At 72.9% G+C, this 111,366-nt stretch carries 106 protein-coding genes, 2 rRNA genes and 1 riboswitch; of the genes, 39 read left to right on the top strand and 69 right to left on the bottom strand.

The features are described from left to right. Positions 1 to 23: 23 nt before the first annotated feature. Positions 24 to 1,484, bottom strand: coding sequence for an NCS2 family permease (locus tag ACIQF6_RS10040; protein ID WP_400892478.1), 1,461 nt, complete (start codon positions 1,482 to 1,484; stop codon positions 24 to 26). A gap of 215 nt (positions 1,485 to 1,699) precedes the next feature. Here ACIQF6_RS10040 and ACIQF6_RS10035 point away from each other — a divergent pair, with 215 nt between their 5' ends. Then, a complete protein-coding gene (locus ACIQF6_RS10035) occupies positions 1,700 to 1,972 on the top strand; it encodes a DUF2530 domain-containing protein (RefSeq protein WP_400892474.1) in 273 nt (90 codons plus the stop codon). A gap of 72 nt (positions 1,973 to 2,044) precedes the next feature. Continuing rightward, on the top strand, positions 2,045 to 4,471 hold the full coding sequence (locus ACIQF6_RS10030) for an HAD-IC family P-type ATPase (RefSeq protein ID WP_400892471.1): 2,427 nt from the start codon (positions 2,045 to 2,047) through the stop codon (positions 4,469 to 4,471). 16 nt (positions 4,472 to 4,487) lie between these two features. Here ACIQF6_RS10030 and ACIQF6_RS10025 read toward each other — a convergent pair whose 3' ends face one another. Both ACIQF6_RS10025 and ACIQF6_RS10020 read right to left on the bottom strand, forming a co-directional pair. Next, positions 4,488 to 7,775 carry a sacsin N-terminal ATP-binding-like domain-containing protein gene (locus ACIQF6_RS10025; RefSeq protein ID WP_400892468.1) on the bottom strand — a complete coding sequence of 1,096 codons (3,288 nt, stop codon included), beginning with the start codon at positions 7,773 to 7,775 and terminating at the stop codon, positions 4,488 to 4,490. A gap of 243 nt (positions 7,776 to 8,018) precedes the next feature. Then, complete coding sequence (locus ACIQF6_RS10020; RefSeq protein ID WP_400892466.1) at positions 8,019 to 8,900, bottom strand: DUF3027 domain-containing protein; 882 nt, start codon at positions 8,898 to 8,900, stop codon at positions 8,019 to 8,021. Between the two features lie 493 nt (positions 8,901 to 9,393). On the opposite strand from ACIQF6_RS10020, the gene ACIQF6_RS10015 reads away from it, so the two are divergent. The 4 genes from ACIQF6_RS10015 (at position 9,394) to ACIQF6_RS10000 (ending at position 12,858) form a co-directional block, all read left to right on the top strand. Beyond that, positions 9,394 to 10,734, top strand: coding sequence for an MFS transporter (locus ACIQF6_RS10015; RefSeq protein WP_400893871.1), 1,341 nt, complete (start codon positions 9,394 to 9,396; stop codon positions 10,732 to 10,734). Between the two features lie 61 nt (positions 10,735 to 10,795). Further along, complete coding sequence (locus ACIQF6_RS10010; protein ID WP_400892464.1) at positions 10,796 to 11,314, top strand: hypothetical protein; 519 nt, start codon at positions 10,796 to 10,798, stop codon at positions 11,312 to 11,314. A gap of 11 nt (positions 11,315 to 11,325) precedes the next feature. Next, positions 11,326 to 12,003, top strand: a complete 678-nt coding sequence (locus tag ACIQF6_RS10005) for a futalosine hydrolase (RefSeq protein WP_400892461.1) — start codon at positions 11,326 to 11,328, stop codon at positions 12,001 to 12,003. Between the two features lie 3 nt (positions 12,004 to 12,006). After that, positions 12,007 to 12,858 (top strand): 1,4-dihydroxy-6-naphthoate synthase, encoded by an 852-nt coding sequence (locus tag ACIQF6_RS10000; protein WP_400892458.1) that lies wholly within the window; start codon positions 12,007 to 12,009, stop codon positions 12,856 to 12,858. A 7-nt stretch (positions 12,859 to 12,865) separates the two neighbouring features. On the opposite strand, the gene ACIQF6_RS09995 is transcribed toward ACIQF6_RS10000, so the two are convergent. Both ACIQF6_RS09995 and ACIQF6_RS09990 read right to left on the bottom strand, forming a co-directional pair. Continuing rightward, positions 12,866 to 13,249, bottom strand: coding sequence for a cold-shock protein (locus ACIQF6_RS09995; protein ID WP_400892455.1), 384 nt, complete (start codon positions 13,247 to 13,249; stop codon positions 12,866 to 12,868). Between the two features lie 326 nt (positions 13,250 to 13,575). Beyond that, positions 13,576 to 14,709: an alpha/beta hydrolase gene (locus ACIQF6_RS09990; RefSeq protein WP_400892453.1), complete on the bottom strand. Its 1,134-nt coding sequence runs from the start codon at positions 14,707 to 14,709 to the stop codon at positions 13,576 to 13,578. 170 nt (positions 14,710 to 14,879) lie between these two features. On the opposite strand from ACIQF6_RS09990, the gene ACIQF6_RS09985 reads away from it, so the two are divergent. Next, positions 14,880 to 15,134: a hypothetical protein gene (locus ACIQF6_RS09985; protein WP_400892451.1), complete on the top strand. Its 255-nt coding sequence runs from the start codon at positions 14,880 to 14,882 to the stop codon at positions 15,132 to 15,134. A gap of 7 nt (positions 15,135 to 15,141) precedes the next feature. Here ACIQF6_RS09985 and ACIQF6_RS09980 read toward each other — a convergent pair whose 3' ends face one another. Beyond that, complete coding sequence (locus ACIQF6_RS09980; protein WP_400892448.1) at positions 15,142 to 15,747, bottom strand: HAD family hydrolase; 606 nt, start codon at positions 15,745 to 15,747, stop codon at positions 15,142 to 15,144. Between the two features lie 112 nt (positions 15,748 to 15,859). Between ACIQF6_RS09980 and ACIQF6_RS09975 the strand changes: the two genes are divergently transcribed. Next, positions 15,860 to 16,864, top strand: a complete 1,005-nt coding sequence (locus tag ACIQF6_RS09975) for an ABC transporter substrate-binding protein (protein WP_400892446.1) — start codon at positions 15,860 to 15,862, stop codon at positions 16,862 to 16,864. A 24-nt stretch (positions 16,865 to 16,888) separates the two neighbouring features. Here the strand turns inward: ACIQF6_RS09975 and ACIQF6_RS09970 are convergent, their stop codons facing one another. Beyond that, positions 16,889 to 17,779 carry a hypothetical protein gene (locus ACIQF6_RS09970; protein WP_400892444.1) on the bottom strand — a complete coding sequence of 297 codons (891 nt, stop codon included), beginning with the start codon at positions 17,777 to 17,779 and terminating at the stop codon, positions 16,889 to 16,891. Positions 17,780 to 17,964: 185 nt separating this feature from the next. Between ACIQF6_RS09970 and ACIQF6_RS09965 the strand changes: the two genes are divergently transcribed. Continuing rightward, positions 17,965 to 20,454 (top strand): helicase-associated domain-containing protein, encoded by a 2,490-nt coding sequence (locus tag ACIQF6_RS09965; protein WP_400892441.1) that lies wholly within the window; start codon positions 17,965 to 17,967, stop codon positions 20,452 to 20,454. Positions 20,455 to 20,687: 233 nt separating this feature from the next. Next, entirely contained in the window at positions 20,688 to 21,704 is a 1,017-nt protein-coding gene (locus tag ACIQF6_RS09960; RefSeq protein ID WP_400892438.1) for a glycosyltransferase family 2 protein, read from the top strand. Positions 21,705 to 21,782: 78 nt separating this feature from the next. Here ACIQF6_RS09960 and ACIQF6_RS09955 read toward each other — a convergent pair whose 3' ends face one another. Beyond that, positions 21,783 to 22,073 carry a hypothetical protein gene (locus ACIQF6_RS09955; RefSeq protein ID WP_400892436.1) on the bottom strand — a complete coding sequence of 97 codons (291 nt, stop codon included), beginning with the start codon at positions 22,071 to 22,073 and terminating at the stop codon, positions 21,783 to 21,785. 166 nt (positions 22,074 to 22,239) lie between these two features. Here ACIQF6_RS09955 and ACIQF6_RS09950 point away from each other — a divergent pair, with 166 nt between their 5' ends. After that, positions 22,240 to 23,841 (top strand): DUF2079 domain-containing protein, encoded by a 1,602-nt coding sequence (locus ACIQF6_RS09950; protein ID WP_400892433.1) that lies wholly within the window; start codon positions 22,240 to 22,242, stop codon positions 23,839 to 23,841. 62 nt (positions 23,842 to 23,903) lie between these two features. Beyond that, on the top strand, positions 23,904 to 25,535 hold the full coding sequence (locus ACIQF6_RS09945) for a DNA repair helicase XPB (protein WP_400892431.1): 1,632 nt from the start codon (positions 23,904 to 23,906) through the stop codon (positions 25,533 to 25,535). Positions 25,536 to 25,541: 6 nt separating this feature from the next. Here ACIQF6_RS09945 and ACIQF6_RS09940 read toward each other — a convergent pair whose 3' ends face one another. Continuing rightward, on the bottom strand, positions 25,542 to 25,697 hold the full coding sequence (locus tag ACIQF6_RS09940; protein WP_400892428.1) for a hypothetical protein: 156 nt from the start codon (positions 25,695 to 25,697) through the stop codon (positions 25,542 to 25,544). Positions 25,698 to 26,014: 317 nt separating this feature from the next. Here ACIQF6_RS09940 and ACIQF6_RS09935 point away from each other — a divergent pair, with 317 nt between their 5' ends. Next, positions 26,015 to 28,084 (top strand): HelD family protein, encoded by a 2,070-nt coding sequence (locus ACIQF6_RS09935; RefSeq protein ID WP_400892426.1) that lies wholly within the window; start codon positions 26,015 to 26,017, stop codon positions 28,082 to 28,084. Positions 28,085 to 28,136: 52 nt separating this feature from the next. Here the strand turns inward: ACIQF6_RS09935 and ACIQF6_RS09930 are convergent, their stop codons facing one another. From ACIQF6_RS09930 to ACIQF6_RS09910, 5 genes are all read right to left on the bottom strand, one after another. Further along, complete coding sequence (locus tag ACIQF6_RS09930; RefSeq protein WP_400892422.1) at positions 28,137 to 28,823, bottom strand: copper homeostasis protein CutC; 687 nt, start codon at positions 28,821 to 28,823, stop codon at positions 28,137 to 28,139. A 114-nt stretch (positions 28,824 to 28,937) separates the two neighbouring features. Further along, positions 28,938 to 29,897 (bottom strand): hypothetical protein, encoded by a 960-nt coding sequence (locus ACIQF6_RS09925; RefSeq protein ID WP_400892420.1) that lies wholly within the window; start codon positions 29,895 to 29,897, stop codon positions 28,938 to 28,940. Further along, complete coding sequence (locus tag ACIQF6_RS09920) at positions 29,894 to 30,238, bottom strand: PadR family transcriptional regulator (protein ID WP_400892418.1); 345 nt, start codon at positions 30,236 to 30,238, stop codon at positions 29,894 to 29,896. Before ACIQF6_RS09920 ends, ACIQF6_RS09925 begins: the two co-directional genes overlap by 4 nt. 25 nt (positions 30,239 to 30,263) lie before the next feature. Further along, the gene (locus ACIQF6_RS09915; protein WP_400892416.1) at positions 30,264 to 32,963 is read right to left on the bottom strand and encodes an ABC transporter permease; all 2,700 of its coding nucleotides are present in this window, start codon (positions 32,961 to 32,963) and stop codon (positions 30,264 to 30,266) included. Continuing rightward, positions 32,960 to 33,676, bottom strand: a complete 717-nt coding sequence (locus ACIQF6_RS09910; RefSeq protein ID WP_400892414.1) for an ABC transporter ATP-binding protein — start codon at positions 33,674 to 33,676, stop codon at positions 32,960 to 32,962. The genes ACIQF6_RS09915 and ACIQF6_RS09910 overlap by 4 nt, the downstream gene beginning before the upstream one ends. Positions 33,677 to 33,841: 165 nt before the next feature. On the opposite strand from ACIQF6_RS09910, the gene ACIQF6_RS09905 reads away from it, so the two are divergent. After that, positions 33,842 to 34,471, top strand: coding sequence for a hypothetical protein (locus ACIQF6_RS09905; RefSeq protein WP_400892411.1), 630 nt, complete (start codon positions 33,842 to 33,844; stop codon positions 34,469 to 34,471). Positions 34,472 to 34,518: 47 nt separating this feature from the next. Here ACIQF6_RS09905 and ACIQF6_RS09900 read toward each other — a convergent pair whose 3' ends face one another. The 5 genes from ACIQF6_RS09900 to thrC all read right to left on the bottom strand — a co-directional run bounded on the left by ACIQF6_RS09900 (position 34,519) and on the right by thrC (position 39,318). Next, positions 34,519 to 34,878, bottom strand: a complete 360-nt coding sequence (locus ACIQF6_RS09900) for a hypothetical protein (protein ID WP_400892408.1) — start codon at positions 34,876 to 34,878, stop codon at positions 34,519 to 34,521. 110 nt (positions 34,879 to 34,988) lie between these two features. Continuing rightward, the gene (gene groL, locus ACIQF6_RS09895) at positions 34,989 to 36,611 is read right to left on the bottom strand and encodes a chaperonin GroEL (protein ID WP_400892406.1); all 1,623 of its coding nucleotides are present in this window, start codon (positions 36,609 to 36,611) and stop codon (positions 34,989 to 34,991) included. A 331-nt stretch (positions 36,612 to 36,942) separates the two neighbouring features. Beyond that, a complete protein-coding gene (locus tag ACIQF6_RS09890; protein ID WP_014137493.1) occupies positions 36,943 to 37,149 on the bottom strand; it encodes a cold-shock protein in 207 nt (68 codons plus the stop codon). Between the two features lie 574 nt (positions 37,150 to 37,723). After that, positions 37,724 to 38,002: a ubiquitin-like small modifier protein 1 gene (locus ACIQF6_RS09885; protein WP_400892403.1), complete on the bottom strand. Its 279-nt coding sequence runs from the start codon at positions 38,000 to 38,002 to the stop codon at positions 37,724 to 37,726. Between the two features lie 29 nt (positions 38,003 to 38,031). Further along, positions 38,032 to 39,318: a threonine synthase gene (gene thrC, locus ACIQF6_RS09880; RefSeq protein WP_400892401.1), complete on the bottom strand. Its 1,287-nt coding sequence runs from the start codon at positions 39,316 to 39,318 to the stop codon at positions 38,032 to 38,034. Positions 39,319 to 39,335: 17 nt separating this feature from the next. After that, positions 39,336 to 39,464, bottom strand: a riboswitch (SAM riboswitch). A gap of 139 nt (positions 39,465 to 39,603) precedes the next feature. Between thrC and ACIQF6_RS09875 the strand changes: the two genes are divergently transcribed. Together ACIQF6_RS09875 and ACIQF6_RS09870 are read left to right on the top strand one after the other, a co-directional pair. After that, positions 39,604 to 40,602 carry a glucosyl-3-phosphoglycerate synthase gene (locus ACIQF6_RS09875; RefSeq protein WP_400892399.1) on the top strand — a complete coding sequence of 333 codons (999 nt, stop codon included), beginning with the start codon at positions 39,604 to 39,606 and terminating at the stop codon, positions 40,600 to 40,602. A gap of 77 nt (positions 40,603 to 40,679) precedes the next feature. After that, on the top strand, positions 40,680 to 42,146 hold the full coding sequence (locus ACIQF6_RS09870) for a trehalose-6-phosphate synthase (protein ID WP_400892396.1): 1,467 nt from the start codon (positions 40,680 to 40,682) through the stop codon (positions 42,144 to 42,146). Between the two features lie 43 nt (positions 42,147 to 42,189). Here the strand turns inward: ACIQF6_RS09870 and otsB are convergent, their stop codons facing one another. From otsB to ACIQF6_RS09850, 4 genes are all read right to left on the bottom strand, one after another. Then, entirely contained in the window at positions 42,190 to 43,035 is an 846-nt protein-coding gene (gene otsB / locus ACIQF6_RS09865) for a trehalose-phosphatase (protein WP_400892394.1), read from the bottom strand. Between the two features lie 45 nt (positions 43,036 to 43,080). After that, positions 43,081 to 43,311 (bottom strand): DUF3263 domain-containing protein, encoded by a 231-nt coding sequence (locus ACIQF6_RS09860; protein WP_400892392.1) that lies wholly within the window; start codon positions 43,309 to 43,311, stop codon positions 43,081 to 43,083. A 25-nt stretch (positions 43,312 to 43,336) separates the two neighbouring features. Further along, positions 43,337 to 44,599, bottom strand: coding sequence for an extracellular solute-binding protein (locus ACIQF6_RS09855; protein ID WP_400892389.1), 1,263 nt, complete (start codon positions 44,597 to 44,599; stop codon positions 43,337 to 43,339). Between the two features lie 150 nt (positions 44,600 to 44,749). Then, positions 44,750 to 45,538 (bottom strand): DeoR/GlpR family DNA-binding transcription regulator, encoded by a 789-nt coding sequence (locus ACIQF6_RS09850; RefSeq protein ID WP_400892387.1) that lies wholly within the window; start codon positions 45,536 to 45,538, stop codon positions 44,750 to 44,752. Between the two features lie 162 nt (positions 45,539 to 45,700). On the opposite strand from ACIQF6_RS09850, the gene ACIQF6_RS09845 reads away from it, so the two are divergent. From ACIQF6_RS09845 to ACIQF6_RS09830, 4 genes are all read left to right on the top strand, one after another. Continuing rightward, positions 45,701 to 46,621, top strand: a complete 921-nt coding sequence (locus ACIQF6_RS09845; protein WP_400892384.1) for an SIS domain-containing protein — start codon at positions 45,701 to 45,703, stop codon at positions 46,619 to 46,621. A 125-nt stretch (positions 46,622 to 46,746) separates the two neighbouring features. Then, the gene (locus ACIQF6_RS09840; protein WP_400892382.1) at positions 46,747 to 47,679 is read left to right on the top strand and encodes an ROK family protein; all 933 of its coding nucleotides are present in this window, start codon (positions 46,747 to 46,749) and stop codon (positions 47,677 to 47,679) included. After that, entirely contained in the window at positions 47,676 to 48,854 is a 1,179-nt protein-coding gene (gene nagA / locus ACIQF6_RS09835) for an N-acetylglucosamine-6-phosphate deacetylase (protein WP_400892379.1), read from the top strand. The genes ACIQF6_RS09840 and nagA overlap by 4 nt, the downstream gene beginning before the upstream one ends. A gap of 86 nt (positions 48,855 to 48,940) precedes the next feature. Further along, positions 48,941 to 49,795: a ketose-bisphosphate aldolase gene (locus tag ACIQF6_RS09830; RefSeq protein ID WP_400892376.1), complete on the top strand. Its 855-nt coding sequence runs from the start codon at positions 48,941 to 48,943 to the stop codon at positions 49,793 to 49,795. A gap of 49 nt (positions 49,796 to 49,844) precedes the next feature. Here ACIQF6_RS09830 and ACIQF6_RS09825 read toward each other — a convergent pair whose 3' ends face one another. Continuing rightward, a complete protein-coding gene (locus ACIQF6_RS09825) occupies positions 49,845 to 50,771 on the bottom strand; it encodes a hypothetical protein (protein WP_400892373.1) in 927 nt (308 codons plus the stop codon). Positions 50,772 to 50,846: 75 nt separating this feature from the next. Then, a complete protein-coding gene (locus ACIQF6_RS09820; protein WP_400892370.1) occupies positions 50,847 to 52,616 on the bottom strand; it encodes a diguanylate cyclase domain-containing protein in 1,770 nt (589 codons plus the stop codon). Positions 52,617 to 52,959: 343 nt separating this feature from the next. Between ACIQF6_RS09820 and ACIQF6_RS09815 the strand changes: the two genes are divergently transcribed. Beyond that, positions 52,960 to 53,466 (top strand): flavin reductase family protein, encoded by a 507-nt coding sequence (locus ACIQF6_RS09815; protein WP_400893869.1) that lies wholly within the window; start codon positions 52,960 to 52,962, stop codon positions 53,464 to 53,466. A 7-nt stretch (positions 53,467 to 53,473) separates the two neighbouring features. On the opposite strand, the gene arfB is transcribed toward ACIQF6_RS09815, so the two are convergent. Continuing rightward, complete coding sequence (arfB, locus tag ACIQF6_RS09810) at positions 53,474 to 53,902, bottom strand: alternative ribosome rescue aminoacyl-tRNA hydrolase ArfB (RefSeq protein ID WP_400892368.1); 429 nt, start codon at positions 53,900 to 53,902, stop codon at positions 53,474 to 53,476. Between the two features lie 63 nt (positions 53,903 to 53,965). Between arfB and ACIQF6_RS09805 the strand changes: the two genes are divergently transcribed. After that, entirely contained in the window at positions 53,966 to 54,457 is a 492-nt protein-coding gene (locus tag ACIQF6_RS09805; RefSeq protein WP_400892366.1) for a hypothetical protein, read from the top strand. A 121-nt stretch (positions 54,458 to 54,578) separates the two neighbouring features. Further along, positions 54,579 to 55,154 carry a TerD family protein gene (locus ACIQF6_RS09800; RefSeq protein WP_400892364.1) on the top strand — a complete coding sequence of 192 codons (576 nt, stop codon included), beginning with the start codon at positions 54,579 to 54,581 and terminating at the stop codon, positions 55,152 to 55,154. Positions 55,155 to 55,214: 60 nt separating this feature from the next. Here the strand turns inward: ACIQF6_RS09800 and ACIQF6_RS09795 are convergent, their stop codons facing one another. The 7 genes from ACIQF6_RS09795 to ACIQF6_RS09765 form a co-directional block, all read right to left on the bottom strand. Beyond that, positions 55,215 to 56,252 carry a hypothetical protein gene (locus tag ACIQF6_RS09795; protein WP_400892361.1) on the bottom strand — a complete coding sequence of 346 codons (1,038 nt, stop codon included), beginning with the start codon at positions 56,250 to 56,252 and terminating at the stop codon, positions 55,215 to 55,217. Positions 56,253 to 56,378: 126 nt separating this feature from the next. Continuing rightward, on the bottom strand, positions 56,379 to 56,876 hold the full coding sequence (locus ACIQF6_RS09790; RefSeq protein ID WP_400892359.1) for a DUF3180 domain-containing protein: 498 nt from the start codon (positions 56,874 to 56,876) through the stop codon (positions 56,379 to 56,381). Positions 56,877 to 57,014: 138 nt separating this feature from the next. Next, positions 57,015 to 57,614 carry a 2-amino-4-hydroxy-6-hydroxymethyldihydropteridine diphosphokinase gene (folK, locus tag ACIQF6_RS09785; protein WP_400892357.1) on the bottom strand — a complete coding sequence of 200 codons (600 nt, stop codon included), beginning with the start codon at positions 57,612 to 57,614 and terminating at the stop codon, positions 57,015 to 57,017. A 35-nt stretch (positions 57,615 to 57,649) separates the two neighbouring features. Next, a complete protein-coding gene (gene folB, locus ACIQF6_RS09780) occupies positions 57,650 to 58,009 on the bottom strand; it encodes a dihydroneopterin aldolase (protein ID WP_400893867.1) in 360 nt (119 codons plus the stop codon). A gap of 164 nt (positions 58,010 to 58,173) precedes the next feature. Continuing rightward, complete coding sequence (locus ACIQF6_RS09775) at positions 58,174 to 58,671, bottom strand: nuclear transport factor 2 family protein (protein WP_400892355.1); 498 nt, start codon at positions 58,669 to 58,671, stop codon at positions 58,174 to 58,176. A 2-nt stretch (positions 58,672 to 58,673) separates the two neighbouring features. Beyond that, positions 58,674 to 59,540 (bottom strand): dihydropteroate synthase, encoded by an 867-nt coding sequence (folP, locus tag ACIQF6_RS09770; protein ID WP_400892353.1) that lies wholly within the window; start codon positions 59,538 to 59,540, stop codon positions 58,674 to 58,676. 101 nt (positions 59,541 to 59,641) lie between these two features. Further along, entirely contained in the window at positions 59,642 to 61,486 is a 1,845-nt protein-coding gene (locus ACIQF6_RS09765) for a phosphatidylglycerol lysyltransferase domain-containing protein (protein ID WP_400892350.1), read from the bottom strand. A gap of 390 nt (positions 61,487 to 61,876) precedes the next feature. On the opposite strand from ACIQF6_RS09765, the gene ACIQF6_RS09760 reads away from it, so the two are divergent. Next, entirely contained in the window at positions 61,877 to 63,058 is a 1,182-nt protein-coding gene (locus ACIQF6_RS09760; RefSeq protein WP_400892348.1) for an alpha/beta hydrolase, read from the top strand. A gap of 36 nt (positions 63,059 to 63,094) precedes the next feature. On the opposite strand, the gene folE is transcribed toward ACIQF6_RS09760, so the two are convergent. The 6 genes from folE to dacB all read right to left on the bottom strand — a co-directional run bounded on the left by folE (position 63,095) and on the right by dacB (position 70,840). Continuing rightward, positions 63,095 to 63,700 (bottom strand): GTP cyclohydrolase I FolE, encoded by a 606-nt coding sequence (gene folE, locus ACIQF6_RS09755; protein WP_400892345.1) that lies wholly within the window; start codon positions 63,698 to 63,700, stop codon positions 63,095 to 63,097. Positions 63,701 to 63,815: 115 nt separating this feature from the next. Further along, the gene (gene ftsH, locus ACIQF6_RS09750) at positions 63,816 to 65,858 is read right to left on the bottom strand and encodes an ATP-dependent zinc metalloprotease FtsH (RefSeq protein ID WP_400892343.1); all 2,043 of its coding nucleotides are present in this window, start codon (positions 65,856 to 65,858) and stop codon (positions 63,816 to 63,818) included. Between the two features lie 221 nt (positions 65,859 to 66,079). Beyond that, a complete protein-coding gene (gene hpt / locus ACIQF6_RS09745) occupies positions 66,080 to 66,634 on the bottom strand; it encodes a hypoxanthine phosphoribosyltransferase (protein ID WP_073811605.1) in 555 nt (184 codons plus the stop codon). Positions 66,635 to 66,697: 63 nt separating this feature from the next. Next, a complete protein-coding gene (gene tilS, locus ACIQF6_RS09740; RefSeq protein WP_400892339.1) occupies positions 66,698 to 67,840 on the bottom strand; it encodes a tRNA lysidine(34) synthetase TilS in 1,143 nt (380 codons plus the stop codon). Between the two features lie 240 nt (positions 67,841 to 68,080). Next, complete coding sequence (locus tag ACIQF6_RS09735; RefSeq protein ID WP_400892337.1) at positions 68,081 to 69,226, bottom strand: zinc-dependent metalloprotease; 1,146 nt, start codon at positions 69,224 to 69,226, stop codon at positions 68,081 to 68,083. 129 nt (positions 69,227 to 69,355) lie between these two features. Next, positions 69,356 to 70,840, bottom strand: a complete 1,485-nt coding sequence (gene dacB / locus ACIQF6_RS09730) for a D-alanyl-D-alanine carboxypeptidase/D-alanyl-D-alanine-endopeptidase (protein ID WP_400892335.1) — start codon at positions 70,838 to 70,840, stop codon at positions 69,356 to 69,358. 137 nt (positions 70,841 to 70,977) lie between these two features. On the opposite strand from dacB, the gene ACIQF6_RS09725 reads away from it, so the two are divergent. Next, complete coding sequence (locus ACIQF6_RS09725; RefSeq protein ID WP_100587648.1) at positions 70,978 to 71,469, top strand: inorganic diphosphatase; 492 nt, start codon at positions 70,978 to 70,980, stop codon at positions 71,467 to 71,469. 89 nt (positions 71,470 to 71,558) lie between these two features. Here the strand turns inward: ACIQF6_RS09725 and ACIQF6_RS09720 are convergent, their stop codons facing one another. From ACIQF6_RS09720 to ACIQF6_RS09710, 3 genes are all read right to left on the bottom strand, one after another. After that, the gene (locus ACIQF6_RS09720; protein ID WP_400892332.1) at positions 71,559 to 71,774 is read right to left on the bottom strand and encodes a dodecin; all 216 of its coding nucleotides are present in this window, start codon (positions 71,772 to 71,774) and stop codon (positions 71,559 to 71,561) included. A 98-nt stretch (positions 71,775 to 71,872) separates the two neighbouring features. Further along, the gene (locus tag ACIQF6_RS09715; RefSeq protein ID WP_400892330.1) at positions 71,873 to 72,823 is read right to left on the bottom strand and encodes an asparaginase; all 951 of its coding nucleotides are present in this window, start codon (positions 72,821 to 72,823) and stop codon (positions 71,873 to 71,875) included. 57 nt (positions 72,824 to 72,880) lie between these two features. After that, the gene (locus ACIQF6_RS09710; RefSeq protein WP_400892328.1) at positions 72,881 to 73,399 is read right to left on the bottom strand and encodes an ABC transporter substrate-binding protein; all 519 of its coding nucleotides are present in this window, start codon (positions 73,397 to 73,399) and stop codon (positions 72,881 to 72,883) included. A 348-nt stretch (positions 73,400 to 73,747) separates the two neighbouring features. Between ACIQF6_RS09710 and dtd the strand changes: the two genes are divergently transcribed. Further along, positions 73,748 to 74,179 carry a D-aminoacyl-tRNA deacylase gene (dtd, locus tag ACIQF6_RS09705; protein ID WP_035872970.1) on the top strand — a complete coding sequence of 144 codons (432 nt, stop codon included), beginning with the start codon at positions 73,748 to 73,750 and terminating at the stop codon, positions 74,177 to 74,179. A gap of 7 nt (positions 74,180 to 74,186) precedes the next feature. Here the strand turns inward: dtd and ACIQF6_RS09700 are convergent, their stop codons facing one another. The 3 genes from ACIQF6_RS09700 to ACIQF6_RS09690 form a co-directional block, all read right to left on the bottom strand. Continuing rightward, positions 74,187 to 75,143, bottom strand: a complete 957-nt coding sequence (locus ACIQF6_RS09700) for a YgfZ/GcvT domain-containing protein (RefSeq protein WP_400892325.1) — start codon at positions 75,141 to 75,143, stop codon at positions 74,187 to 74,189. Between the two features lie 10 nt (positions 75,144 to 75,153). Continuing rightward, on the bottom strand, positions 75,154 to 75,600 hold the full coding sequence (locus ACIQF6_RS09695; RefSeq protein WP_400892322.1) for a Fur family transcriptional regulator: 447 nt from the start codon (positions 75,598 to 75,600) through the stop codon (positions 75,154 to 75,156). Positions 75,601 to 75,685: 85 nt separating this feature from the next. Then, a complete protein-coding gene (locus ACIQF6_RS09690; protein WP_043915577.1) occupies positions 75,686 to 76,270 on the bottom strand; it encodes an FABP family protein in 585 nt (194 codons plus the stop codon). Between the two features lie 254 nt (positions 76,271 to 76,524). On the opposite strand from ACIQF6_RS09690, the gene ACIQF6_RS09685 reads away from it, so the two are divergent. After that, on the top strand, positions 76,525 to 76,887 hold the full coding sequence (locus ACIQF6_RS09685) for a DsrE family protein (protein WP_400892319.1): 363 nt from the start codon (positions 76,525 to 76,527) through the stop codon (positions 76,885 to 76,887). Here ACIQF6_RS09685 and ACIQF6_RS09680 read toward each other — a convergent pair. The 5 genes from ACIQF6_RS09680 to ACIQF6_RS09660 form a co-directional block, all read right to left on the bottom strand. Next, complete coding sequence (locus tag ACIQF6_RS09680) at positions 76,881 to 77,270, bottom strand: DUF3099 domain-containing protein (protein ID WP_400892316.1); 390 nt, start codon at positions 77,268 to 77,270, stop codon at positions 76,881 to 76,883. The two genes, ACIQF6_RS09685 and ACIQF6_RS09680, sit on opposite strands and share 7 nt — an antisense overlap. A 65-nt stretch (positions 77,271 to 77,335) precedes the next feature. Continuing rightward, a complete protein-coding gene (locus ACIQF6_RS09675; protein WP_035864892.1) occupies positions 77,336 to 77,626 on the bottom strand; it encodes a DUF1416 domain-containing protein in 291 nt (96 codons plus the stop codon). Between the two features lie 39 nt (positions 77,627 to 77,665). Next, positions 77,666 to 78,499: a sulfurtransferase gene (locus tag ACIQF6_RS09670; protein WP_400892314.1), complete on the bottom strand. Its 834-nt coding sequence runs from the start codon at positions 78,497 to 78,499 to the stop codon at positions 77,666 to 77,668. Positions 78,500 to 79,005: 506 nt separating this feature from the next. After that, the gene (locus ACIQF6_RS09665) at positions 79,006 to 79,677 is read right to left on the bottom strand and encodes a DUF2993 domain-containing protein (RefSeq protein WP_400892312.1); all 672 of its coding nucleotides are present in this window, start codon (positions 79,675 to 79,677) and stop codon (positions 79,006 to 79,008) included. Positions 79,678 to 79,790: 113 nt separating this feature from the next. Then, a complete protein-coding gene (locus tag ACIQF6_RS09660) occupies positions 79,791 to 80,054 on the bottom strand; it encodes a MoaD/ThiS family protein (RefSeq protein WP_400892309.1) in 264 nt (87 codons plus the stop codon). 582 nt (positions 80,055 to 80,636) lie between these two features. On the opposite strand from ACIQF6_RS09660, the gene ACIQF6_RS09655 reads away from it, so the two are divergent. The 5 genes from ACIQF6_RS09655 (at position 80,637) to ACIQF6_RS09635 (ending at position 86,049) form a co-directional block, all read left to right on the top strand. Further along, the gene (locus tag ACIQF6_RS09655; protein ID WP_400892307.1) at positions 80,637 to 81,368 is read left to right on the top strand and encodes a winged-helix domain-containing protein; all 732 of its coding nucleotides are present in this window, start codon (positions 80,637 to 80,639) and stop codon (positions 81,366 to 81,368) included. A 137-nt stretch (positions 81,369 to 81,505) separates the two neighbouring features. Next, complete coding sequence (locus ACIQF6_RS09650) at positions 81,506 to 82,546, top strand: LacI family DNA-binding transcriptional regulator (RefSeq protein ID WP_400892304.1); 1,041 nt, start codon at positions 81,506 to 81,508, stop codon at positions 82,544 to 82,546. 101 nt (positions 82,547 to 82,647) lie between these two features. Beyond that, a complete protein-coding gene (locus ACIQF6_RS09645; RefSeq protein ID WP_400892302.1) occupies positions 82,648 to 83,736 on the top strand; it encodes a S1C family serine protease in 1,089 nt (362 codons plus the stop codon). A gap of 73 nt (positions 83,737 to 83,809) precedes the next feature. Continuing rightward, positions 83,810 to 84,586, top strand: coding sequence for a response regulator transcription factor (locus ACIQF6_RS09640; RefSeq protein ID WP_400892300.1), 777 nt, complete (start codon positions 83,810 to 83,812; stop codon positions 84,584 to 84,586). Positions 84,587 to 84,645: 59 nt separating this feature from the next. Continuing rightward, positions 84,646 to 86,049 carry a sensor histidine kinase gene (locus ACIQF6_RS09635; RefSeq protein WP_400892298.1) on the top strand — a complete coding sequence of 468 codons (1,404 nt, stop codon included), beginning with the start codon at positions 84,646 to 84,648 and terminating at the stop codon, positions 86,047 to 86,049. 60 nt (positions 86,050 to 86,109) lie between these two features. Here ACIQF6_RS09635 and ACIQF6_RS09630 read toward each other — a convergent pair whose 3' ends face one another. The 6 genes from ACIQF6_RS09630 to ACIQF6_RS09605 form a co-directional block, all read right to left on the bottom strand. Next, positions 86,110 to 87,918 carry a bifunctional metallophosphatase/5'-nucleotidase gene (locus tag ACIQF6_RS09630; RefSeq protein ID WP_400892296.1) on the bottom strand — a complete coding sequence of 603 codons (1,809 nt, stop codon included), beginning with the start codon at positions 87,916 to 87,918 and terminating at the stop codon, positions 86,110 to 86,112. Between the two features lie 164 nt (positions 87,919 to 88,082). Continuing rightward, positions 88,083 to 89,429, bottom strand: coding sequence for an ATP-binding protein (locus tag ACIQF6_RS09625; protein WP_400892294.1), 1,347 nt, complete (start codon positions 89,427 to 89,429; stop codon positions 88,083 to 88,085). Positions 89,430 to 89,447: 18 nt separating this feature from the next. Beyond that, positions 89,448 to 91,034 (bottom strand): SCO6880 family protein, encoded by a 1,587-nt coding sequence (locus ACIQF6_RS09620; RefSeq protein WP_400892292.1) that lies wholly within the window; start codon positions 91,032 to 91,034, stop codon positions 89,448 to 89,450. 7 nt (positions 91,035 to 91,041) lie between these two features. Continuing rightward, complete coding sequence (locus ACIQF6_RS09615) at positions 91,042 to 92,313, bottom strand: hypothetical protein (protein ID WP_400892290.1); 1,272 nt, start codon at positions 92,311 to 92,313, stop codon at positions 91,042 to 91,044. Beyond that, positions 92,303 to 93,124 (bottom strand): hypothetical protein, encoded by an 822-nt coding sequence (locus tag ACIQF6_RS09610; protein WP_400892288.1) that lies wholly within the window; start codon positions 93,122 to 93,124, stop codon positions 92,303 to 92,305. The genes ACIQF6_RS09615 and ACIQF6_RS09610 overlap by 11 nt, the downstream gene beginning before the upstream one ends. 115 nt (positions 93,125 to 93,239) lie before the next feature. After that, the gene (locus tag ACIQF6_RS09605) at positions 93,240 to 93,587 is read right to left on the bottom strand and encodes a hypothetical protein (protein WP_043915564.1); all 348 of its coding nucleotides are present in this window, start codon (positions 93,585 to 93,587) and stop codon (positions 93,240 to 93,242) included. A 248-nt stretch (positions 93,588 to 93,835) separates the two neighbouring features. Here ACIQF6_RS09605 and ACIQF6_RS09600 point away from each other — a divergent pair, with 248 nt between their 5' ends. Together ACIQF6_RS09600 and ACIQF6_RS09595 are read left to right on the top strand one after the other, a co-directional pair. Next, on the top strand, positions 93,836 to 94,879 hold the full coding sequence (locus tag ACIQF6_RS09600) for an NlpC/P60 family protein (protein WP_400892285.1): 1,044 nt from the start codon (positions 93,836 to 93,838) through the stop codon (positions 94,877 to 94,879). 185 nt (positions 94,880 to 95,064) lie between these two features. Beyond that, positions 95,065 to 95,802, top strand: coding sequence for a phosphatase PAP2 family protein (locus tag ACIQF6_RS09595; RefSeq protein WP_400892283.1), 738 nt, complete (start codon positions 95,065 to 95,067; stop codon positions 95,800 to 95,802). Positions 95,803 to 95,818: 16 nt separating this feature from the next. On the opposite strand, the gene ACIQF6_RS09590 is transcribed toward ACIQF6_RS09595, so the two are convergent. Further along, the gene (locus ACIQF6_RS09590) at positions 95,819 to 96,016 is read right to left on the bottom strand and encodes a hypothetical protein (protein WP_400892281.1); all 198 of its coding nucleotides are present in this window, start codon (positions 96,014 to 96,016) and stop codon (positions 95,819 to 95,821) included. Between the two features lie 161 nt (positions 96,017 to 96,177). Between ACIQF6_RS09590 and ACIQF6_RS09585 the strand changes: the two genes are divergently transcribed. Next, positions 96,178 to 97,008, top strand: a complete 831-nt coding sequence (locus ACIQF6_RS09585) for a hypothetical protein (protein WP_400892278.1) — start codon at positions 96,178 to 96,180, stop codon at positions 97,006 to 97,008. Positions 97,009 to 97,129: 121 nt separating this feature from the next. Beyond that, positions 97,130 to 97,309: a hypothetical protein gene (locus tag ACIQF6_RS09580; protein ID WP_400892276.1), complete on the top strand. Its 180-nt coding sequence runs from the start codon at positions 97,130 to 97,132 to the stop codon at positions 97,307 to 97,309. A gap of 23 nt (positions 97,310 to 97,332) precedes the next feature. Here the strand turns inward: ACIQF6_RS09580 and ACIQF6_RS09575 are convergent, their stop codons facing one another. After that, a complete protein-coding gene (locus ACIQF6_RS09575; protein ID WP_400892274.1) occupies positions 97,333 to 97,689 on the bottom strand; it encodes a metal-sensitive transcriptional regulator in 357 nt (118 codons plus the stop codon). Between the two features lie 254 nt (positions 97,690 to 97,943). Between ACIQF6_RS09575 and ACIQF6_RS09570 the strand changes: the two genes are divergently transcribed. Both ACIQF6_RS09570 and ACIQF6_RS09565 read left to right on the top strand, forming a co-directional pair. Next, entirely contained in the window at positions 97,944 to 98,564 is a 621-nt protein-coding gene (locus tag ACIQF6_RS09570) for a DUF47 domain-containing protein (RefSeq protein ID WP_014137429.1), read from the top strand. A 5-nt stretch (positions 98,565 to 98,569) separates the two neighbouring features. Continuing rightward, complete coding sequence (locus ACIQF6_RS09565) at positions 98,570 to 99,565, top strand: anion permease (protein WP_400892272.1); 996 nt, start codon at positions 98,570 to 98,572, stop codon at positions 99,563 to 99,565. Positions 99,566 to 99,721: 156 nt separating this feature from the next. Here the strand turns inward: ACIQF6_RS09565 and pstB are convergent, their stop codons facing one another. From pstB to ACIQF6_RS09520, 9 genes are all read right to left on the bottom strand, one after another. Then, positions 99,722 to 100,498, bottom strand: coding sequence for a phosphate ABC transporter ATP-binding protein PstB (pstB, locus tag ACIQF6_RS09560; protein WP_400892270.1), 777 nt, complete (start codon positions 100,496 to 100,498; stop codon positions 99,722 to 99,724). A gap of 41 nt (positions 100,499 to 100,539) precedes the next feature. Next, the gene (gene pstA / locus ACIQF6_RS09555) at positions 100,540 to 101,619 is read right to left on the bottom strand and encodes a phosphate ABC transporter permease PstA (RefSeq protein WP_400892267.1); all 1,080 of its coding nucleotides are present in this window, start codon (positions 101,617 to 101,619) and stop codon (positions 100,540 to 100,542) included. Continuing rightward, positions 101,616 to 102,599, bottom strand: coding sequence for a phosphate ABC transporter permease subunit PstC (gene pstC / locus ACIQF6_RS09550; protein WP_400892265.1), 984 nt, complete (start codon positions 102,597 to 102,599; stop codon positions 101,616 to 101,618). Before pstC ends, pstA begins: the two co-directional genes overlap by 4 nt. A 165-nt stretch (positions 102,600 to 102,764) precedes the next feature. After that, on the bottom strand, positions 102,765 to 103,898 hold the full coding sequence (gene pstS, locus ACIQF6_RS09545) for a phosphate ABC transporter substrate-binding protein PstS (protein WP_400892262.1): 1,134 nt from the start codon (positions 103,896 to 103,898) through the stop codon (positions 102,765 to 102,767). A 207-nt stretch (positions 103,899 to 104,105) separates the two neighbouring features. Then, complete coding sequence (locus ACIQF6_RS09540) at positions 104,106 to 104,642, bottom strand: NUDIX hydrolase (protein WP_400892260.1); 537 nt, start codon at positions 104,640 to 104,642, stop codon at positions 104,106 to 104,108. 20 nt (positions 104,643 to 104,662) lie between these two features. Continuing rightward, on the bottom strand, positions 104,663 to 105,724 hold the full coding sequence (locus ACIQF6_RS09535) for a CHAD domain-containing protein (protein ID WP_400892258.1): 1,062 nt from the start codon (positions 105,722 to 105,724) through the stop codon (positions 104,663 to 104,665). A gap of 91 nt (positions 105,725 to 105,815) precedes the next feature. After that, a complete protein-coding gene (locus ACIQF6_RS09530; RefSeq protein ID WP_400892255.1) occupies positions 105,816 to 108,164 on the bottom strand; it encodes an RNA degradosome polyphosphate kinase in 2,349 nt (782 codons plus the stop codon). 297 nt (positions 108,165 to 108,461) lie between these two features. Further along, on the bottom strand, positions 108,462 to 109,382 hold the full coding sequence (mshD, locus tag ACIQF6_RS09525; protein WP_400892252.1) for a mycothiol synthase: 921 nt from the start codon (positions 109,380 to 109,382) through the stop codon (positions 108,462 to 108,464). Positions 109,383 to 109,412: 30 nt separating this feature from the next. Next, the gene (locus ACIQF6_RS09520) at positions 109,413 to 110,054 is read right to left on the bottom strand and encodes a TetR/AcrR family transcriptional regulator (RefSeq protein WP_400892250.1); all 642 of its coding nucleotides are present in this window, start codon (positions 110,052 to 110,054) and stop codon (positions 109,413 to 109,415) included. An 88-nt stretch (positions 110,055 to 110,142) separates the two neighbouring features. Between ACIQF6_RS09520 and ACIQF6_RS09515 the strand changes: the two genes are divergently transcribed. Continuing rightward, on the top strand, positions 110,143 to 110,916 hold the full coding sequence (locus ACIQF6_RS09515) for an SDR family NAD(P)-dependent oxidoreductase (RefSeq protein WP_400892248.1): 774 nt from the start codon (positions 110,143 to 110,145) through the stop codon (positions 110,914 to 110,916). A gap of 143 nt (positions 110,917 to 111,059) precedes the next feature. Here the strand turns inward: ACIQF6_RS09515 and rrf are convergent. Next, positions 111,060 to 111,176 (bottom strand): 5S ribosomal RNA (gene rrf / locus ACIQF6_RS09510). Positions 111,177 to 111,273: 97 nt separating this feature from the next. Then, positions 111,274 to 111,366 (bottom strand): 23S ribosomal RNA (locus ACIQF6_RS09505); the annotation flags it as partial.

Here is a 111,366-nt window from a genome sequence, read left to right as displayed (position 1 = left end):
GAGGGCCGTCGAACGACCTGGGGTCAGAGCAGGCCGAGGGCCGGCATCAGGTAGTAGAAGGCGAAGACCGCGGCGACCGCATACATCGGGATCGGGACGGTGCGGGCGCGGCCGGCGACCACGCGGAGGAGGCAGAAGGCGATGAAGCCGAAGCCGATGCCGTTGGTGATGGAGTAGGTGAACGGCATCATCGCGATGGTCAGGAAGGCCGGCATCGCGATGGTGTAGTCGGACCAGTCGATCTCCTTGATGGAGTTCGCCAGGATCAGGAAACCGACGGTGACCAGCGCGGGGGTGGCGGCCTGGGCCGGGACCATCGTCGCCAGGGGGGTGAGGAAGAGCGCGACCATGAAGAGCGCGCCGGTGACGACGGAGGCGAAGCCGGTGCGGGCGCCCTCGCCGACGCCGGCGGTGGACTCGACGAAGCAGGTGTTCGCGGAGGAGGAGGTCGCGCCGCCGGCCGCGGTCGCGATGCCGTCGATCATCAGGACCTTGTTGATGCCGGGCAGGTCGCCCTTCTCGTCGAGCAGGTGGGCCTCGTCGGCGACGCCGAGGATGGTGCCCATCGCGTCGAAGAAGCAGCTCATCAGCACGGTGAAGACGAACAGGATGCCGGTCAGCACGCCGACCTTGGAGAAGCCGCCGAACAGGCTGACGTGGCCGACCAGACCGAAGTCGGGGGTGGCGACGGGGTTGCCGGGCCAGGCCGGAACGGTGAGGCCCCAGTGCTCGGGGGCAAGCTTCGCGAACTGCTGGATGATCACGGCGGCGGCGGTCATCACGGCGATCGAGATCAGGATCGCGCCGGGCACCTTGCGGACGACCAGCGCCATGGTGAGCAGCAGGCCGACGATGAAGATCAGGACCGGCCAGCCGTGCAGGTGGCCGCCGACGCCGAGCTGCAGCGGGACGGTGGTGTGGGCGACGTCCGGGATGCGGGTGACGAAGCCGGAGTCGACCAGGCCGACCAGGGCGATGAACAGGCCGATACCGATGGCGATGGCCTTGCGCAGCCCGAGCGGGACGGCGTTCATGACGCGCTCGCGCAGACCGGTGGCGACCAGCAGCATGATCGCGAAACCGGCCAGCACGACCATGCCCATGGCGTCCGGCCAGGTCATCTTGGGGGCCAGCTGGAGCGCCACGATGGTGTTGACGCCCAGGCCCGCGGCGAGGCCGATCGGGACGTTGCCGATGACACCCATCAGCAGGGTGGTCAGGCCGGCGGTGAGCGCGGTGGCGGTGACCAGCTGCCCGCTGTTGAGGTGGGCGCCGTTCATGTCCGTGGCCGAGGCCAGGATGATCGGGTTGAGCACCAGGATGTACGCCATCGTGAAGAAGGTGGCGACACCGCCGCGGATCTCGCGGGGCAGCGTGGAGCCGCGCTCGGAGATCCGGAAGTAGCGGTCCAGCGCGCCGGCCGGGGGCTGCGACGTGTGCTGGGGGGGCTCGGGCGACGCGGTGGTCGACTGGGCCTGAGACATGCGGGCGTCCTCGATCGGGTGAGGCAAGGGTGGGGGTGAGTTTCAGTATGGCGATCCCCGTCGTGAACGCGCCATCTTCGCGCGTAGAGCAAGGCCCTTACGATCAACATCGGTCGAATACGAAAGAGCCGTGCCGCTCCCGCCCGGCCGGGCCCCGTCGTCCCAGCCCCGCCGCGGCCTCCCGCGCGCCCGGAGCCGCCCCGTAGGCTAGGCGCATGCCCAAGACCGCGCTGCGCTCCGCTCCCCCGCCGCTAGAGGCGAACGACGTCGCCATCGTCGGCATCGGCACGGTGCTGTGGTTCGTCGGCTTCGTGGTGCTGCTGCCGTTCCAGGGCTGGCTGTCCGACCACGGCCACGGCAACTGGCCGTGGGTCTGCCTGTCCGGCGGTCTGCTCGGCCTGATCGGCCTGAAGTACTGCCGGGCCCGCCGGGACGCGATCCGCCGCGCCCGCGCCGCCGAGGCCGCGGAGAACTCCGAGACGGTGTGACCCTCCACTCGTCCGGCACGAAACGGCCGGGGCAGGACGCACTGCCCAAATCGCCCACCTAGAGTCGGTGCCATGACGCACCCAGCGGAAGGCACTGCCCCTGCGAGCCCCGGCTCGCACCCCTCCGGCGCGGGCGGGGTGTACCGGCCCGGGCTGACCGCCGCCGAGGTCGCGGAGCGGGTCGCCCGCGGGCAGGTCAACGACGTTCCGGTGCGCTCCAGCCGCTCGGTGCGGGAGATCGTCCGCGCCAACGTGTTCACCCGGTTCAACGCGATCATCGGCGTGATGTTCGGCATCATCCTGGTGGTCGGCCCGATCCAGGACGGCCTGTTCGGCCTGGTCATCGTCGCGAACACGGCGATCGGCATCATCCAGGAGCTGCGCGCCAAGAAGACCCTGGACAGCCTGGCGCTGATCGGCGAGGCCCGCCCGCAGGTGCGGCGCGACGGCGCGGCCGTCCAGGTCGCCACCGGCGAGATCGTGCTGGACGACACCGTGCTGCTGGGCATCGGCGACAAGGCCGTGGTGGACGGCACCGTCACCGAGGCGGACGGCCTGGAGATCGACGAGTCGCTGCTGACCGGCGAGCCGGACCCGGTGCACAAGCACCCCGGCGACCACGTGATGTCGGGCTCGTTCGTGGTGGCCGGCGCGGGCGCGTTCACCGCGACCAAGGTCGGCCGGGAGGCCTACGCGGCCAAGCTCGCCGAGGAGGCCAGCCGGTTCACGCTGGTCAAGTCGGAGCTGCGCAGCGGCATCGACCAGATCCTGCGGATCATCACCTACCTGCTGATCCCGACCGCGCTGGGCCTGATCGTCAGCCAGCTCGCGGTGCAGCGCCACGACTGGCAGGAGGCGGTCCGGCGGATGGTGGCCGGCATCGTGCCGATGGTGCCGGAGGGCCTGGTGCTGCTGACCTCGGTGGCCTTCGCGATCGGCGTGATCCGACTGGGCCGCCAGCAGTGCCTGGTGCAGGAGCTGCCCGCGATCGAGGGCCTGGCCCGGGTCGACACCGTCTGCCTGGACAAGACCGGCACCCTCACCGAGGGCGGCATGGACCTGATCGACCTGCGCCCGATCGGTGACGCGGCCAAGTCCCGGATCGCCGAGGCGCTCGGCGCGATCGGCGCGGCCGACACCCGCCCGAACCCCAGCATGCAGGCCGTCATCGACGCGTACGGGCCGCCGGAGGAGGGCCGCTGGCGGCTCCTGGAGGCGATCCCGTTCTCCTCGGCGCGCAAGTGGAGCGGCGTGCAGTTGCTGGAGCCCGGCGGCACCGAGGGCAGCTGGCTGCTCGGTGCCCCCGACGTGCTGCTGCCGGACGGTCACCCGGCGCTGGCCGAGGTCGACGAGCTCGGCGCGAAGGGCCTGCGGGTGCTGCTGCTGGGCCGCAGCCCGCTGCCGCTGGACGCCCCCGACCCGGCGGCGGAGCTGGAGCCGCTGGCCCTGCTGGTGCTCCAGCAGCGGGTGCGCGAGGATGCCGCGGACACGCTGCGGTACTTCCGCTCGCAGGACGTCCGGGCGAAGGTGATCTCCGGCGACAGCGCGGTCTCGGTCGGCGCGGTGGCCGCGCACCTGGGCCTGCCCGGCGCGGAGACCGCGACGGACGCCCGCAAGCTGCCCGCCGACCCCGAGCAGCTGGCCGAGGTCGCCGAGCGCACCGCGGTGTTCGGCCGGGTCACCCCGCAGCAGAAGCGGGCGCTGGTCGGCGCGCTGCAGTCGAAGGGCCACACGGTGGCGATGACCGGCGACGGCGTGAACGACGTGCTGGCGCTGAAGGACGCCGACATCGGCGTGGCGATGGGCACCGGCTCGGACGCGACCCGGGCGGTCGCGCAGATCGTGCTGCTGGACGACCGGTTCGCCACCCTGCCGTCGGTGGTCGCCGAGGGCCGCCGGGTGATCGGCAACATCGAACGGGTGGCCGGGCTGTTCCTGGTGAAGACCGTGTACTCGGTGCTGCTGGCCATGCTGGTGGTGTTCACCCAGGTGCCGTACCCGTTCCTGCCGCGGCACTCGACGGTGCTGTCCTCGCTGACCATCGGCATCCCGGCGTTCTTCCTGGCGCTGGCGCCGAACAACGAGCGGGCCCGCACCGGCTTCGTGCGGCGGGTGCTGCGGCTGGCCGTCCCGGGCGGGCTGATCTGCGGCACCGCCACCTTCGTCGCGTACGCGCTGGCCCGTGCCGACCACGACACCGCGCTGAAGGCGGACACCTCGGTCGCCACCCTGACGCTGTTCATCACCGCGATCTGGGTGCTGGCCATCGTCGCCCGCCCGTACACCTGGTGGCGGCTGCTGCTGATCGGCACCATGTCCGGCGCGTTCGCGCTGGTGCTGGTGGTGCCGTGGCTGTCCGACTTCTTCCAGCTCCAGCTGGTCGGCTGGCGCGACCCGCTGATCGGCGTGGCGATCGCCGCGGTCGCCGGGTGCCTGCTGGAGATCACCTCGCGGCTGTTCGTCGAGCGGAAGCCGAAGGAGGAGGCCCACGCCGAGTAGGCCTCCTCCCGGGGCGTCACTCGTAGTCGCGCGCCGCCAGCAGCTCGTAGGCCCGGTCGGGTTCGGTGAGCGCGGCGAGGATCTCGAACCGGCGGTGCCACTGCTGGACGGACCAGGCGAGGCCGGCGGCCAGGCCCTCGGGCGTCGAGGCGTGCAGCAGGCCGGGGACGGGCGGCACCTCGAATTCGTCGTCCTGGTCCACCTCCTCGACGTCGTCGGGGTCGTAGGGCAGCTCGGGCGCGGTGGCGGCGGTGTCCCAGCGCCAGTCCACCCGGGCGTCCTCGCCGTCGGGGCCGACGACCAGCAGCTCCTCGTGCTCCTCGTACACGGCGGGGCAGCCGGGGAGCAGCTCGCGGACCACGGCGGGGGTCCGGTGCAGGGTGCCCTCGGAGAGCACCCGGCCGCCGACCACCTCGCTGGCGAGCGAGACGTGCAGGCGTTCGGCCAGGGCGGGGGCGAGCGCGGGGTGGACCGGCAGCACCGGGTGGTCGTGCAGCAGCTCGACCAGGTCGGGGGCGTCGGCGACGACCGCGGCGGTGGCGTCGACGATCACCGTGCGGTCGTCCCGCCGGCCGGTGCCGTCGTCCAGCGGGGCCAGCGCCCGCACCACGTCCAACGGCTCCACCCGCTCGGCCGGGAGGGCCGCCAACGCGCTGTAGATGCCGTGCAGTTGGCGGTGCGTCACGTCGGACAGCGGGTCGGTGAGGCGGTCGATCAGCTCCTCGGGGCCGTGCGGCTCGGCGAGCAGCGCGGCCAGCGTGGTGCGCACCCCGAGGGCGTGCAGGAACTGCGGGTCCAGGTCCGTCCGGGCCTCGTCGTACAGGCCGCGCAGCAGTGGGTCGGCGCCGGCCGCGCGCAGGCCGGCGGGCTCCCGGCCGTCCAGCACGGGGTGGTCGCGCAGCCACCAGGCGGTGTACGGCGGCAGGTCGGTGTAGCTGCCGTCGGGCAGCAGGGTGCGGACGGGCGTCACCACCGCGTCCCGGTACGGCGGGCGGGCGAGCAGCGCGAGCGCCTGCGGCCAGGCGTCGTCGGCGACCAGGTCGAGGTCGCGGACGGCGAGCAGTTCGGCGGCCACCGGCGGAACGCCCAACTCGTCCGCGTCGTCGGCATGCAGGGACTCCAGGGCGTCCTCGCACCAGTCGGCGAGGCCGTCGGGGGCCTCGTCGATCAGGCCGGTCGGGGCGCCGCCGGCGGCGCGGTCGGCGGGGGCGGTCGGGTCGAGGCGCTCCAGGTCGTCGGGGTCGAGGACGACGTCCTCGGCGCGCACCAGGGTGAACGCGGTGAGCACGCCGGCCGCGGCCAGCACCTCCGGGCCCCAGCGCTCCAGCAGGTCCTCGTCCACGAACGCGGCGTCGTCCTCGCCCGCCAGGTTCGCCAACGGGCTGTCGGGGAGCAGCAGTTCGCCCGCGCGGGCGAGTTCGCCCTCGTCGTCGGGGAGCGCCAGCCGGGCCAGCCACGGGTACTCCCCGGGGGCCGGCGCGGCGGCCTTCACCACCGCCAGGACGGCGTCCGCGAGGTCCACCGCGGCGTCGTAGTCGTCCTCGCCGAGCTCCAGCGAACGGGCGACCGCGGCACGCAGTTCGGGGGTCTCCAGCAGGCCGGCGGGGGTGGCGGTGGCGGCGCCGAGCTTGGCCAGCAGCGGGTGCGCGGCCTCGGGATGGACCAGGCGCAGGTCGAGCAGGTCCAGGGCCTCGGCCAGCGACTCGGGGTAGCCGTCGAGGCCGGCCCAGTCGGCGGCGTCCGACGGCAGCAGGACCCGGCGCGGGCCGGTCACCGTCCGGCCGTCGGCCAGCGGGACGGGCAGCGCGCCGAGCGCCTCCGGGTCGGCGCCGGCCAGCGCCGCGTACAGGCTCCGCCACCAGGCCGGGTCGCGCTCCAGGCCGCCCAGCTGGTCGACCACCTCGGCCAGCGGGACCCGGCGCACCCGCAGCGTGCGCAGCTCGGTACGGCGCTCCAGGCCGGCCGGCAGCAGGCCGGGGAAGATCGGGGCGAGTGCCTCCACCACCGAGTGGTCGGCGCCCTCCAGCACCACCGCGTCCTGCGGCCGCAGCGCGGGGGTGCCCTCCTCGGTGCCGCGCGGGTGCGGCAGGAACGGCGTTCCGGGCAGGCGGTCCAGGATCGCGGTGCGCAGCGCGTTGTCGAGCGCGCCCCCGCCCAGCGGGGACGGCACCAGGTCCAGCGAGTCGGCGTCGGCGCCGCGGGTGCGCAGCAGCTCGGCGTACGCCTCGGCGGCACGCTCGACCAGGAAGTCGGTCAGCGGGCCGGGCGCGACGTGCCGGCGGGTCGGGTCCAGCGGGAACGACGCGATCAGCAGCGCCGGCACCCCGAGCGGCTCGTCGCTCGGCGTCGGGGCGTGCACCACGGCGGCGGTGCCGGGCCGCTGCGGACGTCCCTGCCCGTCCACCGGCACGGCCCACGTCAGCGTCCACTGCGGCCGGGCCCGCTCCTCGGTGGTGCGGTCGGCCAGCAGCTCCGCCGACGCCGTGCCGGACGCGCCGACGGTCTGCCAGACGGTGCTGCGCTCCCCGTCGGTGACGGTGACGGTCGGCAGCTGCTCCGGCCGCGACGGCTGCGCGCGGCGGGTCAGCGTGCGCACGCCCTCGGCGGTCTCCACCACCACCTCGGCCAGGCCCGGCAGGGTCAGCGGCAGCGCGTCGTCGATCCCCGCCAGCAGGCGGCCCGTCAGGTCCTCGGCGGCGCTGTCGCGCAGCGGCAGCACCACCACCGTGTCGTAGCCCTCGGGGGCCCGGCCCTCCGTCGGGAACGGCAGCCGCAGCAGCGGCACATGCCCCTCGCGGCGCGTCAATTCCTCGGCCAGCTCCGGCCGTTCCGCCGCCAGCGCGCGCGCCTCGGCGAGCGACCAGCGCACCCCGCCGGCGTGGCTCAGCACGGCCGGCTCGTCGCTGACGGCCAGCACCGCGGAGAAGCCCACCCCGAACCGGCCCACCACCGGCCGCTCGTCCCCCCGCTTCGCGGACGCCCGCAGCGTGGACAGCGACTCCACCGCCTCGGCATCCAGCGGCGCACCGGTGTTCGCCGCCGCGAGCACCCCGTCCCGCAAGGTCAGCCGGAGGCGGCCGGGAACACCGGCGCGGGCCGCCGCGTCCGCCGCGTTCTGCGCCAACTCGACGATCAGCCGGTCCCGGTACCCGCCGAGCGCGAGCTCCTCCTCGGCGTTCGCGTCCTCCCGGAATCTCGCCGGCGCAGCGGTCCACGCAGCCAGCACGGCGTGCCGCAGCCGGGCCGTGTCGAAGACATCCGGGCCCTCGGGGGACGCCGCGCTGCCGATGATCCGAGACTCCACGTGCCGAGCCGCCCTTCGCGTGGTCTGCGTAACGTCTCGGCATTCTGCCAGTGCCTCCCGACGGGATCCGCCGGGCGCTCGACCGGGGAGCGCAAAACCAGGAACGCGAGCAGCCGCGAAACCGGGGGCGCGGGGACTTGCGCGCAGCGGAAGGCACCCCACCGCAAGATCGCGACGCAGGACAATGACCTGCACGTGATCGCGACCTTGCGGACGTGACCTGCGCTCGTCGCGCAGTTCTCGTTACGAGTGCCCGAGCTCCTCCGCCGGCGCGTCCGGCTCGACCGAGCCCGAGGTGCGGTCCGGGTGGATGTGCAGCGGTTCGACCACGGTCTCGTCGAGGATCAGCTCGGACGGGACCGGCGGGGCCGGCAGGACCGCGGCCTCGGAGTGGGCGCCGCAGCCGTAGGCGAGCGAGACGACCTGGCCGTCGGCGGGGCCGAACTCGTTGCCGCAGACGCCGAAGGCCTGCCCGAGCGAGCCGCCGATCGGGATCAGGAAGCCGCAGGTGTTGCAGGAGGCGGGGGCGGACTGCGCCATCGGCGTCTGCGCCCCGTACGCGGTCTCCCAGCGTTCGGCGGCCTGGTGCAGGCCGGCCCGGGAGAGCACGCGGGGGCGGCCCAGGCCCAGCTCGTCGGCCACGGCACCGATCTCGGCGCGGGCCGGCGGCGACTGGATCCCGCTCTCGGCGATCACCAGGTCCTCCTCGGCGGCCTCGACCAGCACCGAGTTGGGCGCGGGCTCGTCCTCGCCGGTCCAGCCGGGCTCCAGGCGCAGGTCGTCCGCGCCGGTGGGGAGCAGGTCGCCGGGGCCGAGGTCGCCGGGCAGCAGGCGCTCGCTCCACGGCACCCACTGGGGGGCGAGGACGGCGTCGGGGCCGGGCAGCAGGGCCAGCTCGTCGAGCGTGACGTTCTTGGCGCGCGGAGCGCGGGCCACGGTCACCGCCCAGTGCCAGCCCCGGTAGGCGGGGTCGAGGCACTCGAAGGTGTGGGTGACCAGACGCTCGGCGTCCGCGTTCGCCTTCACGTGGGAGCCGACGACGGACTCTCCGACGCTCTCCACGACTGCCTGGCGGGCGAGATCGACGGCCTCGGCACAGAGCCGGTCAGGGGTACGGCTTCGCATCGCTGCACTCACGGCGTCGGTTCTCTCCCAGTCCTGTCATCCTGCGGTCTGTCCAGACGGCCCCTGCTGGGCGGGCTCGCACCGGTAGCCGCTGCCGCGTCACCAGAGCGACCCCCGCGGACGCGGGACCGATCCATTCTGCTCGACCGGGGACCGCTCCGTGGCCGGGCCGCGCCGCCCCGGTCCGCCACCCCCTGCGCAGGCCGGGCAGGCGCGTAGTGCAGGCTACCCGCCGGTCGGCGGTGGAGCACAGTCCGGGGCCGTGGGCGCGGGCGCGCCGTGCCGCGGGCAATCACTCGTACGGCGTGCGTTTGTCGGGCAGGATGGGCTTGTGGCGGAGGAGAACCCGCCGCAGCACGGACTGCGCCCCGGGCAGGACGAGAGTCGGCCGGAGCCGTCGGACGCGCCGCGGCAGCATCCCGTGGCCCCCGGCGTGCCGGAGGCGGACCAGCCGCGCCCGACGGCCGATCAGGAGGGTTCCGAGCCCCCGACGGTGAAGCCGCGCGGGGTGTGGGCGCGGGGCGCGTCGGCGGCGGGGGCGCGCACGGGGCGGGTGGTGCACGGCACGGGGCGGCGGATCCGGAGGGCGACGTCCGCGGAGGGCGCGGGCGAGTCGGGTCTGGCGAAGCTGATCGAGCTGCACGCGCTGAATTCGTTCGGCGACATGCTGATCACGGTGGCGCTGGCGTCGACCATCTTCTTCTCGGTGCCGACCGGCGAGGCCCGCGGCCGGGTGGCGCTCTACCTGGTGATCACGATGGCGCCGTTCGCGCTGCTGGCACCGGTGATCGGCCCGCTGCTGGACCGGCTGCCGAACGGCCGGCGTTCCGCGATGGCGATGGCGATGCTGGCCCGGGCGGTGCTGGCCTGGGTGATGGCGGGTCTGGTGCCCGGCGGCGGACTGGCGTTGTACCCGGCGGCGCTGGGCGTGCTGGTGGCGTCGAAGGCGTACGGGGTGGTGCGCAGCGTGGTGGTGCCGCGGCTGCTGCCGGACCGGTTGTCGCTGGTGAAGGCGAATTCGCGGGTCACCCTGGCGGGTCTGCTGGCGACGCTGGTGGCGGGCGGGGTGGGCGGGCTGCTGCACCTGATCGGGCCGGACTGGCCGCTGCGCGGGGCGTTCGCGGTGTTCGTGATCGGCACGCTGATGGCTTTTCACCTGCCGGCCCAGGTGGACTCGGCGAAGGGCGAGCAGCGGGCGGAGCTGCACGCGGAGCCGTCCGAGTCGCGTCCGAAGGGGGTGCTGCGGGCGGTCGGGCCGTCGGTGATCATGGCGCTGCGCGGGGTGGCGGGGCTGCGCTGGCTGGTCGGGTTCCTGGTGATGTTCCTGGCGTTCCTGATCCGCAAGAACCCGCCGAACGGGCTGCCGGAGACGGTGGCGCTGGGCATCGTCGCGGCGGCGGCGGGCCTGGGCAACGCGCTGGGCTCGGTGCTGGGTTCGTGGCTGCGCACCCGCGGCTCCGAGCTGACGGTGACGGTGATGCTGCTGCTGGCGACGCTGGCGGCGAGCGCGGCGGCGCTCTGGTACGGCGTGGTGACGGTGACGGTGGTGGCGGCGACGGCGGGCATGGCGGCGTCGTTGGCGAAGCTGGCGCTGGACGCGCTGATCCAGCGGGACGTGCCGGAGGCGGTGCGCACCTCGGCGTTCGCCCGGTCGGAGACGGCGCTGCAGCTGAGTTGGGTGGTGGGCGGCGTGGTCGGCATCTCGCTGCCGTTGAACGCGGTGCTGGGGTTGTGGCTGGCCGCGGGGGTGACGGCGGCGGTTCTGCTGTGGACGTTCCGGTCGCTGCTGCGGGTCGGTCCGCGCCGGTCGGCGGCGCGTCCGCGCGTGGCGTAACCTCGCACGACTCGGGCACCCCGTTGTCATGTGATCACCGAAGGCGAGTAGCCTCTTGCGCATGAGCCTCAGCACCAGCGTCACCGCCGGACTCGCCGCCGCCGCCGTCGTCGGCGCCGGCCTCGTCGGTTTCGGCGTCTACCAGGCCGTCGACAACGGCAAGCCCCCCACGAACGAGGCCACGCTGGTCGTCGGCACCTCGTCGGTCCGCGCCGAGCCGACCTGCTACAACGGCGGCAAGGCGATCGCCGAGGCCGACCTCGCCAAGTGCGCCCAGCAGGCGGCGAAGGACTCCGGGGACAACAAGCTCACCAGCCTGGACGTGCGCGCCAGCGACCGCGTCGGCGTGGGCGTGCCGAAGGACCTGGCCGACAAGGGCTGGTACGCGTTCACCGGCCAGGGCCAGAACCGGACGCCGATCATCGCCGGCGCCACCGGCGTGACCTACTCGGGTTCGGTGTCGGCCGCCGGTCTGATGACCAGTGACGAGAAGACCATGGTGACGGTCGCGGCCGTCGACAAGGACACCAACGAGTACTACGCGGTGTGGTTCTTCAACATGAACAACCAGAAGAGCTGACGCACCGGTCGATGACCGCTGAGCGACGCCCCGAGCAGTCCGGCCCCGCCGCCGGGCTGCTCGTCGTCGTTGCCGTGCCCGCGGAGGCCGAGGCGGTCCGGCGGGGGCTGGGCGAGGGTGCGCCGGTCGAGGTGCTGGCGGCGGGCGTCGGCCCGGCCGCCGCGGCGGCCGGCACCGCGGCCGCGCTGGCCCGCGGCCGGTTCCGGCTGGTGCTGTCGGCGGGCATCGCGGGCGGTTTCGCGCCCGCCGCGCCGATCGGGTCGCTGGTGGTGGCGGACGCCCTGGTGGCGGCCGACCTGGGCGCCGAGACCCCGGAGGGTTTCGCGGACGTCGCCGAGCTGGGCTTCGGCACGGCGCGGTACGCGGTGCCGGACGGCGTGCTGAAGCTGGCCGCGGCCGCCACCGGCGGGGCGGTCGGCGAGGTGCTGACGGTCTCCACGGCGACGGGTTCGGCGGAGCGCGCCGAGCGGCTGAGGGGGCGTCACCCGCGGGCGCTGGCCGAGGCCATGGAGGGGTTCGGCGTGGCCGAGGCGGCCGCCCGTTTCGGGCTCGCGGCGGGGGAGCTGCGGGCCGTGTCCAATGCCGTCGGGCCGCGCGACCGCGCGGCGTGGCGGATCGGCGAGGCGCTGGCGGCCCTGGAGCGGGCCTTCGCGGCGCTGCCGGTGTCCCGTCTTCTCCAGGAGGTCTGACCGATGGCCGAGCCGCTGAGCGTCGCCTACTCGCCCTGCCCGAACGACACCTTCGTCTTCCATGCCTGGGCGCACGGCCTGGTCGCGGGCGCGGACGCCCCCGAGGTGCGGTTCGCGGACATCGACATCACCAACGGGCTGGCCGAGCGCGGCGAACTGGACGTCCTGAAGATCTCCTACGGCCAGCTGCCGTGGGTGCTGGACGAGTACGCGCTGCTGCCGTGCGGCGGGGCGCTCGGCCGGGGCTGCGGGCCGCTGGTGCTGACCGCGGGGCCCGTCGGGGCGGCCGGGCTGGCCGGGCGGCGGGTGGCGGTGCCGAGCGAGCGGTCCACCGCGTACCTGCTGTTCCGGCTGTGGGCGGCCGAGGCGGTGCCTGGCGGGTTCGGCGAGATCGTGGTGCTGCCGTTCCACGAGATCATGCCGGCCGTACGGGACGGCCGGGTGGACGCCGGGCTGGTGATCCACGAGGCCCGGTTCACGTACCAGCAGTACGGGCTGCACTGCCTGGCCGACATGGGCGAGGCGTGGGAGGCGGCGACCGGGCTGCCGATCCCGCTGGGCGCGATCGTGGCCCGGCGCTCGCTGGGCGCCGAGCGGCTGCGGGAACTCGCCGACGCCGTGCGCTCCTCGGTGCGGCAGGCCTGGGCGGACCCGGCGGCCTCCCGGGAGTACGTGCTGGCGCACGCCCAGGAGATGGACCCGGCCGTCGCCGAGCAGCACATCGGACTGTACGTCAACGAGTTCACCGCCGACCTCGGCGAGGACGGCTACGCCGCGGTGCGCGGCCTGCTCACCCGGGCCGCCGAGCAGGGACTCGTCCCCGCCGTCGACCCGGGCGCGCTGGCGTTCCCCTGAGCAGGGGTCAGATGTCGAACTGGTCGGCGATCGCGCGCAGCACCATGGCGATCTTCTGGCCCTCCGGCTTGCTGGGGTAGCGGCCGCGCTGCAGGCCGGGCAGGACGCTGTCCAGCTTGGTGATCAGGTCCTGCACGATCGGGGCCATGTCGTCGGCGCTCTTGCGCTGGTTCGCGGCCACCGACGGCAGCGCGTCCAGCAGCGTCACACTCATCGCCTGGTCGCCGCGGTGGCCCGCGGCGATGCCGAACTCGACGCGCTGCCCCGGCCTCAGGGTGGTGACGCCCGCGGGCAGCGCCTTGGTGTGGACGAAGACCTCGCCGCCGTCGTCGCGCGACAGGAAGCCGTAGCCCTTCGTCTCGTTGAACCACTTGACCTGGCCGGTGGGCATCTCGAAAAGTCCTCGGTGTCGGGTGCGAGCGACCCCGTCGGGTCGCGGATGGATGTGCGGCTCGGCGGCCGGGAACGGGCGGCCGGTGTCGCTCAGTGGGGCAATGATCCCTCAGCGTGCGCCTCTGCGGCGACGGGATTCCGGACCGGGGCGTGGCCGGGCCTCGCGCCTGTTGCGCCCTCCATCGGTCCACACCCCCCATCGGCTCCGGGCGGGTGTTTCGTGGACCAGCCGCTGGTCCGCCCGCGCGATGGCTGCATACCCGGGGGCGACGCGGGTCGAAACTCTTCGCGCGCACCGAGTTGCGCGCTGTGACGCCGGGCCGGTCAGGAGGGGTCGGCCAGGTGCCCGCCGAGCCAGCCCAGGGACGCCGGGAGCATCCGCGACCAGGTGTTGAAGTTGTGCCCGCCGGTGTCCAGGGTGATCGCGGAGACGGTGGTCGCGGTGCCCTTGGCGGCGGCCCGGAACCGCTCGGTCTCGGCGAAGTAGTCGCCGTCGCCCTCCCGGCTGCCGCCGACCAGCAGCGCGGTGCCCGGGGCCGGCAGGTGCGCCAGCCGCCAGCTCAGGTCGGCCTCCTCGCGGCGCTGCTGGTCGCCGCCGAACAGGTCGCCGGTGGTCGGGTCCTCGGCCGCCTTGTAGTAGCCGGACAGCGACACCGCCGCGGAGAACACGTCCGGGTGACGCATCGCCAGCTTCAGCGCGCAGTACCCGCCGGTGGAGTTGCCGATCACGCCGAGGCTGCCCGGGCCCTGCGCGATCCGGTACGAGGAGCGCAGCGCGGACGGCACGTCCTCGCTGAAGTAGCGGTCGGACTGCGGGCCGCCCGGCACGTCCTCGCACTCGGTGTCGCGGGGCATCGCCGGGGACGGGCGCATCAGCACCAGCACGGTCGGCTTGGTCTTGCCCTCGACGCCGAGCTTCAGCTGCACCGCCGGGTAGTTCAGCTTGGTGATCAGGTTCTTGGCGTCGCCGGGGAAGCCGGTGATGGCGATCGCCGCCGGGAAGCGCTTGGCCTGGAAGGCCGGCTGGAAGTACTGCGGCGGCAGGTACACGTAGCCCTCGGTGGACAGGCCGGTGACCGCGCCAGGCAGCCGGACCTTCTCCAGCCGGCCGACCTGCGCCGGGTCGCGGCCCAGCGCGCCGGTGTCGCGGACGTTCTCCGCGCTGATCCGCTCCACGCCCCTGGTCCGGCCGAGCAGCTGGTTCTGGATGGTCACCGGACCGTCGTCGTTGGTGCCCAGCAGGTCGGCCCAGCTGCTGTAGAAGGCGAAGTAGTTGTTGGCCACCAGCCCCAGCGTGCACATCACGGCGAGCTGGGTTCCGACGATGGTGGCCAGCCGGCCGAGGACCGCCTGCCAGCTGCGCCGGGCCAGCCTGGGCCACACCCAGACCGTGCCCGCCACCATCAGGACGGAGAACAGCGCCGACAGCGCCAGCACCTTGTGACTGGTCAGACCCATAACCGCTGCGCGCCCTCGTTCCCCGCCGACGTCCCCCGAGGGATTCAGCATGCCTGAGAGTTTCCTGGGAACCCTGAGCGTTCAGGTGGACTGCGGGCCGCCGCGCCCCCGCCGATCGGCGGGGGCGAACGTGGGAAACTGGTTCAAAGCCCGCGCGAAGGAGTGCAGAAGTGACCCGTCAGTCCCGCGATGCCGGTGAGGTCCTGGTCCGCGTCGGCGGGGTGGTGTTCGTCCTCGGCACGCTCGCCACCATCGCGACGGTGACGCCGCTGCTGCTCGACCTGAAGCGGCTGCCGTCGATCGCGTACGGGCTGTCCATGCTGATGCCGCTGGGCCTGCTGGTGGCGCTGACCGGGCTGTTCGTCACCGCCCGCGCCGAGTCCCGCCGGCGGCGCGCCGCCCGGGAGGCCGCGGCGGGCAGCTGACCGGCCGTCAGGCCAGGTGGGCGGCCAGCCAGTCGGGGAACTCGGTGAGGTCGCGCAGCACCACGTCAGCGCCCGCCTCGGCCAGTTCGGCGGCGCTGTACGGCCCGGTGGCCACGCCCACCGCGACGGCGTCGGCGGCCCGGGCGCCCCGGATGTCGCCCAGGTGGTCGCCGACGTAGACGTTCGCGCCGTGCGCGCGCAGCGCCTCGCCCTTGCCCTCCGCCCACAGGTCGCCGAGCAGCGCGTCCACCTCCAGGCCGATGCCGTCCAGGTGCAGGCGCGCGTTCGGCGCCCACTTGCCGGTGATCACCAGCACCCGGCCGCCGACCGCCCGCACCGCCGCGACCGCCGCCAGCGCGCCCGGCAGCTCCAGCGCCCCCGGCACCGCGTGCACCGCGTACAGCTCCCGGTAGCGGGCGACGGCAACATCCACCTGTTCCGCCGGGAACCAGTGCGCGATTTCCTGCGCCAGCGGCGGCCCGAGCCGGCTCACCGCCAGCTCGGAGTCGATGAAGGTGCCGGTCTCGGCAGCCAGTACGTCGTAGGTGTCCTTGATGCCCGGGCGGGTGTCGAGAAGTGTCATGTCGAGGTCGAAGCCGACGGTCAGAGCCATGCCACCCAGCCTAACCAGCCCGGATTTCCGACCGGAAAAGCCGGACGGACAGCCGTATTACGGACATACTGCTGGAGTCCGACCGTGCCACCGGAGCTGCCGGAGGTCCCAGGTGCCGCCCCCGCTCTCCCGCCGCGCCGCCCTCACCGGGCTCGGCGCCGCCCTGCTCACCGGCTGCGGCCCGCGCCCGCTGCCCGCCGGGCCCCCGCTGCCGCAGGCCGCCTCCGGGTCGGCGCCGCCCTCGCCCACCCCCACGCCGACGCCGAGCGTCACCGTCAACGGCGCGGACGGGCCGGTGGCCGTCGCCGGCGGGGCGACCCGGGTGATCACGCTCGACACCGCCGAGCTGGACTCCGCGATCACCCTCGGCATCCCGCCCGTCGGCGCCGCCAAGGCCCCGCTCGACCCCGGCCTGCCCGACTACTGGCCGACCTCCTGGCGGTCCCGGATCGCCGTGGTCGGCGAGATCGCCGCCCCGCCGAACCCGCCCGCGATCGCCGCTCTGCGCCCGCAGCTGATCCTCTCCAACCGCACCCGCGACGCCGCCCACCTGGACGTCCTGCGCGGCCTCGCCCCGACCGTGCTCACCCAGACCACCGGCGCGCCCTGGAAGGAGAACTTCCAGCTGCACGCCGCCGCCCTGGAACGCCACGTCCAGGCCGCCGCCGTGGTCGCCGCCTACGCCCGCCACCTCGACCAGGCCCGCCGGGCGCTCGACTCGGCCGGCCTCACCGGGCAGCGGATCAGCCTGGTCCGGTTCGTCGAGGGCTCCCCCACCGTCCGCCTGTACGCCCGGGAGAACTTCCCCGGCAGCGTCCTCACCGACCTCGGCCTGCCCCGGCCCGACCCGCAGAACACCGACCAGTTCGCCGTCGAGACCGCCCCCGACCAGCTCGCCGCCCACGCCGACGGCGACCTGCTGCTGTACTCCGGCTACGGGCGCCCCGACGCCAACGGCCTGAACGCCGCCCTGGCCTCCCCCGCCTGGGGCGCCCTCGGCGCCGTCCGCGCCCACCGGGCGTTCCCCGTCAACGACCAGCTGTGGTTCCAGGGCATCGGCTACACCGGCGCGCACTTCCTGATCGCCGAGCTCCTCCACCTGCTCGGCGCGGACTGAGGCCGGCGCGGGCGGGCGGGGGCGCTACGCCTTGCGCCGGCGCAGCGTCACCGCCAGCAGGAACAGCGCGGTCAGCGCCGCCGCCACCCGCAGCACGCCCGGGGCGGCCGCCCAGGTGGCGTGGCCGGCGTCGGTGCCCGGGGCCAGGGCGGCGCCCCAACGGCCCTTTTCGCGGCCCCAGTTCCACACCGTCAGACCGGCCACCGTGATCAGCGGGATGCCCAGCACGGCGAACTTCTTCAGCAGGTCGGACAGTCCGCTGGACAGGTACGCCAGGCCCCAGCCCAGCAGCATCGCCAGCAGCGAACCGGTCGCCGCGCCGCCGATCAGCACCAGCGCGCCGAGCACCAGCAGCGGCGCGGGACGCCGGGCCCCGCCGGCCGCGGCAGGGGCGGCGTCCTGGACGGGTTCCGGGGCCGGCTTCGGCTTGCCGAACAGGCCGCGCAGCGCCCGCCCGGCGAGCCCGGGACGCGGTTGTTCGGGGGCCGCCGGCTCCTCGGGCTCGGGTTCCGGGTCGGGTTCGGGCGCGGTCTTCGGTTCCGGCTCCTCGGCGGGCAGGTCGAAGTACACCTCCGTCCAGCCGGGGAACACCGAGGTGACGTCGGCCCGGCCGCGCCCCTCGGCCCAGTGCGCGGCCCGGTCCACCTCGGCGGGGGACGGGCCGGGCGGCAGGTCGAAGTCGATCGGGGGCAGCGCCGGCTTGTCGAACGCCACGGGCGGCGGCGCCGGCGTGCGGTCGACCTCGACGATGCGCCGCGGCGGCGGCAGGAGCGGCTTCGGCGGGACGGCCGGCTGCTCCGGGACGGCCGGCCGCTCCGGCGGCGCCTCCGCCGCCGGTGGGGGCGCGTACACGCTGTCCCCGCCGTCCGAGCCGTCCGCCGACCCGTCCTCGCGCCACCACGAGCCGCCCGCCATCGCCCCGCCACCCGCCCTCACGTCGCATGTCCCGCCGCATCGAGACGGTACCCACCCGCACCCGTCCGAAGCGAGCCCCGTCCGGCGGCTGTTGACGTCCCGTCGGGCCGGGTCGCCCCCGGTTTCGCCGGGAGTTCCTCCCCCGTTCTGGGCCTCCGACGGGGGCGTTGACTAGGCTGGAGCGGATGAGCGCACCGCAGAGCGCACCGCGCGCCCCCCGCGCAGGCGCCCCCCGCACGCTGGCCGAGGAACTCCGCGGCCGGGAGGACGAGGCTGTCGCCGCGCTGCTCCGGGCCCGCCCCGACCTGCTCAACCCGGTGCCGACCGACCTCACCCAGCTGTCCGCCAGGCTGTCCGGCCGGGCGTCCGTGCTGCGTGCGCTGGAGCGGCTGGATCGTTTCACCTTGCAGGCCGCCGAGGCGCTGGCCGCCGCCCCCGAGGGCGCGTCCGACACCGCGGTGCGCAACCTGCTGGCCGGTCCCGCCCGGGTCAGGCCGCACCCCGGCGCCGACCCGGTGGAGCGCTCGGCCGTCACCGCCGCACTGCCGGGCGCGCTGGCCCGGCTGCGCGAGCAAGCCCTGGTCTGGGGGCCGGACTCGGCGCTGCGGCTGGTCCTCGCCGTCCGCGAGGCGCTCGCCCCGAGCGCCGCCAACCCGGGCCGCACCGGTCTCGGCCCGACCCTCGCCGAGGCCACCGTCGGCATGTCGCCCGCCCGGCTCCAGCACCTGCTGGCCGGCGCCGGGCTGCCGCCCACCCCCGACCCGGTCACCGCCGTCGCCGCGCTCACCGCGCTGCTCGGCGACCGCAGGCGGATGACCGCGCTGCTCGGCCAGGCCCCGCCCGCCGCCGTCGCCCTGCTGGAGCGCCTGGTCTGGGGGCCGCCCACCGGCACCGTCCCCGACGCGGCCCGGCAGGTCACCGCCGAGGACGCGCACAGCCCGGTCGAGTGGCTGCTGGCCCGCGGCCTGCTGCTGCCGTCCAGCCCCACCTCGGTGGTGCTGCCCCGCGAGCTCGCGCTGCACCTGCGCGGCGGCCGCACCCACCGCACCGTCGAACCCGCCCCGCCCGCCGTCGCGCCCGTCGTCGAACGCGACCCCGCGCAGGTCGACCGCACCGCCGCCGGGCAGGCCGCCACCGCCGTGCGGACCGTGGAGGAGCTGCTGGAGGCCTGGGGGCTCACCCCGCCGCCCACGCTGCGGGCCGGCGGCCTCGGCGTGCGCGACCTCAAGCGCGCCGCCCAGCTGCTGGAGTGCTCCGAGGCCAACGCCGCGTTCTGGCTCGAACTCGCCCGGACCGCCGGGCTGCTGGCCCCCGACGGCGAGATCGACGAGGTGTGGGCGCCGACTCCCGCGTACGACCAGTGGCGGCAGCAGGACACCGCCGACCGCTGGACGCTGCTCGCCCGCGCCTGGCTCGCCGCCACCCGGGTCGGCCGGCTCACCGGCACCCCCGACGGCAAGGGCCGGCCGCGTGCCGCGCTCGGCCCCGAACTCGACCGCACCCTGGCCCCGTCCGTCCGCCGGGCCGCGCTCACCCGGCTCGCCGAGCTGCCCCCGGGCGCCGCCGCCGGCGCCGCCGCCCTGCTGCCCGCCCTGCGCTGGCACCGCCCGCTGCGCGGCGGCCCCACCGGCCCGGACGGCCACGACCTGCGCGACCGGCTCACCGAGTGGACCCTGCACGAGGCCGAGCTGCTGGGCGTCACCGGCCGCGGCGCGCTCGCCGCCCACGCCCGCGCGCTGCTCGCCGACGCCGACCCCACCCCGGTGCTCGCCCCGCTGCTGCCCGAGCCGCTCGACCACGTCATCCTGCAGCCCGACCTGACCGCGGTCGCGCCGGGCCCGCTGCTCACCCCGCTCGCCCAGGCGCTCGCGCTCTGCGCCGACATCGAGTCCAAGGGGGGCGCGACCGTCTACCGGTTCACCCCCGATTCGATCCGACGCGCCCTCGACGCCGGGCGCACCGCCGCCGATCTGCAGGGCTTCCTCGGCCGGCACTCCCGCACGCCCGTGCCGCAGCCGCTCGCCTACCTGATCGACGACGTCGCCCGCCGGCACGGCGTCCTGCGGGTCGGCGCGGCCTCCTCCTACCTGCGCTGCGACGACCCGCAGCTGCTCGGCGAGGTCCTCGCCGACCGGCGCGCCGCGGAGCTGCGGCTGCGGCTGCTCGCCCCGACCGTGCTCGCCGCCCAGGCCCCGCCGGACACCCTGCTCGGCGTGCTGCGCGGCATGGGCTACGCGCCCGCCGCGGAGTCCGCCGAGGGCGACGTGGTGATCACCCGCCCCGATGCCCGCCGCACCCCGCCGCGCACCCCGCCGATCCCCGTCCCCGACGGCCCCGCCCGCCCCGACGACGCCCTGCTCACCGCGGCCGTCCGGGCCATCCGGGCCGGCGACCGGGCCGCCACCGCCCCCCGCAAGGACGCCGTCGCCGGCCCCGCGGGCGCGGCCGTTCCGCGCACCGCGGCGGCCGACACCCTCGCCTCCCTGCAGACCGCCGTGCTGCTCGGCGAACGCATGTGGATCGGCTACATCAACGCGGAGGGCCTGGCCTCCCAGCGCGTCATCGACCCGGTCAAGGTCGAGGGCGGTTTCGTCACTGCGTACGACCATCTCGCCGATGAGGTACGCACGTTCGCACTCCACCGCATCACCGGAGTCGCCGAGGTCGACGACTGACGGGGAGTCGCTCCGCACTGGCCTGTGCATGCCCAGTGCAGGATTGACAGGCAACTGATGAAGACACTAGGAATGTGCCGTCGGACCAGGCTTCCGACGAGGGCCCTGTGGGTGTACGGCCGGGCCCGCGCCCGGTTGTCCGACACGCCCCGCCCCTGCTCCTGCGTGCGCAGTCCGCGAGTGCGCCGGCCGAGGGGGCTACGTCCTCGGATACGAAACAGGTCTCCTGTCACATGCCCGGTCCAGTCGCCCCGCTGCTGTCCGTCGTCATGCCGATCTACAACGAGCAGGACGCGCTCCCACTCACTGTCCAGCGCCTGCGCCCGATCCTGGACGGCCTCGGCGAGAGCTACGAGGTCGTCGGCGTCAACGACGGCAGCTCCGACCACACGGCCGTGGTACTCGCCGGACTCCAACAGCAGTGGCCCGAACTCCGGGTGATCCAGCTGCGCCGCAACTCCGGCCACCAGGCCGCGCTGACCGCCGGGCTGCACCGCGCCTACGGCGAGTACGTGGTCAGCATCGACGCCGACCTCCAGGACCCCCCGGAGAAGATCGTCGACATGCTCGCGCTGGCCCGGGACGAGGGCTACGACATCGTCCAGGGCGTGCGCGACGACCGCAGCTCGGACACCGTCTTCAAGCGCGGCACCGCCGCCGGCTACTACTGGCTGATGCGCCGCATGGTCGGCCGCAGCATCCCGAAGCACGCCGGCGACTACCGCCTGCTCAGCCGCGCGGCCGTGGACGCGTTGAAGTCGCTGCCCGAGACCCAGCCGGTCTACCGGCTGCTGGTGCCCTGGCTCGGCTTCCGCAGCACCGAGGTGACCTTCCAGCGCGAGGAGCGGGTGGCCGGCACCACCAAGTACCCGCTGTCCAAGATGGTCCGGCTCGCGGTGGACAGCATCACCAACTTCTCCGCCGCGCCGCTGCGCCTGGCCACCTGGCTCGGCCTCGGCAGCTTCGTGCTCGCGTTCCTGCTCGCCGCCTACAGCACGGTCGAGCACCTCGTCGGCCGCACCACCCCGGGCTGGTCCTCGCTGTTCATCGGCATCGTCTTCTTCGGCGGCGTGCAGCTGGTCTGCGTCGGCCTGCTCGGCGAGTACGTCGGCCGGATCTACTCCGCGGTCCAGGGCCGGCCCTCCTACTTCATCGGCTCCGACTCCGCCGAGCAGAGCCGGGCGACGATCGGCGCCACCGGGATCGCCGTCGAGGAGATCACCCGGCCGCACCCCGCGCAGGTCGGCTGACCGCACCGGCCCTCGCCGGAACATGCCTCCGCCCCGCGGATCCTCGGATCCGCGGGGCGGAGGCGTTGGGGCGGCCGGCTACTTGCCGGCGGTCTGCTGCTTCCCGGCGTGCTGCTTGGCGTCCTCGTCGGCCTTCTGCTGCTTCGCCTCTTCCATGATCGCGTGCGGATCCGGCATCTTCGGCTCGACGCCGGTCAGCAGGCCGGTGCCGGTGAACGCGAGGGTGCCGAGCAGGCCGCCGGGCTGGCCGACGTCCGCGACCTGGTCGAGGGCCGGGGTCCCGCCCGCGGCATGGGCGGGCGCCGCCCCGAGAGTGGTGGCGAGGGCCGCGCCGGAGAGCGCGAGGCCGGCCAGGAATCGGTTGCGCATGGTCATGCCCTGCCCAACGAGCCGACCCTCCGGCGGTCACTGCCGCGCGCCGCCCGACAAGCCGTCCGGGGCTCTCACGGACGGCGGTTAGACTGCCAAGCGGCCGGGCTGGAAGGGTCCACCCGCGCGGAACCGGGCCTCGCCGGCCCCCGACAGGACCGGAACCTTGACCACTTCCCCCGCTCTGCCGACCGCGGTCGCCCGCCGGGTGACGGACCGCGTGTCCGGGTTCCGGCTGGCCCGCCGCCGCCGCACCGCCCTGTTCACCCTGCTGAGTTTCGCGGTCTGCCTGGCGCTCGGCCTCCAGCAGTGGACCTCGCTCCAGCTGGGCGGCTTCGACCTCGGCATCTTCGACCAGGGAGTGCGCGGCTACGCCCACTTCGGGCTGCCGGTGTCGACGCTGAAGAGCGTCCACCACGAGTTCCCGCCCGGCTTCTCGCTGCTCGGCGACCACTTCTCGCCGGTGCTGGCGCTGCTCGCCCCGCTCTACTGGGTGTGGGACGACCCGCGGATGCTGCTGGTCGGGCAGGCGGCGCTGTTCGCGGCGGGCGTCCCGCTGGTGCGCCGGATCGCGAGCCGGGCGTTCGAGGGCGCCGACGCGCGGGTCCGCAGCCGGGTGCTGGACGGCGCGGCACTGGTGTACGGACTGGGCTGGCCGCTGCTGATCTCCTCCCGCAGCGGGTTCCACGAGGTGGGGTTCGCCGTCCCGCTGTTCCTGCTGCTGTTCGAACGGGCCGGGGCGCGGCGCTGGGCGGGGGCGGCGGTGGCGGCGCTGCTGCTGTGCGCCACCAAGGAGGACCTGGGGCTCGCCGTCGGCATGTTCGGCGTGGTCCTGCTGTGGCGCGAACGCGGCACCGCCGACCGGTGGGCGAAGGTGCTCGGCTGGGCGCTGCTGGTGGGCGGCCCGCTGGCCACCGCGGTGGAGATCGGCTGGTTGATACCGGCGATGGGCGGGGCGCCCGGCTACTACTGGAACTACCACCAGCTCGGCGACAGCGGCGGCGAGGCGCTGCGGCACGTCCTCGGCAATCCGTGGCTGCTGGTGGAGTCGGCCTTCTCCAGTCCGCTGAAGCCGATGCTGCTGGGCTGGCTGCTGCTCACCACGGCGGCGCTGCCGTTCCGTTCGGCGACGATGCTGGTCGCCCTGCCGCTGCTGGCGGAACGCATCCTGTCCGACAATCCCAACCACTGGTCGATCGCCCGGCACTACGACGCGTTCCTGTGGCCGATCCTGGTGACCGCCGCGATCGAGACCCTGGGCGTCCTGTGGGCCCGCGGCCGGCGCCGGCAGGCCCGCCGGCTGGGCGCGGCCGCCGCCGTCCTCTCGCTCGCCGCGTCCGCCGCGCTCGGCGTCTACCACCTGGTGCTCCCGTACGAGTGGCAGCCGAAGGCCCCGACGGCGGCGCTGGCCCGTGCCGCGAAGCTGATCCCGGACGGCGCCACCGTGGAGGCCGACAACCAGATCGCGCCCCGCCTGACCAACCGCACCCACGTGATGCTGGCCGACGGCACCCCGCGCGGCCAGGAGTACGTGATCCTCCGCTACACCCAGCGCGCCTTCCCGTTCCAGCGCGACCCCGAGCAGGCCGAGTACCGCGCCCTCCTGCTCGCCAACGGCTACCAGGAGCTCTTCGACCAGGACGGCGTCACCCTCCTCCGCCGCACCGGCACCACCCCCGTCCCCGGCACCCACCTCCCCGGCCCGGGCTCCACCCCGTACCAGGAGATCATCCCGCCGGACGTCGGCCACAACTTCTTCCTCGGCTGACGGGACCGTCGCGCGATGCGGCACACTGGAGGTTTGGCCCCGCGCGGAAGGGATGCACTGGCGTGAACGGACCGCTGATCGTGCAGAGCGACAAGACGCTGCTGTTGGAGATCGACCATCCGCAGGCGGCGGAGTGCCGGCGGGTGATCGCGCCGTTCGCGGAGTTGGAGCGGGCTCCGGAGCACATTCACACGTACCGGGTGACGCCGCTGGGGCTGTGGAACGCGCGGGCGGCGGGGCACGACGCCGAGCAGGTGGTGGACGCGCTGGTGACGTACTCGCGGTACCCGGTGCCGCACGCGCTGCTGGTCGACGTGGCCGACACCATGGCGCGGTACGGGCGGCTCCAGTTGCAGAAGCACCCGGTGCACGGGCTGGTGCTGTCGACCACGGACCGGCCGGTGCTGGAGGAGGTGCTGCGGTCGAAGAAGATCGCGCCGCTGGTCGGGGCCCGGGTGGACCCGGACACGGTGGTGGTGCACCCGTCGGAGCGCGGGCAGATCAAGCAGGTGCTGCTGAAGCTGGGCTGGCCGGCCGAGGACCACGCCGGGTACGTGGACGGCGAGGCGCACCCGATCCACCTGGAGGAGGACGGCTGGCAGCTGCGCCCGTACCAGCGGCACGCGGTGGACGGGTTCTGGCACGGCGGCTCCGGCGTGGTGGTGCTGCCGTGCGGCGCCGGCAAGACGCTGGTCGGTGCGGCCGCGATGGCGGAGGCCAAGTCGACCACGCTGATCCTGGTGACCAACACCGTCTCGGCCCGGCAGTGGAAGCACGAGCTGATCAAGCGGACCTCGCTGACCGAGGACGAGATCGGCGAGTACAGCGGCACCCGCAAGGAGATCCGCCCGGTCACCATCGCCACGTACCAGGTGATGACCACCAAGCGGAAGGGCGTCTACGCGCACCTGGAGCTGTTCGACGCCCGCAACTGGGGCCTGGTGGTGTACGACGAGGTCCACCTGCTGCCCGCGCCGGTGTTCAAGTTCACCGCCGACCTGCAGGCCCGCCGCCGGCTCGGCCTGACGGCGACGCTGGTGCGCGAGGACGGCCGGGAGGGCGACGTGTTCTCGCTGATCGGCCCGAAGCGGTTCGACGCCCCGTGGAAGGAGATCGAGGCGCAGGGCTACATCGCGCCCGCCGACTGCTGCGAGGTGCGGGTGACGCTCTCCGACTCGGAGCGGCTGATGTACGCGACCGCCGAGCCGGAGGAGAAGTACCGGTTCTGCTCGACCACGGCGACCAAGCGCCGGGTGGTGGAGCGGCTGATCGAGAAGCACAAGGGCGACCAGACCCTGGTCATCGGTCAGTACATCGACCAGCTGGACGAGTTGGGCGAGGCGCTGAACGCCCCGGTGATCAAGGGCGAGACCTCGAACGCGCAGCGCGAGAAGCTGTTCGAGGCGTTCCGGTCGAAGGAGATCAGCGTGCTGGTGGTCTCCAAGGTCGCGAACTTCTCGATCGACCTGCCGGAGGCCACCGTGGCCATCCAGGTGTCGGGCACCTTCGGCTCCCGCCAGGAGGAGGCGCAGCGCCTCGGCCGGGTGCTGCGTCCGAAGGCGGACGGGCACGCGGCGCACTTCTACTCGGTGGTCGCCCGGGACACCGTCGACCAGGACTTCGCGGCGCACCGCCAGCGCTTCCTGGCCGAGCAGGGCTACGCGTACCGGATCGTCGACGCCGACGACCTGTAGGCGCGGCTACAGCTTGACGCCGTCGCGCCCCAGGAAGAGCACGCGCGCGGCGGTGTCGAGCACGATCCCGACGTTGCGGACGGCGGCGGCCACCGGGCCCCGGCGGCGGCCGGAGACGCCGTGGGCACCGTTGACCTGCGGGTTCATTCGTTCGTTCGTCATGTCTCCACGGTAGGTTCGCCGGCCGCCGACGGGCATCAACCGAAAGGCCGTACCTGTCGGGCGGCCGGTCGTCCTGAAGGCGTACCGACCCCTACGCCGCTCCGGGGGTGATCCCTCAGGGGTACCCCGGGAAATGGATTCGCCCCCGGACGGCGGCAGGTCTAGGATCGTCCGTCTGCCCCTCCCGAACCGTGGTGCCAGTGCCGTCGGCAGCCGTGGGAGTACCGGCCGCTCGGCAACCGGCCGGTGTCCTTCACCGTGAGCTCTCCGACGAGTCGGCCGCCGTCCCTCCACGACCGCGGCCGGGAAGGTCCGCCGTGCACTCCCTCACTCCCACCGACACCTCCGCCGCCGACACCGATCCGCTCGGCCGCGAACGCTCCCACCTGGCCGCCTCCCGAGCCGCCCTGAAGGCGATGCGGGAGGACGTCGAGGCGCTCGACCTGCGCGACGTCACCGGCACCTGGGTGTCCGCGCTGATCCTGCAGAAGCAGGTCGACGAACGGATCAAGGCGCTCGCCGACCTCGTGCACACCCCGCTGTTCTTCGGCCGCCTGGACTACCTGCACGCGGTCAGCGAGGCCGACTCCGAGGGCAGCGGCGGCGAGCAGTTCTACATCGGTCGCCGGCACGTCCACGACGCGGACGGCGACCCGATGGTGATCGACTGGCGCGCGCCGGTCTCCCAGCCGTTCTACCGGGCCAGCCGCAAGGACCCGATGGACGTCGCCAAGCGCCGCCGGTTCGGCTACACCGGCGGCGAGTTGACGGCCTACGAGGACGAGAACCTGTCCGACCCGGACGAGGGCGACAGCCTCTCCGCGCTGCTGGCCGCGGAGATCGAGAAGCCCCGCGTCGGCCCGATGCGCGACATCGTCGCCACCATCCAGCCCGAGCAGGACGAGATCGTCCGCGCCGACATCACCGGCACCGTCTGCGTCCAGGGCGCCCCCGGCACCGGGAAGACCGCCGTCGGCCTGCACCGCGTCGCCTACCTGCTGTACGCGCACCGCGAGCGGCTCGCCCGCACCGGCACCCTGGTGGTCGGCCCGAACCGGTCCTTCCTCCAGTACATCGAGCAGGTGCTGCCCGCCCTCGGCGAACTGGACGTCGCCCAGGCCACCGTGCAGGAACTCGTCGGCCACGTCGAGGTGCGCGGCGCCGACACCGCCGACACCGCCCGGATCAAGGGCGACGCCCGGATGGCCCGGGTGCTGCGCAACGCGGTGCGGGCCGGGATCACCCTGCCGACCGAGCCCTGCGTGGTGGTCCGCGGCTCCCGCCGCTGGCGCGTCCCGGCCTACGAACTCGAGGAGATCGTCCGCGAGTTGATGGACCGCAACATCCGCTACGGGGCTGCCGCCGAGGCCCTCCCGCAGCGGATCGCGCACGCCGTGCTGGTCAAGATGGAGCACGGCGGCGAGGCCCCCGACGACCGGGTCCAGGACGCGGTGGCCCGCAACGCCGCCGTGAAGGCCACCGTCAAGGCCTGCTGGCCGGCCGTCGACCCGGTCAAACTGGTGCACCGCCTGCTGAGCGACGCCGAGTTCCTGGCCGCCGCCGCGGACGGCATCCTCACCGCCGACGAGCAGGCCGCCCTCCGGTGGGCCAGGCCTCCGCGCTCCGCCCGCACCGCGCCGTGGTCCGCCGCCGACGCCGTCCTGATCGACGAGACCACCGACCTGGTGCACCGCACCGCCTCGCTCGGCCACGTGGTCGTCGACGAGGCCCAGGACCTCTCCCCCATGCAGTACCGGGCCGTCGGCCGCCGCTGCACCACCGGCTCCGCGACCGTCCTCGGCGACCTCGCCCAGGGCACCACCCCGTGGGCGACCGGCAGTTGGCAGGAGGCCCTGCACCACCTCGGCAAGGACGGCGCGCACATCGAGGAACTCACCCAGGGCTTCCGCGTCCCCGGCGAGGTCATCGCCTACGCCTCCCGCCTGCTCCCGGCGATCGCCCCCGGCCTGGCCCCGGCCACCTCCGTCCGCGACGCGCCCGGCTCGCTGACCGTCCGCGACGTGCCCTCCGGGCGGGACGAGGCCGTCCTCGCCGCCTGCCGCGACGCCCTCGGCCACGAAGGCTCGGTCGGCCTGATCGCGGCGGACGCGCGGATCGCCGTCCTCGCGGAGCTGCTCGACGCCGCGGGACTGCCCCACCTCGAACCCGGCACCGAGACCACCGCCGACGCCCGCCTGACCCTCGTCCCGGCCTCCCTCGCCAAGGGCCTCGAATACGACTACGTCGTGCTCGACGAACCCGCCGCGATCATCTCCGGCGAGCCGGACCGCAGGACCGGCCTGCGCCGGCTGTACGTGTCCCTGACGCGTGCGGTCTCGGGGCTGACGGTGCTTCACACGGAGCCGCTGCCCGAAGAGTTGGGGTGAGGGAATCAGGGGCGCGCGGGGGCGCCTCCCGCCCCCACGCGCCCCTGGTGGTTCACCCTCCGATCAGGGTGCGCCACTCGGCGACCTTCGCGGCGTCCACCGCCCCGGCCCAGCCGCCCTCGCGTACCGCTCCGCCGATGTGGAACGCGTCGAAGCCGGCGGCGCGGAGGTCGGGGACGTGTTCGGCGCGGAGGCCGCCGCCGACCAGGATCTGCTGGCGGTAGCCGGGTTCGCCGGACTTGGCGAGTTCGCCGAGGAGGACTTCCTGTCCGGCGTCCACGCCCGTGGGGGCGCCGGAGGTGAGGAAGGTGTCGAGTCCGGGCAGGTCGGCGACGGCGGCCCGGACCTCGGAGCGGTCGGCGCTGTGGTCGATGGCCCGGTGGAAGGTCCAGTGGCAGCCGGTGACGGCGTCGGCGACCGCGCGGGTCGCGTCGAGGTCGATCGCGCCGTCGGGGGTGAGGAAGCCGAGGACGAACTCCTCGGCGCCCTCGGCGCGCAGCGCGGCGGTCCGGGCCAGCAGCAGGTCGAGGTCGCCGGGGGTGAAGCCGTCGCGGATGCGGAGCATGACCCGCAGCGGAAGCGAAACCGCGGTGCGGATCGCGGCGAAGTCCCGGACGGTGGGGGTGAGCCCGTCGGCGGCCATGTCGGTGACCAGTTCGAGGCGGTCCGCGCCTCCCGACTCGGCAGCCCTGGCGTCCTGGGGGGTCAGCGCGATCACTTCGAACATTGGTCTAGACATATCCGATAGCCTGCCACATCGACCCGCCCCGAGCGACCCCCCTCGACCGTTCGGCCCCGCGTCGTCCCCCGTTCTCACCCCGGCGGCGTCCCGTTCGCCCGTTTCACTCCCCGTTCAGCCGATCCGGCGCGCCGCCTGACGGTGTGTCGGACGGGCCGGGGCGAGCGCCCGGTACGCCAGGACGAGCACCAGCGCGGTGCCGAGCGCCCAGGGGGCGGCCCGCCACACCCCGCCGAGCTGCTCCCAGAGCGAGAACAGGCTGAACCATGCGGTCAGCGGCAGCAGGGCGAGGCCGAGCGCGGCGGGCAACAACCGGTCGCGGGCGGCGAAGAGCACCAGCAGCAACGGGAGCAGCAGCAGCGCGACCGGCCACCAGCCGTCCATCAGGTTGCGGGTGTCGTAGCCGCCCTGCGCGCGGGTCACCGCGAAGCCGGCGGCCGCGCCGGCCAGGATCAGCAGGCGGTCGGTCCGGCCGGGCGAATCGGCCGGGCGGGTCGGAGCGACGGCCAGCATCAGACCGCCCAGCAGGTAGGGCACCAGGGCGGTGGTCGAGTAGGCGAAGAACCAGCCGCTCCACACCCCGCTGGCCGGCAGGCTCAGCCCGGCGTACCCGATCCGGACGGCGCCGAGCAGCGCCACCACGGCACCCAGGAGTCGGACGGCCCGCCAGGCGCCGAGCGCGGCGGCGGCGACCAGCAGCAGCGGGACGACGGCGAGGCCCAGGACGGCGATGTTCTCCACCAGTCGGGGCCACGGCAGGTCGGTCCCGGCGCGGGCGGCGGCGGGGATCCGGAACTCCCGCCAGTCGCCGGTGCCGGGCAGCGCGACGAGGCCGAGCAGGGTGCCGGCCAGCAGCGGGGCGGTGGCAACCAGCACCCGGCCGGGCAGCGCGGCCTCGGTCAGGCCGGTGCGCAGCCGCAGGCCGTACCCGGCGAGGTCGAGGGCTTCGCGGGCGGTGGCGAGGCGGCCGGAGCCGGCGGTGGTGTCGGCGAACACCTCGGCCAGTTCGGCGCCCCGGTCACGGCGGTAGCGGGCGGGGTAGAGCGCGAGGGCGGTGCGCAGCGCGACGTTCATGCGGTGGCCCCCCGGGGACGGACGGCGCCGCCGAGGCGGCGCTGCGCCTCGGCGGCGACGCTGCGCAGCCGTTCGGCCTCGGTGGCCAGGACGTCCCGGCCGGCGCCGGTGAGGGCGTAGGTGCGGCGGGCCCGGCCGTCGACGATCTCCTCGGCGGCGACCTCGATCAGGCCCTGCTGGAGCAGCCGGTCGAGTGCGCCGTACAGGGTTCCGGTGCGGAGCTTCACCCGCCCCCCGGAGATCGCGTCGACCTCCTGGATCAGCGCGTATCCGTGCCGGGGGGCGTCCGCGAGGGCGGTGAGCAGCAGCAGGGTGGGTTCCTGCATCGCGCGTTCAGTCATACGACTACATATATCGCCGACCTGACTATCCGCGCCATCCTGCGGGGTCGTCCCGGCGCAGCGAACCGAGCACACCGGCCAGCAGCGGCAGCACCAGGGCGAGCACCGCGATGGTCGGCCACGGGACGTCGGCGGGGTTCAGCACGGCGGGCGCGCCCATCTCCCCGGCCACCCGGGAGCGCAGCAGGGCGTAGGCGGGGACGAACCCGCTGACGGTGCCGAGCACTCCGCCGAGCAGGGCGATCAGTCCGGCCTGGAGGCCGGCGACGGTGCGCCGGGTGCGCGGGCGGGCGCCGATCGCGGACAGCAGGGCGCGTTCCCGGCGGGCGTCGGCGGCGGCCAGCGCGGTGGAGACCACGGCCGCGCCGAGCACCACCACGGCGGCGAAGCCGCTGAGCGCGACCTGCACCACGCTGTCCGTCGCCCGGTACCCGCGTTCCACCCCGAACTCGGCGTGCGGGGCGAGCCGGGCGACGGTGGCGGCGGCCCGCTGCTCGGCCCGGTCGGCGACCGGTGCGGTGGGCAGCCAGATCGCCCCGGTCGGCGTGATCGTCAGGCCGAGGCCGCGGACCGTGTCGGGCGGGATCACCACCGGCGTGTAGCGCTGCCCGACGGGCCGGTCGACCAGGACGGCCTCGACGGCGATCTTCCTGACCTCCATGCCGTTGCCCTGCATCCGCAGCACCGCCTTGCCCTCGTGCAGGTAGGCGGGGTCGGTGACGACGGCCTTCCCGCCGAGCAGCGCCTCCTCGGCGGCGCGGTCGCGCAGCGCCAGCAGGTTGTGCAGCACCGAGGTGTCGCCGACCACGACCTGCCTGGTGTCGGTCTGGCCGTAGCGCGGCCCGCCCTCCGCGGACACCACGCTGGAACAGCCCTCGCAGAAGATGTACTGCGCGTCGTACAGGTCGGCCCGCTCGCCGAGGTCCGGCAGGTCCTGGGGCAGGGCGGTGCGCAGCTGCGGCATGGCTTCGGTGTCGCCGTGCAGGGTGACGCGGACGGCGCCGACGGGCTGTTCCAGCCGGTAGGAGGCGCGATCCTGGGCCTCGGCGCCGGCGGTGTGCACGCCGACGGCGACGGCTCCGGCGACGGCGGCGAGCACGGCGGCGACCGCCGGGCCGGTGCGGGAGCGGTGCCGGGCGGCGTCGCGCAGCGCGAGCCGCGGGCCGATCGGCAGCAGGCGGGCGAGCCGGCCGAGCAGCGCGAGCAGCAGCGGGGTGAACAGCAGCAGGCCGAGTTCGGCGAGCGTCGCGCCGGTCAGCACCGACAGGGTGCGGGTCGACAGTCCGGCGAGCACCGGCATCCCGCCGGTCGGGGCGGCCACCGCGCCGTACAGCGCGAGCGCGGCGCCGGCCAGCACGGCGGCCAGGCCGAGCAGCGGCGTCCAGCGGGCGGAGCGGCGCACCGGGTCACGGTCCGTCAGGCCGTCGAGCGCCTCGCGGCGGCCGGCCTGCAGGGCGGGCAGCAGCGCCGCCAGCAGGGCGGTGACCATGCCGACGGCGGCGATCGCCGCCAGGTCGGACGGGCGCAGGGTCAGCCCGGCGAACCGGCTGCCGCCCCACTCCTCGATCCGGGTGCGCAGCACGGCGACCAGGCCGGCGCCGACCAGGGTGCCGAGGACCGCGCCGGCCGCGCCGAGCACCAGGCCGCCGCCGAGCACCACCGCCCGGACGTGTCCGGGGCGGCCGCCGGCCGCGCCGAGCAGGGCGAGTTGGCGGCGGGCCCGCCGGGCGCCGACCGCGAAGGCGGGGCCGGCCAGCAGCGCGACCTCCAGCAGGGCCATCGCGGCGGTGGTGGCGACCGTCATCAGCCGGCGTTCGCGGGCGTCCTGGGCGCCGACCGCCTCCTGCCGGGCGAGCGCGTCGGCGGGCGGGTGGGCGGCGACCTGGCGGCTCGCCAGGGTGTAGCCGTAGCTGTTGAGTTCGCGGACCTTGTCCCAGCCGAGGCTCGCCCCGGCGGGCAGCCGGACCAGCCAGGCGGCCTTCTTGGCGGCGGACTGTTCGGCGTCGGGGCTCTGCGGGGCGAGCCCGGCGGCGACCTGGGCGGTGTCCAGCTGCTGGTACAACTCGCCGGGGCGGGCGACCAGTTCGGACTTGTTCAGGTCGCCGGGGTACTCCACCGTCCCGGTCAGCGTGAACGGGGTGGACTCCAGGCCGCGGACGGTGACCCGGTCGCCGATCCGCAGGCCGGCGCCGGTCAGGAACGCCCGGGTGGCGGCGGCCTCGTGGGCGGCGGCCGGGGCCCGGCCGGAGACCAGGTTCAGCCGGCCCTGCCAGAGGTCGCCGGTCAGGTCGGCCTCGAAGGTGTCGACGGGGGCCAGGCCGTCACGGGTCTGCACGGCCGCGACCGGGCCGGTGCGGGCCGGTGTCAACGTACTGCCCGGCGGCAGCAACTCGCCGAGCAGCGCGGTCGGTTCGGTGGCGGCGGCGCGTTTCTGCTCGGGCGTCTCGCTGCCCTGGCGCTGCGGCAGGGTGCGCACGCCGTCGGCCGGGAACACCGACTGCTCGATGCTCCGGCCCGGGTCGTACGCGCCGATCAGCGCGTCGGAGCGGCCCATCAGCCGGTCCGCGCGTTCGACGCCGGCGAGTTGGCCGCTGCGGTGCACCACGTCCACGCCGGTCGCACCGAGCACCGGCAGCGCGATCATCGCGACCACCAGGGCGCTGCGGCCCTTGGCCCGCAGGGCGTCGCGGCGCGCCATCCGCAGCACCGCCCGCCAGGCGCTCATCGGTCGGCCCCGGCGCGCTGCGCCGCCTCGCGGACGATCCGGCCGTCCCGGAGGAACACCACCCGGTCCGCCCAGGCCGCGTGGGTGGCGTCGTGGGTGACCATCATGGCGGCGGCCCCCGCGTCGCAGCGCGAGCGCAGCACCTGCAGCACGGCCTCGCCGGTGGCGGAGTCGAGGGCGCCGGTCGGCTCGTCCGCGAGCACCAGGCGGCGTTCGCCGGCCAGTGCCCGGCCGATCGCGACCCGCTGCTGCTGACCGCCGGACATGTCCTCCGGGAAGCGGTCGGCGAGCTGGGCGATGCCCAGTTCCTCCAGTGCGACGAGCGCCTCCGCGCGGGCGGTGCGGGCGGACACGCCGTCCAGCTCCCGCGGCAGCGAGATGTTCTCCGCCGCCGTCAGGGACGGGATCAGGTTGTACGACTGGAACACGTAGCCGACCGAGCGGCGCCGCACGTCGGCCAGCCGGGCCCGGCTCAGCCCCTCCAGCGGGGTGCCCTCGACCAGCACCCGGCCGACCGACGGGCGGTCCAGGCCGCCGGCCAGCGCGAGCAGGGTGGACTTTCCGGAGCCGGACGGCCCCATCACGGCCAGGAACTCCCCGGCCCGCACTTCCAGGTCGATCGGGTGGAGGGCGTGCACCTCGGCTTCGCCCCGACCGTGCACCCGGCCGACTCCTTCCAGGCGCAGAACGGCCTGCGCGCTCGATCCGGTCATGGCTTCCCCTCGGAACAGCGGAACGTCTTGCATACCGAGTATGTATAGCCTCCGAGCGACGATCACTCAAGTCTGCGTCATAAGTCGGTGAACTACATATAGGCTGGGTCACATCCGGGTCCGGATCCTGTCACTGCGCCACCGGCGAGGAGCAGAATGGCCGTCATGACCGCATCGCTGCCCGAGCGCTGGCACGCCCTGCTCACCCGCTGCGGCGCCAACGTCGACCCGGAGCCCTACGCCCGCGACCTGCTCGACCGCTGGGCCGAACCGCAGCGCCGCTACCACACCACCGACCACCTGCGGGCCGTCCTGGACCGGATCGACGAACTCGCCGGCCATGCCGACGACCCCGACGCCGTCCGGCTGGCCGCCTGGTTCCACGACGCCGTCTACCGGCCCGACCGCTCCGAGAACGAGGAACGCAGCGCCGCCCTCGCCTGCCGCGCCCTGCGCGAGGCGGGCCTGCCCGAACCCCTGGTCCACGAGGTCGCCCGGCTGATCCGACTCACCGTCACCCACCACCCGGCGCCCGGCGACCACAACGGCGAAGTCCTCTGCGACGCGGACCTGGCCGTCCTCGGCTCATCCCCCGACCACTACGCGGCCTACACCGCCGCCATCCGCGACGAGTACGCCTTCGTCCCCCCGGACGCCTTCCGCGAGGGCCGCACCGCGATCCTCCGCCACCTCCTCGCCCTCCCCGCCCTCTACCGCACCACCGAGGCCCACCACCGCTACGACGCCCGGGCCCGCGCGAACATGCAGCGCGAGCTCACCGAGCTCCAGGTGTGACATCAGGGAGAGCGCACCCGGTGGTGCGCTCCCTGCGCTCGCGCCCGCTACTGGAGCTGCCCGACCGCCGCGACGACGATCCCCTTCTTGCCGCACACCCAGTGCGGGTCCGCCCCCAGCTCCGGCTCCACGCTCAGCGCGTGCGGGTCGTCGTCCTCCGCCGCGCACGCGGAACAGAGCGGCCACCGCCCGTACGACTCCAGCAGCGCGTCCTGCACGTCCTGCGCGATCAGCCCGAGCACGAACTCGCTGCCGTCCGGCCACTGTTCGAGCCACCACCGCCGGTGGGTGACGGCGTCCTCGACCAGCGAGACGATCGCGGCGTCGGCGACGTCCCGCGCGGTGAGGTCGGCGAGGATCAGCGCACGCGCGTTGTGCAGGGCGGTTTCGATCTGGGGGCTGGCCATCCGCCCATTGTCCCAAAGCGCCGCGGAAAGCCGGAACGCCGCGAGGGCGGCCTCCCGAAGGAGACCGCCCTCACGGCGTGAGACTGACCGAACCAACCGGTGAGGTCGGATCAGAAGTCCATGTCACCGCCCGGCATGCCGCCGCCGGCGGCCGCAGCGGCCTTCTCCGGCTTGTCGGCGATGACGGCCTCGGTGGTGAGGAACAGCGCCGCGATGGAGGCGGCGTTCTGCAGGGCGGAGCGGGTGACCTTGGCGGGGTCGATGATGCCGGAGGCGATCAGGTCGACGTACTCGTTGGTCGCGGCGTTCAGGCCGTGGCCGGCGGGCAGGTTGCGGACCTTCTCGACCACGACGCCGCCCTCGAGGCCGGCGTTGGTCGCGATCTGCTTGATCGGGGCCTCCAGGGCCACGCGGACGATGTTGGCGCCGGTGGCCTCGTCGCCGTCCAGCTCCAGCTTGTCGAACGCGACACCGGCCTGCAGCAGGGCGACGCCGCCACCGGCGACGATGCCCTCCTCGACGGCGGCCTTGGCGTTGCGCACCGCGTCCTCGATGCGGTGCTTGCGCTCCTTGAGCTCGACCTCGGTGGCCGCGCCGGCCTTGATGACGGCCACGCCGCCGGCCAGCTTGGCGAGGCGCTCCTGGAGCTTCTCGCGGTCGTAGTCCGAGTCGGAGTTCTCGATCTCGGCGCGGATCTGGTTGACGCGACCGGCAACCTGGTCGCTCTCGCCGCCGCCGTCGACGATGGTGGTCTCGTCCTTGGTGATGACGACCTTGCGGGCGGTGCCCAGCAGGTCCAGGCCGGCGTTCTCCAGCTTGAGACCGACCTCCTCGGAGATCACGGTGCCGCCGGTGAGGATGGCGATGTCGCCGAGCATGGCCTTGCGGCGGTCGCCGAAGCCCGGGGCCTTGACGGCGACGGACTTGAAGGTGCCGCGGATCTTGTTCACGACCAGGGTCGACAGGGCCTCGCCCTCGACGTCCTCGGCGATGATGACGAGCGGCTTGCCGCTCTGCATGACCTTCTCCAGCAGCGGGAGGAGGTCCTTGACCGAGGAGATCTTGGAGTTGGCGATGAGGATGTACGGGTCCTCGAAGCTCGCCTCCATGCGCTCCAGGTCGGTGGCGAAGTAGGCGGAGATGTAGCCCTTGTCGAAGCGCATGCCCTCGGTGAGCTCGAGCTCCAGGCCGAAGGTGTTGCTCTCCTCGACGGTGATGACGCCTTCCTTGCCGACCTTGTCCATGGCCTCGGCGATGAGCTCGCCGATCTGGGTGTCGGCGGCGGAGATGGAGGCGGTGGAGGCGATCTGCTCCTTGGTCTCCACGTCCTTGGCCTGCGCCAGCAGCTGGTCGGAGACGGCGGTGACGGCCTTCTCGATGCCGCGCTTCAGGGCCATCGGGTTGGCGCCGGCGGCGACGTTGCGCAGACCCTCGCGGACGAGCGCCTGGGCCAGCACGGTGGCGGTGGTGGTGCCGTCACCCGCGACGTCGTCGGTCTTCTTGGCGACCTCCTTGACGAGCTCGGCGCCGATCTTCTCGTACGGGTCCTCGAGCTCGATCTCCTTGGCGATGGAGACACCGTCGTTGGTGATGGTGGGGGCGCCCCACTTCTTCTCCAGAACGACGTTGCGACCCTTGGGGCCGAGCGTGACCTTCACGGCGTCGGCAAGCTGGTTCATGCCACGCTCAAGGCCGCGGCGGGCTTCCTCGTCAAAGGCGATGATCTTGGCCATTAGAAGTGGTCCTCCGGGACACGGTCGACTGCTCGGACCAAGGGGGTGCCCGCGACGGACGGCCCAGGAGAACGCGGGTCATGTCCCCGTCGCTTCCGGGGCCTCACCGGCCCGGTCCGTTGTCACTCTCACGCTGTGAGTGCTAACGCCAATGATTAGCACTCGGGGGTGCCGAGTGCAAGCCCATTCGGCGTGCCCGACAGCATGCCCGACGACCCTCCCGGGAAACCCGCAGCCCGGCCGCGGAACGCCGGCAGGCCCGGCCCCGGACGCGTCGCGCCGGGACCGGGCCTGCCGGTCGCACCTGTCGTATGTGCGGTCTGCCGGGCCGTCAGGCGCCGGCGGCGCGGACCATGTCGGCCTGCGGACCCTTCTGACCCTGCGAGATCTCGAACTCGACCCGCTGGCCCTCTTCCAGGGTGCGGTAGCCGTCCATCTGGATCGCGCTGTAGTGGACGAACACGTCCGCTCCACCGTCGACCGCGATGAAGCCGTAGCCCTTCTCGGCGTTGAACCACTTGACGGTGCCCTGAGCCATTCCGAACTCCCCTTGTGCTGTGCTGGCCCTTCAGAGATCCGCAGGACGCGGACCCGGAGGTCTGGAAGACCGGCCTGTGGGGACTCCCCCCCGCACGGCGCAGCCTCTGTCGCGGCTGAATGTATCCGGATATGCGCCCTCTGCAACAGGCCCCAATTTTGCGGAAAGTCCGTACCCCGTAGGGGATATGACAGGGCGAAAGGTATGAGGCGCGACAATTGCCACCGGACATAACGGACGTGTCACCGCAAATCGCCGGAAGAATTCTGACGGCGGCCTGACAGATCGGGCGGTGAGCGGTCCGGCGCATGTCTCAGAGCGCGGGACGGGACGGGGCCTGCGCGAGGTTGCGGTGCGGGAAAAACGAGGATTGGAGCGGGCTTTGGCGGGGAACGGCTCCACCGGCACTCTACTCCTCCACCGGTCCCGGAATTCCAGCGACCCGCCGGGCCGGAATCACGGCTGCCCGCGCTCGGGAACAGACCCCGGCACCGATGTGCGAAGCCGCCGCCGGACCGCTCGGAAATCGAATTCCGGGGTCCGACGGCGGCAGGGCGAATGCGCGGGGGCGGCGTCAGCAGCCGCCGGCCACCGCCGGAATGATCGACACCGAGGCGCCGTCCTTGATCTCGGTCTCCAGGCCGTCGGCGAAGCGCACGTCGTCGTCGTTGACGTACACGTTGACGAAGCGGCGCAGCTTGCCGGTGTCGTCCAGCAGGCGGGCGGCGATGCCGGGGTGGTTGGCCTCCAGGTCCGCGACGACGGCGGACAGGGTGGCGCCCTCGGCGGTGACCTCGGCGGAGCCGCCGGTGTAGGTGCGCAGGATGGTGGGGATGCGGACGGTGGCGCTCATGGATCTACTCCTCGAAAACGTGTGGGGGTTCAGGCGGAGACGAGGCCGGCGGCGCGGAAGGACTCCAGCGTCGGGCGGATCACGGCGGTCATGCCGGAGTCGGCGACCGCGTCGAGGGTCTTCAGGCCGTCACCGGTGTTGATCGCGACGGTCTCCTTGCTCGGGTCGAGCTGCCCGGTCTCGACCAGCTTCTTCAGCACGCCGACGGTGACGCCGCCGGCCGTCTCGGCGAAGATGCCCTCGGTGCGGGCCAGCAGCTTGATCGCCTCGACCACCTGGGCGTCGGTGACGTCCTCGACGGCGCCGCCGGTGCGGCGGGCGATGTCGAGGACGTACGGGCCGTCGGCCGGGTTGCCGATCGCCAGCGACTTCGCGATGGTGTCCGGCTTGACCGGCTTGATCACGTCGCGGCCGGCCTTGAAGGCGGCGGAGACCGGGGAGCAGCCCTCGGCCTGGGCGCCGAAGATCTTGTACGGGCGGTCCTCGACCAGGCCGAGCTTGATCAGCTCCTGCAGGCCCTTGTCGATCTTGGTGAGCTGGGAGCCGGAGGCGATCGGGATGACGATCTGCTCGGGCAGCCGCCAGCCGAGCTGCTCGCAGATCTCGAACGCCAGGGTCTTGGAGCCCTCGCCGTAGTACGGCCGCAGGTTGACGTTGACGAAACCCCAGCCCTCGCCGGCCGGGTCGCCGATCAGCTCCGAGCAGAACCGGTTCACGTCGTCGTAGTTGCCGTCGATGCCGACCAGCTCGCCGCCGTACACACCGGCCATCACGACCTTGCCCTGCTCCAGGTCGTGCGGGATGAACACGCAGGACTTGAAGCCGGCCCGGGCCGCGGCGGCGCCCACCGCGCCCGCCAGGTTGCCGGTGGACGAGCAGGACAGCGTGGTGAAGTCGAACGCGCGGGCCGCCTCGATCGCGCAGGCCACCACCCGGTCCTTGAAGGAATGGGTGGGGTTCCCGGAGTCGTCCTTGATGTGCAGCTGCGCGGTGAAGCCCAGCTCGCGGCCCAGGTTGTCGGCCTTCACCAGCGGGGTCCAGCCCGGGTTCAGGTTCGGCTTGCCCGCGACGTCGGCGGGCACCGGCAGCAGCGGGGCGTAGCGCCAGATCGACGCCGGGCCGGCCTCGATCCGCTTGCGCAGCTCCTCGGCGTCGTAGCCGGCGTAGTCGTAGGCGATCTCCAGCGGGCCGAAACACTCCAGGCAGGCGAAGCTCGGGCCGAGCGGGAAGCGGGTGCCGCACTCGCGACAGGACAGCGCGGTGGCCGGACCGAGGTCGACGGCGGCGGGTGCGGGTGCGGGGGTGTCAACAGCCATGGTGGCGAGGCCCTTTCTCCTCATCTTCCCCGGGTCGCGGTCGCGCCCGGGCCGGAATTGGCACCTGTCCCGCCGGGCCTGCAAGGCCGCGCGGGAGGGTTGCCGGGACTTCAACGGGCCGTTCCCTCAGTCCCTCTGGATGAGCTCTGTGAAGTTGTGGTCGTACGCTGCGAGCGACCCCGACGTGCGAAGGCCCGAGCGCAGTACGAAGACTGTAACCGAAGGCCTGTGCCGTCCAACCCCCCCGTCCGACACCCGAGACGGACCGAGACAGGGAGCGAGATCTTGTCCGAGCAGCCCGAGCCCGGGGTTCTGCCGGAAGTGGCCGACTGGCTGCGCCGTCGATCCTGGACGGCCGCCGACCGACCGCTCGACCGGCTGCTCGCCGCCAAGCGCGCCGCCGGGCCGGCCGGCACCGTCAGCGTCGTGCTGCCCGCCCTCGACGAGGAGCCCACCGTCGGCGAGATCGTCACCACGATCCGCACCGAGCTGATGGAGCGCGTCCCGCTGGTCGACGAGCTGCTGGTCGTCGACTCCGGCTCGGTGGACGGCACCGCCGCCGCCGCGACCGCCGCCGGCGCCCGGGTGGTGCACCGGGACACCATCCTGCCCCGGCTGCCCGCCGCCCCCGGCAAGGGCGAGGTGCTGTGGCGCTCGCTGCTCGCCAGCAGCGGCGCGATCGTCTGCTACATCGACGCCGACCTGCGCGAATTCGACCCGGCGTTCGTCTCCGGCATCGTCGGCCCGCTGCTCACCGACCCCGCCCTGCACCTGGTCAAAGCCATGTACGACCGCCCGTTCGAGGCCGACGGCGCCGTCGTCCCGGCCGGCGGCGGCCGGGTCACCGAACTGGTCGCCCGCCCGCTGCTCAACCTGCACTGGCCGCAACTGGCCGGCTTCGTCCAGCCGCTCGGCGGCGAGTACGCGGCCCGCCGCAGCCTGCTGGAGCAGCTGCCCTTCCCGACCGGCTACGGCGTCGAACTCGGCCTGCTGGTCGACTCGTTGGAACTGGTCGGACTGGACGCGCTGGCCCAGGTCGACGTCGGCGTCCGGCACCACCGCCACCAGGACGGCCAGGCGCTGGGCCGGATGGCCGCCACCATCTACCGCACCGCGCTGGAACGCCTCGACCGCACCCACCGGCTCAAGGCCGACCCCGACCTGGTCCGCCCGCTGCTCACCCAGTACACCCGCACCACCGACGGCTTCACCCCCCGCACCCACGCCGTCCCGGCCGCCGAACGCCCCCCGATGATCACCGTCCCCGAGTACCGCAACCGCTGACCGCCGCCCGCACTGTTCACCCGGCGCGGACCGTGCCGGGTGGTTTGGTCCACCGGTCACCCGGCAAGGTTGGCTGTATGGCCGATCACGCGTCCGAACGCCCCACGCAGTCCGGAGCCGCCCCGATCCTGGTGGCCTCCAACCGCGGTCCGGTGTCCTTCCGCACGGAGGACGACGGCACGCTGAGCCTCCGCAGAGGCGGCGGCGGCCTGGTCTCCGGGCTCTCCGCGATCGACGACCCGAACGCCGTCTGGGTCTGCGCCGCCCTCTCCGACGCCGACCGCACCGCCGCCCGGCAGGCCCCCGACGGCCGCCTCGACCGGGCCGGCCACGACGTCGGCGGACAGGCCGTCCGGATGCTCGACATCGACCCGGAGACCTTCGCCCGCGCCTACAACGGCGTCGCCAACTCCACCCTGTGGTTCGTCCACCACCTGCTGTACGACATCCCCACCAGGCCCGCCTTCGACGCCGACTTCCGCACCGAATGGGCCGCCTACCGCGACTACAACGCCGCCTTCGCCGAGGCCCTCGCCGCCGAAGCCGCCCCCGGCGCCGCCGTCCTGGTGCAGGACTACCACCTGTCGCTGGCCCCCGCGCTGCTCCGCGCGCTCCGCCCCGACCTGCGCATCGGCCACTTCTCGCACACCCCCTGGGCCCCGCCCGACTACTACCGGCTGCTGCCCGACGACATCGCCGCCGAGGTCCTCGAAGGCATCCTCGGCGCCGACCGCGCCGCCTTCCTCACCCGCCGCTGGGCCCTCGCCTTCGCCGACTGCTGCGAGAGCGTCCTCGGCGCGCGCGTCGACCGCGACGCCCTCACCGTCCTGCACGCCGGCCGCACCACCCGGCTCGGCGTCCACGGCCTCGGCGCCGACGCCGAGTTCCTGCGCGAACGCGCCCACCGGCCCGACGTCGACGAACGCCTCGCCGCGCTGCGCGCAGCCGTCGGCGACCGGCGCACCGTCGTCCGGGTCGACCGCACCGAACTCAGCAAGAACATCGTCCGCGGCCTGCTCGCCTACCGGCACCTGCTGCGCACCCGCCCCGAGTGGCTCGACCGGGTCGTCCACATCGCCTTCGCCTACCCCTCGCGCACCGACCTCGTCGAGTACCGCGAGTACACCGCGGCGGTGCGACGGATCGCCGAGGAGATCAACGCCGAATTCGCCACCGCCGACTGGCAGCCGCTCATCCTGCACGTCGACGACGACTTCCCGCGCTCCCTCGCCGCGTACCGGCTCGCCGACGTCGCCCTCGTCAACCCCGTCCGTGACGGCATGAACCTGGTCGCCAAGGAAGTCCCCGTCGTCTCCGACCACGGCTGCGCCCTGGTCCTCTCCCGCGAGGCCGGCGCCCACGCGGAGCTCGCCGACGACGCGATCACCGTCAACCCCTTCGACGTCGTCGCCACCGCCGAGGCTCTGGCCGAGGCCCTCGCCATGCCCCCGGCCGAACGCGCCGACCGCACCAAGCGCCTCGCGGCGGCGGCGACGGCGCTGCCGCCGCAGCAGTGGTTCCTGGACCAGTTGCAGGCGCTGTAGGGGAATCGGGGAGCGCACGCCCCTGTTGGCGCACCCTCGCAGCTCACCTCAGCATGTGCGCCAGCTCGTCGAGCAGGTCCACCACCCCCGCCGGCCCCGCGACCACCAGGTCGGCGCGGTCGGCGAGTTCGCGGACGGGGGGCTCGCCGGTGACGGGGCCGCTGCAGACGAGGAGGCCGGGGCGGCCCTGCTTCCGCCGCCGGGAGACCTCCTCGTAGGCGGCGAGGTCGCCGAGGTCGTCGCCGGCGAACAGCACCGGCCCGGCGTCGCGTTCCGCCAGGAACCTGTGAAGGGCGACGCCCTTGTCGACCCCGGGCGGCCGTAGTTCGAGGACCATCCGGCCGGGTTCGACCACCAGGCCGTGGCGGCGGGCCAGTTCGACGAGCGGCGCGCGCAGGCGGGCCAGTTCGCCGTCGGGGTCGGCCGTGCGCCGGGTGTGCACGGCGAGGGCGCGTTCCTTGTCCTCCACCCAGATGCCCTCGGCGGCCGCCGACTCGGCGAGAAGGAGCGGAAGTTCGCCCCGGACGGCGGCCACCCCCGGCGGCGGTGGCGCGGCGGTGACGGCCCCGGTGCTCGCGTCCCAGCGTTCGGCGCCGTAGTGGCCGAGCACGGTGAGGTGCTCCAGGCCGGGGGTGGCGGCGAAGCCGCCGTAGGCGGCGGCGGTCGCGGCGGGCCGGCCGGTGACGATGACGACCGAGCCGACCAGGGGGGCGAGGGCGGTGAGGGCGGTGACGACGCCGGGGTGGGCGCGGGCCTGCGCCGGGTCGGCGACGATCGGGGCGAGTGTGCCGTCGAAGTCGAGTCCCACGACCGCGGAGCGCGGGTCGGCGAGCAGGCCCGCCAGTCCGGCCCGTCCTGCCTGGGACGTGATCTGCTCAGCAATTCCCATGGCCCCGACGCTACCCGGCGCGGGCCGCCGGCGGGCGCGGTTCGGTCACTGCCGGGCGTCGCGCCGGTTCTGCCGCACCCGTCGCAGCCGGTTGACCAGGACGGGGGCGTGGGCGAGCGCCTCCGGCCGGTCGAGCAGGGCGCCCAGCAGTTGGTAGTAGCGGGTGGCGGAGATGCCGAGCTCCTGCCGGATCGCCTGCTCCTTGGCGCCGGCGGTCCGCCACCCGCGTGCTTCCAGTTCGAGTACCGCCCGGTCGCGGTCGGTCAGTTCGGCCATGCCTCCAGGCTACGGACTGCGGCCGTCAGCCCTTGCGGGCCCGGGACGACTCCGCCGCGGCGGCGGTCTGCAGGTCGCCGAGCACATCGTCGGAGCCGGGCTTGACGGCCTCGCCTATGCGCTGCTTGAGCAGGCTGGAGACCTTCTCCCAGGACGGGTCGCCGAGCGGGTAGAAGTTGGCGTTCGGCAGCGCGTTGAGGAACTCGGTGAGGTCCTTGTGGGCGGGGTTGGCGGACATGTCCTCAAGGGTGTCCTGGGTGACGGGCAGCATGTTGTACTGCTCGTCGAACTTGAGGGTGTTCTCCTTCGTGTAGACGAAGTTGAGGAACTTCTTGATCTCCGCCTTGTGCCCGTTCGCCTTGAACGCCATCACCCAGTCGGCGACGCCCAGGGTGGAGGGCTTGATGCCGGCGTCCTTGCGCGGGATCGCGGAGGTGCCGTACTGGATGTTCCCGGCGACGGACTTGCTGACCAGCCCGGGGTGGCCGTTGAGCATGGCGACCTTGCCGGTGGCGAAGTCGTTGAAGGCGGTCTTGCGGTCGACCTTGGCCGGGTCGTCGTAGGTGAGGCGCTTGTCGACCAGGTTGGTGCGCAGCCAGCTGAAGGTGGCCCGGTTCGGCTGGCTGTCGATGGTGTAGTTGCCGGCGTTGTCGGAGAGTCCGCCGCCGCCACTCATGGTCCAGATCATCGCCTCGCCCTGGGCCTCCTCGGGGCCGAGCGGCAGCCCGTACGGGGTGACGCCGGGCACCTTGGACTTGATCAGTTCGGCGTCGCGGCGCAGGTCGTCCCAGGTGACGGGCGGGGCGGTGATGCCGACTTTGGCGAAGATCTCCTTGTTGTAGAAGAAGACCCGGCTGGAGGAGATGAACGGGATGCCGTACTGGCTGCCGACCACCTGGCCGGCCTTGGCGAAGGAGTCGAGCAGGTTGACCTGGGTGCTGTTGGAGAGCACCTCGCCGGCGGGGTAGAGGCGGTCGGCGGCGACCTGGTCGGCGTAGCCGCCGGTCTGGGCGATGTCGGGGGTCTTCCCCTTGGCGATCAGGTCGGCGATGTGCTTGTCGATGTCGGTCCAACTGACCACGTCGACATTGATCTTGATGTCGGAGTTGGCGGCCTCGAAGCGGCGGGCCAGGTCGTTCCAGTAGATCGAGCTGGAGTTGGTCTCGTTGTCTCCGTAGTCGGCGGCGACCAGGTTGAGCGTGACACCCCCCGACCCGCTCAGGGCTCCACAGCCGGTGAGCAGCAGGGACCCGACGATGGGCAGGGGGAGCAGCGCTGATCGCTTCACGGAACGGACCGCCTTCAGGTGGGTGACAGCGTGACCCTGGCAGGCGTTTCGGCCGGTGGTCCAGACCGGTGGTGGCGGAAGTTATCGAAGTGACAGGTCGCGTCGCGCTCAGCATGACGTGACGTCAGAAACTGTCCGGTAATGGGATATTCACGCCGTGAGAACGGTGACTCCCGCATCCCGGAAGGCGGCCGCCACCGGATCTGCGACCTGGTCGTCGGTGACCAGGATGTCCACCCGGCCCAGGTCGCAGATCCGGGCGAAGGCCCGGTGGCCCAGCTTCGAGGAGTCGGCGGCCACCACCACCCGGCGGGCCCGTTCGGCGAGCAGCCGGTTGACCGCCGCCTCGCCCTCGTGGTGGGCGGTGGCGCCGTGCTCGGCGTCGATCGCGTCCACGCCCAGCACCGCGGTGTCCAGGGTGAGCTCGCCGAGCACCTGGGCGGCCAGCGGGCCGATCAGCTCGTAGGACTGCGGGCGGGCGACGCCGCCGGTGACCACGATCTTCACCTGCGGGCGGACCGTCAGTTCGTTGGCAATGTTGAGGGCGTTGGTGACCACGGTGAGGCTCTGGCCGTGCTCGGGGTGCTCGGCCAGGTCGGGACGGACCGCGAGGGCGCGGGCCACCTCGGTGGTGGTGGTGCCGCCGTTCAGGCCGACCACCTCGCCGGGGGCGACCAGGCCGGCCACCAGGGCGCCGATGCGCTGCTTGGCGTCGGCGTTGCGGGCGGTCTTGTAGCGCAGCGGCAGGTCGTACGAGACGCTGTGCGCCACCGCGCCGCCCCGGGTGCGGGTGACCATCTGCTGGCGGGCCAGCTGGTCGAGGTCGCGCCGGATGGTCGCGGCCGAGACGTCCAGCGCCGCGGCCGCCTCCTCGACGTCCAATTTGCCGTGCTCGGCCAGCAGTTCCAGCAGCGCGTTCCACCGCTCGTACCTGGACACCGTCCTGCTCCTTCCGCGCCCGCCGACGCGCGCCCCCGCGGCCGGTCGGGACAGCTTCGCACAACCCGGTCACCGCCGATGCATTGCGCAGTGATGCGCGAAACGGCTATAAAACAATCAGGTTTGCGCACGCGTCCGCGCCAGTCGAAGGAGTCCGCACCCATGCCGCACCCGTCCCTGACCGGCGAGGAGATCGCCACCCAGCCCGAGAACTGGCGCACCGCCGCGGCCCTGGCGGCGAGCGGCCCGGCCGGCCTGCCGCAGCGCGGCGAGCGGGTGGCCGTGGTCGGCTGCGGCACCTCGTGGTTCATGGCGCAGGCGTACGCCGCGCTGCGCGAGTCCGGCGGCCACGGCGAGACCGACGCCTTCGCCGCCTCCGAGTTCCCGCACGGCCGCCGCTACGACCGGGTGCTGGCGATCACCCGCTCCGGCACCACCACCGAGGTGCTGCGGCTGCTCGCCGACACCGACCTGCCGAGCACCGCGATCACCGCCTGCCCCGAGCAGCCGGTGGCGAAGGACGCCGACCACCTGATCGACCTGGGCTTCGCCGACGAGCGCTCGGTGGTGCAGACCCGCTTCGCCACCACCGTGCTGGCCCTGCTCCGCGCCCACCTGGAGCTGGAGGAGGCCCGACCGGCGGGCGTCGCCACCGTCGCCGAGGCCGCCGCGGACGCCGGGCGCGCCGTCGCCTGGGAGGTGCCGCAGGAGCTGGTCGAGCTGGAGCAGATCTCCTTCCTCGGCGCGGGCTGGACCAACGGCCTGGCGCAGGAGGCCGGGCTGAAGATGCGCGAGGCGGCGCTGGCCTGGACCGAGGCGTACCCGGCGATGGAGTACCGGCACGGCCCGATCTCTATCACCGCCCCGGGCCGCGCCGCCTGGGCCTTCGGCGCGCTGCCGGTCGGCCTGGCGGACGAGGTGGCGGCGGTCGGCGGCCGGCTGGTGGCCGACTCCGGCGCGGGCGGCCTGGACCCGCTGGCGGACCTGGTCCGGGTGCACAAGCTGGCCGTCGCGGTGGCCGCGCACCGCGGTCTGAACCCGGACGAGCCGCGCAACCTGACCCGCTCGATCATCCTTCCCTGACCCTCCGCCAAGGCCCCGAAAACCCCCAGGAGTCGGCAAAGAGCGACAAACCTCACCTCTCAGGACCAGACCAATCGAGCAACTGGACTAGACCTCTTCGACCTGGCCAAGGGAAACTGTCCCCCGTGAAGCACGTCATCGCACTCGATGTAGGCGGCACCGGCATGAAAGCCGCGCTGGTCGCCCAGGACGGCTCCGTGCTGTACGAAGCACGCCGACCGACCGGGCGGGAGCACGGCACCGACGCCGTCGTCGCCACCATCCTCGACTTCGCCGCCGACCTGGCGCAGGAGGGCCGCACCCGGTTCGGTGCCGCTCCCCTCGCGGCAGGCGTCGCCGTGCCGGGAACGATCGACGAGAAGAACGGGATCGCGGTCTTCTCCGCCAACCTCGGCTGGCGGGACCTGCCGATGCGCAAGCTGCTCGGCGAGCGCCTCGGCAACATCCCCGTCGCCCTCGGCCACGACGTCCGCTCCGGCGGGCTCGCCGAGGGCCGGATCGGGGCCGGTCGCGGGGTCGACCGTTTTCTGTTCATCGCTCTCGGCACCGGCATCGCCGGCGCGATCGGCATCCACGGCGGCATCGAGGCCGGCGCGCACGGCTACGGCGGTGAGATCGGGCACGTGGTGGTCCGCCCCGGCGGCCCGCAGTGCGGCTGCGGCGCCCGCGGCTGCCTGGAGACCCTGGCCTCCGCCTCCGCGGTGTCCCGGGCCTGGGCCGAAGCCACCGGCGACCCGGACGCCGACGCCGCCGCCTGCGCGGTGGCCGTCGACGCCGGGGACCCGGCCGCCCTCGCGGTCTGGCAGAACGCGGTGGACGCGCTCGCCGACGGCATCGTGCTGGCGCAGAGCCTGCTCGACCCGTCGACGGTGATCGTCGGCGGCGGGCTGGCGGAAGCCGGTGACACCCTCTTCACGCCGTTGCGCGCCGCGGTGACCGAGCGCCTGACCTTCCAGATGCCCCCGAAGGTCGTCCCGGCCATGCTCAAAGACACCGCCGCGTCCCTGGGCGCAGGTTTGCTCGCCTGGGATCTGCTCTCCATGGAGGTGACCGCGTGACCGCGGACCGAACTGCACTGGCCGGAGCCCGACTGGTCCTGCCCGACGGGGTGATCGAAGGCGGCCGGCTCACCGTCGAAGGGGCCCGCATCGCGGACCTCGGCGCCGGCGGGGCCGTCCCCGGCGACCTCGACCTGACCGGGTACACCGTCGTCCCCGGCTTCGTCGACCTGCACGTGCACGGCGGCGGCGGCGCGTCGTACGCCTCCGGTGTCGCCGAGGAGGCGCTCACCGCCGCCCGCACGCACCTGGAGCACGGCACCACCACGACGATGGCCTCCACCGTCACCGGCGAGATCGACGAGGTCTGCCGCCAGGCGGCCGTGCTCTCCGAACTCGTCGAGGACGGCGTGCTGGCCGGCATCCACTTCGAGGGCCCGTTCATCTCGCACAACCGGTGCGGCGCCCACCAGCCCGACCTGCTGCGCGACCCCGACCCGGCGCTGGTGCGCAAGCTCGCCGACGCCGCCCGCGGCCACGCGAAGATGTTCACCCTCGCCCCCGAGCTGCCCGGTGGCCTGGAGTCCGTCCGGATGCTCGCCGACCAGGGCATCATCGCCGCCGTCGGCCACACCGACTCCGACTACGCGATCACCCTGGAGGCGATCGACGCCGGAGCCACCGTCGCCACCCACCTGTTCAACGCGATGCCGGGCATCCAGCACCGCGCCCCCGGCCCGATCGTCGCCCTGCTGGAGGACGAGCGGGTCACCGTCGAGCTGATCAACGACGGCATCCACCTGCACCCCTCGGTGCTCGACCTCGCCTACGGCACGGCCGGCGCCGAGCGGGTCGCGCTGATCACCGACGCGATGGGCGCGGCCGGCATGGGCGACGGCCTGTACCCGCTCGGCCCGCTCCAGGTCCGGGTCGAGAACGGCGTCGCCCGCCTCGTCGAGGGCGGCTCCATCGCCGGCTCCACCCTCACCCTGGACGTCGCCTTCCGGCGCGCCGTCACCGTGCTCGGCCTGTCGCTGAACCAGGCCGTCACCTCGCTGTCCACCGTCCCGGCCCGGCTGATGGGCCTGACCGACACCCTCGGCACCCTGGAGGCAGGCAAGAACGCCGACCTGGTCGTCCTCGACTCCGACACCTACGAGCTCGCCGCGGTGATGCGCCGCGGCGAGTGGATCGTCGGCGCGGACCGCTTCACCAGGGCCGGCACCCCGGCCTGACCCGGCGCCGCCCGCAAGGGCGGGTCCGCACGGGGGTGAGCAGCGGAACCTGCGCCTCGTTGCTCACCCCACCCGGGAGACCCGTCTTGCCGCTCGCCCCTACCGCCGACCTGCTCGCCTCCGCCGCCGCCGAACGGCGCGGACTGCCCGCCTTCAACGTCATCACCCTGGAGCACGCCGAAGCGATCGCCGCCGGCGCCGAAGCCGCCGGCACGCCCGTCGTGCTCCAGCTCAGCCAGAACGCCGTCGCCTACCGCGGCGGCCGCCTGCTGCCGATCGCCCGGGCCTGCGCGGAGATCGCCGCCGCCGCCCGCGTCCCCGTCTCGCTCCACCTCGACCACTGCGAGGACTTCGACCTGCTGCGCGCGGCCCCCGCCGCCGGGTTCTCCTCCGCGATGTTCGACGCCTCCGCGCTGCCGCACGACGAGAACGTCAAGGCCACCGCCGAGGCCGCCGCCTGGGCGCACCGCCACGGCCTGCACCTGGAGGCCGAACTCGGCCGGGTCGGCGGCAAGGACGGCGAACCGCCGCTGTCCGCGCACGCCCCCGGGGCCCGCACCGACCCGGCGGAGGCCGCCCGCTACGTCGCCGACACCGCCGTCGACGCGCTGGCCGTCGCCGTCGGCTCCTCGCACGCGATGACCTCGCGCACCGCCGACCTCGACCTCGCCCTGATCGGCGAACTGGCCGCCGCCGTCCCCGTCCCGCTGGTCCTGCACGGCAGCTCCGGCGTCCCGGACGCGCAGCTCGCCGCGGCCGTCGCCGCCGGCATGGTGAAGATCAACATCGGCACGGCCCTCAACCTGGCCTACACCGCCGCCGTCCGCGCCCACCTGACGGCCCACCCCACCGCCACCGACCCGCGCAAGTACCTCACCGCCGCCCGCGACGCGATGACCCGCACCGTCGAACAGCTGGCCCGGGTGGTCACCACCCGCTGACACGCCGACGGGGGCGCCGGGGAACGCCCGGCGCCCCCCGTCGCGGCCGTCACTTGGTGGGGTAGGTGTCGACCCCTGCCCACGGCGTCACCGCGACCTGGTCCAGCAGCACGGTGCCCGCGCCGGCGGGCAGGGTGACGGTGATGGTGTTGGGCCCGGACTGCAGGTCCGGCCATATGTTGGTGCTGAACCAGGACGGGGTGCCGTCCTGCCCCTGGTTCTTCGAGTAGTTCCTGAGGGTCACCCCACCCTGGTGGTCCTTGCCGTTCACGGTGACCTGGGCGGGCTGGTCGGCGCCGGTGTTGCTGAAGTGCAGCCAGACCTTCACCCGCCCCGGGGTGTCCCAGTTGACCGTCCAGGTGAACGTCGAACCGCCCTGCAGCGTCAGGTACTTGCCGTCCGCGGAGACCGCGCCCTTGACCCCGGAGTCGAGGCTCGCGCCCTGCGCCTGCAACGCGGACGCGTCGGTGATCGGCTCGTTCAAGGCGCTCGGGCTGGGCGCGGCGCTGGACGGGGCCGCGCTCTCGGGGGCCGCCGGGGCGGACGGGCTGTGCGTGGGGGCGGACTGGTTCTTGCCGCCGTCCGGGTCGCCGGTGGACAGCGCCACGCCCGCGCCGATGGCGATCGCGGCGACCACCGCCACGGCGCCGATCACGGCGGCCTTGCCGCGGCCGGCCGGCCGGTCCTCGCCCGGACGGGGCCGGGAGCGCTCGGCGTACCGGGGCTGCTGCGGCAGCGCGGCCGTCTCCTGCCCGGGCGCGGCCTGCGGGTGGCCGGGACCGGCCGGCGGCGGGGCCGGCTGGTACGCGGGCCGCTCGCCGTAGGTGGCGCGGCCGACCTCCATCGGACGGCTGTAGCCGGTCCGGGGCCGCTCGGGCGCGGGCTGCTCGCCCTCGGCGGGACGGTAGAGGTACGCGAACGGGTCGTCCTCGTCCGCGCCGTCGGGCGCGCCGCCGTTGCTGCCGGCCGTCGTCACGGTCAACTCCCCAGGACTGGATGCTCTCGTACCCAGGGCACCCTACCTGCCGTCCTCGAACACGGTGTAGGCGGTTCAGCCCGCCCGGCGGTGCGAGCGCTCGCCGCGCGCGCCCCGGGCCGCGCCGCCGCGGGTGCGCTTCTCGTCGTACATCCGCTCGTCCGCGGAGTGCAGCACCTCGTCGATGCTCATCCCGCAGCCGGCCCAGCCGATGCCCAGGCTGACGCCGACCCGCACCGCCCGGTTGTCGATCCGCATCGGGGGCAGGATCGCGCTGCGCAGCCGTCCGGCCAGCTCCTTGGCCTCCTCGCGGCCGATGTTGTCGGCCAGCACCACGAACTCGTCGCCGCTCATCCGGGCCACCGTGTCGCCCTCCCGGACGACCTGCTGGAGCCGGCGGGCGATCTCGATCAGCACCGCGTCGCCCGCGTTGTGGCCGTAGCGGTCGTTGACCAGCTTGAAGCCGTCCAGGTCGCAGTAGAGGACGGCGAGGCCCTTGTCGGAGCCCGGGCGGCGGTGGCCGTGCCAGAGCTCGCCGCCGGCCGGGTCGGCGGGGACCACGGCGTGCACGTGGTGCCCGGGGCCGTCGTTCGCCGGGTAGGCCTCCCGGTCGCGTTCCAGGGCGCCGTCGGGGGGCGCGTAGCCGTGCGCCAGGGTGACGGAGCCCCCGGGCGACGGCGGGGCGCCCTGGACGGCGTGGGACGGCGGGGCGCCGCCCGGCGGCAGCGCCTGGCCGGGCAGGCCCGCGGCGGGCAGCGAGGGGCGGGAACAGAGCCGGCGGGCGAGGCGGGCCCGCAGCTCGGCGCCGTTGGGCAGGCCGGTGAGGGCGTCGTGGCTGGCCCGGTGGGCGAGCTGGAGCTCGTGCCGCTTGCGGTCCTCGATGTCCTCGACGTGGGTGAGCAGGAAGCTCGGGCCCTCGGTGGCGTCGGCGACCACCGAGTTGCGCAGGCACACCCACTGGTAGCCGCCGTCGCGGCGGGACAGCCGCAGTTCGGCCCGGCCGCCCTCGGCGCTGGTGCGCAGCAGCAGCTGGAGGTCGTCGGGGTGGACCAGGTCGACGAAGCGCTGCTGCCGCAGGGTGGCCCGGGGGCGGCCGAGCAGCCGGCACAGGGCGTCGTTGACGCGGGTCAGCTGGCCGGTGCCGTCGCCGTGCAGTTCGGTGATGGCCATGCCGCTGGGGGCGTACTCGAAGGCCTGCCGGAAGGATTCCTCGCTGGCCCGCAGGGCCTGCTGCTCCTTCTCCAGGCGGGCCAGGGCGCGCTGCATCTCGGACCGCAGCCGGGCGTTGCCGATGGCTATCGAGGCCTGGAGGGAGAACATCTCCAGGGCCTCCCGGGTCCACGCGCCGGGGCGTTTGCCGCTGCGCGGGCGGTCCACCGAGAGGATGCCGAGCAGGTCGCCGCCGGCGCTGTACATGGGGGCGAGCAGGACGTCGGCGGGGTGCCAGTCGTTGTCGTAGACGGGCAGCGGGCCGTCGCCGGTCCAGGCGGGGATGTCGGTGGCGATCGCCCAGCCGCGGTCGTACGGCAGGAAGCGCAGGGTGCCCCAGTGGTCGGCGACCTGGAGCATCCGGTCCCAGGACTCGCGGGAGCCGACCTGGCCGAGCAGCACGGCGGGGCCGCCGAAGGCGCTCTCCTCGATCTCCCAGACGGCGGCGATCACCAGGTCGCCGTCGGGCCGCACCAGGCTGACCGCCGCGGCGTCGAATCCGAGCCCGTGGACCGCTCCCTCGACGACCGCCTGCAGGGTTCCCGCCAGGCTCCGGGCAGCGTTGAGGTCCGCCACGACCCGGTGCAAGGTGCGGAGGGTCGCGAGGCGGACGTAGGGCTCCGACTCGGCTTCCATGCGGGGGCTCCCCGGCTGCTTCGGATAGTTCTTGAAAGGTTGTCGTCCGATTGCCAGAAGAACTGAATCACAGCGAGCACTCCGATAGGCACGCTCGGTCAGCAATAGGCGATGAGTGTGACTCAAATCACATAATGACGAAGTGATGATCGTATTCGGAAACGGCAGGGAACGCCAGGACGCCCGCCGGGCGACTTCCAGCGGCACGCCGCCCGCGCACTCGGCCCAGCGACCGACCCGGCCTACGACCAGGGCCCGATACCGACACACCCGCCCGGCGACTACCGTGCGGTACGTGTACAGCTCCCCGCAGTCCCCCACCACCCCCGCAGCCCCGGCCCACCTGGCGGACACCGTCGCCACTCCGGAGGAGTTCCGCGCCGCCCTCGGCCAACTGGCCGCGGGCGTCTCGCTGGTGACCGTGCACGACGCCGAGGAGGACGAGGACGCCGGCATGACCGCCACCTCGTTCCTGTCGGTGTCGCTGGAGCCGCCACTGGTGCTGATCTCGGTGCGCGAGGACTCCCGGATGGACGAGCTGCTCGGCCGGGCCGAGACCTGGGCGGTCTCCCTGCTCGGCGAGGAGCACCGCACGCTGGCGTCCCGGTTCGCCATGAAGGGCCGGCTCAGCGACCGCCTGCTGTTCGCCGACGCCGCCTGGCAGCGCGGCCCGCACTCCGGCGCCCCGCTGATCGACGGCGCGCTCGCCACCGTCGAGTGCCGCACCGAACAGCGCATCCCGGCCGGCGACCACGTCCTGGTGCTCGGCCGCGTCCTGGCCGCCCGGGTCCCGGCCCCGGCCGGACGACCGCTGCTGTACTTCCGGGCCGGCTACCGCCAACTCGGCTGAGGGCGCGTCACTCCGGCCTGACCCGGCCCCGGCCCTGCTTCAGCGTGGCCCGGTGCCGCTTGTTCTCCAGCCGGCGCTCGACCATGCCGCGGCTGGGCTTGGTGGCCCGCCGGGTCTTCGGCGGCGGCGCGGTGGCCTCGCCGAGCAGCGACGCCAGCCGGGCGGCCGCAACCTCCCGGTTGCGCCACTGCGAGCGGTGCTCGGAGGCGCGCACGATCAGCACCCCGTCGACCAGCCGGGAGGCCAGCCGCTCCAGGGCGCGCTCCTTCCACACCGGCGGCAGCGCGTCGGAGGCCGCCATGTCCCAGCGCAGCTCGACCTTGCTGTCCGAGGTGTTGACGTGCTGGCCGCCGGGGCCGGAGGAACGGGAGAAGCGCCAGACGAGCTCGGCGTCGGGGACGACCACCGAACCCCGTACGCGCACGGGCTCAGTCATGCCGCCCATCATCCCGCCCGGCCGCGGCCCCCGTCACCTGGTTAACCCGGCACAATGGCGGGCGTGATCGAGCTCGGCTACTCGCTGTCCAACCGTTTCCCCGACCCCCCGCAGACCGACTACCGCAGTGCGCCCGTCCGCGCCCTGCGGCACGACCTGTTCGCCGGGGACGTCTACCTGGAGTCCGACGACGGCACCGGCATGGAGACCCGCTGGGGCTGGGTGCCGGTGCTGGACTTCGCCTGGGCGATGTGCGACATCGTCGAACGCCTGGACGAGGACCCGCGCGGCAGCCGGGAGGCCCGGGTCCGCACCGAGGACCTCGACTTCACCCAGAACACCGAACTGCTGCGCTTCGCCCGCCGGTTCGGCTGGGTGGAGATCACCGCCACCTGGCGGCCGGACGACGAGCCGCTGGTCGTCCGGCACGCCGAGCTGCGCCGCGAGGCACGGGACTTCCTCCAGGACGTGCTGGCCGACCTGACCGAGCTGCACGAGGACCTGGCCGACAACCCGAACATCTGGACCGTGCAGGGCCGGTACCCGAGGATCTGACCCGGCGTCGGACGCCCGGGCCGGCCGGGGGAGGAAATCCGTCCGTCCACCGAGCAGTGGAACCAACGGCCGTCCGTCCCGCGTTCTCTCGGCAAAACCGACCGAAGGGACACCACAGACCATGCCCGTGAGCCTCACCAAGGGTGGCAACGTCTCGCTGACCAAGGAGGCCCCCGGCCTGACCTCGGTCACCGTCGGCCTCGGCTGGGACGTGCGCACCACCACCGGCACCGAGTTCGACCTGGACGCCAGCGCGATCGTGCTGAACGGCGGGGGCAAGGTCTTCTCCGACCGCCACTTCGTCTTCTTCAACAACTCCAGCACCCCGGACAACACCGTCGTCCACACCGGCGACAACCGCACCGGCGAGGGCGACGGCGACGACGAGTCGATCAACGTCAACCTGGCCGCGCTGCCCGCCGAGGTCTCCAAGATCGTCTTCCCGGTGACCATCTACGACGGCACCAACCGCGGCCAGAGCTTCGGCCAGGTCCGCAACGCCTACATCCGGGTGGTCAACCAGGCCGGCGGCGCCGAGATCGCCCGCTACGACCTGTCCGAGGACGCCGCCACCGAGACCGCGATGATCTTCGGCGAGCTGTACCGCAACGGCGACGAGTGGAAGTTCCGCGCCATCGGCCAGGGCTACGCCTCCGGCCTGGTCGGCATCGCCCAGGACTTCGGCGTCAACGTCTGAGCCTGCGCCCGCATGCGGAAGGGCCCCCGCTCCACCGGGAGCGGGGGCCCTTTCGCGCCGTCAGGACCGGCCGGCCCGCAGCTCGGGCAGCTCCAGCAGCTCGGTCTCGTCGTGCGGGGTCAGGTCGACCACCTCGGGCTCGGTGTCGGACTCCGCGTGCTGGTGGCTCGGCGGCTGCTCCACCGCGCGGTGCGCGGGCTGCGCGGCGTCCACCGGAGCGGCGTCCACCACGGTGTAGCGCTCGTTCTCGGCCACCGCCTCGTCGCCCACCACGTCCGCCAGGTCGCCGACCGCCGGGGCCGGCGCGGCCGCCCGCAGCGCGGCCCGGGCGCTGCCCGGCCGGCCGAAGAAGCTGAACGCCGCCGCCCGCGGCCGCTGCGGGGCGGCCGGGGCCGCCTGCTCGCCGTCCTGCGGGCGCGGACCGGGCAGGGCCGGGCCGACCGGGCGCAGCGCCGCCGAACCGGTGGCCGGCACCGGCTCCGGCATCCGCGGCCGCAGCTCGACCTGGGCCCGCTCGTCGACGGTGCGACGCGCCTCGTCGACCGTACGGCGCGTCTCGGCGGCCGCCGCCTGCCGCTCCAGGTGCCGCATCGCGGCCTGTGCGCGGACGAACGCGGCCGGCGTGGCCGGGTTCTTGGGGCGGGTCTCCTCCAGCGCCAGGCGGGCCGCCTCGGCCTCCTTCAGCGCCTGCTCGGCGACCATCACGGCGCGCTCGCGCAGCAGCCGGGCGATCTCCGTCTCCGCCTTCGCCAGCCGGGACTTCTCCGCGGTCAGCCGCCGCCCGAAGCGGGTGGCCCGCTCCTCGGCGACCTCGGCCGCGTACTCGGCCTCGGCGATCTGCTCCTCGTAGCGTTCCTCGGCGCGCAGCCGGCGCTCCATGGCAACCTCGGACGCCGTCCGGGCCGCCCGGTCGCGCTGCCGCAGCACCAGCGCCAGGCCGACCACCGCGACCACCGCGGCGACGCCGACCGAACGGGCCACGATCTGATCCGGACTGGCCACCAGCGCGGCCACCGCCGCGACCACGAGCACACCGGAGGCGACCGGTGGCAGCGACCGGCCCAGGACGGAGGAATGACGGTGGCGTCCGCGAGGCATGGCTAGAAACTAGCGTGCGGATCACGGCCCTGTCAGCCTCGCACCCCATTCCGCCCTTGACACGCCGACAGAAACACGGGCCGCACCCGAACCATCACGCAGCGCGAGCGGATCCGGCGGGGTCGTTCAGCGCGACGAGGCGGCCGTTCCGCGCGGGTGGTCCGGGTCGTCGTGGTCCTCGGGAAGCTTGCAGATGTGCTGCAGCCACAGCGCCACCGCGATCACCGCCGCACCGGCCAGCACCGCGAACAGCGCCGTCCCGGCCTGCGCCCGGCGGGCCGCGACGTTCAACGAGCCGAGCAGGAACACCCCGACGCCCGCGTACACCCCGGTCACCACCGCCGACACCAGCGCACTGGCCTGCCCGAGTACCAGCGCCCGCGCCGCGTGCAGCGGATCGACCCGCTTCGCGTCCGGCCGCCGTTCCCGGATCGCCTTCAGCCGGGACCGCAGCGAGAGCGCCACGGCCAGCAGCACCACGGCGATCGCCGCCAGCACGAACGGCGCGTACGCGGGCACCCCGGGCAGCGTGCCCAGGGAGTCCCACAGCCGGGCGCCGCCCCAGGACAGCAGCCCCGTGACGGCGAAGATGCCGAGCAGCAGGCGGAGACGGAGCGGCTTCACGCGGACGGGCTTCCTTCCCAGTGGTTCGACCCCGGCCCTTCGCGGCCCGGGAGTTCGGCGGGCGACCAGCCCACCGTACCGGCCGGGCCGCACCCGCAGAGAGCTACGCCCGCCCGCTGCCGGAAGTTCCCGGAGCGCTCACTCCGGCAGGCGCAGCTGCAGATCGGCGCGCAGCCGCACGCCCTGGTTCTCGGCCCCGCCGAGGGCCGCCAGCAGCTCCGCGACCGGCCCGTGCCCGGGCACCTCGGCCTGCGGGTCGGCGTCCTGCCACGGTGCCAGCACGAACGCCCGCTCGTGCGCCCGCGGGTGCGGCAGCGTCAGCTGCGGGTCGTCGCTGCGGACGCCCTCGTAGGTGAGGATGTCGACGTCCAGCGTGCGGGAGCCCCAGCGGACGGTGCGCACCCGGCCGAACGCGTCCTCCACGGCGTTGGCCCGCTCCAGCAGGTCCTGCGGCGGCAGCGAGGTGCGCAGCACCGCGACGGCGTTGAAGTAGCTGGGCTGGCCGGCGGGCCCGCCGACGGCGTCCGTCTCGTACACCGCGGACAGCGCGGTCACCCGCACCCCGGGGGTGTCCTCCAGCGCGTCGACCGCGCCCTGCAGGGTCTCCAGGCGGTTGCCCAGGTTGCTGCCGAGGGCGACCGTCGCGGTCCGCGACTCGTGCAGGGTGGATTCCACGCGGTCCACCTTGCCCTGCAGGTCGAACGTGGTCCGCGTGGCGGTCGGGTCTGTGGTGGCCATGGGAGTTCCCTCCACTCGGGCTCCACCGGGCGCCATCAGGCGCGGCCCCGGCGGATCGTGATGGTGACGTCGTCGAACGGGACGGTGATCGGGGCATCGGGCTTGTGCACGACGACCTCGACCTCCTCGACCACCTCGTGCCGCAGGCACTGGTCGGCGATCCGCTGGGCCAGGGTCTCGATCAGGTCGACCGGGTCGCCCGCGATCACCGCGGTGACCTCCTCCGCGATCACGCCGTAGTGCGCGGTGCGGTTCAGATCGTCTCCCGCGGCGGCCGGACGGGTGTCCAGGAACAGCGTCAGGTCGACGACGAAGGTCTGGCCCTCGATCCGCTCCCGCTCGAAGACGCCGTGGTGGCCGCGGGCACGGAGCCCACGCAGGGTGACGCGGTCCAGCACAAGAATCACTGCTCCCAGCTGACGGCCCCGCCGCAGCGGGGACCGGCGGGCACCGTCGCCCGCCGCCCCTCGAATCTACCTTCGAGTTCCGACCGCCCCGGACCGCCTCCCCGGCCGCCCACCCGATCGGACCGGCCACCGCGGCCCTTGACGGACCGCGCTCAGTCCTCCTCGTCGTCCTCGTCGTCGCCGCTCGTGAGCACCGGCGAACCGTGGTGCGACCACAGCTTCCAGCCGTTCGCGGTGCGCCGGAACAGGTTCGTCGACACGACCTTCCCGCCGACCAGCGGCCCCAGTTCGCCCTCTTCCTCGGGCTCCCCGCCGGACAGAATGTTCTCCGTGCACGTGACCAGCGCCACATCGCCCTGGACGTCCACCTCGACATCCGTCAGGAAGAACTGGATGTACTCGGTGTTCGCCATGATCAGCATGTACGAGCGCGTCACCTGGGCCCGGCCCACCAGCGCCGGCCAGCCCGGGTGCACACAGAACACCCCGCCCTTGTCGTCGGCCTCGCCAGGGCCCAGCCAGATCGACTCGACGGCGTCCAGGTCCCCGCGTTCCAGGGCCTCGTACAGCGCCTGATTGGCCGCCAGAACGGCTTCCTCGTCCGGTTCCAGCGCCGCCGCCCGGTCGTTGCCGCTCACTGCCTCCGCCACGCCTACCCCCTCTGCTCCGCCTGCTGCCAGGCCGCGACGACTCGTACGGCATCAGCCGTGCCGGACACGTCATGCACCCGAACCGCCCAGGCGCCCGCCTTCGCCGACAGCACCGAGACCGCCGCCGTGGCGTCGTCCCGCTGCCGCGCCGGACGCAGCTCCCCGGTTTCCGGGTTGGCCAGCAGCGTACCCAGGAAGCGCTTGCGCGAAGCCGCGACCAGCACCGGCCTGCCGAGCGCCGTCAGCGCGTCCAGCCGGGCCAGCAGCGCCCAGTTGTGCTCGCCGGTCTTGGCGAACCCGAGGCCCGGGTCCAGGATCAGCTGATCCTCCTTCACCCCCGCCGCGAGCAGCTCCTCCACCCGGTCGGACAGCTCCCGCGCCACGTCCGTGACCACGTCGTCGTACACCGCCTGCGCGTACATGTCCGCCGACTGCCCGCGCCAGTGCATCACCACGAACGGCGCGCCGGTCTCGGCGACCACCTTCGCCATCTCCGCGTCCGCAAGTCCTCCGGACACGTCGTTGACGATCGCCGCACCCGCCTGCACCGCGGCCCGCGCCACCGCCGCGCGCATGGTGTCCACCGAGACCACCACGCCCGCCCGGGCCAGCTCGGTCACCACCGGCACCACCCGGCGCAGCTCCTCCTCCTCCGTCACCCGCACCGCCCCCGGCCGGGTCGACTCCCCGCCCACATCGACCAGGTCCGCCCCCTGCGCCACCAGCTCCAGCCCGTGCGCGACGGCCTTCGCCGGATCCAGCCACATCCCGCCGTCCGAGAACGAATCCGGCGTGACGTTCACCACCCCCATCACCGCGCAACGGTCGAGGACGGGCAGGCCAGGGAGGTTCTCGCTCATAAGACCCATTATCGGCTGTGCGGAGAAGGCAGGTGGGCGCGAAGCCAGGGGCGCGTGGGGGCACCTCCCACGCGCCTCTGGTTGTGCTCTCCCTGGTTGTCCTCGCCCCGTTACGCCGCCTTGCCGAGCTGAGCCGGAGCCTCCGGCATCAGCCCCTGGCGCTGCCGCTTGCGGCCGAACCGCGGCATGCCGAGGGTGATGAACGCCTCCGCCTGCATCGCGGCGAAGCCGATCCGCGGGAGGTCGCGGGTGTGCTGGTAGACCAGGAAGCGGGGCTCCCAGGTGGGCTGGAACTTGGCGTTGAACTTGTACAGCGACTCGATCTGGAACCACCGGGACAGGAAGACCAGCAGTCCGCGCCAGGCCCGCAGCACCGGCCCGGCGCCGATCCGCTCGCCGCGGGCGAGCGCCGAGCGGAACATCGCGAAGTTGAGAGAGACCCGCCGGATGCCCATCGCGCCGACCTCCTGGAGGGCGGCGACGATCAGCAGCTCGTTGAGGCCGGGGTCGGCCTCCCGGTCGCGGCGCATCAGTTCCAGCGAGATGCCGTCCTCGCCCCAGGGGACGAAGTGCAGCACCGCCTTCAGGTCGTCGCCGGAGCCGAAGCCGCTCTCCCCCTCCTCGGGGGCCTTGTGGGCCGTGACGACCACGCACTCGTCGTCGCCCGGGTCGCCGAAGCGGCCGAGGGCCATGGAGAAGCCGCGTTCGGTGTCGGTGCCGCGCCAGCGGGCCGCGGCGTCGGCGATCTGCCGCTTCTCCTCCGGGGTGAGGTCGCCGACCCGGCGGACCTTGCAGGAGTAGCCGTTGCGTTCGATCCGCTTGACCATCTGGCGGACGTTGCGCATGGCGCGGCCGGCCAGCGAGAAGGTGGAGGTGTCGACGATGGCCTCGTCGCCGAGTTCGAGCGCGTCCAGGTTCGCCTCGCGGGTCCAGACCTCGCCGCCGACCTCGGAGCAGCCCATGACGGCGGGCACCCAGGCGTGTTCGCGGGCGGTGGTCATGAAGACCTTGATCGCGCCGGGCCAGGCCTCGACGTCGCCGACCGGGTCGCCGGAGGCGAGCATCACGCCGGAGACCACCCGGTAGGAGATCGCGGCCTTGCCGGTGGGCGAGAACAGCACGCTCTTGTCGCGGCGCAGCGCGAAGTAGCCGAGCGAGTCGCGCTTGCCGTGCCGGGCGAGCAGTTCGCGGACCTTGAGCTCGTCCTCGGGGGTGAGCTCGGGCTCGGGCTTCTCGGGGCGCAGCGCCAGGTACGCGGTGGTGAGCGCGGTGACCAGGCCGAGCGCGCCGAGCGAGTAGCCGACCAGGTCGCCGATCCGCTCGCTGGTGTAGTGGATCGGGCCCTCGAAGCCGAACAGGCCGTAGCCGACGTGCTCCAGCCGCTGGAACAGCGAGGGGTCGCCGAGCTCGGCCTTCCAGCGGACCGAGACGATGACCAGGCCGAGCAGCACCGAGACGGTGCCGAGCACGACGAAGTTGAGCACCGCGCGCCAGCGGGTGCGCGGGTCGGCCTTGGCGTAGAACTCGCGCTGGTGGATCAGCATCAGCACGAACAGCGCCAGCGAGATCGCGGCCTGGGCGAACTGGTGCCACCGCAGTATGTGGAGCGCGGCGCCGACCGGCAGCAGCACGCAGACGGCACGCCAGGCGCGCCGCTTGCGGCGGCGCAGGGCGTGCGCAAGCAGCACCAGCAGCATGCCGACCATCAGGGTGCCGGCGGCGGCGAGCGTGGTGGTGCCGCCGGGAAGCTGGCCGGCCCAGCTGTGCATCCGGGTGAACCGCAGCCTCGGGAAGATCGCACAGGCGATGTCGATCAGTCCGATTGCCAGGCACGCGTACCCGACCGCACCCGGCAGCCATTGCCGCGGTACGGCGGACGCCTGGGACCGGAGCGCCTGCAGCCCCCGCCGGCGGGGCTGGTCGGACGTCGTCTCAGCGGACACGGGAGCGCTCATGGGAACCCAGCCTAGAGGCACCCGGGCGCTGCTCGCGCACCCCGGGAGCCGGGTTGTGATGAACCTTCATGACTGTTCCTTTTTCTGGCAATCCGCACGTCAAGAGGGGTCCACCGGACGGATGAAGGGGCCCGCCGGCGGCAGCGCTCGAACGCCTGCACTCATCGGACCGGGGGACGCGGCGGGTGCCGTCGATGTCGCACCCGTGGCCGCCGGCTCGGCGGTTCGGCGCGATTCCAACCCGTGGACGCCGCATTCTAGGGCTACGGGTCCCGTTCGCGCAGTCATCCGTTCGTACTGGTTTCCGACGCTCGGTCAGACTACCCCCACTTGCACCCGACGGTCCGTCAGACAACGTTGAACGAGCGGGAGTCGAGGAGGCCGGAAGGCATGGAGCTGACCAGCAGCGCACTGATTTACGTACTGATCATCGTGGGGGCGGCTGCCCTGGTCGCCACCCTCTGGCTGTGGCCCCGGCTGTCGCCGCAGCGGCCGCTGCCGGTCCTGGGCCGACTCGGACTACTGACGGTCACTCAGGCGACGGCCCTGTCCGTGCTGTTGCTGTCGGTCAACAACGCCTATGGCTTCTACACCTCCTGGAACGACCTGCTGCGCCCCGGCTCCGCCCCCCTGGCGCTGACCTCCGGACACGCCCCCGGCGCCGCCCCGGAGAGCGAGAAGCTGGTGCAGCCGACCACCGAGGGCGGGCTGGAGACGGTCAAGGACGTGCTGCCGCCCGGTCCGCCCGAGGAAGTCGGCCGGGTCGACTCGGTGAAGGTGACCGGGCCCGAGACCGGCCTGTCCGATCAGATGTTCATCTATCTGCCACCCGAGTACTTCAACCCCCGGTACAACCGCGAGCACTTCCCGGTGCTGCTCGCCCTGGCCGGCTATCCCGGCCCGACGCTGAGTCTGGTCGACGACCTGAAGCTCCCGCAGACCGCCGCCGAACTCCAGCGCACCGGCCAGATGGCCCCCACCGTGATCGTGATGGCCCGCCCCACCGTCGCCCCGCCGCGGGACACCGAGTGCGTGGACGTCCCCGGCGGGCCGAAGACCGAGACCTGGTTCCTCAAGGACGTTCCGACCGCACTGCGCTCCGCCTACCGGGTGGGCCGGGCCGCCGAGTCCTGGGGTGTGTTCGGCTACTCCACCGGCGGCTCCTGCGCGCTGCGCCTGGCGATGCGTCACCCCGAGGTGTACCGGAACGCGGCCGGCATGCACCCGGACTACACCGTGCCGAACGACCGGTGGACCGACGGCGACCTGTTCCGGGGCGACGCGGACGCCGCCCGGCAGGCCGACCTGAACTGGCGGCTGAAGAACCTGCCCGCGCCGTCCGCGGCCCTGCTGGTGGTCTCCACCCACACGGAGGACGACTACCCGGCGACCGAGAAGTTCCTCAGCAGCGCCAAACAGGCCTCCGACGACCACCCCGAGTTCCTGGTGGACTCCCTGCTGCTGCCGGACGGCGGCCACACCTTCGAGACCTGGCACCGCGAGCTGCCGGCCACCCTGGAGTGGCTCAGCGACCACCTGGCACCCCCGCAGGACCGGGAACCGCGGCCCTGACGGGGGCACCCCCGAGGTCGGCGCCCGGTGCCGCCGCTATCGCCCGATGATGAGGCTCATCGCCTCGGCCCGGGTGGCGGGATCGCGCAGCTGGCCGCGGACCGCCGAGGTGACGGTGGTGGCGCCGGGCTTGCGGATGCCGCGCATCGACATGCACATGTGCTCGCACTCGATCACCACGATGGCGCCGCGCGGCTCCAGGATCCGCATCAGCGCGTCGGCGACCTGGCTGGTGAGCCGCTCCTGCACCTGCGGGCGGCGGGCGAACACGTCGACCAGCCGGGCCAGCTTGGACAGGCCGGTGATCTTGCCGGTGGTCGCCGGGATGTAGCCGACGTGCGCGACGCCGCGGAACGGGACCAGGTGGTGCTCGCAGGTGGAGAACACCTCGATGTCCTTGACCAGCACCATCTCGTCGTGGCCGAGGTCGAAGGTGGTGGTGAGCACGTCCTCCGGCTGCTGCCACAGGCCCGCGAATATCTCCCGGTAGGCGCGCGCGACCCGGGCCGGGGTCTCCAACAGGCCCTCGCGGTCCGGGTCCTCGCCGACGGCGATGAGCAGTTCGCGGACGGCGTTCTCGGCCCGCTTCTGGTCGAAGTCGCGGACGGGGAACTCACCGTCGAGCGTCACCGGATCGATCATGCGCGTGCCTCGCTGCTCGTCAAGAGGGAAACAGTTTCCTTGCAGCACGAATGCCGCGCCTCCAGGGTACAAACCCCGGAAACGCGGCATCCATTCCGAACAGGTTTTCGGTCGCTCAGCTCTCGACCTGGCCACCGTCGGCCGGCGGCAGCTTCACCGTGTCGACCGGGGTGTCGTTGCCGGAGACGGCGCCGTTGGTCAGCGCCAGTTCCTTCGGCGACTGCACCGGCGGCCGGGTGGACGGGGTGCGGTGGGCCGATCCGGTCCACGCCGGGCGGTGCGGACGCTTGATGACCGGAGCGAAGACCTCGGCGATCTGCTCCTTGTTCAGCGTCTCCTTCTCCAGCAGTTCGAGGACCAGGTTGTCGAGCACGTCGCGGTTCTCGACCAGGATCTCCCAGGCCTCGTTGTGCGCGGTCTCGATCAGCTTCTTGACCTCCTCGTCCACCAGCCCGGCGACCTCCTCGGAGTAGTCGCGCTGGTGGGCCATCTCGCGGCCCAGGAAGGGCTCGGAGTCGGAGGAGCCGAACTTGATCGCGCCCAGGCGCTCGCTCATGCCGTACTGGGTGACCATGGCCCGCGCGGTGGCGGTGGCCTTCTCGATGTCGTTCGAGGCGCCGGTGGTCGGGTCGTGGAAGACCAGTTCCTCCGCCGCCCGGCCGCCCAGCATGTAGGCGAGCTGGTCGAGCATCTCGTTGCGCGTGGTCGAGTACTTGTCCTCGTCCGGCAGCACCATGGTGTAGCCGAGCGCGCGGCCCCGGGACAGGATGGTGATCTTGTGCACCGGGTCGGAGTAGTTGCAGGCCGCCGCGACCAGGGCGTGACCGCCCTCGTGGTACGCGGTGATCTTCTTCTCCTTGTCGGACATGATCCGCGAGCGCTTCTGCGGACCGGCCACGACGCGGTCGATCGCCTCGTCCAGCATCTGGTTGTCGATCAGCTTCTTGTCGGTGCGCGCGGTGAGCAGCGCGGCCTCGTTCAGCACGTTCGACAGGTCGGCGCCGGTGAAGCCGGGGGTGCGCTTGGCGACGGCCGACAGGTCGACGTCCGGCGCGATCGGCTTGCCCTTCTGGTGCACCTTGAGGATGTCCAGGCGGCCCTGGAGGTCCGGGCGGTCGACGGCGATCTGCCGGTCGAAGCGGCCGGGGCGCAGCAGCGCCGGGTCCAGGATGTCGGGGCGGTTGGTGGCGGCGATCAGGATGACGCCGCCCTTGACGTCGAAGCCGTCCATCTCGACCAGCAGCTGGTTGAGGGTCTGCTCGCGCTCGTCGTGGCCGCCGCCGAGACCCGCACCGCGGTGCCGGCCGACGGCGTCGATCTCGTCGACGAAGATGATCGCCGGGGCGTTGGCCTTGGCCTGCTCGAAGAGGTCGCGGACCCGGCTGGCGCCGACGCCGACGAACATCTCGACGAAGTCCGAACCGGAGATCGAGTAGAACGGGACGCCCGCCTCGCCCGCGACGGCGCGGGCCAGCAGGGTCTTGCCGGTTCCGGGCGGGCCGTACAGCAGCACGCCCTTGGGGATCTTCGCCCCGACCGCCTGGAACTTGGCCGGCTCCTGCAGGAACTCCTTGATCTCGTGGAGTTCCTCGACCGCCTCGTCGGCGCCCGCGACGTCCGCGAAGGTCGTCTTCGGGGTGTCCTTGGTGAGCAGCTTGGCCTTGGACTTGCCGAACTGCATGACCCGGGAGCCGCCGCCCTGCATCTGGTTCATCAGGAACAGGAAGACCACGACGATGATCACGATCGGCAGCATCGAGAAGAGCAGGCTGACGAAGGTCGACTGCTTCTCGGGGCTGACGGTGTAACCGTCCGGGATCTGCCCGCCGGCGTACTTGGTCTGCAGGTTCCTGGCCAGGTCGGCGGCCTGGGCGTCGCCGGTGTAGGAGGCCTGGAAGCGGGTGCCGGACGGCGCCTTGCCGTTGGCGCCCGGCTTCAGCTTCTGGCCGTCCTGCAGTTGGATCTTGATGAGGTTCGAGTCACCGGTGGTGAGCTGCGCCGACTTCACCTGGTTGTTGTCGATCGCGCTGATGATCTGACCGGTGTCCGCCGTCTTGTAGCCGCTCGAGTCCGAGACGAGCTCCATCAACGCGAACACGGCGAGGGCGGCCAGCACGACCCACATGATCGGCGCACGGAAGTATCGCTTGACGTCCATCCATGCGGGGCGTCACCGCCCCGTCCCTCCTGCCATTCAACGGGCGCTGGTCGGCCGTGGGCCGCGGCGCATCCGATATGTGCTCGTAAGACGAGCGTTTGATTGGACCGTACCGCAGCGGCCCCCGCTCACGACGGGATCACACCACGGTGCGGCCTATTTTCCTACCCCCGCACAACGGGCGGGAACAGGGCACCGTTCCCACCCGTCGCCCGAACGGTTCAGCCCCCGTAGACGTGCGGGGCCAGGGTGCCGATGAACGGCAGGTTGCGCAGCTTCTCCGCGTAGTCCAGGCCGTAGCCGACCACGAACTCGTTGGGGATGTCGAACCCGACGTACTCGACGTCGATCTCGACCTTGGCCGCGTCCGGCTTGCGCAGCAGGGCGCAGACCTTCAGCGAGGCCGGGCCGCGCGAACCGAGGTTGCCGAGCAGCCAGGACAGCGTCAGGCCGGAGTCGATGATGTCCTCGACGATCAGCACGTCGCGGCCGGCGATGTCGGTGTCCAGGTCCTTCAGGATGCGCACCACGCCCGAGGACTTGGTGCCCATGCCGTACGAGGAGACGGCCATCCAGTCCATGGTCACCTGGCTGTGCAGGGTCCGGGCCAGGTCGGCCATCACCATGACGGCGCCCTTGAGGACGCCGACCAGCAGCAGGTCCTTCCCCGCGTAGTCCTGGTCGATCCGCGCGGCCAGCTCCACCAGCTTGGCGTCGATCTCGTCCTTGCTGATGAGCACCTTCGCGAGGTCTGCGCCCATGTCGTTCTGGTCCACCGGGGATACGTCCTCAAACGTTCGGGGTCTGGGTTCGGCAGCGGCGGTACGACTGGTTCGTGCTCAGTCGTCCTGCCGCCGAAACACCAGCGTGCCACACCGACGCACGGCTTCGACGCCCCCGGGTAGGTGCAGGGGGCCCTGGCCGCGCCAGCCGGTGACCAGCAGGTCCACGGTTTCCAGGTGGCGGGCGAACAGGTCGCCGGCCGGGCAGCCCGCGCGCAGGGCGGCGCGACGCAGCACCCGGCGGCGCACCGCGGGCGGCAGTTCGGAGAGCTTGCCCACGTCGAGCGCCCCGTCCGGGCCGCGCAGGTCGCGCTCGGCGAGGGCGGCCCACTGGTCCAGCGCGTCGGCGTCGTCGCGGAACAGCCGGGCGGTGCGGGCCAGCGCCTCCACCACGCCGCCGCCGAGGTGCTTCTCCAGCACCGGCAACACCTCGTGCCGGACCCGGGAGCGGGTGTAGGCCGGATCGGCGTTGTGCGGGTCGTCCCAGACCGGGATGGACTGCGCGCTGCACGCCTGCCGGGTGGCGGCCCGGTCGAGCTCCAGCAGCGGGCGGCGGTAGCGGCCCTTCTGGGCCGGCATGCCCGCGAGCGAACGGGCGCCGGAGCCGCGGGCCAGGCCGAGCAGCACGGTCTCCGCCTGGTCGTCGCGGGTGTGGCCGAGCAGTACGGCGAGCGCGCCGTGGCGTTCGGCGGCGGAGTCCAGCGCGGCGTAGCGGGCCTCCCGGGCGGCGTTCTCCGGGCCGCCCTCGCGGCCGACGTGCACCGCGACCGCCTCCGCCGGGTCCAGGCCCAGCTCGCGCAGCCGGACGGCGACCTGCTCGGCGCGTTCCGCGGAGCCGTCCTGCAGGCCGTGGTCGACGGTGACGGCGCCGACCCGCAGGCCGAGCTTGGGGGCCTCGAAGGCGGTGGCGATGGCCAGGGCCATCGAGTCGGCGCCGCCGGAGACCGCGACCAGCACCAGCGGGGAGCCGGGGGCGGCCGGGGTGCGGGGCAGGCCGGAGGGGTGGCGGCGGGCGTTGCCGATCAGCGTGCCGGGCACCGTGGCGGTGGTGGCCAGCGCGGGCAGCGGGACGCCCTGCGCGGGCGGGGCGGTGCGGGCGCGCACCGGCTCGCCCGGGGTGACGCCCGCCTCGGCGGCGAGCTCGGCGAGGGTACGGCGGACAGCGAGGCGTATCGCCGCGACAGCGGGGTGTGGGCCCATGGTTGGCACTCCTTGGCGGAGGGGGTACGTCGGCCGCCTGTCAGCTCTCGGTCACCAGGCGCTCACAGATGGTCGCAGAATCCGGCCACCGCCCACGCCACCCGCGCCACCGGCGGATCCACGGTCCCACGTACGGGTGAATGGAGAAACGTTACGTCTGCCGCCAGGTGTACGACTCGCCCGGTTGACCGTCCACCGCCGTCCGCGGCCGACGCCCGGGCGGGCGCCGAAGCGGGCGGATCAGCCGACCACCCGGGCCACCCAGGCCGCCGGGTCGTGGATCTCGTCCTTGGTGGGCAGCGTGTTCGGCGAGGTCCACACCCGGTTGAAGCCGTCCATCCCGGCCCGCTCCACCACGCCGCGCACGAACACCGCGCCGTCCTGGTACTGGCGCAGTTTGGCGTCCATGCCGAGCAGCCGGCGCAGCACCAGGTCGAGCCGGCCGTTGCCGCGGTCGCGGCGGCGCTGGAACTTCTCCCGGATCTCCGCCACCGAGGGCACCACGGCCGGGCCGACGCCGTCCATCACCACGTCGGCGTGGCCCTCCAGCAGCGACATCACGGCGGTCAGCCGGGCCAGGATCTCCCGCTGCGCGGGCGTCTGCACCAGGTCGGTGAGGCTGCCCGCGGAGGAGCCGTTGCCCCGGCCCGCGATGCCGCCGAACGCCTCGCGCAGCCGGTCCAGCAGCGCCGAGGGGTCGACGTCGGTCTGCGCCAGGAACTCCTGCACCTCGGACTGGATGTGGTCGCGCAGCCAGGGCACGGCGGTGAACTGGGTGCGGTGGGTCTCCTCGTGCAGGCACACCCAGAGCCGGAAGTCGTGCGGGGAGACGTCGAGTTCGCGCTCCACCTGGACGATGTTCGGCGCCACCAGCAGCAGCCGTCCGGGCGGTGTCGTCAGGCCCCGGCGCGGCTGGTCGAACAGGCTCTCGGGGCTGTCCGGCGCGGTGGGCAGTTCGGCCGGGGCGAAGGTCTCGTACTGGCCGAGCACCTTCGCCGACAGGAACGCCAGCACCGCGCCGACCTCCACACCGGTGGCCTTGGCGCCCACCGAGCCGGCCGCCGCCGCGCCCGGTCCGTCCGCGCGGCGGGCCGCCAGCCGGTCCGTCAGCGGGCGGACCACGGTGCGGAAACCCGCCACATTGGCCCGCACCCACCCGAGTCGGTCGACCACCAGGACGGGGGTGCCCGGGGTGTCCTCGTCCGTTCCCATCCGGGTGAACTCGCGCACGTGCCGCTCGGCCTCGACGGCGTGCCGGCGCAGTTCGGTGACCACCGTGCGGGCCTCCTCCCGGCCGACCCGGGGCCCGGGCCGGGCCAGGCGCACCGCGGTCGCCACCGCGAGATCCCAGTCGACCATCTCCGCACCGCTGTTCGCGCTCGTCATGCCCTCACGGTACGTGCTCGTCCCCGCCCGGGGGAGACGACGACGGCGGCCGGCCCCGCCCGACCGGCCCGCTGACGGAGGGTCAGCGGGCCGATCGGCCGTCGGAGCCGGTTGTGCGGCGGGACCTGTTCAGCAGCCGCAGGCGGCGATCTTCGCGACGATCCGGTCGACGGCGGCACGGGCCGTGTTCGGGTCGGCGGTGGTGCGGGTCATCAGCGCGAACGCCAGCACCCGGCCGTCGGCGTCCACCACGGTGCCGGCCAGCGTGTTGACGCCCGCCAGGGTGCCGGTCTTGGCGCGCACGATGCCGGCCGCCTCGCCGGCGCCCGACTTGGCGCCGAACCGGCCGACCAGGGTGCCGGTGAAGCCCGCGATCGGCAGCCCGGTGATCACCGGGCGGAGCTCCGGGTGCTGCGGGGAGGCGGCCGCGGCGAGCAGCTTCACCAGGGTGATCGGCGGGATCAGGTTGGCCTTGGCCAACCCGCTGCCGTCGGTCAGCACCACGCCGTTCATCGGCACCCCGAGCCTGGTCAGCTCGGCGGTGACGGCGCTCGCGGCGCCCTCGAAGCTGGCCGGCTGCTTGGCGGCGATCGCCGTCTGCCGGGCGACGGCCTCGGCGAGCTGGTTGTCGGAGGTGGTGAGCAGCCGCTCCACCATCCGGCCGATCTCCGGCGACTCCACCCGGGCCAGCTCCTTCGCCCCGGCGGGGGCGGTGGCCTGGGCGGCCTTGTTCTGGACGGTGATGCCCTCGGCCTTCAGGAAGTTCGCGAAGGACTCGGCGGCCTGACCGGCGGGGTCGAACACCCGGGCCGGGGCCTCGTCGGGCGAGCGCGGGTCGATCCGGCCCTCGTCGACCATCAGCGGGGTGACCGCGGCGATGTTCATCGCGTCGTGGTCCTTGTGCAGCAGCGGGCCGCTGTACAGCGAGGCGTCGTAGGACAGCTTCACGGTGGTGGTGCCGGCGGCCTTCAGCGCGGCGGCGGTGCGGTGGGCCAGGTCGGCCATTGAGGCGGGCGCGCTGTCCGCGTCGACGGGGGCGCCGCCGATCCGGATCTGATCGACCGGCAGCGCCGTCAGCGTGGGGTCGCCGCCGCCGACCAGGGTGATCTCGCCGGGGGTTGCGCCCTGCACCACGGTGGTGGCGATCCGGTGGTCGGCCGGCAGCAGCGACAGCGCGGCGACCGAGGTGGCCAGCTTGGTGGTGGAGGCCGGCGTGGCCGGGGTGTTCTCCTGGTCGCCGAACAGGAACTCCCCGGTGGCGGCGTCCGCGACCGCGAAGTTCAGCGCCCCGAGCGACTTGTCCTGCACGGTGGCGCCGAGCGCGCTGCGCAGCCCGGTGCCGGTCGGGGCGCGGCTGTCGCCGGCGTCCCCGGCGGACAGCACCGGGCCCTTGACCGGCACCGCGCGGTGCCGGTTGCCGCGCCGGTCCTGCTGGCCGTTGCCGTTCCCATTGCCATTGCCGTTGCCGTTGCCGTTCCCGCCCTGGGCGTCGCCGCCCTGGCGGTGGCCGTCGTCGCCGTGCTTGCCGTTGTGCCCGTCCGAGCGGCTCGCGCTCGGCGAGGGCTGGGCCAGCGCTGGATCGGCGACGGTCAGCACCCCCGCTGCCAGCGCCACCCCGAGAACCCCGACGAGCGCCGTCCTGCGCCCGCGCCCCGCCCCTGTCCCTGATCTCACCGACCGGCCCCTTTCCCGAGCACTCCCTGCCGTAGGAGACACTTGGATTCTGTCAGTACCGATCCTTGGAGGAACCGTTGGAGTTCGACGTCCTGATCGAGATCCCGAAGGGCTCGCGCAACAAGTACGAGGTCGACCATGAGACCGGTCGCCTCCGTCTGGACCGCATGCTCTTCACCTCGACCCGCTACCCGGCCGACTACGGCTACGTCGAGGGCACCCTCGCGGACGACGGCGACCCGCTGGACGCCCTGGTCATCCTGGACGAGCCGACCTTCCCCGGCTGCCTGATCAAGTGCCGCGCCATCGGCATGTTCCAGATGACCGACGAGGCCGGCGGCGACGACAAGCTGCTGTGCGTCCCGGCGACCGACCCGCGCTGGTCGCACCTGCAGGACATCCAGGACGTGTCGGAGTTCGACCGCCTGGAGATCCAGCACTTCTTCGAGGTCTACAAGGACCTGGAGCCCGGCAAGTCCGTCCAGGGCGCCGACTGGGTCGGCCGGGCCGAGGCCGAGGCCGAGGTCGAGGCCTCGATCAAGCGCCTCCAGGAGCAGGGCGGCCACTGAGCCGCCGCGCCCCGAGGGGCGTCAGCACCCGTGCGAGGGGCGGGAGTCCGGTTCGGACTCCCGCCCCTCGCACGTTCTCCGACGGCCGGTCAGTCGCTGTCGTCGAGCCGGAACCCGACCTTCAGGCCGACCTGGAAGTGCTTCACCGCCCCGTCCTCGATGTGCCCGCGGACCTGGACCACCTCGAACCAGTCGAGGTGGCGCAGGGTGCGGTGGGCGCGGGCGATGCCGTTGCGGACGGCGGCGTCCACGCCTTCGTGCGAGGAGCCGACGATCTCGGTGACCCGGTAGGTGTGGTCGGACATGGCGAGTACTCCCTGGTGCGGCGGTGGCGGGCGCTCCCCCGCCGTCCACGGTGCATCAGGGCGCCGGGGCGGGCATCCCGGCTTCGCCCGACGGGGCGTCAGAACGCCGCGCGGACCTCGCCGACCACCTGGCCGCCGCCGTGCAGCGGGGCGGCGGCGATCCGCTCCAGCACCGGGTGCTCGACGCCCAGCCGGCGCAGCGCCGCGGCCAGCACCGGGCCGCGGGCGCGCTCCGCACCGTCCTCGATCTTGAACGCCAGGGCCCGGCCGTCGGCCAGCGCGACCACCTGGACGGCCTCCGCGCCCATCTTGGACAGCGCGCCGGGCACCGCCCGCATCAGCCAGGTGTCGGCCCGGCGGGTGCCGGCCACGTACTCGGGGTGGGCGCGCATCGCGTCGGCGACCCGGCGCTGCTCGGTGCCGGGCTCGGCCAGCACCAGGGCGCGGTAGCCGCGGGCCAGGCCGGTCAGCGAGACGGCCAGCAGCGGGGCGCCGCAGCCGTCGGTGCCGGTGTGCGCGGCCGGCTCGCCGGTGGCCTCCTCCAGCGCGGTGCGGGCCAGCAGCTGGATCGGGTGCCCGGGGTCGAGGTAGCCCTCCAGGTCCCAGCCGTTGGCGGCGCAGGCGGCCAGCCAGCCGGCGTGCTTGCCGGAGCAGTCCATCAGGATCGGCGCCCGCTCCCCGCCGGAGCGCAGCAGCTCCTCCGCCTCGACCTGGTCGAGCGGCAGGTCGGCGGGGGTGCGCAGGGCGGCCTCGGTGAGGCCCGCGTCGGCCAGCATCCGGCGGACCGCGGCCCGGTGGAAGGGCTCCGCGGAGTGGCTGGAGGCGGCCAGCGCAAGCTGTTCGCCGTGCAGCGCCAGGCCGGCCCGCAGGGTGGCCACCGCCTGGAACGGCTTGGCGGTGGAACGCGGATAGACCGGCTGTTCGGGGGTGCCCAGCGTGTACGCGACGGTGCCGTCGGCGTCGAGCAGGACCAGCGAACCGCGGTGGCGGCCCTCGGTGAAGCCGGAGCGTATGACCTCGGCGAGGGCGGGCAGGACGGAGTGCGACACGGTCGGGTCTCCAGGATGCGGTGAGGGTGGGTGCGGCCCCGGCCGCGTCCCGCCCGCTCAGCCTCCGCCGAGCAGGTCCTCGACCCGGGCCTCCCCCTCACGGTACCTGCGGGTGATCTCCGCGCCGCAGTCGTCCGCGGTGCGTTGCAGCGTCTGGCGGCGGCCGGACACCTCGCGTTCGTGCTCGGCCAGCCGCTCGACCGCGGCCAGCAGCTCGGCGGTGGTGTGCGCGCCGAGGTCGGCCAGTTGGACGTCGCCCATCAGGGCGTCCGCCTCCAGCCGGTAGCGCTCGCCGCGCGGCGGGCCGAGGGTCAGGTGCCGGGCCGGGCGGCGGGTGGCCGACGGGGCGTCCGCCAGGATCGCGGGCAGCCGGTCGAGCAGGGCGCACTGCGCCTCGCTGGCGCCCGCCAACGGGACTTCCCGGCGCTGCAGTTCGGCCCGCAGGATGTCCATCCGGCCGTGCAGCAGGCGGCGCAGGTACGACAGGTCGGCCTCCTGCTCCAGGGCGTCCCGGCGGAGCACCCGCAGTTCTTCCAGGGCCAGGCCGGCCAGTTCGTCGACCGCGCTCACGTCCATCAATCCGACCACCTGCCGTAGTACCTGTTGCCCGCCGATTGCACGGCCGCCCGCCACCCAGGGTTCCCCCCGGCGGGCGGTGCCACTCGTGCGGGTGACGCGGTTCGCCGGGACGGCGGACGCCTTCTCGGGGCCCGGATGGCCCCGGGCCGTCGGACAGCGTGCCATTCCGGGCCCCGGCCCCGCACGCCCGAGTACCCGAACGGCCCCCTGGCGAACACCCCTGGCTAGTACGAAGAATCCGCGCCATGGGCTCACCTGCACCGATCGGGGCGCATCACGTGCGACCCCGGCGCGCAACCCGAGGGCGCGCGCCCCCAGGGCGCGGGTGCGGGCACAATGGGCGGCATGCGAGCAGTGGTGCAGCGGGTCGCCGAGGCGGCCGTGACGGTGGACGGCGAGACGGTCGGCGCGATCGAGGGGCCCGGCCTGTGCGTGCTGGTCGGCGCCACCCACGAGGACACCCCGGCGCAGGCCGCCCAACTGGCCCGGAAACTCTGGACGCTGCGGCTGTTCCCCGGCAGCCCCGAGCAGTCCTGCTCGGAGCTCGGCGCCCCGCTGCTGGTGATCAGTCAGTTCACCCTGTACGGCGACGCCCGCAAGGGCCGCCGCCCCACCTGGAACGCCGCCGCCCCCGGCCCGGTCGCCGAACCGCTGGTGGACGCCGTGGTGGCCGAACTCCGCGCGCTGGGCGCGAAGGTGGAGACCGGGCGGTTCGGGGCGGACATGAAGGTGTCGCTGGTGAACGACGGGCCGTTCACCGTCCTGCTGGAGGTCTGACCGGCGCTCAGGCGGAGACGATGACGTCCTGGCTGCCGGGCACGCCGTCGGCCAGCAGCACCGCGTCGACCGGGGTGTTGCGCTTGACCAGGGCCAGCGCGACCGGGCCCAGCTCGTGGTGGCGGGCCGCGGAGGTGACGAAGCCGACCGGGCGCTCCTGGCCGTCCACCCGTACCTCGGCGCCGTGCGCGGGCAGCTTCTCCTCGGTGCCGTCCAGGTGCAGGAAGACCAGCCGGCGCGGCGGACGGCCCAGGTTGTGCACCCGGGCGACGGTCTCCTGGCCGCGGTAGCAGCCCTTGTTCAGGTGCACCGCGCTGCCCAGCCAGTCCACCTCGTGCGGGATGGTGCGGTGGTCGGTCTCGAAGCCCAGGCGCGGCCGGTGCCCCTCGATCCGCAGCGCCTCGTACGCCCACACGCCGGCCGCCGGCCCGAACTCGGCGACGGCCTCCGCGAGTTCGGCGCGCGGCAGGAACAGGTCGCGGCCCCACGGGAGTTCGCGCACCGCGGCGGCCCGGTCGGCGGGGGTGGTGGAGCCGGCCGGCAGGAACACCACCGCGTAGTCGGCGGTGGCGTCGGTGACCTCGGCCCGGTTCCAGAACTTCATCGACTCCAGGTACGCCACCAGCGCGGGCGCGGTGCCGGGCTCGACGTGGATCCAGGTGGTGGCGCCGTCGTCGACCAGGTAGAGCGCGTGCTCGACGTGCCCGTGCGGGGACAGCACCAGCGCCTCGGTGGCCTGCTGCGGCGGCAGGTCGCTGACGTGCTGGGTGAGCAGCAGGTGCAGCCAGCTCAGCCGGTCCGGGCCGGTCACGGTGATCACGCCGCGGTGCGACAGGTCGGTGAAGCCGCGCCCGGCGGCCAGTTCGCGCTGCTCGCGGAACAGGTCGCCGTAGTGGGCGGCGACCCCCTCGTCGGGACCTTCGGCGGCGACGGCACCGGGCAGCGCAAGCAGCGGACTCTTCATACCGGCCAGCTTACGGCTGCGGGTGCTCCAACTTGGCGGTGCAGTCCGCGCAGCGGCCGAAGATGGCGAAGTGCTTCAGATCGGTGTCGAAGCCGTGCTCGGTGCGCAGGCTGTCGATCAGCGGCGCGGCGATCGCGGTGTCCGTCTCGGTGACCTGGTCGCAGTCCCGGCAGACCAGGTGCAGGTGGGTGTGCCGGCCCGCCAGATGGTAGGTGGGCGCGCCGTGCCCGAGGTGGGCGTGCGAGACCAGGCCGAGCTCCTCCAGGAGCTCCAGCGTCCGGTACACGGTGGAGATGTTCACGCCGCTGGCGGTGCGGCGGACCTGCACCAGGATGTCGTCGGGGGTGGCGTGGTCCAGCACGTCGACGGCCTCCAGCACCAGCTGGCGCTGCGGGGTCAACCGGTAGCCGCGCTCGCGCAGGTCGGCCTTCCAGTCGGTGGTGTCGGTGTTCGCCACGGTGTCCCTGCCCGTTGAGAGGTCGTGCCGACCAGTGTAGGGACCGACCGCCCGGTCGGTCCCCCACTCGGCACTGCTCGTCCGCTCAGCGGAAGAACGCGATCCCGTCGTCCGGGAGGTCGTTGACGTCCTTGATCAGCTGCGCCGGGTTGAGCACCTTCTTCAGCTGCGCCGACATGTACGGCCGCAGCGGCACCTCGGGAGCGGCCTTCTCGCCGACCCACAGCAGCTCGTCCTTGACCAGGCCGAACAGGCGCTTGCCGCCGCTGTACGGGGCCGCGCCCTCGATCCGGGCGACCGCGTCGGTGGCCAGGTCGATCTGCGGCTTGCCGTCGTGCAGCTTGCCGTACCAGATCTCCACGGTGCCGTCGTCGCGGACCGAGGAGACCTCGATCTCGCGCTCGCCGCTGGTGCCGTGCTGGTTGCTGGTCACCCGCCAGAAGGCGTGCTCCATCTCCAGCGGGCGCACCTTCTCGCCCTGCTCGTCCAGCACCCAGGTGCGGGAGCGGAACTCCAGGAAGGGCCGTCCGTCGTGACGGAAGACGATCTCCTGGCCGAAGTTGCACTTCTCACTGCCGGGGAAGTCGTGTACGCCCGCGCCCTCCCAGGTACCGAGGAGGAAGGCGAGCGGGACGACGTCCCGGTGGAGGTCGGAAGGAATCTCGATCATGGTCCTGGCTGCTGTCGTCGGACGGTTACCGGCTCAACCGTACGGCAGTGCTCAGCGCTGGCCCTGGTAGAGCTTCATCACGGAGAAGATGGCGAACCAGGTGATCAGCACGGCCACCAGAACCAGCAGGCTTTCGAAGAAGATCTCAAGACCGGACACGGTGTGCTCCCAGGGGCGGGTTCGACGGAGGAACGGGGCTTTCCACTACGGCCGGGAGTCTATCGGGCGGCCTCTGCGGCCGTAGTCTCTGGGGCATGTCGAAGAAGCTGGTCATCAAGGTCACCGCCGGTGCGGACGCGCCGGAGCGCTGCTCGCAGGCCTTCACGGTCGCCTCGGTCGCGGTCGCCAGCGGCGTCCCGGTCTCGCTCTGGCTCACCGGCGAGTCCTCGTGGTTCGCGCTGCCGGGGAAGGCCGCCGAGTTCGAACTGCCGCACGCCGCACCGCTGCCGGACCTGCTGGAGGCGATCCTCGCCGCCGGCACCGTCACGCTGTGCACCCAGTGCGCGGCACGCCGGGACATCGCCCAGGCGGACGTCATCGAGGGCGTCCGGATCGCCGGCGCGCAGGTGTTCCTGTCCGAGGTGATGGCGGACGACGCCAAGGCGCTCGTCTACTGACCGCCGGGGGGCTCCCGGTCCGGCCGGTCGCGGTCGTGGCCGGGCTGCTCCCAGTGCGGGTCGTCCCAGCGCGGGTCGTCCTCGCCCGGCTCGCCCGACTCGTCCCACCGGTCGTCGAGGGCCTCGCGGTCCGGCCGGTCGCGGTCGTGGCCGCGCTGCTGCCAGCCCGGGTCGTCCCAGCGCGGGTCGTTCCACCAGTCGTCGTCCTTGTCGCGCCGGTTGGCGAGGACGGCGGCCAGCGGCGGGATCACCATGGCGACCAGGCACAGCCCGATGGCGGCGCCGACCGAGAAGAACCGCACCACTCCCCAGGCGAGGACGAACAGCCCCAGGCAGACGCCCATCATCACGAAGTAGCGCACATGCCGCCGGTGTGCCTGCACGCTTCCAGGGTAGGCCGGAGCCCCCGGCCGCCAGAAGACGGCCGGGGGCTCCTCGTCGCAGGTCGTCAGACCGCGATCGCGACCTCGGTGAACTCGCCCTGGGTGGCGACCACCTGGCGGTCCACGGTGGCGCCGGGCACCAGGGCCCGCAGGGTCCACTTGCCCGGGCGGGCGAAGAACCGGAACTGCCCGGTCGCCGAGGTCGGGACCTCGGCGGTGAACTCGCCGTTCTCGTCCAGCAGCCGCACGTAGCCGTTGACCGGCTCCTCGTTGCGGGTCACCGAACCCTGGATGATCGTCTCGTTCGCCACGTCAACTCCTGCCAGGTCCGGGCCGCCGGCCTTCGCACCGCACATGTCTGTTCTCCCTCTTCGTTGCTTCGTGCGAGCCGGGGCTCAGTTGCCGAGCTCGATCGGCACGCCGACCAGGCTGCCGTACTCGGTCCACGAGCCGTCGTAGTTCTTGACGTTCTGCTGGCCGAGCAGCTCGTGCAGGACGAACCAGGTGAGCGCGGAGCGCTCGCCGATCCGGCAGTAGGCGATGGTGTCGGTGGCCAGGTCCACGCCCGAGCCCTCGTAGAGCGCCTTCAGCTCGTCGTCGCTCTTGAAGGTGCCGTCGTCGTTGGCGTTCTTCGCCCACGGGATGTTCTTCGCGCTCGGCACGTGGCCGGGGCGCTGCGACTGCTCCTGCGGGAGGTGGGCCGGGGCGAGCAGCTTGCCGGAGAACTCGTCGGGCGAGCGGACGTCGACCAGGTTCAGGGTGCCGATCGCGTCGATCACGTCGTCGCGGAAGGCGCGGATCGAGGAGTCGGCCGGCTGCGCGGTGTACTGGGTGGCGGCCCGCTCGGGCTGCTCGACGACCAGCTCGCGGGAGTCGAGCTCCCACTTCTTGCGGCCGCCGTCCAGCAGGCGGACGTCGCCGTGGCCGTACAGCTTGAAGTACCAGTAGGCGTAGGAGGCGAACCAGTTGTTGTTGCCGCCGTACAGCACCACGGTGTCGTCGTTGGCGATGCCCTTGGCGGACAGCAGCGCCTCGAAGCCGGCCTGGTCGATGAAGTCGCGGCGGACCGGGTCCTGCAGGTCCTTCTTCCAGTCGATCCGGACCGCGTTGCGGATGTGGTTCTTGTCGTAGGCGGCGGTGTCTTCGTCGACCTCGACGATGACGACCTTCGGGTCGTCCAGGTGTGCCTGGACCCAGTCGGCGTCGACCAGGACGTCGCTGCGGCTCATTGCTGTTCTCCATCCGGGGGCGGTTGGCGGAAGGCTGCTGGGAGATCTCCCGGGCCGCGTTGTCCGTACATCTGTCCGCATGATGGGACGACGCAGGGTGCGGCAGAGCCGGGAAGTGGATCATGAGGTGTGCTCGTCGCTCCCGACGCACCGGTGCACAACTGCTGCCGGTTCGGGCGTCGGAACGGGGGGCGGGCGTGCCGTGACTGGGGTCAGGACCGCCCGGTCAGCGCATTCGACACAGGCAGCTCGACACGCGGCAGTGGTCTACCGCCCGCCGCTTTGTGAGGTCCGCCTGTCGCTTCATGAGGACGATGCTAGGGACTCCGAAGGGGCGCTGTCATCATCGTGTCGAATGCTGAGACCAGATCACTCGAATCCTGAGATTTACCGGTTTTCGACCGCACGCCGCCGGGCCCGGACCCCGTGCGGGAGCCCGGGCGAACCGGTGCTGCGAAGGATTTTCCCGATGCTGCTGGACAGGCCGTCTCGCCCACCGGACAGCGCTAATGCCCCAGCGTGGTGCCGGGGGCGACGGTGAAGCGCAGCTGCACGCCGTCCTGCTCCGGGGTGGCCTCGGCCAGCGACAGGCCCCTGGGCAGACCGGTCAGGTGGAACCGCTGGGGCTTCAGCAGGTCGCCCGCCAGGCCCTTCAACGCCGCGGCCGAGCCGGTCAGTTGGACGTCGTCGACGACCACGTCGTCGCCGTCGCTGTGCAGCTTCCCGGTGATCCCGCCGCCGGGCACCGAGGCCTTCACCGTGCCGGGGCCGGCGTACTCCAGGCCGAGCACGCTGCCGCCGCGCATGAACTTGGCGAGGTCCTTGTACTCGACCACGCCCCGGCCGTCGCCGCGCCCGACCGTCACGCCCCGGTAGGAGTCGGTGAACTTCACCTGGGACAGGCTGGCCCGGAACGCGTGCACCGTCACCTTCTCCCTGCCGTCGGTGACGGTCATCCCGTCCGAGGAGAGGTCGACCTGGTCGAGCTTCCCGGCGGCCGCGCTGGTCAGGAACGGGACGTCGCCGATCGTGACGTCCGGCTTGGTGGTCATCCAGCCGGAGGAGACGGCCGCGTCGGCGGCCTGGTCCTCCGCCACCCCGACGGCCACCCGGTCGGCGGCGACCAGCAGGCCTCCCACCACGCCGAGGCCGATCAGCAGTTTCACCGCGCCATGCATCGCTTCCCCCTGAAACGGTCCGTCCGGGCCGCTTTCGTCGACGGACCGGTCCCGAGGACAGGACGATCGCACGGATGCCCGGGTTCCGGCCCGGCGGTCGGGGAATCCCGCGCTCAGCCTCCGGCGAACGGCGGCAGCACCTCCACCGTGCCGCCCTCGGTCAGCGGCACCCGGTCGTGCTCGCGGCCGCCCACCGGGTCGCCGTCCACCAGGAACGAGCACACGGTCAGCACCCGCAGCAGCTCCGGCCGGCCGGCGTGCGCGGCACGCACCGCGGCCAGCGCCTCGGCCAGCGTGGCGGCCAGGTACGGCTCCTCGGCCCGGCCCGCCGCGGCCTTGGCGGCCGCCCAGTAGCGGACCGTTCCAGTCACCCGCACGGGTGAATCCGGTGCGGGACGGGAATCGGCGGCGGCGGTCACGGCAACCCCTCTCGGTGGTCCTCGACCGGAACGGCGCCCGGCCCGGTGCGGGCCCCATCATCGCCCGCGGCCCCCGCCGCCGGGCAAACCTCCCCGGCCGTCACGGGGGCGCAAGGTGTCGTACCTCACCCCTTCCGGGGCCGGTCACGGGCCCGTGCGCCGCCTGCGCCTCTCCCGGCCGCGGGAGCGGTCGGCTATCCTCGATTCCGTAAGGGATCCGGGCAGAGTCGCCCCCGGATCCTTTTGTGCTTTCAGGACGCCAGTAGGACGTTCTTGCGAACGGTGCCCCACCCGCACCCGCCGCCGGACCGGCCCCGCCACCGGCCGCACGACGACGTGCCGGCCGTCGGCGGCCAGAGCGGAAGGAACGCCGATGGACGAGGCACCAGCGGGACGCCAGGGGTTGCGGGACCCCCGGCCGGCCGCCGCCCCGTCCACCGCCGCCCCCTCCGGGCTGACTGCGCTCCCCCACCCTGTACCGCGCCCGCCGTCCCCCCGGCGGCCGCGACCGCGACGACCCGGAAAGGGGACCGGCCGGCTATGAGTTCACTGCTCCTGCTGACCAACGCCCTGCAACCCTCCGCCGAGGTGCTGCCCGCCCTCGGCCTGCTGCTGCACAGCGTCCGGGTGGCCCCCGCCGAGGGGTCCGCCCTGATCGGCACCCCGAACGCCGACGTGATCCTGGTCGACGGGCGCCGCGACCTGCCGCAGATCCGCAGCCTGTGCCAGCTGCTGCGGTCCACCGGCATCGGCAGCCCGCTGATCCTGGTGGTCACCGAGGGCGGCCTGGCCGCCGTCACCGCCGAGTGGGGCGTCGACGACGTGCTGCTGGACACCGCCGGGCCGGCCGAGGTCGAAGCCCGGCTGCGGCTGGCCCTCGGCCGGCTCCAGGTCGCCGTCGACGACTCCCCGATGGAGATCCGCAACGGCGACCTGTCGGTCGACGAGGCCACCTACTCCGCCAAGCTCAAGGGCCGGGCGCTCGACCTCACCTTCAAGGAGTTCGAGCTGCTGAAGTACCTGGCCCAGCACCCCGGCCGGGTGTTCACCCGGGCCCAGCTGCTGCAGGAGGTGTGGGGCTACGACTACTTCGGCGGCACCCGCACCGTGGACGTCCACGTGCGCCGGCTGCGGGCCAAACTCGGCGTCGAGAACGAGCAGTTGATCGGCACCGTGCGCAACGTCGGCTACCGCTTCGTGGTCCCGGACCGGACCGACCGGAGCGGCGAGCGGGCCGAGCCGAGCAGAGCCGCCGCACGCGGCGAGCGCTGACCGGCCGTCGGACCGGCCGGGCGGCGCCACCCCTCGCCCGGCTTGCCCGGATCGGTCCGCTTCGGTCCCGAAAACACCCCGTCCCACCGGCTGCGACCCCGGCTCGACGCCCTGCGCCACCCGCGTAGACTCCCCCCGTGGCCAAGGTGACGCGCGACGATGTAGCCCGACTGGCTGGGACCTCGACCGCGGTCGTCAGCTATGTGATCAACAACGGTCCCCGGCCGGTCGCCCCGGCCACCCGGGAAAAGGTGCTGGCCGCGATCGAGCAGCTCGGCTACCGCCCGAACTCCGTCGCCCAGGCGATGGCCTCCCGGCGCACCAACCTGATCGGCATGGTCGTCCCCGACGCCCGGCAGCCCTTCTTCGCGGAGATGGCGCACGCCGTGGAACGCGCCGCCTCCGAGCGCGGCAAGCTCGTCCTGATCGGCAACTCCGACTACGTCGACGACCGCGAGGTGCACTACGTCCGCGCCTTCCTCGGCATGCGGGTCTCCGGCCTGATCCTGGTCAGCCAGGGCCCCTCGCAGCGCGCCGCCGAGGAGTTCGCCGCCATGGAGGGCGCCAAGGTGGTGCTGCTGCACCGCCGCCCCGAGGCGATCGACGACGTCGCCGTGGTCACCGACGACGTCGGCGGCTCCGAACTGGTCGTCCGTCACCTGCTCGAAGTGCACGGTCACCCGTACGTGGCATGTTTCGGCGGACCGGTCGAATCCCCCGCCCCCGGCGACCCGGTGATCGACCACGTGGCCGGCTGGGAGCTCGCCATGACCGCGCACGGACTGCCCACCGAGCCGCACCTGATCGACGCCCCGTTCCACCGCTACGGCGCCTACCAGGTCGCGCTGGAGCTGCTCTCCTCCGACCGGCGCCCGCCGGCCGTCTTCTGCTCCACCGACGACCAGGCCATCGGCGTGCTGCGGGCCGCCCGCGAACTCGGCCTGAAGGTCGGCGAGGACCTCGCGGTGGCCGGCTTCGACGACATCCCGGAGGCCGGGTTCGCCGACCCGCCGCTCACCACCGTCGCCTCCGACCGGGACGCGATGGCCCGGGCCGCCGTCGACCTGGTCCTCGACGACTCGCTGATGGTGCCCGGCAGCGACACCGAACGGGTCCGCAAGTTCCCGTCCCGCCTGGTCGTACGGCGTTCCTGCGGCTGCTCCGGCGAACCTTCCTGATCTCCGGCCTGACCAGGCTTTATGAGAAGCTGACGCGCTTCTCGGGGAACTCGTACCGCCCTCTCATCGGACGTTCATGAAACGGGCGGAACGTCATCCCCATGAGCGAGCACCGCAGCACCCACGAGCCCCACCCCCAGGACGGCGGCGCGGGCTGGCTCCCGCCGACGCCGCCGACGACGCACCAGCAGCAGCAGCCGTACCCCGAGCACCCCGGGTACCCGGCGCTGCCGCCCCCCGCCTTCACCGCCGGCCCCGACCTGCCGCCGCCCGGCGGCCACCCCGGCCACCGCGCCCGCCGCGGCCTGCTGAAGAGCCGCCTCGCGCTGGCCACCGCCGTCGCCGCGATGGCGGCCCTGCTCGGCGGCGTCACCGGCGGCGTCCTGGCGAGCGACCGGGACGGCTCCGCCACCACCGCGAGCAGCACCCTGGTCCGCCCGGTCGCGGCGAACGCCAACGGCAGCGCCAACGTCTCGGCGATCGCCGCCGCGCTCTCCCCCGCCGTCGTCCAGATCACCGTGCAGACCGGCAACGGCACCGCGACCGGTACCGGCGTGATCCTCACCGCCGACGGACAGATCCTCACCAACTACCACGTCATCTCCGGCGCGGTGAACGGCGGCCGGGCCACCGTCACCTTCCACGACGGCCGGACCGCCCAGGCCACCGTCACCGGCACCGACAAGTCCCTGGACACCGCCGTCATCACCGCCTCCGGCGTCAGCGGCCTGACCACCGCCGTGCTCGGCGACTCCGACACCATGGCCGTCGGCGACCCGGTGGTCGCCATCGGCAACCCCGAGGGCCTCACCGGCACCGTCACCTCCGGCATCATCTCCGCCAAGAACCGCACCGTCTCCGTCCAGGTCGACGAGGGCACCACCAGCGGAAACGGCGGCTTCGGCTTCCCCAACCTGCCCGGCCTGCGCGGCTCCACCAGCGCCTCCGGCTCCGACACCGCCACCTACCAGGCACTGCAGACCGACGCCGCGCTCAACCCCGGCAACTCCGGCGGCCCGCTGATCAACGCCGCCGGCCAGGTCATCGGCCTCAACTCGGCCATGTACTCGGCGAGCGGCTCCGGCTCCACCGGCGGCACCGAAGCCGGCAGCGTCGGCCTCGGCTTCGCCATCCCGATCAACAGCGTCAAGCAGGTGCTCCCGCAGATGCAGGCCGGAAAGAACCTCTGACACCCGCCGGTTCCGTCCCCCAGCGACGGACAATGGCCACGACCGCACCGGACTCAGAAAGGGCCCCGCGCCGATGACTCCCCCCGCCGACGACCGCACCCCTGCCGAGGCCCCGGGCGGCGGCGCCCGCGTCCTCGTGGTCGACGACGAACCCGCCCTGCGCGACGCGCTGGAATCCAGCCTCGCCTTCGAGGGCTACCAGGTCACCACCGCCACCGACGGCTACGAGGCCCTCACCGCCGTCGAACGCGACCGGCCCGACCTGGTCCTGCTCGACATCATGATGCCGCGGATGGACGGCCTCACCGCCGTCCGCCGGATGCGCTCGCGCGGCGACACCGTGCCCGTGCTGATGCTCACCGCGAGGGACGCCGTCGGCGACCGCGTCACCGGACTCGACGTCGGCGCCGACGACTACCTCGCCAAGCCCTTCGAACTCGACGAACTCCTCGCCCGGGTCCGCGCCCTGCTCCGCCGCAACGCGCTCGCCGCGGAGGCCGCCGCCCGCACCGCCGCCGACGAGAACGGCGGCGAGGTGCTCGCCTTCGCCGACCTGCGGATGAACACCGCGACCCGGGAGGTCACCCGGGCCGGCACGCCCATCGAACTCACCCGCACCGAGTTCATGCTGCTGGAGATGTTCCTCTCCCACCCGCGCCAGGTGCTGACCCGCGAACAGATCCTCAAGGCCGTCTGGGGCTTCGACTTCGAGCCCTCCTCAAACTCCCTCGACGTCTACGTCATGTACCTGCGCCGCAAGACCGAACAGCACGGCATGGCCCGCATCATCCAGACCGTCCGCGGCGTCGGCTACGCCCTGCGCACCGTCACCAACGGCGCTGCGGCGTGAAGTTCGTCGGCCGGCTCACGGGGTGGTTCCGCGGCAGATCGCTGCGGAGCCGGCTGGCCATGCTCACGGCGGCCGCGGTGGCGGTGGCGATCGCGGTGGTCAGCATGGCCAGTTGGCTGCTGGTCCGCGAGCGCCTGTACCAGGACGTGCACGACAACCTCGCGGCCGCGCCCAGGGCCCCGATGACGCCGCTCGACCGAGGGCAGCTGTACTGCGGCACCACCCCGGCCGAGGCGTTGGCGAACGTCCCCGCCGGGGCCGGCGACCGGCTCGGCGCGCAGAAGTACGACTTCCAGTTCGTGCTGACCGACGGCACCGTCTGCCTGACCGGCGACGCCACCCGGGCCATCCAGGTGGTGCCGGGCGACGACACGCCGCTCGCCAGGAACAACCAGGCGCTCTACCGCAGCGGCCACTACGTCGACAGCGACGACCACGCGCAGGTCCGGCTCACCAACACCTCCGTCCTGCTGCCGGGCGGCATCCGGCAGCCCGCCGTGCTGCTGACCGCCCTGCCCACCAAGGGCGTGCAGAACTCGCTCAGCTCGCTCGCGCTGCTGATGACCGGCGTCGCCGGCCTCGGCGTGATCGGCGCGGGCGTCGCCGGCCGCATCGTCGCCCGCTCCGCGCTCAGGCCGGTGGACCAACTCTCCGACGCCGTCGAGCACATCGCCCGCACCGAGGAGGTCGGCACCACCATCCCCGTCAACGGCAACGACGAGATCGCCCGGCTCTCCACCTCCTTCAACTCGATGTCCACCGCGCTCGCCAACTCCCGCGAGCGGCAGACCCGGCTGATCGCCGACGCCGGGCACGAGCTGCGCACGCCGCTCACCTCGCTGCGCACCAACGTGGACCTGCTGATCAGGTCGGACGCACAGGGCCGGGCGCTGCCGCCGGAGACCCGGGCGCGGATGCTCGGCAACATGAAGGCGCAGATGCAGGAACTCACCCTGCTGATCGGCGACCTGCTGCAGCTCTCCCGGCCGGACACCCCGAACCCGGAGGCGGTGCGCACCGTGGTGCCGTTCCACGAGACGGTGGAGCGGGCGCTGGAGCGCGGGCGGCTGCGCGGCCCGGCGCTGGTCTTCGTCACCGAGGTGAACCCCTGGTACGTGCACGGCGATCCGGCGGCGCTGGAGCGGGCGGTGATCAACCTGCTGGACAACGCGGTGAAGTACTCGCCGCCGTCCGGCACCGTCGACGTGCGGCTGCGGGCCGGCCGTCTGACGGTCCGCGACCACGGGCCGGGCATTCCGGCCGACGAGCTGCCGTTCGTCTTCGACCGGTTCTGGCGTTCTCCGTCCTCCCGCCAGCTGCCGGGCTCGGGACTCGGGCTGTCGATCGTGGCGCAGACCGTGCAGGACACCGGCGGCCAGGTCTCGCTGGGCCCCGCGGCGGACGGCGGCCCGGGCACCCAGGCGGTCATGGTGCTGCCCGGTCAGCCGGACGATCCGCGCTGACCGGTGGAACGCCGAAGGGCGGGGCACCGAAGTGCCCCGCCCTCCACGGCTGTTGCCAGGTCAGTCGAGGTCCTGGCCCGCGCCGATGACCTTGATCCGGTTCTGGGCCGGCGGGGCGATCGGGGCGGTGGCGGTGCTGTGGTTGGTCAGGTACGCGTTGAAGACGTCCAGGTCGGAGGGGCCGACGAGCTTGTCGGTGCCGGCCGCGAAGGCCGGGAAGCCGTCGCCGCCGCCGGCCAGGAACTCGTTGGCGGCCACCCGGTAGGCGGCGTTCGGGTCGACGGGGGCGCCGTTCAGGCGGACCGAGTCGACGATCACGCGGGCCGCGCCGGTCTTGTTCATGTCCAGCGTGTAGGAGAGGTTGCCGGAGATCTGCAGGACCTTCGGAGCGGCCTCGTTGACGCCGGAGACCTGCTGCTGCAGGACCTGGACCAGCTGGGCGCCGGTCAGGGTCTTGACCTGCATCATGTTGGTGAACGGCTGGACGGTGAACGACTCGCCGTAGGTCACCACGCCGTCGCCCTCACTGCCGGACGCCTTGTAGACCAGGTCCGAGCGGATGCCGCCGGGGTTCATGAAGGCCACCTGCGCACCGCCCTTGTCGGCGGGCGCCAGGCCCTCCAGCTGGGCGTCGGCGATCAGGTCGCCGAGCGGCTTCTCCAGGTCCGCGGAGCCGCGGCCGTTGATGTCGGCGCTGATGTAGCCGACGGCCCGGTTGGCGATCGGGGCGGCCAGCTTGCTGTACCGGTCGATCAGGGTGGTCATGTCCGGCGCCTTGGGGACGTCACGGCGCACCACGTGGTTGGCGGCGGTCACCGACGGGCGGACGATGGAGCCGGTCTTCTTGTCCAGCTTCAGGTCGATCTCGGTGTACAGGCGGCCGAACGAGGCGGCGCTGGTGACCGAACGGGGCACGCCGTTCGGGTCCGGGATCATGCAGGCGTACGCGTTGTGGGTGTGGCCGGTGACGACCGCGCCGACCGCCGGGTCGAGGCGCTTGGCGATGTCAACGATCGGGCCGGAGATGCCGGAGCCGCCCGCGCCGCAGTCGTAGTTGTAGACGTTGCTGGCCGGGAAGCCGCCCTCGTGGATCAGCGCGACCACCGAGTTGACGCCCTTGCTCTTCAGCTCGGCGGTGTACTTGTTGATCGTCGCGACCTCGTTGTCGAACTTGAGGCCCTGCACGCCGGCGGCGGTGACGATGTTCGGGGTGCCCTCCAGGGTCACGCCGATGAAGCCGACCTTGACGCCGCGGACGTTGGTCACCCAGTACGGCTTGAGCAGCTGCTTGCCGGTCTTCTCGTTGGTGACGTTGGCCGCCAGGTACGGGAAGTCCGCGCCCGCGAACTTCCGGCCCTTCTCGTAGCAGCCGTCGGTCGGGTGGCAGCCGCCGTTCTGCATGCGCAGCAGCTCGGCCGAGCCCTCGTCGAACTCGTGGTTGCCCACCGAGGTGACGTCGAGGCCGATCTTGTTCATCGCCTCGATGGTCGGCTCGTCGTGGAACAGGCCGGACATCAGCGGGCTGGCGCCGATGATGTCGCCGGCCGCGACGGTCACGCTGTTCGGGTGGCCCTGACGGGCGTTGCGCAGCGCGGTGGCCAGGTACTCGACGCCGCCCGAGGGGGTGGCGACGACCTTGCCGGTGGCCGGGTCGATCTCGTTGACGGTGCCGGACGAACCCGCCGGGGGCTCCAGGTTGCCGTGCAGGTCGTTGATGGCGAGCAGCTGCAGGTCTTCGTACTTGAGCTTCTCCTGGCCCGCGCCGTCGGCCATGGCGGTGGCCGGCAGGGCCATCGTGCCGAAGAGGGCGGCGGCCGCGGCGACCGCGAGCGCGGTCCTGCGGCGGCCGGTGGAGCCGGAAATGGGCATGAGGGTCCCCTGCACCGTCGGGGCCGCGACGGACGGCGGCCTGGCGTCGTATCGGGAGCAGCCTAGAGTCCACGCGCGTAGCTGTCAGGAACGGCCGGGTAACGAGCTGGTATCCGAAGCCTGACGGATTCTCTGCCGACGCCCGGTCGGGCCGTGCCGAACCGTCAGATCCGCGGCTGGGCGGCCAACTGCTGGTCGGCGCGCTCGCGCTCGGCCACCGCGTCCTCGGTCATCGCGCGGTCGGTGTACACCAGCGGGCGCTCGGCCTCCGTGATGATGTGCTTGACCACCTGCACGTTGCCGTTGACGTCCCACACCGCGATGCCCGGCGACAGCGTCGGGATGATCTCCACCGCCCAGCGCGGCAGGCCCAGCACCCGGCCGGTGGCTCTGGCCTCGTCCGCCTTCTGCATGTAGATGGTGCGGGTGGAGGACATCTTCAGGATCGCCGACGCCTCCTTCGCCGCCGCCCCGTCCACCACGTCCGACAGGTGGTGCACCACGGCCACGAAGGACAGGCCCAGCCGGCGTCCGAACTTCAGCAGCCGCTGGAACAGCTGCGCCACGAACGGGCTGTTGATGATGTGCCAGGCCTCCTCGACCAGGAAGATCCGCTTCACCCGGTCCGGCCGCAGCCAGGTGTGCTCCAGCCACACCCCGACGATCGCCATCAGGATCGGCATCGCGATCGAGTTCCGGTCGATGTGCGACAGGTCGAAGACGATCAGCGGCGCGTCCAGGTCGATGCCCGCCGAGGTCGGGCCGTCGAACATGCCGCGCAGGTCACCGTCGACCAGCCGGTCCAGCACCAGCGCCACGTCCAGACCCCAGGACTGCACCTCGCCGACCTCCACGCCCAGCGACTCCACCGCCGACAGGTCGGGGTTGCGCAGCGTGTCGATGATGTCGTTCAGCACCGGCTGACGGTCCTTCACCGTCGCGTTCACGTGCGCGTGCGCGGCCTTCAGCGCGAAACCGGCCCGCTCCTCCAGCGGGCGCGCCATCGCCACCTCGATGATGGTGCGCAGCAGCGACAGCTGACCGGTGGTGGTGATCGCCGGGTCCAGCGGGTTCAGCTTCACCCCGCCGTCCCGGGCCGCCATCGGGTCCAGCCGGATGGACTTTATCCCCAGCGCGTTGGCGATCAGGTTCCACTCGCCGACGCCGTCCTCGCCCTGCGCGTCCAGCACCACCACCTGGCGGTCCCGGAACCTCAACTGCCGCAGCACATACGTCTTCTCCAGCGCCGACTTGCCGTTGCCGGACTCCCCCAGCACCAGCCAGTGCGGGGCCGGCAGCTGCTGGCCGTACAGCTGGAACGGGTCGTAGACGTAACCCTTTCCGCTGTACACCTCGCGGCCGATGATCACCCCGGAGTCGCCCAGGCCGGGCGCCGCCGTCGGCAGATACACCGCCTGCGCCTGGCCGCTGGAGGTGCGCACCGGCAGCCGGGTGGTCTCCACCCGGCCGAACAGGGCGCTGGCGAAGCCGTCGGTGAGGTTTCCGATCATCTGGGGGCCTCCGGTGGTTCAGCGGCGGATGCCGGTCGCGAACGGCAGGGTGTTGGCGAAGGCCCGGTGGTGCTCGCGGTCGCACCACTCCAGCTTCAGATAGCTCTTGCCCGCCGAGGCGCGGATGGTCCGCTTGTCCCGGGCCAGCGCCTCCGGGCTGCGCGAGGACACCGTCAGGTAGCCCACCAGGTTCACCCCGGCCGCGCCGGACGCCAGGTCGTCGCCGCGCTGGTCCACCCGGCCGGTGTGCGCCAGGTCGCGCGGGTCCACCGTGCGGTTCATCTTCGCCGCCCGGCTGGCCTCCGCCTCGTCGTTGGTCTTCTCGGTGAGCATCCGCTCGATCGCCACGTCGGTCGGCTCCAGGTCCATGGTGACCGCGACCGTCCGGATCACGTCCGGGGTGTGCACCAGCAGCGGCGCCAGGAAGTTCACCCCGACCGGGGTCAGCGGCCACTCCTTGATCCACGCGGTGGCGTGGCACCACGGCTCCCGGGTCGCCGACTCCCGGGTCTTCGCCGTCAGGTACTGCGGGTGCGTGGCGTCCAGCTCGGCCGGCCAGGCGTTGCGCCGGCTCATCGCCTGGATGTGGTCGATCGGGTGGTCCGGGTCGTACATCGAGTGGATCAGCGACGCCAGCCGGGCCTGCCCCAGCGGCTGCCGCACCCGGATGTCCGCCTCCGCCAACCGGGCGCAGATGTCCGTCAGTTCACGCGCCATCACGGTCGCCAGGCCGTCGTCCCCGCGATCCCGCCCGCCCTCGTCCCGGCCGTACGCCGTCCGCCCCATCGCGTGCGCCTCGGACGCCAGCTCCCGGGTGTACTGCATGCAGGCCACCAGGTACGCCCGGTGCTGCTCCGAGGAGGTCGACACCATCGACTGCAACTGGTCGTAGCTCTCCTGCAGCCAGCGCGGCGCCGCATGGTCGCCGCGCCGCTCCACGTCCTTGGCGTGCGCGTCCGGGTCGGCCGGCAGGGTCCGCGCCAGGATCTGGAGCCGCGTCACGAAGCCGTCGCCGTTGGCCACGTGCTTCAGCAGCGTGCCGAACCGGTCGACCAGCGCCTCCTGGTCCTCCGAGTCGCGCAGACCCACACCCGGGCCCTCGATCTCGATCGCCGCGGTCACCGTGCGCCGCTCCAGGTGCATCAGCACCGCGACCTCGTCCGGTCCGAACGGCGCGGTCAGCCAGCGCAGCCGCCCCACCCCCGGCGGCGGACCGACCTCCACCTCGCGCCCGTCCAGCCGCGTCCCGGCCTCGTGCACGTCCGGCTTCCACACCGCCCGGCCGCTGCGCACCGTGCGCCGGTACGTCCGGTTGATCTCCACCCACTTGTAGAACGTCCGCCGCCGGTACGGCACGTACACCGCCATGATCGCCAGCAGCGGGAACCCCACCAGGCCGGCCAGCCGCAGCGGCAGGATCGGCACCCCCAGACCCCACAGCATGCCCAGGCCCGCACCCGCGATGATCAGCACGATCTCGCCGGTCTCCCGGTTGCGCCCGATCGGCGCGTTCGGGCGCGCCTTGCCGATCAGGTAGCTGCGGCGCTGCTGGGCATACGGCTGGGCGTACTGGGTGCCGTACTGGCCGAACTGATCGCTGCTCATCTACCCGTCACCCTCCCTTCGGGTTGTTGGCCGGGGCCTGGGACTGCGCGGGCGGACCGGCCTGCCGGCCGGGACCGGCGGGACGGGACGCGTGCGCGGCGATGCCCGGGGCCACCCCGCCACCGCCGCCGGCACCCGGGGAACCGCCCCCGGCCTGCGGGCCGCCACGCGAACCGTGCGTCGAAATACCCTGCTTCACGAAGTTCGCCGGGCCGTTGATCATCGCACTGCCGGCCTGCACCGCACTCGCCCGGGCCCGCCGCATCGCCAACAGCTCGTCACCGAAGCCCGGCACGAACCGGTACACCGCCGCACTCGCGAAAATCGACAGGAACAGGATCGCCAGCCCGCTCAGCACCCGCGCGAAGTCGTCGTCCGCCCCCGAGCCGGTCGCCACCGCGCCCGCCAGCCCCAGAATGATCACGATGATCGGCTTCGCCAGATCGACCGCCAGCATCATCGCGGCCCACCGGCGCACGTGCTTCCACATCTGCTTGTCCACCAGCCCCGCGTACACCGCCGTCCCCAGCAGCGCACCCACGTACAGCATCGCCGCCCGGATCACCAGCTCGATCCACAGCACCGCCGCGGCCAGCACCGCCACCAGCGACACGATGATCAGGATCAGCGGGCCACCGCCCATGCTGCCCTTGTCCAGGGTGTCCGCGAACCCGCCCAGGTACGTCCCCGTGTCGGACTTCGTCCCCGCCGCGATCGCATCCGTCATCCCGTCGGTGACCGTCACCACCGTGTACAGGATCAACGGCGTGAACGCCGAAGCGATCACCGTCAGCCACAGGAACCCGACCGCCTCGCCGAACGCCTGCCCCAACGGCGCCCCCCGCACCGCCCGCTTCGTCACCGCCAGCAGCCACAGCACCAGCGTGACCACCGTCGACACCGCGAACACCACCGCGTACTGCTGCAGGAACGCCGCATTGGTGAAATCGACCTTCGTCGTCCCGTCGATCGCCCCCGCCAACTGCCGCACCACCCACGCCGCAGCCTGCGCACACCCCTTCGCCAACGACCCCAACGGGTCGGTCACCGAAGACACCGCCCCCCCACCGGGAACCTGGACGACGCCGGGAGGAACACACTGGCTCCCCGCACCGGGCAGCGGTACCTCCTGGGCGGCACAGGTGGACGACGGAGCAGGCGTCGGATCCGCAGCGACCCGCTGCGCGACCACCAGCGCGGTGAGTTGAAGACTGCTCAGGGCGACGCCGAGCACCCCGGCCCGGCCCAGGAAACGCAGTCTGGACGCGTCAGCGGGCATAGCGGAACCCTCCGAACTGCTGGACGGCATCGGCGATCTCTTTCGCGGTGGCCGCCTGGTTGTCGCCCGGCAGGGGGGCGGGGCCCGCGGCGCGGGAGTAGTCGGTGAGCTTCCAGTCGCTGCCGGTCCAGCGCATGGTGATGGTCAGGGTGTACCAGTCCTGGGTGACCGGGAGCGAGGAGTCGTCACCGGCCAGACCGTAGAGGCCGGTGCACCAGACGTCGACCTTGGTGGCGGTGTCGGCGCTGTTGGTGGTGCGGGTGCCCACCGGGACGATCCGGCTGACGAAGAGCTGCCCCTTGGGCGCCTTGCCCTGGGCGTCCAGGCCGTACCGGGCCACCGTCTCCGGGGAGAACGCCTGGTCCATCCGCGCCTGGAGCGCGGGAAGGACGGTGGGGTCGGCGAGGGTGGCGAGGACGGTGTGGCGGGTGTCGGGGCGGAACATGTCGGTGGAGCCCAGTGCCACGGCGTAGTTGGCGGCGGCGGACTGCGCCCCCTGTTCGGTGTGGGGGTAGCCGGTGGCGATGCCGTTGGCGGTGGTGGTGACGGGCTGTTGGCCGCTGGCGGCGGTGTGGTCGGCGGCGGGGGCGGTCCCGCCGTTGGCGCGGTCGCCGGAGCTCGCGGCGGGGGTGCGGCCGGGAACGGCCTTGTCCCGGTTGGCGATGGAGACGGCGATCACCAGCAGGGTGACGACGCCGAGGATGGCCAGGAGGGTGCGCAGCGGGCGGGCCTGACGGCCGGTCACGGGGGTGGTCTGTTCGGCGACCGGTAGCCGCGTACGGGTGTGCGGCTGGTCGTCGGACAACGGCACGGGGGCCCTCCTGGTGCGGCGCCTCCGCGTGGGGGGTGCGGCGGCGTGACGGGTGTTCTCGGTGTCGGCGCGCGGACCGTGGATCGGCGCGAGGTGGACGAAAGTTGTCCGATCGTCAGATGGCCATGCCGTACACAATGGTGAACAGGGTGCCGAGCGAACCGATGATGAACACGCCGGTCAGGCCGGCGATGATCAGTCCCTTGCCCTGTTCGGCGCTGAACGTGTCACGCATCGCGGTGGCGCCGATCCGCTGCTTGGCGGCGCCCCAGATGGCGATGCCCAGGCAGAGCAGGATGGCGACGGCCATCACGACCTGGACCATCACGCGGGCCGAGGAGCCGAGCGAGGCGAACGGGCCCCAGTCGGGGGCGATGCCGCCGATGATGGTGTCGATGTTGGCTTTCTTCGGCGGGTCCTCCGCCAGGTACCGGATCGCACTGCTGTCCACGTTCAGGTTCATCCCATCTCACCGCCCGATCAGGAAAATTCAAGGCCCCGGACCACGGTCGAGCGAAGGGGCAGGTCCTATTCTTGGCCAGATCTGACGTCGACTTGGCTGCTTCTCGCGGATTGCTCGTGGCGACCGGACGCCTCCGCCAGGATGTCCGGTAGTTCGAGGATACTGCCCGCCCCTGGTATCTGTGATGATTGCACCGGGCAATAACGCAACAGGACAGGGCAGCTGACGATCCGTCGGGACGGTGCGGGATGGCGCTCGGGAAGGCTCGGCTCGCTGGTGCCACCGCCGCGGTGGTGGCCATCGGGTTCGTCGGAGTGGTGACAGTGGGGACGTACGCGGCCAGCGGGGTTCCGGAGCGTTCCGGCCAACTGTCGCTGTCCAGCGGGACGGTGCCGGCCCAGTACCGGGCGCAGATCCAGAAGTGGGGCGCGCTCTGCCCGGAGATCTCCGCGCCGATGCTGGCCGCGCAGCTCTACCAGGAGAGCGGTTTCGACCCGTTGGCGAAGAGCCCGGCGAAGGCGTACGGGATGGCCCAGTTCCTGGAGTCGACCTGGGCGACGTACGGGACGGACGGCAACGGCGACGGCAAGCCGGACATCTGGAACCCGGACGACGCGATCGCCTCCGCCGCCACCTACGACTGCGCGCTGGCCCGGGACGTCGCCAAGGTGCCCGGCGACCGGCAGGCCAACATGCTGGCCGCCTACAACGCCGGCCCGTACGCGGTGATCCAGTTCCACGGGGTGCCGCCGTACAGCGAGACCCAGGGGTACGTGAAGAACATCAGGGCGCTGGCCCAGTCGTTCACCGCGCCGCCGGACCCGGGGGTGCAGCTGGCGCTGTCCAAGGAGGCCGCGGGGGCGATCTACTACGCGCAGAGCAAGCTCGGCATCGACTACATGTGGGGCGGCACCGGGCAGACCTGGGAGGACGGGCGGTTCGACTGCTCGGGCCTGATGCAGGCGGCGTTCAAGAGCGTGGGCATCGACCTGCCCCGGGTGGCCAACGACCAGTGGTACAGCGGGCCGCACCCGTCCCGGGACCAGCTCCGCCCCGGCGACCTGGTGTTCTTCGCCAACGACCTGGAGGACCCGCGCACCATCCACCACGTCGGCATCTACGTCGGCGGCGGCTACATGATCGACGCCCCGCACACCGGCGCCAAGGTGCGCTACGACACCATCAATCAGCGGGACTACATCGGGGCGACCCGGGTCACCTCGGACGGCGCGGCCGCGCTGCCCTTCCGGAACCCGGCCGACGGCACCATCACGGCGGTCAAGGGCCGGTAAAGAGCTGACGGGCCGTCCGATCGGCATGTGCATGCGGGGTGGACGGTGTGTCAAGTTTGCATAACAGCGCGTTTGGACGGAACCCCGGGCCGCCCCGATCGCGTTGACTCAAGAGGCTGCCGGACGTCCGCACCCGGCCGCACGGATCGGGAACCACTGCGGAGATGCGGACAGGGAGGTGCAGCGTGCCCACGCTGCTCGCCGATGCGGGAGCCGGTTCGGGCGACCCCGACCTCGGCCTGCTCAAGGCAGTCAACGGTCTCGCCGCCGACGCGCCCGGCTGGCTGGACTCACTGGTCGCCTGGACCGCCGAGTACGGCATTCTGCTCGGCCTGGCCGCGATCTGCCTGACCGCCTGGCTGAGCGCCCGCCGCCGCCCCGACGCGCCGATCGCCGTCGCCGGAGTGCTGTGGGCGCCGATCGCGGTGGCCGTCTCCGAGCTCGCCAACATCCCGATCTCCGCCATCGTGGACCGGCCCCGCCCGTTCGTCGACCACCCCGAGATCGACGTGCTGGTCCCCGGCAAGGAGGACACCCTCTCCTTCGTCAGCGACCACTCCGCGATGTCGATGGGCATCGCCGTCGCCCTGTTCCTGGTCAACCGCAAGCTCGGCGCCGCCGCCGGCGCGCTCGCCCTGCTGCAGGGCTTCTGCCGGATGTACGTGGGCGTGCACTACCCGACCGACGTGATCGGCGGCTACGCGCTCGCCACCGCCGTGGTGCTGCTGCTCGCCCCGATCGCGATGGCCGTGCTGGTGCCGCTGTGCCACGCGCTGTCCCGCACCGCACTGCGCCCGCTGGTGCTGGCCAAGGCCCCGGCGACGAGCGGCGGCCGGCGCCGGTCGGCCGGGTCGGCCGGCGGCCGGGCGACCCGCCAGGGCCGGCGGGCGGACCGCGACCGGGAGTCCGATCTGGCGGCCTGACGGCCGTCGGGGCCGGTCAGTCGGCCGGCTCCGGGTTCGCCCGGTGCTCGGCCGCGTCCCGCCGGGCCTTGTCGCGGGAGCGCCGCCCGGGCGCGAACCAGCCGCAGTCGCACTGCGCGAAGCAGAAGGAGCCGCGCTCCACCACCTCGGCCCGATGGTCCCGATGGTCGCCGCGCGCTGCCACGCCGGTCGTCTCCGGCTGCCGGTCTGCCACATCCTTCACGGTAGTCCCCTCCGGTCTCACGACGGTACGCATCTCCCGGAGTTCGCCCCGCGTAACCTTCCGCGCCCCAACTCGTTTGCCTGGCAGGCGCGCTGTCCATCCGGGGCGGCTGCCGGCCGGGTCGTCCGGGGCCCCAGGGGGTTGTCGAAGTCGTGAAGAAGCTCAACCGGGTCGCCGCCGCGGCCGTGCTCGCCGGCCTGCTGACCGCCTGCACCGGCGGCGGGCAGAACCAGGACAGCTCCGCCGACCAACTGGCCGCCGACCCGCTGACCGCCGTGCGCGCCGCCGCCGACATCACCGGCCGCACCGGCTCGGCGCACGCCGCGACCGAGCTGACCACCGAGTCCGCGGAGAAGAAGGCGGTGTTCCACGGCACCGGCGGCTACGACTACGTGAAGCGGCTGGGCCGGCTGGAGATCGACGTCCCGCCGGGGGCCGCCACCAACGGGAAGATCACCGAGGTGGTCCTGCCCGGCACGGTCTACCTGCAGAACAGCGGTGCCAAGATCCCCGAGGGCAAGTGGGTCAAGCTGGACGTCCGCCAGCTCCCGGACGGCAACCTGGTCAGCTCGGGCGCCACCGACCCGGCGACCGCCGCGGGCGCGCTGCGCGGCGCGCAGAGCGCCGAGCTGGTCGGCAGCGAGACGGTCGACGGCGTGGAGCTGAAGCACTACCGGGGCGCCCTGGACCTGGTGAAGGCCGCCGACGCGACCGGCGGTCGCGGGGCGGACGGCCTGCGGATGGCCGGGCAGACCTTCACGGTGAAGGAAGTCCCGTACGAGGTCTGGCTGGACGGCCAGGGTCGGCTGCACAAGGTGGTGGAGAACTTCACCTTCGCCGGGGTGGCCGGCTCCACCGCCGCGAAGGACCAGGTGAAGGTGGTCTCCACGCTGTCGCTGACCGACTTCGGCAAGCCGGTGGACGCCGCCGAGCCGTCCGCCGCCGACCTCTGGTCGATGAAGGCCTCGCCCTCCCCGAAGTGACCGTCCCACCCGTTTCGGACACCAGAGATGGCCCGTCCGTGCCATGTGGGCCGGCCTCCCGCTGCCTACGCTGGTACGGGGGCGGGTCGACACGGACGGGGCGTGGAAGGGGTGGAGGCCAATGGCAACCGGGGAGAGCGGCACCGGCGGCCACGACAGCACCGCGCTGGACGAGATCGACCTGGCGGGTGAGCTGATGATCGCCGCCTCGGCCAGCCGCGCCGAGCGGCTGGCCGCCGAGCAGATCGACCAGGTGCTGCTGCGCAGGGACGGCCAACAGCCGTCCGGCACGGACGGCTGAGCGGGCGTCGGACGGACGGGGCGTCAGGTGCGCAGCAGTCGCGCGATGGCCGCGCTGGCCTCGGCGACCTTGGCGTTCAGCTCCTCGCCGCCGTCCTCCGCCGCGGCGGCCGCGGCCACGCAGTGCGCCAGGTGCTCCTCCAGCAGGACCAGCGCGAAGGACTGCAGGGCCTTGGTGGAGGCGGAGACCTGGGTGAGGATGTCGATGCAGTAGACGTCCTCGTCGACCATCCGCTGAAGACCGCGGATCTGACCTTCGATCCGGCGCAGCCGCTTCAGGTGCGCTTCCTTGTCGCCGCTGTAGCCGTGCGGCCCGCTGCCCTGCGCCGGTCCGTGGCAGGCCGGTGCGGTGTCGGTGCTGGGGGTGTCGATGGTGGTCATCCCGGTCCGCCCTCTTGGTTTCGGTACTCGGCCCTCCCCCGGCCTTCGGCCGGGAGGTACCCCCAGTCTCCAACATCCGGCACCGGCCTGGTGTTCCGCCGTCCGGGCGTCAGCTCACAGATCCCCGTGCAGAGCGGGAGCAAACCGGCGTGTCCTGGGCCACACTTAGGGCGCGCGTCGGCAGCCCCGTGCCCGGACACGGTGTGCGTGCGCCTAGCATCGTCAAGTACCGACCCCGCACATCGGAGATTTCCGTGCGTTTTAGCCTGACCCCGAAGGAGACGAGCTTCTACGACATGTTCGCCGCCGCGGCGGAGAACCTTGTCGTCGGATCCAAGCTCCTGCTGGAACTACTGGGCTCGGACGTGTCCGCCCGCGCGGAGATCGTCGAGCGCATGCGCGCCGCCGAGCACGCCGGGGACGACACCACCCATGCGATCTTCCACCAGCTGAACTCCTCCTTCATCACCCCGTTCGACCGGGAGGACATCTACAACCTGGCGTCGTCGCTGGACGACATCATGGACTTCATGGAGGAGGCCGTCGACCTGGTCGTGCTGTACGACATCGAGACCCTCCCGAAGGGCATCGAGCAGCAGATCGAGGTGCTGGCCCGGGCCGCCGAGCTGACCGCCGAGGCGATGCCCAACCTGCGGTCGATGTCGAACCTCACCGAGTACTGGATCGAGGTCAACCGGCTGGAGAACCAGGCGGACCAGATCCACCGCAAGTTGCTGGCCCACCTGTTCTCCGGCCAGTACGAGGCGATCGAGGTACTGAAGCTCAAGCAGGTCGTGGACGTCCTCGAAGAGGCCGCCGACGCGTTCGAGCACGTGGCCAACACGGTGGAGACCATCGCCGTCAAGGAGTCCTGAGCTCCGTGGACATGGCAGCACTGATCGTCGTCGTCGGCGTCGCTTTCTTCTTCACGTACACCAACGGCTTCCACGACTCCGCGAACGCGATCGCCACCTCGGTCTCCACCCGGGCGCTGACCCCTCGGGCGGCCCTGGCGATGGCCGCGGTGATGAACCTGGCGGGCGCCTTCCTCGGCAGCGGGGTGGCGAAGACCGTCTCCGAGGGGATCATCGAGACCCCGACCGGCTCCAAGGGCATGGCGATCCTGTTCGCCGCGCTGGTCGGAGCGATCGCCTGGAACCTGGTGACCTGGTACTTCGGCCTTCCGTCGTCCTCCTCGCACGCGCTGTTCGGCGGCATGGTGGGCGCGGCGCTGGCCGGCGGCACCGAGGTGGTCTGGCACGGCGTGATCGACAAGATCATCCTTCCGATGATCATCTCGCCGGTGGTCGGCCTGATCGGCGGCTTCCTGGTGATGCTGGCGATCCTCTGGCTCTTCCGGAAGGCCAACCCGCACAAGGCCAAGCGCAACTTCCGGGTGGCGCAGACCGCCTCGGCCGCCGCGATGGCGCTGGCGCACGGTCTGCAGGACGCCCAGAAGACCATGGGCATCGTGGTGATGGCACTGACCATCTCCGGCCACCACTCCGGCAACGGCATCCCGATCTGGGTGAAGCTCTCCTGCGCCACCATGCTCTCGCTCGGCACCTACGCGGGCGGCTGGCGGATCATGCGCACCCTGGGCCGGAAGATCATCGAGCTGGACCCGCCGCAGGGCTTCGCCGCCGAGGCGACCGCCTCCGCGGTCATGTACGTCACCTCGTTCGTCTACGCGGCACCGATCTCCACCACCCACGTGATCACCTCGGCGATCATGGGCGTGGGCGCCACCAAGCGGGTCCGCGCGGTCCGCTGGGGCGTGGCGAAGAACATCGTGATGGGCTGGTTCATCACCATGCCGGCGGCGGCGATCGTGGCCGCCGCGATGTTCGGCCTCACCAACGTGCTGGTCCTCTGACCGGGCGCCGGCCACGGCAGTACGACGGAAGGGCCCGCCCCCACAGCACGGGGGCGGGCCCTTCGTCGGCTCCGCGGCGGCACCGCCATGCAGCGCCCCGGAGCAGCTCGTGCGCTCCGCGCCGGGAGGCCGGAGCCTCCCGGGGAGCGGGGCCGGTCAGCCGAAGCGGCCGGAGATGTAGTCCTCGGTGGCCTGCACCGACGGGTTGGAGAAGATCCGCTGGGTGTCGTCCAGCTCGATCAGCTTGCCGGGCTGGCCGACGCCCGCCAGGTTGAAGAACGCGGTGCGGTCCGAGACGCGCGCCGCCTGCTGCATGTTGTGGGTCACGATCACGATGGTGAACTGCGCCTTCAGCTCGCCGATCAGGTCCTCGATGGCGAGGGTGGAGATCGGGTCGAGGGCCGAGCAGGGCTCGTCCATCAGCAGCACCTCGGGCTCGACCGCGATCGCCCGGGCGATGCACAGGCGCTGCTGCTGGCCGCCGGACAGGCCCGCGCCGGGCTTGTTCAGGCGGTCCTTGACCTCCTTCCAGAGGTTGGCACCCTGCAGGGACTTCTCCACCACGCCGTCCAGGACGGACTTCTTCCGCACGCCGGCCAGCCGCAGGCCGGCCACCACGTTGTCGTAGATCGACATGGTCGGGAACGGGTTGGGCCGCTGGAACACCATGCCGACCGAGCGGCGGACGGCGACCGGGTCGACGTTCGAGCCGTACAGGTTCTCGTCGTCGAGCATCACCTTGCCCTCGACCCGGGCGCCGGGGATCACCTCGTGCATCCGGTTGAGGGTGCGCAGGAAGGTGGACTTGCCGCAGCCGGAGGGGCCGATGAACGCGGTCACCGAGCGGGGCTCGATGGTCATCGAGATGTCCTCGATGGCGCGGGTGGAACCGTAGTAGGCGGACAGTCCGCTGACGTCGATGCGCTTGGCCATGATCTTTCGTCTTCTCTCGTCTGTTCGTACGTCAGTCGGTGTCAGCGTCCGCCCTTGGGCGCGCGCCAGCGTGCGATGCCCCGGGCGATGAGGTTGAGCCCCATCACGAAGGCGATCAGCACCAGCGCCGCGCCCCAGGCGCGCGAGTAGCCGAACTCGTTGTTGACCTGCGAGTACTGCTGCCAGATGTAGAGCGGCAGCGACTGCTGAGGCCCGTTGAACGGGTCGCTGTTGATGAAGTCGGCGCCGAACACCAGCATCATCACGGGGGCGGTCTCGCCGGTGATGCGGGCGACCGCCAGCATCACACCGGTGGTGATTCCGCCGATGGCCGTGGGGAGGACGATCCGCAGGATGGTCTTCCAGCGCGGCACGCCGAGCGCGTACGAGGCTTCCCGCAGCTCGTTCGGGACGAGCTTGAGCATCTCCTCGGTCGAGCGGACCACGACCGGCATCATCAGGATCGCCAGCGCGAGGCTGCCGGAGAAACCGGAGTACTCGAAGCCGAGGAGGATGTTCCAGAGCGAGAGGATGAACAGACCGGCGACGACCGACGGGATGCCCGTCATCACGTCGACGAAGAAGGTGACCGCCTTGGCGAGCCGGCCGCGGCCGTACTCCACCAGGTAGACGGCGGTGAGCAGGCCGATCGGCGCGGCCATCAGGGTGGCCAGCAGGACCTGCTCGACGGTGCCGATGATGGCGTGGTAGATGCCGCCGTCCGGGCTGAGGGTGGCGACGACGCCCTTCATCGAGTGGGTGAGGAACTCGGGGCTGATCGCCCCGATGCCCTGCTGCACGGTGTAGAAGGTCAGCGAGACCAGCGGCACCACGGCGCAGATGAAGGCGACCCACACCAGCGAGGTGGCGAAGCGGTCCTTGGCCTGCCGGCGGCCCTCGACCGAGGCCGAGACGGCGTAGCTGGCGACCAGGAAGAGCAGGGCGGAGATCAGGCCCCACTGCAGGTGGCTGGCCAGTCCGGCGACGGCGCCGATGCCGCAGCCGAGCGCGATCGAGCCCACGGCGATGCCGGCGGGCGCCCAGCGGGGCAGTCGGGCCGCGGTCAGCCGGTGGCTGAGGAGCGGGGCGGTGGCGTCGGTGACGGTGGTGACGGTGCTCACGCGGCGGCCCCCGAGTACTCCTTGCGGCGGGCGATGATGACGCGGGCGGCACCGTTCACCAGCAGCGTGATCACGAACAGGACGAGGCCGGAGGCCATCAGGGCGTCCCGGCCGAGCGGCTGGGCCTCGTTGAACTTCAGCGCGATGTTCTCCGCGAAGGTGCCGCCGCCCGGGTCGAGCAGGTGCAGCGACAGCTTGCTGTTGGTGGAGAGCACGGTGGCGACCGCGATGGTCTCGCCGAGCGCGCGGCCCAGGCCGAGCATCGACGCGGAGATGATGCCGGGGCGGCCGAACGGCAGCACGGCGGTGCGGATCATCTCCCAGCGGGTCGCGCCGAGCGCGAGCGCCGCCTCCTCGTGCATCCGCGGGACCTGCCGGAACACCTCGCGGGTGACCGCGGTGATGATCGGCAGCACCATGATCGCCAGCAGGATGCCGACGGTGAACAGGTTGCGCGGCGGGACGCCGGAGCTGGACTGGCCGAAGATGTACGTCCAGCCGAGGTACTGGTTCATCCAGCTGGTCAGGCCGTCCATGTGCGGGACCAGGAACAGCACGCCCCACAGGCCGTAGACGATCGACGGCACGGCGGCCAGCAGGTCCACCAGGTAGGCGAACGGCTGGGCGATCCGGCGCGGCGCGTAGTGCGAGATGAACAGCGCGATGCCGACCGCGACCGGAACCGCGATGGCCATCGCGATCAGCGCGCTGACCAGGGTGCCGAAGGTGAGAACGGCGATGCCGAACACCGGCTTCGCGGCGTCCGGCGTCCACTCGAAGGTGGTGAGGAAGTTGCCCTCGTTCTTGCCCAGGGCCAGGGCCGAGCGGTAGGCGAGGAAGCCTGCGATGGCGGCCATGACGACCAGCAGCAGGATGCCCGCACCGCGGGAGAGGTTGAAGAACACGGCGTCACCGCGGCGGCTGTCGCCGCGGCGTCGTGGGGTCCGTCCCCGCGCGTCGGCGGGGGAGGAAGAAGTCATGATCGTTTACTCCGGTCTGGCGGCGCTGCCCCGCGGAGGGCGGCACCATGGCGGCGGTGCCCCGGACGTTCTGATGGGTGGTGCGGGTGGTGCGATCGGTGCGCGGCCCGGCCGGGCAGCCCCTCCCCCTCCTTCGGGGGCCGCCCGGCCGGCCGTCGCTCAGCCTCAGGCGAGGGCGTCGATCTGGGTCTTCACCTTGCCGGCGAGCTCCTTCGGCAGCGGCACGTAGCCGACCGCACCGATGGCCTGCTGGCCCTCGTCGCTGACGGTGTAGTTCAGGAAGGACTTCAGGGCCGGCAGGGTCTCGGCCTTGTTGCCCTTGTCGCAGACGATCTCGTAGGTGACCAGGGTCAGCGGGTAGGCGCCCTCGGCCTTGGTCGCGTAGTCGATGTCCAGCGCCAGGTCCGCACCGGTGCCGACGACCTTGGCGTTGGCCAGCGAGGTGGCGCCGTTGGCGGCGGTGGCCTCGACCGGCTTGGAGGCGCCGGTGGCGATGGCGGCGCTGTTCAGCTTGTTGGTCTGGGCGTAGGACAGCTCGACGTAGGAGATCGAGTTCTTGGTCTGCTTGACCAGGGCCGCGACACCGGCGGAGCCGTTCGCGGACTGGCCGCCCTGGCCCGCCCACGCCTTGGCGGCCGGGTACTTCCAGTTGCCGCCGCCGGCCTTGGCCAGGTACGCGGTCAGGTTCTGGGTGGTGCCGGAGTCCTCGGAGCGGTGGATCGCCTGGATGTCGGCAGCCGGCAGGTTGACGCCCGGGTTCAGGGCGGCGATCGCCGGGTCGTTCCACTTGGTGATCTGCGAGTCGAAGATCTTCGCCAGGGTCGGGCCGTCCACGATCAGCTTGTCGACGCCCTCGACGTTGAAGACGACCGAGATCAGGCCGCCGACCATCGGCAGGTCGATGCCCTGGCCGCCGGTGCAGACCGCCTTGGTGGCGTCGATCTCGGCCGGCTTCAGGGCGCCGTCGGAACCGGCGAAGGCGACCTTGCCCTGGGTGAACTGGGTGACGCCCGCGCCGGAGCCGCCGCCGCCGTAGGTCAGGGTGGTGGTGGAGCAGGCGGCGCCGTAGGCGGCCTTCCAGACGTCGATCGCCGGGGTCTGCGCGGTCGAGCCGGCCGCGAGCAGCGCACCGCCCTTGTCGGCACAGGCGATCTTGGCAGCCGCCGGGGCGCCGGAGGACGTGCCACCCGCGGCCGGCTTGGAGTTGTCGTCCGTGCCGCACGCGGAGAGCGACAGCGTGGAGACGAGCGCGACGGCACCGATGGCGAGGGCCTTGGAGCGGCCGTTCCGCAGGTTCACAGGGTGTCCCTTTCTGAGGCAATACCGGTCTCGGAACGACCGGATTTGCTGTGGTCCGGGGCCCTTTCGGCCCTCCGGTAACCCTGAAGTTAGGCAGCACAGGTGACGCGTCAGCCCGTCACAAATGAACGGGGAGTGAACCTCGGACGGATGTCAGGAAACCTTGGCCAGTAGTAACGGTTGCGTCACAGGGAGGGCGCGGGCAGATCACCCGTCGGACGGCCCGTTGCGCAGCAGCTCCAGCAGCGCGTCGATCAGTTCCCGGTCGCGGGGGTGCGTCAGCCGTTCCTTGGCCCGGCGCGGCGGCAGCCACTCCAGCCGGTCCACCTCCCGGTTGGGCCGGAACTCGCCACCGGTCGGCACCGCCGCCCAGTACCGGACCTCCTTCGGCCGGCCCTGCACCCGGTAGTGCTGGGTCGGCAACTCCCCACCCAGCGCGCAGCGCATCCCGGTCTCCTCCCACACCTCGCGCAGCGCCGCCGCCCGCCAGCTCTCGCCCGGGTCCAGCTTCCCCTTCGGCAGGCTCCAGTCGTCGTACTTGGGCCGGTGCACCAGCGCCACCCGCGGCTTCTTCCGGCTGCCGTCCTTGCGCAGCGGCCCCGGCACCCACAGCACCGCGCCCGCCGCCAGCACCGTCGACCGGGCGCCGGCCGCCGGGCGGCGGTCGGTACGGGCGCCGCCCGACCGGGCGCGGGCACGGTCGGACGGGGACGGGCGGTCGGGGAGCTGGGGCACGCGGTCCATCCGGAGAGGCGATCGAGGGTTCAGTCCGACGCCGCCGGGCCGGCCAGCCCTGGCGCCACCGCCGGCCACTGGCGCCCGAAAGCGTACCGGGCGGCCTCCACGTCCAGCCGCTGATCGGCGTGCACCACACCCAGCACGTACGCCGTCGCCGGGGTGATCCGCGGCGTGCGGGCGGCCGTGGCCACCGTGACCGCCGCGTCCGACGCCTCCTGATGCTCGCCCAGCACCCGGTCCAGCTCCAGCAGTTCACCGTCCGGCGCGCTGCACACCTCCAGCGCGTACCGGGCCCGCTTCACCAGGATCCGGGCCTGCAGCCACGGCGCGTCGTCCGCCGCCAGCGCCACGTCCGCCGGCTCCCCCGCACCGCGCGGCACCGGCACCGTGTCCGCCGGGGCCGCGCCCAGCCGGTGCAGCCCCGCCCCGGCGTACGCCTGTGCGGAGCGCTGCCACGGCAGCCGCTCGGCCGCCGCCACCAGCGCGCCCACCGCCGCCGCGGTCCGCGGCAGCAGCGCCACCGCGGGCTCGGCGGCGGCCTCGGGCAGCAGCGGCACCTCGCCGGCCAGCAGCGTCATCCGGTCGGCGAGCGCGTGCAGCCGCGCCGAGCGCAGGTCCTGCAGCAGCCCGGTGTGGGCGCGGGTACGGGCCAGCGTCAGCTGGCGCTCCAGCAGCGCCCGGGCCTTCGGCGCACCCGGGTGGCCGACTAGCATGCCGGCCCCGTCGGGGGCGGTCTCGGCCAGCGAGTCGAGGGCGCCGAGCAGCCGGGCGGAGCGGCGCCGGTAGCCGGGTTCCTGGGCGAGCAGGTCGATCAGCCAGCGCAGCTCGGTGCGCGACTCCTGCGCCCACACCGGGTCGAAGACCGGCCCGAAGGTGTGCAGGGCCCCGCCGATCCTGCGTACCGCGCGCAGCAGGTCGTCCGCGGCCTGCGCCGACGCCGGGAGCGCACCCGGTCTGGACCCCGCCTCGCCGACCGCCTGCGGCAGGGCGCGCAGGAACACGCCCGCCTGGGCGGTCAGGTAGCCGGCAAGGACCTCCCCGGCGGTCGCGGCGCGCGCCACCGGGGCCGTCGTCGGCGCATCGGTCATGGCTGTGGCTCTCCCCGATTCCTTCCCCGGGCCTGCCCCGGGGCTGCATGCCGCCCGCACCGGGCGACTCCCGGCGCGGGCGGGGTGCCGCTCAGCGTGCGGCGGCGGAGCCGCGGTTGCGGCGGCGCGAGTCGATCAGCAGGTCCTGGACGTGCCGCAGCGGGCGGCCCTCGGCGTCCTGCGCGTGGCGGATCCAGGTGCCGTCCGGGCCGAGGTGCCAGGAGTCGGTCTCGTCGGAGACGCCGAGGTCCAGCAGCCCGTTCAGTTCGGCCCGGTGCGCCGGGTCGGTGACCCGGACCAGTGCCTCGATCCGGCGGTCCAGGTTGCGGTGCATCATGTCGGCGCTGCCGATCCACACCTCCGGGTCGCCGCCGTTGCCGAACACGAACACCCGGGAGTGCTCCAGGAACCGGCCGAGTATCGACCGCACCCGGACGTTCTCGCTCAGCCCGGGCACGCCCGGCCGGATCGCGCAGATGCCGCGCACCCACACGTCCACCGGCACCCCGGCCTGCGAGGCCCGGTACAGGGCGTCGATGACCACCTCGTCGACGATCGAGTTGACCTTCATCTTGACGAAGGCGGGCCGGCCGGCCCGGTGGTGCGCGATCTCCCCGTTGATCCGGGCGACCAGGCCGTCGCGCAGCCCGCGCGGCGCGGTCAGCAGCCGCCGGTACGACTCGCGGCGCGAGTAGCCGGACAGCCGGTTGAACAGGTCGGAGAGGTCCGCGCCGACCTGCGGGTCGGAGGTCAGCAGGCCCAGGTCCTCGTACAGCCGGGCGGTCTTCGGGTGGTAGTTGCCGGTGCCGACGTGCGAGTACCGGCGCAGCGTCTCGCCCTCCTGGCGGACCACCAGCGACAGCTTGCAGTGGGTCTTCAGCCCGATCAGGCCGTACACCACGTGGCAGCCGGCCTCCTCCAGCTTGCGGGCCCACTTGATGTTGGCCTGCTCGTCGAAGCGCGCCTTGATCTCCACCAGGACCAGCACCTGCTTGCCGGACTCCGCGGCGTCGATCAGCGCGTCCACGATCGGCGAGTCGCCGGAGGTCCGGTACAGCGTCTGCTTGATCGCCAGCACGTGCGGGTCGGCGGCGGCCTGCTCCAGGAACGCCTGCACCGAGGTGGAGAACGAGTCGTACGGGTGGTGCAGCAGCACGTCCCGTTCGCGCATCGCGGCGAAGATGTCCGGCTGCGAGGCCGACTCGACCTCGATCAGGCCGCGCGCGGTGCCCGCCACGAACTTCGGGTACCGCAGCTCCGGCCGGTCCAGGTCGGCGATGCCGAACAGGCCGGTCAGGTCGAGCGGGCCGGGCAGCGGGAAGACCTCCGCCTCGGTGATGTTCAGCTCCCGCACCAGCAGGTCCAGGATGTACGGGTCGATCGACTCCTCGACCTCCAGGCGCACCGGCGGCCCGAACCGGCGCCGCATCAGCTCCTTCTCCAGCGCCTTCAGGATGTTCTCGGTGTCGTCCTCCTCCACCTCCAGGTCCTCGTTGCGGGTGACCCGGAACGCGTGGTGGGCGAGCACCTCCATCCCCGGGAACAGCTCCTCCAGGTGCGCGCCCATCACGTCCTCCAGCGGCACGTACCGCTGCGGCGAGGCCTCCAGGAAGCGCGACAGCAGCTGCGGCACCTTCACCCGGGCGAAGTGCTTGTGCCCGGACACCGGGTTGCGCACCACCACCGCCAGGTTCAGCGACAGCCCCGATATGTACGGGAACGGGTGCGCCGGGTCGACCGCCAGCGGCGTCAGGACGGGGAAGATCTGCTGCCGGAACAGCGTGTGCAGGCGGGCCTGCTCGGTCTCCGCCAGGTCCGGCCAGCGCACCAGCTCGATGCCCTCGGCGGCCAGGTCCGGCAGCACCTCCTGTTGGAAGGTGGCGGCATGACGGGCCATCAGCTCCCGCGAGCGGCGCCAGATCAGGTCCAGCACCTCGCGCGGCTGAAGTCCCGACGCCGACCGCTGGGCGACCCCGGTGGCGATCCGGCGCTTCAGCCCGGCCACCCGCACCATGAAGAACTCGTCCAGGTTGGACGCGAAGATCGCCAGGAACTTGGTCCGCTCCAGCAGCGGGATGTTCGGGTCCTCGGCGAGCTCCAGCACCCGCTCGTTGAACGCCAGCCAGCTGCGCTCACGGTCCAGGAACCGGCCCTGCGGCAACTCCGCCTCCTCCGCGCCGCGGCCGTCCGCGCCGCCCGCCGGGAAGGCCGCCGCCACCGGGCCGGGCAGTGCGCCGGTCACCCGCGCCTGCTCGGTCGGCGCCGCCGGGTCGGCCTTGGCGCGCGCCGCGGAGCGCGGCTTCGACTCCTTCGCCGGATCCTTGGCCGCGGCCCTGCCGCCGGCCCGTGACCCGGCCTTCCCACCGGTCCGGACGGCCGGCTTCTGCTCGGTGCTGGACTCGGCCGCGGCCGAGTCGGAGACGGGACGCGGGATGCTCATCTGTTCCAGCTCCTCCTGCAGGACGCGGTCCCGGCGGGACGAAGGGCACGCCTCCGCATGCTGTTCGTCCTCGTCGACCCACGGCCACCCACCCGGCGCAGCCGGAACCGGCCCGGCCGGGCGGCGGGTGGAGCGGTGACGCGGACGGGGCAATACGGACGACATTCTGTGATCTTCGCGGCGCCAATTGAATCCACGGTAAACACCGCATGGCCGGGAGGAAAGCTGAGTCAGTCACCCCTGTGGCAGTTACCGGACGGCTTCGTCCGCCCGGCACCCGCCCCGCGCCGGCCCAGGTCAGTGGCCCGCCGACGGCTCCCAGCGGTACATCAGGTCCACCTCGTGGACGGCGAAGCCCAGGCGCTCGTACACCCGGACGGCCGCCGCGTTGTCCGCGTCCACGTACAGCATCACGGTCGGCAGCCCCCGCTCCAGGATCAGGTGCCGCAGGCCCGCCGCGGTCAGCGCCTTGCCCAGGCCGCCGCCCTGCTCCGCCGGGTCCACGCCCACCACGTACACCTCGCCGAGGCCGTCCGGCTGGGTCTTGGTCCAGTGGTAGCCGACCAGCCGGCCGTCCCGCTCGACCAGGAAGAAGCCCTTCGGGTCGAACCACGGCTCGGCCATCCGCTCCGCCAGGTCCTGCTCGGTCCAGGAGCCCTGCTCCGGGTGGTGCGCGAACGCCAGCGCGTTGAGCGCCAGCCAGGCCTGCTCGTCCCGGCCCGGCTCGAAGGTCCGCAGCTCGACACCGGCCGGCAGCGGCACCGGCTCCGGTGCCTCGGCGGTGCGCCGCATCTGCCGCAACTCCCGTACCAGCGCCGCCCCGTGGACGTCCGCGAGGTGCCGGGCCGCAGGCAGTCCGCCGTGCGCCCAGAAGTTCAGTTCGCCGGCCGCCCCGTCCAGCACCGCGTGCACCAGCGCCCCGCCCAGGCCCCGGCCGCGGTCGGCCGGGGCCACCGTCAGCTCGACCGTCCCCGGGCGCTCGCCCTCGATCTGCGCGTACCCCGTGACCCGGCCGTCCGCCAGCTGCACCAGGTGCCGCACGCCCGGGCGGAGGCTGTCCGGGCGGATCCGCAGTCGGCCCGCCTCCGAGACCGCCTCCCGACCGTCCGTCCGGGCCGCCTCCGCCAGCAACTCCCGCACCGCCCCGGCCTGTTCCGCCGTCAGCACCTCGACGCGTTCGACCCGGCCGCCGCCTGACGTGTTCTCAGCAGTCTGCATACCGCCGAGCGTACGTCCTCCGACCCGCTTTCAGGAGGCCGCACCGTCGGTGGCCGCGACGGGCCACGCCGCCATCGCCAGTTCGGCCGTCCCCGTCAGCTCCGCCGCGTCCGCACCGTCCCGGGCCCGCTGCGACATGCCCTGCAGGACGGCGCCGAAGTAGCGCGCCAGCGCCGCCGGATCCGCGCCCGGCGGCAGCTCCCCGAGTCGCTTCGCGGTGGACAGCCGCTCCTCGAAGCCCGCCAGGTTCGCGGCCCTCAACTCCCGTAGGAACACCGCTACTTCGTCGTCCTGGGCCGCGACATTGGCGCCCGCGCTGATCACCAGACAGCCCGCCGGGTGCGCCGGGTCCGAATAGACCACCGCCGCCTCCCGCAGGATCCGGACGAACGCCGCCCTGGCGGTCGACTCCTCATCGAACGCCGGCCCCACGAACGCCCCCGCCGGGGACTGCTGGTAGGCCCGCACCACCTCACGGAACAGCGACTCCTTGTCACCGAACGCCGCGTACAGGCTGCCCGGCTTGATCCCCATCGCCCCGGTCAGCTCGCCCACCGAGGTCGCCTGGTAGCCCCGCTCCCAGAACAGCCTGGTCGCCGCCGCCAGCACCGCCGCCCGGTCGAACGCCGGCGGACGGCCTCGTCTCGTGCCTTCACTCGCCATGTCAGCCATTTTAGAGCGATCACTCAATAAGTACCCCGGGCCGTGCTACGTTCTTTCTTGAACGGCCACTCAAGAATCGAGAGATGGGTCAACCACCATGCCCGCACGTGCACTTGACGGCAAGATCGCCCTGGTCACCGGCGCCTCCCGCGGCATCGGCCGCGGCATCGCCGAACGCCTCGCCCAGGACGGGGCCACCGTCGCCATCGGCTACGCCCGCGACCACGACGCCGCCACCACCGTGCTGGAGAAGATCCGCGCCGGCGGCGGCCGAGCCTTCCTGGTCCATGCCCCGCTCGGCAGCCACGGCGACGCCGCCCGCCTGTGGGACGCCTTCGACCGGTCCGGCCACGAGTACGCGCCGGACGGGAAGCTCGACATCCTGGTCAACAACGCGGGCATAGGCCGCAGTTCAACCCTCGACGAGCTCACCGAGGCCGAGTTCGACGAGGTCTTCGCCGTCAACGTCCGGGCCCCGTTCTTCCTCACCCAGCTGGCGCTTCCCCGGCTCCACGACGGCGGGCGCATCATCAACATCTCCAGCGGCGTCGCCCGCATCGCGATGCCCGAGATCATCGCCTACAACGCCACCAAGGGCGCCCTCGACAACTTCACCCTCAACCTCGCCGCCCTGCTCGGCCCCCGAGGCATCACCGCCAACTCCGTCCGCCCCGGAATCGTCGACACCGACGTCACCGCCCCCTGGCTCCGCGACAACCCCGCCGCCCAGGCGCACGCCGCTTCCCTCTCCGCGCTCGGCCGCATCGGCCAGCCCGACGACATCGCCGACATCGTCGCCTTCCTCGCCACCCCCGACGCCCGCTGGATCACCGGCCAGACCATCGACGCGACCGGCGGCTCGCACCTCTGACCCCGCGTGTCCCCGGCAGTCACCGGCGGCTTTCGGCTGGAACGACTTCTCCCCGTCGAGGCCTTGGCCGGCCCGATTCTCCGAAAGTCCGGGAACGCGAAAAAGCCCCCCGCCGAAAGGCGGGGGGCTTTTTCTGAAGAATTGTTCGGCGGCGTCCTACTCTCCCACAGGGTCCCCCCTGCAGTACCATCGGCGCTGTGAGGCTTAGCTTCCGGGTTCGGAATGTAACCGGGCGTTTCCCTCACGCTATGACCACCGAAACACTATGAAACTGTCGAACCGGAACCCACACACCCTTCACGGGCGGGCGGGGTTCTGTTCGTGGTTTCAGAACCAACACAGTGGACGCGAGCAACTGAGGACAAGCCCTCGGCCTATTAGTACCGGTCAACTCCACCCCTCACAGGGCTTCCATATCCGGCCTATCAACCCAGTCGTCTACTGGGAGCC

This window comes from Kitasatospora sp. NPDC092948 (assembly GCF_044754805.1).
Lineage (GTDB): Bacteria > Actinomycetota > Actinomycetes > Streptomycetales > Streptomycetaceae > Kitasatospora.
This window is presented reverse-complemented; position numbering and strand designations above follow the sequence as displayed.

Coding starts and splice junctions, on each gene's coding strand:
- ACIQF6_RS10040 (WP_400892478.1), bottom strand. CDS start 1,484: ATGTCTCAGGCCCAGTCGACCACCGCGTCGCCCGAGCCCCCCCAGCAC.
- ACIQF6_RS10035 (WP_400892474.1), top strand. CDS start 1,700: ATGCCCAAGACCGCGCTGCGCTCCGCTCCCCCGCCGCTAGAGGCGAAC.
- ACIQF6_RS10030 (WP_400892471.1), top strand. CDS start 2,045: ATGACGCACCCAGCGGAAGGCACTGCCCCTGCGAGCCCCGGCTCGCAC.
- ACIQF6_RS10020 (WP_400892466.1), bottom strand. CDS start 8,900: ATGCGAAGCCGTACCCCTGACCGGCTCTGTGCCGAGGCCGTCGATCTC.
- ACIQF6_RS10010 (WP_400892464.1), top strand. CDS start 10,796: ATGAGCCTCAGCACCAGCGTCACCGCCGGACTCGCCGCCGCCGCCGTC.
- ACIQF6_RS10005 (WP_400892461.1), top strand. CDS start 11,326: ATGACCGCTGAGCGACGCCCCGAGCAGTCCGGCCCCGCCGCCGGGCTG.
- ACIQF6_RS10000 (WP_400892458.1), top strand. CDS start 12,007: ATGGCCGAGCCGCTGAGCGTCGCCTACTCGCCCTGCCCGAACGACACC.
- ACIQF6_RS09995 (WP_400892455.1), bottom strand. CDS start 13,249: ATGCCCACCGGCCAGGTCAAGTGGTTCAACGAGACGAAGGGCTACGGC.
- ACIQF6_RS09990 (WP_400892453.1), bottom strand. CDS start 14,709: ATGGGTCTGACCAGTCACAAGGTGCTGGCGCTGTCGGCGCTGTTCTCC.
- ACIQF6_RS09980 (WP_400892448.1), bottom strand. CDS start 15,747: ATGGCTCTGACCGTCGGCTTCGACCTCGACATGACACTTCTCGACACC.
- ACIQF6_RS09970 (WP_400892444.1), bottom strand. CDS start 17,779: ATGGCGGGCGGCTCGTGGTGGCGCGAGGACGGGTCGGCGGACGGCTCG.
- ACIQF6_RS09965 (WP_400892441.1), top strand. CDS start 17,965: ATGAGCGCACCGCAGAGCGCACCGCGCGCCCCCCGCGCAGGCGCCCCC.
- ACIQF6_RS09960 (WP_400892438.1), top strand. CDS start 20,688: ATGCCCGGTCCAGTCGCCCCGCTGCTGTCCGTCGTCATGCCGATCTAC.
- ACIQF6_RS09955 (WP_400892436.1), bottom strand. CDS start 22,073: ATGCGCAACCGATTCCTGGCCGGCCTCGCGCTCTCCGGCGCGGCCCTC.
- ACIQF6_RS09940 (WP_400892428.1), bottom strand. CDS start 25,697: ATGACGAACGAACGAATGAACCCGCAGGTCAACGGTGCCCACGGCGTC.
- ACIQF6_RS09930 (WP_400892422.1), bottom strand. CDS start 28,823: ATGTCTAGACCAATGTTCGAAGTGATCGCGCTGACCCCCCAGGACGCC.
- ACIQF6_RS09925 (WP_400892420.1), bottom strand. CDS start 29,897: ATGAACGTCGCGCTGCGCACCGCCCTCGCGCTCTACCCCGCCCGCTAC.
- ACIQF6_RS09920 (WP_400892418.1), bottom strand. CDS start 30,238: ATGACTGAACGCGCGATGCAGGAACCCACCCTGCTGCTGCTCACCGCC.
- ACIQF6_RS09915 (WP_400892416.1), bottom strand. CDS start 32,963: ATGAGCGCCTGGCGGGCGGTGCTGCGGATGGCGCGCCGCGACGCCCTG.
- ACIQF6_RS09910 (WP_400892414.1), bottom strand. CDS start 33,676: ATGACCGGATCGAGCGCGCAGGCCGTTCTGCGCCTGGAAGGAGTCGGC.
- ACIQF6_RS09905 (WP_400892411.1), top strand. CDS start 33,842: ATGACCGCATCGCTGCCCGAGCGCTGGCACGCCCTGCTCACCCGCTGC.
- ACIQF6_RS09900 (WP_400892408.1), bottom strand. CDS start 34,878: ATGGCCAGCCCCCAGATCGAAACCGCCCTGCACAACGCGCGTGCGCTG.
- groL (WP_400892406.1), bottom strand. CDS start 36,611: ATGGCCAAGATCATCGCCTTTGACGAGGAAGCCCGCCGCGGCCTTGAG.
- ACIQF6_RS09890 (WP_014137493.1), bottom strand. CDS start 37,149: ATGGCTCAGGGCACCGTCAAGTGGTTCAACGCCGAGAAGGGCTACGGC.
- ACIQF6_RS09885 (WP_400892403.1), bottom strand. CDS start 38,002: ATGAGCGCCACCGTCCGCATCCCCACCATCCTGCGCACCTACACCGGC.
- thrC (WP_400892401.1), bottom strand. CDS start 39,318: ATGGCTGTTGACACCCCCGCACCCGCACCCGCCGCCGTCGACCTCGGT.
- ACIQF6_RS09870 (WP_400892396.1), top strand. CDS start 40,680: ATGGCCGATCACGCGTCCGAACGCCCCACGCAGTCCGGAGCCGCCCCG.
- otsB (WP_400892394.1), bottom strand. CDS start 43,035: ATGGGAATTGCTGAGCAGATCACGTCCCAGGCAGGACGGGCCGGACTG.
- ACIQF6_RS09860 (WP_400892392.1), bottom strand. CDS start 43,311: ATGGCCGAACTGACCGACCGCGACCGGGCGGTACTCGAACTGGAAGCA.
- ACIQF6_RS09845 (WP_400892384.1), top strand. CDS start 45,701: ATGCCGCACCCGTCCCTGACCGGCGAGGAGATCGCCACCCAGCCCGAG.
- ACIQF6_RS09820 (WP_400892370.1), bottom strand. CDS start 52,616: ATGGAAGCCGAGTCGGAGCCCTACGTCCGCCTCGCGACCCTCCGCACC.
- arfB (WP_400892368.1), bottom strand. CDS start 53,902: ATGACTGAGCCCGTGCGCGTACGGGGTTCGGTGGTCGTCCCCGACGCC.
- ACIQF6_RS09800 (WP_400892364.1), top strand. CDS start 54,579: ATGCCCGTGAGCCTCACCAAGGGTGGCAACGTCTCGCTGACCAAGGAG.
- ACIQF6_RS09795 (WP_400892361.1), bottom strand. CDS start 56,252: ATGCCTCGCGGACGCCACCGTCATTCCTCCGTCCTGGGCCGGTCGCTG.
- folK (WP_400892357.1), bottom strand. CDS start 57,614: ATGGCCACCACAGACCCGACCGCCACGCGGACCACGTTCGACCTGCAG.
- folP (WP_400892353.1), bottom strand. CDS start 59,540: ATGGGTCTTATGAGCGAGAACCTCCCTGGCCTGCCCGTCCTCGACCGT.
- ACIQF6_RS09765 (WP_400892350.1), bottom strand. CDS start 61,486: ATGAGCGCTCCCGTGTCCGCTGAGACGACGTCCGACCAGCCCCGCCGG.
- ACIQF6_RS09760 (WP_400892348.1), top strand. CDS start 61,877: ATGGAGCTGACCAGCAGCGCACTGATTTACGTACTGATCATCGTGGGG.
- folE (WP_400892345.1), bottom strand. CDS start 63,700: ATGATCGATCCGGTGACGCTCGACGGTGAGTTCCCCGTCCGCGACTTC.
- ftsH (WP_400892343.1), bottom strand. CDS start 65,858: ATGGACGTCAAGCGATACTTCCGTGCGCCGATCATGTGGGTCGTGCTG.
- tilS (WP_400892339.1), bottom strand. CDS start 67,840: ATGGGCCCACACCCCGCTGTCGCGGCGATACGCCTCGCTGTCCGCCGT.
- ACIQF6_RS09735 (WP_400892337.1), bottom strand. CDS start 69,226: ATGACGAGCGCGAACAGCGGTGCGGAGATGGTCGACTGGGATCTCGCG.
- ACIQF6_RS09720 (WP_400892332.1), bottom strand. CDS start 71,774: ATGTCCGACCACACCTACCGGGTCACCGAGATCGTCGGCTCCTCGCAC.
- ACIQF6_RS09710 (WP_400892328.1), bottom strand. CDS start 73,399: ATGGACGTGAGCGCGGTCGACGAACTGGCCGGCCTGGCCCTGGAAGAA.
- dtd (WP_035872970.1), top strand. CDS start 73,748: ATGCGAGCAGTGGTGCAGCGGGTCGCCGAGGCGGCCGTGACGGTGGAC.
- ACIQF6_RS09700 (WP_400892325.1), bottom strand. CDS start 75,143: ATGAAGAGTCCGCTGCTTGCGCTGCCCGGTGCCGTCGCCGCCGAAGGT.
- ACIQF6_RS09690 (WP_043915577.1), bottom strand. CDS start 76,270: ATGATCGAGATTCCTTCCGACCTCCACCGGGACGTCGTCCCGCTCGCC.
- ACIQF6_RS09685 (WP_400892319.1), top strand. CDS start 76,525: ATGTCGAAGAAGCTGGTCATCAAGGTCACCGCCGGTGCGGACGCGCCG.
- ACIQF6_RS09675 (WP_035864892.1), bottom strand. CDS start 77,626: ATGTGCGGTGCGAAGGCCGGCGGCCCGGACCTGGCAGGAGTTGACGTG.
- ACIQF6_RS09670 (WP_400892314.1), bottom strand. CDS start 78,499: ATGAGCCGCAGCGACGTCCTGGTCGACGCCGACTGGGTCCAGGCACAC.
- ACIQF6_RS09665 (WP_400892312.1), bottom strand. CDS start 79,677: ATGCATGGCGCGGTGAAACTGCTGATCGGCCTCGGCGTGGTGGGAGGC.
- ACIQF6_RS09655 (WP_400892307.1), top strand. CDS start 80,637: ATGAGTTCACTGCTCCTGCTGACCAACGCCCTGCAACCCTCCGCCGAG.
- ACIQF6_RS09645 (WP_400892302.1), top strand. CDS start 82,648: ATGAGCGAGCACCGCAGCACCCACGAGCCCCACCCCCAGGACGGCGGC.
- ACIQF6_RS09640 (WP_400892300.1), top strand. CDS start 83,810: ATGACTCCCCCCGCCGACGACCGCACCCCTGCCGAGGCCCCGGGCGGC.
- ACIQF6_RS09635 (WP_400892298.1), top strand. CDS start 84,646: ATGCTCACGGCGGCCGCGGTGGCGGTGGCGATCGCGGTGGTCAGCATG.
- ACIQF6_RS09630 (WP_400892296.1), bottom strand. CDS start 87,918: ATGCCCATTTCCGGCTCCACCGGCCGCCGCAGGACCGCGCTCGCGGTC.
- ACIQF6_RS09625 (WP_400892294.1), bottom strand. CDS start 89,429: ATGATCGGAAACCTCACCGACGGCTTCGCCAGCGCCCTGTTCGGCCGG.
- ACIQF6_RS09620 (WP_400892292.1), bottom strand. CDS start 91,034: ATGAGCAGCGATCAGTTCGGCCAGTACGGCACCCAGTACGCCCAGCCG.
- ACIQF6_RS09615 (WP_400892290.1), bottom strand. CDS start 92,313: ATGCCCGCTGACGCGTCCAGACTGCGTTTCCTGGGCCGGGCCGGGGTG.
- ACIQF6_RS09605 (WP_043915564.1), bottom strand. CDS start 93,587: ATGAACCTGAACGTGGACAGCAGTGCGATCCGGTACCTGGCGGAGGAC.
- ACIQF6_RS09600 (WP_400892285.1), top strand. CDS start 93,836: ATGGCGCTCGGGAAGGCTCGGCTCGCTGGTGCCACCGCCGCGGTGGTG.
- ACIQF6_RS09580 (WP_400892276.1), top strand. CDS start 97,130: ATGGCAACCGGGGAGAGCGGCACCGGCGGCCACGACAGCACCGCGCTG.
- ACIQF6_RS09575 (WP_400892274.1), bottom strand. CDS start 97,689: ATGACCACCATCGACACCCCCAGCACCGACACCGCACCGGCCTGCCAC.
- pstB (WP_400892270.1), bottom strand. CDS start 100,498: ATGGCCAAGCGCATCGACGTCAGCGGACTGTCCGCCTACTACGGTTCC.
- pstC (WP_400892265.1), bottom strand. CDS start 102,599: ATGACTTCTTCCTCCCCCGCCGACGCGCGGGGACGGACCCCACGACGC.
- ACIQF6_RS09540 (WP_400892260.1), bottom strand. CDS start 104,642: ATGGACCGCGTGCCCCAGCTCCCCGACCGCCCGTCCCCGTCCGACCGT.
- ACIQF6_RS09535 (WP_400892258.1), bottom strand. CDS start 105,724: ATGACCGATGCGCCGACGACGGCCCCGGTGGCGCGCGCCGCGACCGCC.
- ACIQF6_RS09530 (WP_400892255.1), bottom strand. CDS start 108,164: ATGAGCATCCCGCGTCCCGTCTCCGACTCGGCCGCGGCCGAGTCCAGC.
- mshD (WP_400892252.1), bottom strand. CDS start 109,382: ATGCAGACTGCTGAGAACACGTCAGGCGGCGGCCGGGTCGAACGCGTC.
- ACIQF6_RS09520 (WP_400892250.1), bottom strand. CDS start 110,054: ATGGCTGACATGGCGAGTGAAGGCACGAGACGAGGCCGTCCGCCGGCG.
- ACIQF6_RS09515 (WP_400892248.1), top strand. CDS start 110,143: ATGCCCGCACGTGCACTTGACGGCAAGATCGCCCTGGTCACCGGCGCC.